General features: G+C 60.2%; 110 protein-coding genes and 1 tRNA gene (1 of these 111 running past the window's edge). 16 read left to right on the forward strand and 95 right to left on the reverse strand.

Annotation, left to right across the window (positions count from 1 at the left end; translation table 11 throughout):
- Both DW821_RS00005 and DW821_RS00010 read right to left on the reverse strand, forming a co-directional pair.
- Nucleotides 1-712, reverse strand: a 712-nt coding sequence (locus tag DW821_RS00005; RefSeq protein WP_118064889.1) for a hypothetical protein, incomplete at its 3' end; no start/stop codon positions are given.
- Nucleotides 709-1437 (reverse strand): lantibiotic protection ABC transporter ATP-binding protein, encoded by a 729-nt coding sequence (locus tag DW821_RS00010; protein ID WP_055250122.1) that lies wholly within the window; start codon nucleotides 1435-1437, stop codon nucleotides 709-711. The genes DW821_RS00010 and DW821_RS00005, both read right to left, overlap by 4 nt.
- 395 nt (nucleotides 1438-1832) lie before the next feature.
- Between DW821_RS00010 and DW821_RS00015 the strand changes: the two genes are divergently transcribed.
- From DW821_RS00015 to DW821_RS00040, 6 genes are all read left to right on the forward strand, one after another.
- On the forward strand, nucleotides 1833-2537 hold the full coding sequence (locus tag DW821_RS00015; protein ID WP_089573364.1) for a CDP-alcohol phosphatidyltransferase family protein: 705 nt from the start codon (nucleotides 1833-1835) through the stop codon (nucleotides 2535-2537).
- Nucleotides 2538-2603: 66 nt separating this feature from the next.
- Nucleotides 2604-3038 (forward strand): FHA domain-containing protein, encoded by a 435-nt coding sequence (locus DW821_RS00020; RefSeq protein ID WP_006236002.1) that lies wholly within the window; start codon nucleotides 2604-2606, stop codon nucleotides 3036-3038.
- A gap of 3 nt (nucleotides 3039-3041) precedes the next feature.
- Nucleotides 3042-3920 carry a MerR family transcriptional regulator gene (locus tag DW821_RS00025; protein WP_118064891.1) on the forward strand — a complete coding sequence of 293 codons (879 nt, stop codon included), beginning with the start codon at nucleotides 3042-3044 and terminating at the stop codon, nucleotides 3918-3920.
- 40 nt (nucleotides 3921-3960) lie between these two features.
- Nucleotides 3961-4491, forward strand: a complete 531-nt coding sequence (locus tag DW821_RS00030) for an adenine phosphoribosyltransferase (RefSeq protein WP_118064893.1) — start codon at nucleotides 3961-3963, stop codon at nucleotides 4489-4491.
- A 32-nt stretch (nucleotides 4492-4523) separates the two neighbouring features.
- Nucleotides 4524-5648, forward strand: coding sequence for an NlpC/P60 family protein (locus DW821_RS00035; RefSeq protein ID WP_118064895.1), 1125 nt, complete (start codon nucleotides 4524-4526; stop codon nucleotides 5646-5648).
- A gap of 166 nt (nucleotides 5649-5814) precedes the next feature.
- Complete coding sequence (locus DW821_RS00040) at nucleotides 5815-6681, forward strand: DegV family protein (protein ID WP_118064897.1); 867 nt, start codon at nucleotides 5815-5817, stop codon at nucleotides 6679-6681.
- Between the two features lie 73 nt (nucleotides 6682-6754).
- Here the strand turns inward: DW821_RS00040 and DW821_RS00045 are convergent, their stop codons facing one another.
- Nucleotides 6755-7366, reverse strand: a complete 612-nt coding sequence (locus DW821_RS00045) for a DUF1836 domain-containing protein (RefSeq protein ID WP_199584222.1) — start codon at nucleotides 7364-7366, stop codon at nucleotides 6755-6757.
- Nucleotides 7367-7523: 157 nt separating this feature from the next.
- Entirely contained in the window at nucleotides 7524-8459 is a 936-nt protein-coding gene (locus tag DW821_RS00050; RefSeq protein WP_118064899.1) for an NAD(P)/FAD-dependent oxidoreductase, read from the reverse strand.
- Between the two features lie 118 nt (nucleotides 8460-8577).
- On the opposite strand from DW821_RS00050, the gene DW821_RS00055 reads away from it, so the two are divergent.
- The gene (locus DW821_RS00055; protein WP_118064901.1) at nucleotides 8578-9879 is read left to right on the forward strand and encodes a glycosyltransferase; all 1302 of its coding nucleotides are present in this window, start codon (nucleotides 8578-8580) and stop codon (nucleotides 9877-9879) included.
- A 398-nt stretch (nucleotides 9880-10277) separates the two neighbouring features.
- On the opposite strand, the gene dut is transcribed toward DW821_RS00055, so the two are convergent.
- Genes dut through DW821_RS00070 form a run of 3 tightly spaced genes read right to left on the reverse strand, consistent with a single transcriptional unit; the run spans nucleotide 10278 to nucleotide 11670 of the window.
- Entirely contained in the window at nucleotides 10278-10721 is a 444-nt protein-coding gene (dut, locus tag DW821_RS00060) for a dUTP diphosphatase (RefSeq protein ID WP_118064903.1), read from the reverse strand.
- Nucleotides 10722-10725: 4 nt separating this feature from the next.
- Nucleotides 10726-11169, reverse strand: a complete 444-nt coding sequence (nrdR, locus tag DW821_RS00065) for a transcriptional regulator NrdR (protein WP_022093781.1) — start codon at nucleotides 11167-11169, stop codon at nucleotides 10726-10728.
- Nucleotides 11170-11220: 51 nt separating this feature from the next.
- Nucleotides 11221-11670, reverse strand: coding sequence for a LysM peptidoglycan-binding domain-containing protein (locus DW821_RS00070; protein ID WP_158561607.1), 450 nt, complete (start codon nucleotides 11668-11670; stop codon nucleotides 11221-11223).
- Between the two features lie 163 nt (nucleotides 11671-11833).
- Between DW821_RS00070 and lexA the strand changes: the two genes are divergently transcribed.
- Both lexA and DW821_RS00080 read left to right on the forward strand, forming a co-directional pair.
- Nucleotides 11834-12478 carry a transcriptional repressor LexA gene (lexA, locus tag DW821_RS00075; protein ID WP_040359862.1) on the forward strand — a complete coding sequence of 215 codons (645 nt, stop codon included), beginning with the start codon at nucleotides 11834-11836 and terminating at the stop codon, nucleotides 12476-12478.
- Nucleotides 12478-13182: a heparan-alpha-glucosaminide N-acetyltransferase gene (locus tag DW821_RS00080; RefSeq protein WP_089573371.1), complete on the forward strand. Its 705-nt coding sequence runs from the start codon at nucleotides 12478-12480 to the stop codon at nucleotides 13180-13182. Before lexA ends, DW821_RS00080 begins: the two co-directional genes overlap by 1 nt.
- Here the strand turns inward: DW821_RS00080 and hflX are convergent.
- The 42 genes from hflX to pyrR all read right to left on the reverse strand — a co-directional run bounded on the left by hflX (nucleotide 13167) and on the right by pyrR (nucleotide 58770).
- On the reverse strand, nucleotides 13167-14456 hold the full coding sequence (gene hflX, locus DW821_RS00085) for a GTPase HflX (RefSeq protein ID WP_117806329.1): 1290 nt from the start codon (nucleotides 14454-14456) through the stop codon (nucleotides 13167-13169). The two genes, DW821_RS00080 and hflX, sit on opposite strands and share 16 nt — an antisense overlap.
- Entirely contained in the window at nucleotides 14456-15394 is a 939-nt protein-coding gene (gene miaA / locus DW821_RS00090) for a tRNA (adenosine(37)-N6)-dimethylallyltransferase MiaA (RefSeq protein WP_118064905.1), read from the reverse strand. Before miaA ends, hflX begins: the two co-directional genes overlap by 1 nt.
- Entirely contained in the window at nucleotides 15394-16764 is a 1371-nt protein-coding gene (gene miaB / locus DW821_RS00095) for a tRNA (N6-isopentenyl adenosine(37)-C2)-methylthiotransferase MiaB (RefSeq protein ID WP_118064907.1), read from the reverse strand. The genes miaA and miaB overlap by 1 nt, the downstream gene beginning before the upstream one ends.
- 45 nt (nucleotides 16765-16809) lie before the next feature.
- Complete coding sequence (locus DW821_RS00100; protein ID WP_006235982.1) at nucleotides 16810-17127, reverse strand: stage V sporulation protein S; 318 nt, start codon at nucleotides 17125-17127, stop codon at nucleotides 16810-16812.
- Nucleotides 17128-17201: 74 nt separating this feature from the next.
- Nucleotides 17202-18287 (reverse strand): ATP-binding protein, encoded by a 1086-nt coding sequence (locus tag DW821_RS00105; protein WP_118064910.1) that lies wholly within the window; start codon nucleotides 18285-18287, stop codon nucleotides 17202-17204.
- Between the two features lies 1 nt (nucleotide 18288).
- Nucleotides 18289-19839 carry a ribonuclease Y gene (gene rny, locus DW821_RS00110; protein WP_089573375.1) on the reverse strand — a complete coding sequence of 517 codons (1551 nt, stop codon included), beginning with the start codon at nucleotides 19837-19839 and terminating at the stop codon, nucleotides 18289-18291.
- A 257-nt stretch (nucleotides 19840-20096) separates the two neighbouring features.
- Complete coding sequence (locus DW821_RS00115) at nucleotides 20097-20789, reverse strand: regulatory protein RecX (RefSeq protein ID WP_118064912.1); 693 nt, start codon at nucleotides 20787-20789, stop codon at nucleotides 20097-20099.
- Nucleotides 20790-20800: 11 nt separating this feature from the next.
- Complete coding sequence (gene recA, locus DW821_RS00120; protein WP_099431786.1) at nucleotides 20801-21949, reverse strand: recombinase RecA; 1149 nt, start codon at nucleotides 21947-21949, stop codon at nucleotides 20801-20803.
- 257 nt (nucleotides 21950-22206) lie between these two features.
- Nucleotides 22207-22737, reverse strand: a complete 531-nt coding sequence (locus DW821_RS00125; protein ID WP_117639874.1) for a CinA family protein — start codon at nucleotides 22735-22737, stop codon at nucleotides 22207-22209.
- Nucleotides 22738-22749: 12 nt separating this feature from the next.
- Complete coding sequence (gene pgsA, locus DW821_RS00130) at nucleotides 22750-23298, reverse strand: CDP-diacylglycerol--glycerol-3-phosphate 3-phosphatidyltransferase (protein ID WP_233541118.1); 549 nt, start codon at nucleotides 23296-23298, stop codon at nucleotides 22750-22752.
- A gap of 99 nt (nucleotides 23299-23397) precedes the next feature.
- The gene (rimO, locus tag DW821_RS00135) at nucleotides 23398-24747 is read right to left on the reverse strand and encodes a 30S ribosomal protein S12 methylthiotransferase RimO (RefSeq protein ID WP_117776236.1); all 1350 of its coding nucleotides are present in this window, start codon (nucleotides 24745-24747) and stop codon (nucleotides 23398-23400) included.
- A 27-nt stretch (nucleotides 24748-24774) separates the two neighbouring features.
- Nucleotides 24775-25272 (reverse strand): YajQ family cyclic di-GMP-binding protein, encoded by a 498-nt coding sequence (locus DW821_RS00140; protein WP_022094699.1) that lies wholly within the window; start codon nucleotides 25270-25272, stop codon nucleotides 24775-24777.
- 26 nt (nucleotides 25273-25298) lie between these two features.
- Nucleotides 25299-26792 carry a RodZ family helix-turn-helix domain-containing protein gene (locus tag DW821_RS00145; protein ID WP_089573380.1) on the reverse strand — a complete coding sequence of 498 codons (1494 nt, stop codon included), beginning with the start codon at nucleotides 26790-26792 and terminating at the stop codon, nucleotides 25299-25301.
- A complete protein-coding gene (locus tag DW821_RS00150; protein ID WP_233503140.1) occupies nucleotides 26792-29569 on the reverse strand; it encodes a DNA translocase FtsK in 2778 nt (925 codons plus the stop codon). Before DW821_RS00150 ends, DW821_RS00145 begins: the two co-directional genes overlap by 1 nt.
- A gap of 1 nt (nucleotide 29570) precedes the next feature.
- A complete protein-coding gene (locus DW821_RS00155; RefSeq protein WP_022094702.1) occupies nucleotides 29571-31241 on the reverse strand; it encodes a ribonuclease J in 1671 nt (556 codons plus the stop codon).
- Nucleotides 31242-31760: 519 nt separating this feature from the next.
- Nucleotides 31761-34007 (reverse strand): polyribonucleotide nucleotidyltransferase, encoded by a 2247-nt coding sequence (locus DW821_RS00160; RefSeq protein WP_117639884.1) that lies wholly within the window; start codon nucleotides 34005-34007, stop codon nucleotides 31761-31763.
- A 150-nt stretch (nucleotides 34008-34157) separates the two neighbouring features.
- Nucleotides 34158-34436 (reverse strand): 30S ribosomal protein S15, encoded by a 279-nt coding sequence (rpsO, locus tag DW821_RS00165; protein WP_118064914.1) that lies wholly within the window; start codon nucleotides 34434-34436, stop codon nucleotides 34158-34160.
- Between the two features lie 138 nt (nucleotides 34437-34574).
- Entirely contained in the window at nucleotides 34575-35324 is a 750-nt protein-coding gene (recO, locus tag DW821_RS00170) for a DNA repair protein RecO (RefSeq protein ID WP_118064916.1), read from the reverse strand.
- A 15-nt stretch (nucleotides 35325-35339) separates the two neighbouring features.
- Nucleotides 35340-36371: a GTPase Era gene (era, locus tag DW821_RS00175; protein ID WP_199584224.1), complete on the reverse strand. Its 1032-nt coding sequence runs from the start codon at nucleotides 36369-36371 to the stop codon at nucleotides 35340-35342.
- A 12-nt stretch (nucleotides 36372-36383) separates the two neighbouring features.
- On the reverse strand, nucleotides 36384-36761 hold the full coding sequence (locus DW821_RS00180) for a diacylglycerol kinase family protein (RefSeq protein WP_035138512.1): 378 nt from the start codon (nucleotides 36759-36761) through the stop codon (nucleotides 36384-36386).
- A 9-nt stretch (nucleotides 36762-36770) separates the two neighbouring features.
- Nucleotides 36771-37280 (reverse strand): rRNA maturation RNase YbeY, encoded by a 510-nt coding sequence (gene ybeY, locus DW821_RS00185; RefSeq protein WP_117770331.1) that lies wholly within the window; start codon nucleotides 37278-37280, stop codon nucleotides 36771-36773.
- Nucleotides 37277-38263, reverse strand: a complete 987-nt coding sequence (locus DW821_RS00190; protein ID WP_118064918.1) for a PhoH family protein — start codon at nucleotides 38261-38263, stop codon at nucleotides 37277-37279. Before DW821_RS00190 ends, ybeY begins: the two co-directional genes overlap by 4 nt.
- Nucleotides 38244-39536: a MiaB/RimO family radical SAM methylthiotransferase gene (locus DW821_RS00195; protein ID WP_118064920.1), complete on the reverse strand. Its 1293-nt coding sequence runs from the start codon at nucleotides 39534-39536 to the stop codon at nucleotides 38244-38246. The genes DW821_RS00190 and DW821_RS00195 overlap by 20 nt, the downstream gene beginning before the upstream one ends.
- Nucleotides 39537-39545: 9 nt before the next feature.
- Nucleotides 39546-40694 carry a molecular chaperone DnaJ gene (gene dnaJ / locus DW821_RS00200; RefSeq protein WP_118064922.1) on the reverse strand — a complete coding sequence of 383 codons (1149 nt, stop codon included), beginning with the start codon at nucleotides 40692-40694 and terminating at the stop codon, nucleotides 39546-39548.
- An 81-nt stretch (nucleotides 40695-40775) separates the two neighbouring features.
- Nucleotides 40776-41879 carry a DnaJ domain-containing protein gene (locus DW821_RS00205; protein ID WP_199579155.1) on the reverse strand — a complete coding sequence of 368 codons (1104 nt, stop codon included), beginning with the start codon at nucleotides 41877-41879 and terminating at the stop codon, nucleotides 40776-40778.
- 58 nt (nucleotides 41880-41937) lie between these two features.
- A complete protein-coding gene (gene hemW, locus DW821_RS00210) occupies nucleotides 41938-43170 on the reverse strand; it encodes a radical SAM family heme chaperone HemW (RefSeq protein ID WP_118064924.1) in 1233 nt (410 codons plus the stop codon).
- Between the two features lie 2 nt (nucleotides 43171-43172).
- Nucleotides 43173-44216 carry a tRNA dihydrouridine synthase DusB gene (gene dusB / locus DW821_RS00215; RefSeq protein WP_118064926.1) on the reverse strand — a complete coding sequence of 348 codons (1044 nt, stop codon included), beginning with the start codon at nucleotides 44214-44216 and terminating at the stop codon, nucleotides 43173-43175.
- Between the two features lie 4 nt (nucleotides 44217-44220).
- A complete protein-coding gene (gene lepA, locus DW821_RS00220) occupies nucleotides 44221-46032 on the reverse strand; it encodes a translation elongation factor 4 (protein WP_117773570.1) in 1812 nt (603 codons plus the stop codon).
- Nucleotides 46033-46128: 96 nt separating this feature from the next.
- Nucleotides 46129-46395 carry a 30S ribosomal protein S20 gene (rpsT, locus tag DW821_RS00225; RefSeq protein WP_022094714.1) on the reverse strand — a complete coding sequence of 89 codons (267 nt, stop codon included), beginning with the start codon at nucleotides 46393-46395 and terminating at the stop codon, nucleotides 46129-46131.
- Nucleotides 46396-46528: 133 nt separating this feature from the next.
- Nucleotides 46529-47491 (reverse strand): DNA polymerase III subunit delta, encoded by a 963-nt coding sequence (gene holA, locus DW821_RS00230; RefSeq protein WP_118064928.1) that lies wholly within the window; start codon nucleotides 47489-47491, stop codon nucleotides 46529-46531.
- Between the two features lie 78 nt (nucleotides 47492-47569).
- A complete protein-coding gene (locus DW821_RS00235; protein WP_118064930.1) occupies nucleotides 47570-49873 on the reverse strand; it encodes a DNA internalization-related competence protein ComEC/Rec2 in 2304 nt (767 codons plus the stop codon).
- Entirely contained in the window at nucleotides 49870-50547 is a 678-nt protein-coding gene (locus DW821_RS00240) for a ComEA family DNA-binding protein (protein ID WP_233552963.1), read from the reverse strand. The genes DW821_RS00235 and DW821_RS00240 overlap by 4 nt, the downstream gene beginning before the upstream one ends.
- Nucleotides 50548-50796: 249 nt before the next feature.
- Nucleotides 50797-52041, reverse strand: a complete 1245-nt coding sequence (gene thiI, locus DW821_RS00245) for a tRNA uracil 4-sulfurtransferase ThiI (RefSeq protein WP_118064934.1) — start codon at nucleotides 52039-52041, stop codon at nucleotides 50797-50799.
- Nucleotides 52042-52323, reverse strand: coding sequence for a DNA-directed RNA polymerase subunit omega (locus DW821_RS00250; RefSeq protein WP_035138532.1), 282 nt, complete (start codon nucleotides 52321-52323; stop codon nucleotides 52042-52044).
- 5 nt (nucleotides 52324-52328) lie between these two features.
- A complete protein-coding gene (gmk, locus tag DW821_RS00255) occupies nucleotides 52329-52898 on the reverse strand; it encodes a guanylate kinase (RefSeq protein ID WP_099431806.1) in 570 nt (189 codons plus the stop codon).
- Nucleotides 52899-53207, reverse strand: coding sequence for an integration host factor, actinobacterial type (gene mihF / locus DW821_RS00260; RefSeq protein WP_118064936.1), 309 nt, complete (start codon nucleotides 53205-53207; stop codon nucleotides 52899-52901).
- A 239-nt stretch (nucleotides 53208-53446) separates the two neighbouring features.
- Complete coding sequence (gene pyrF, locus DW821_RS00265) at nucleotides 53447-54163, reverse strand: orotidine-5'-phosphate decarboxylase (RefSeq protein ID WP_117583213.1); 717 nt, start codon at nucleotides 54161-54163, stop codon at nucleotides 53447-53449.
- Nucleotides 54157-55065 carry a dihydroorotate dehydrogenase gene (locus DW821_RS00270; RefSeq protein WP_199584242.1) on the reverse strand — a complete coding sequence of 303 codons (909 nt, stop codon included), beginning with the start codon at nucleotides 55063-55065 and terminating at the stop codon, nucleotides 54157-54159. The genes pyrF and DW821_RS00270 overlap by 7 nt, the downstream gene beginning before the upstream one ends.
- Before the next feature lie 14 nt (nucleotides 55066-55079).
- A complete protein-coding gene (locus tag DW821_RS00275) occupies nucleotides 55080-55847 on the reverse strand; it encodes a dihydroorotate dehydrogenase electron transfer subunit (RefSeq protein WP_118065171.1) in 768 nt (255 codons plus the stop codon).
- 116 nt (nucleotides 55848-55963) lie between these two features.
- Complete coding sequence (locus DW821_RS00280; RefSeq protein ID WP_117639911.1) at nucleotides 55964-57253, reverse strand: dihydroorotase; 1290 nt, start codon at nucleotides 57251-57253, stop codon at nucleotides 55964-55966.
- Nucleotides 57237-58181, reverse strand: a complete 945-nt coding sequence (locus tag DW821_RS00285) for an aspartate carbamoyltransferase catalytic subunit (protein WP_035138537.1) — start codon at nucleotides 58179-58181, stop codon at nucleotides 57237-57239. Before DW821_RS00285 ends, DW821_RS00280 begins: the two co-directional genes overlap by 17 nt.
- 4 nt (nucleotides 58182-58185) lie before the next feature.
- Nucleotides 58186-58770, reverse strand: coding sequence for a bifunctional pyr operon transcriptional regulator/uracil phosphoribosyltransferase PyrR (gene pyrR / locus DW821_RS00290; RefSeq protein ID WP_006236123.1), 585 nt, complete (start codon nucleotides 58768-58770; stop codon nucleotides 58186-58188).
- 451 nt (nucleotides 58771-59221) lie between these two features.
- On the opposite strand from pyrR, the gene rpmB reads away from it, so the two are divergent.
- Nucleotides 59222-59410: a 50S ribosomal protein L28 gene (gene rpmB, locus DW821_RS00295; RefSeq protein WP_022094725.1), complete on the forward strand. Its 189-nt coding sequence runs from the start codon at nucleotides 59222-59224 to the stop codon at nucleotides 59408-59410.
- 175 nt (nucleotides 59411-59585) lie between these two features.
- On the opposite strand, the gene DW821_RS00300 is transcribed toward rpmB, so the two are convergent.
- Nucleotides 59586-60362 (reverse strand): transposase, encoded by a 777-nt coding sequence (locus DW821_RS00300; RefSeq protein ID WP_117816872.1) that lies wholly within the window; start codon nucleotides 60360-60362, stop codon nucleotides 59586-59588.
- A 330-nt stretch (nucleotides 60363-60692) separates the two neighbouring features.
- On the opposite strand from DW821_RS00300, the gene adhE reads away from it, so the two are divergent.
- Both adhE and DW821_RS00310 read left to right on the forward strand, forming a co-directional pair.
- Nucleotides 60693-63341 (forward strand): bifunctional acetaldehyde-CoA/alcohol dehydrogenase, encoded by a 2649-nt coding sequence (adhE, locus tag DW821_RS00305; protein WP_118064940.1) that lies wholly within the window; start codon nucleotides 60693-60695, stop codon nucleotides 63339-63341.
- 88 nt (nucleotides 63342-63429) lie between these two features.
- Nucleotides 63430-64194, forward strand: a complete 765-nt coding sequence (locus DW821_RS00310) for an aminoglycoside phosphotransferase family protein (RefSeq protein ID WP_118064942.1) — start codon at nucleotides 63430-63432, stop codon at nucleotides 64192-64194.
- A gap of 172 nt (nucleotides 64195-64366) precedes the next feature.
- Here DW821_RS00310 and DW821_RS00315 read toward each other — a convergent pair whose 3' ends face one another.
- The 26 genes from DW821_RS00315 to rpsP all read right to left on the reverse strand — a co-directional run bounded on the left by DW821_RS00315 (nucleotide 64367) and on the right by rpsP (nucleotide 91081).
- Entirely contained in the window at nucleotides 64367-66088 is a 1722-nt protein-coding gene (locus DW821_RS00315) for a proline--tRNA ligase (protein ID WP_233552965.1), read from the reverse strand.
- Nucleotides 66089-67171: a flavodoxin-dependent (E)-4-hydroxy-3-methylbut-2-enyl-diphosphate synthase gene (gene ispG, locus DW821_RS00320; RefSeq protein WP_118064944.1), complete on the reverse strand. Its 1083-nt coding sequence runs from the start codon at nucleotides 67169-67171 to the stop codon at nucleotides 66089-66091. It lies immediately after the preceding gene.
- Between the two features lie 13 nt (nucleotides 67172-67184).
- Nucleotides 67185-68546 carry an RIP metalloprotease gene (locus tag DW821_RS00325; protein WP_117776220.1) on the reverse strand — a complete coding sequence of 454 codons (1362 nt, stop codon included), beginning with the start codon at nucleotides 68544-68546 and terminating at the stop codon, nucleotides 67185-67187.
- A gap of 25 nt (nucleotides 68547-68571) precedes the next feature.
- Nucleotides 68572-69759: a 1-deoxy-D-xylulose-5-phosphate reductoisomerase gene (dxr, locus tag DW821_RS00330; protein WP_118064946.1), complete on the reverse strand. Its 1188-nt coding sequence runs from the start codon at nucleotides 69757-69759 to the stop codon at nucleotides 68572-68574.
- Nucleotides 69759-70658, reverse strand: a complete 900-nt coding sequence (locus tag DW821_RS00335; protein WP_233552967.1) for a phosphatidate cytidylyltransferase — start codon at nucleotides 70656-70658, stop codon at nucleotides 69759-69761. Before DW821_RS00335 ends, dxr begins: the two co-directional genes overlap by 1 nt.
- A gap of 2 nt (nucleotides 70659-70660) precedes the next feature.
- The gene (locus DW821_RS00340; protein WP_117803152.1) at nucleotides 70661-71455 is read right to left on the reverse strand and encodes an isoprenyl transferase; all 795 of its coding nucleotides are present in this window, start codon (nucleotides 71453-71455) and stop codon (nucleotides 70661-70663) included.
- Between the two features lies 1 nt (nucleotide 71456).
- A complete protein-coding gene (frr, locus tag DW821_RS00345) occupies nucleotides 71457-71993 on the reverse strand; it encodes a ribosome recycling factor (protein ID WP_118064948.1) in 537 nt (178 codons plus the stop codon).
- A 2-nt stretch (nucleotides 71994-71995) separates the two neighbouring features.
- Nucleotides 71996-72718 (reverse strand): UMP kinase, encoded by a 723-nt coding sequence (gene pyrH / locus DW821_RS00350; protein WP_035138557.1) that lies wholly within the window; start codon nucleotides 72716-72718, stop codon nucleotides 71996-71998.
- Nucleotides 72719-72836: 118 nt separating this feature from the next.
- A complete protein-coding gene (gene tsf, locus DW821_RS00355; RefSeq protein WP_022094736.1) occupies nucleotides 72837-73706 on the reverse strand; it encodes a translation elongation factor Ts in 870 nt (289 codons plus the stop codon).
- A 45-nt stretch (nucleotides 73707-73751) separates the two neighbouring features.
- On the reverse strand, nucleotides 73752-74480 hold the full coding sequence (gene rpsB / locus DW821_RS00360) for a 30S ribosomal protein S2 (protein ID WP_006236109.1): 729 nt from the start codon (nucleotides 74478-74480) through the stop codon (nucleotides 73752-73754).
- A 219-nt stretch (nucleotides 74481-74699) separates the two neighbouring features.
- Nucleotides 74700-75638 carry a tyrosine recombinase XerC gene (locus DW821_RS00365; protein ID WP_118064950.1) on the reverse strand — a complete coding sequence of 313 codons (939 nt, stop codon included), beginning with the start codon at nucleotides 75636-75638 and terminating at the stop codon, nucleotides 74700-74702.
- Nucleotides 75617-76954, reverse strand: a complete 1338-nt coding sequence (gene trmFO, locus DW821_RS00370) for a methylenetetrahydrofolate--tRNA-(uracil(54)-C(5))-methyltransferase (FADH(2)-oxidizing) TrmFO (protein ID WP_118064952.1) — start codon at nucleotides 76952-76954, stop codon at nucleotides 75617-75619. Before trmFO ends, DW821_RS00365 begins: the two co-directional genes overlap by 22 nt.
- A 14-nt stretch (nucleotides 76955-76968) precedes the next feature.
- Nucleotides 76969-77904 carry a DNA-processing protein DprA gene (locus DW821_RS00375; RefSeq protein ID WP_370221141.1) on the reverse strand — a complete coding sequence of 312 codons (936 nt, stop codon included), beginning with the start codon at nucleotides 77902-77904 and terminating at the stop codon, nucleotides 76969-76971.
- Nucleotides 77901-79424: a YifB family Mg chelatase-like AAA ATPase gene (locus DW821_RS00380; RefSeq protein ID WP_118064953.1), complete on the reverse strand. Its 1524-nt coding sequence runs from the start codon at nucleotides 79422-79424 to the stop codon at nucleotides 77901-77903. The genes DW821_RS00375 and DW821_RS00380 overlap by 4 nt, the downstream gene beginning before the upstream one ends.
- Nucleotides 79424-79909 carry a YraN family protein gene (locus tag DW821_RS00385; protein WP_118064955.1) on the reverse strand — a complete coding sequence of 162 codons (486 nt, stop codon included), beginning with the start codon at nucleotides 79907-79909 and terminating at the stop codon, nucleotides 79424-79426. Before DW821_RS00385 ends, DW821_RS00380 begins: the two co-directional genes overlap by 1 nt.
- 189 nt (nucleotides 79910-80098) lie before the next feature.
- Nucleotides 80099-80887, reverse strand: a complete 789-nt coding sequence (locus DW821_RS00390) for a ribonuclease HII (RefSeq protein WP_117639929.1) — start codon at nucleotides 80885-80887, stop codon at nucleotides 80099-80101.
- Between the two features lie 93 nt (nucleotides 80888-80980).
- Nucleotides 80981-81322 carry a 50S ribosomal protein L19 gene (gene rplS / locus DW821_RS00395; RefSeq protein WP_006236098.1) on the reverse strand — a complete coding sequence of 114 codons (342 nt, stop codon included), beginning with the start codon at nucleotides 81320-81322 and terminating at the stop codon, nucleotides 80981-80983.
- Between the two features lie 210 nt (nucleotides 81323-81532).
- Entirely contained in the window at nucleotides 81533-84283 is a 2751-nt protein-coding gene (gene ppdK / locus DW821_RS00400; RefSeq protein WP_117766663.1) for a pyruvate, phosphate dikinase, read from the reverse strand.
- 326 nt (nucleotides 84284-84609) lie between these two features.
- Nucleotides 84610-85485, reverse strand: a complete 876-nt coding sequence (locus tag DW821_RS00405; protein ID WP_118064957.1) for a pyruvate, water dikinase regulatory protein — start codon at nucleotides 85483-85485, stop codon at nucleotides 84610-84612.
- Between the two features lie 34 nt (nucleotides 85486-85519).
- A complete protein-coding gene (gene glyS, locus DW821_RS00410; protein ID WP_118064959.1) occupies nucleotides 85520-87616 on the reverse strand; it encodes a glycine--tRNA ligase subunit beta in 2097 nt (698 codons plus the stop codon).
- A gap of 3 nt (nucleotides 87617-87619) precedes the next feature.
- A complete protein-coding gene (locus DW821_RS00415) occupies nucleotides 87620-88531 on the reverse strand; it encodes a glycine--tRNA ligase subunit alpha (protein ID WP_006236091.1) in 912 nt (303 codons plus the stop codon).
- A 59-nt stretch (nucleotides 88532-88590) separates the two neighbouring features.
- A complete protein-coding gene (gene lepB / locus DW821_RS00420) occupies nucleotides 88591-89154 on the reverse strand; it encodes a signal peptidase I (RefSeq protein WP_055250011.1) in 564 nt (187 codons plus the stop codon).
- Between the two features lie 2 nt (nucleotides 89155-89156).
- Complete coding sequence (gene trmD, locus DW821_RS00425) at nucleotides 89157-89915, reverse strand: tRNA (guanosine(37)-N1)-methyltransferase TrmD (RefSeq protein ID WP_055250008.1); 759 nt, start codon at nucleotides 89913-89915, stop codon at nucleotides 89157-89159.
- A 10-nt stretch (nucleotides 89916-89925) separates the two neighbouring features.
- Nucleotides 89926-90447, reverse strand: a complete 522-nt coding sequence (rimM, locus tag DW821_RS00430) for a ribosome maturation factor RimM (RefSeq protein WP_117654833.1) — start codon at nucleotides 90445-90447, stop codon at nucleotides 89926-89928.
- 4 nt (nucleotides 90448-90451) lie between these two features.
- On the reverse strand, nucleotides 90452-90697 hold the full coding sequence (locus DW821_RS00435; RefSeq protein WP_171021534.1) for a KH domain-containing protein: 246 nt from the start codon (nucleotides 90695-90697) through the stop codon (nucleotides 90452-90454).
- Between the two features lie 42 nt (nucleotides 90698-90739).
- The gene (gene rpsP / locus DW821_RS00440; RefSeq protein WP_022094749.1) at nucleotides 90740-91081 is read right to left on the reverse strand and encodes a 30S ribosomal protein S16; all 342 of its coding nucleotides are present in this window, start codon (nucleotides 91079-91081) and stop codon (nucleotides 90740-90742) included.
- 201 nt (nucleotides 91082-91282) lie between these two features.
- Between rpsP and dinB the strand changes: the two genes are divergently transcribed.
- Nucleotides 91283-92536 carry a DNA polymerase IV gene (gene dinB / locus DW821_RS00445; RefSeq protein ID WP_118064961.1) on the forward strand — a complete coding sequence of 418 codons (1254 nt, stop codon included), beginning with the start codon at nucleotides 91283-91285 and terminating at the stop codon, nucleotides 92534-92536.
- Nucleotides 92537-92633: 97 nt separating this feature from the next.
- On the opposite strand, the gene rsfS is transcribed toward dinB, so the two are convergent.
- The 19 genes from rsfS to DW821_RS00540 form a co-directional block, all read right to left on the reverse strand.
- Nucleotides 92634-93089, reverse strand: coding sequence for a ribosome silencing factor (gene rsfS, locus DW821_RS00450; RefSeq protein ID WP_117786060.1), 456 nt, complete (start codon nucleotides 93087-93089; stop codon nucleotides 92634-92636).
- A 27-nt stretch (nucleotides 93090-93116) separates the two neighbouring features.
- Nucleotides 93117-93650 (reverse strand): bis(5'-nucleosyl)-tetraphosphatase (symmetrical) YqeK, encoded by a 534-nt coding sequence (yqeK, locus tag DW821_RS00455; protein WP_199584244.1) that lies wholly within the window; start codon nucleotides 93648-93650, stop codon nucleotides 93117-93119.
- 86 nt (nucleotides 93651-93736) lie between these two features.
- A complete protein-coding gene (nadD, locus tag DW821_RS00460; protein WP_089573445.1) occupies nucleotides 93737-94414 on the reverse strand; it encodes a nicotinate-nucleotide adenylyltransferase in 678 nt (225 codons plus the stop codon).
- Between the two features lie 3 nt (nucleotides 94415-94417).
- The gene (gene obgE, locus DW821_RS00465) at nucleotides 94418-95884 is read right to left on the reverse strand and encodes a GTPase ObgE (protein ID WP_199584226.1); all 1467 of its coding nucleotides are present in this window, start codon (nucleotides 95882-95884) and stop codon (nucleotides 94418-94420) included.
- 85 nt (nucleotides 95885-95969) lie between these two features.
- Complete coding sequence (gene rpmA, locus DW821_RS00470; protein ID WP_089573443.1) at nucleotides 95970-96227, reverse strand: 50S ribosomal protein L27; 258 nt, start codon at nucleotides 96225-96227, stop codon at nucleotides 95970-95972.
- A 33-nt stretch (nucleotides 96228-96260) separates the two neighbouring features.
- Nucleotides 96261-96635 (reverse strand): 50S ribosomal protein L21, encoded by a 375-nt coding sequence (gene rplU, locus DW821_RS00475; protein ID WP_035138585.1) that lies wholly within the window; start codon nucleotides 96633-96635, stop codon nucleotides 96261-96263.
- Between the two features lie 67 nt (nucleotides 96636-96702).
- Complete coding sequence (locus DW821_RS00480) at nucleotides 96703-97515, reverse strand: TIGR03936 family radical SAM-associated protein (protein ID WP_118064966.1); 813 nt, start codon at nucleotides 97513-97515, stop codon at nucleotides 96703-96705.
- Complete coding sequence (locus DW821_RS00485; protein WP_118064967.1) at nucleotides 97512-99389, reverse strand: TIGR03960 family B12-binding radical SAM protein; 1878 nt, start codon at nucleotides 99387-99389, stop codon at nucleotides 97512-97514. The genes DW821_RS00480 and DW821_RS00485 overlap by 4 nt, the downstream gene beginning before the upstream one ends.
- Nucleotides 99390-99399: 10 nt before the next feature.
- Nucleotides 99400-100329, reverse strand: a complete 930-nt coding sequence (locus tag DW821_RS00490; RefSeq protein WP_118064968.1) for a YcjF family protein — start codon at nucleotides 100327-100329, stop codon at nucleotides 99400-99402.
- Between the two features lie 18 nt (nucleotides 100330-100347).
- On the reverse strand, nucleotides 100348-101574 hold the full coding sequence (locus DW821_RS00495; protein WP_118064969.1) for an FtsW/RodA/SpoVE family cell cycle protein: 1227 nt from the start codon (nucleotides 101572-101574) through the stop codon (nucleotides 100348-100350).
- Between the two features lie 9 nt (nucleotides 101575-101583).
- Nucleotides 101584-103653 carry a penicillin-binding protein 2 gene (mrdA, locus tag DW821_RS00500; protein WP_118064970.1) on the reverse strand — a complete coding sequence of 690 codons (2070 nt, stop codon included), beginning with the start codon at nucleotides 103651-103653 and terminating at the stop codon, nucleotides 101584-101586.
- A 13-nt stretch (nucleotides 103654-103666) separates the two neighbouring features.
- On the reverse strand, nucleotides 103667-104233 hold the full coding sequence (locus DW821_RS00505) for a hypothetical protein (protein ID WP_055249984.1): 567 nt from the start codon (nucleotides 104231-104233) through the stop codon (nucleotides 103667-103669).
- Nucleotides 104234-104244: 11 nt separating this feature from the next.
- Nucleotides 104245-105186, reverse strand: a complete 942-nt coding sequence (gene mreC, locus DW821_RS00510) for a rod shape-determining protein MreC (protein ID WP_117635285.1) — start codon at nucleotides 105184-105186, stop codon at nucleotides 104245-104247.
- Nucleotides 105187-105264: 78 nt separating this feature from the next.
- Entirely contained in the window at nucleotides 105265-106296 is a 1032-nt protein-coding gene (locus DW821_RS00515; protein ID WP_006236061.1) for a rod shape-determining protein, read from the reverse strand.
- Between the two features lie 127 nt (nucleotides 106297-106423).
- Nucleotides 106424-107728, reverse strand: a complete 1305-nt coding sequence (locus DW821_RS00520) for a tetratricopeptide repeat protein (protein ID WP_233502548.1) — start codon at nucleotides 107726-107728, stop codon at nucleotides 106424-106426.
- Nucleotides 107729-107739: 11 nt separating this feature from the next.
- Complete coding sequence (locus tag DW821_RS00525) at nucleotides 107740-108282, reverse strand: peptidylprolyl isomerase (RefSeq protein WP_118064971.1); 543 nt, start codon at nucleotides 108280-108282, stop codon at nucleotides 107740-107742.
- 107 nt (nucleotides 108283-108389) lie between these two features.
- Nucleotides 108390-109532: a zinc ribbon domain-containing protein gene (locus DW821_RS00530; protein ID WP_158551271.1), complete on the reverse strand. Its 1143-nt coding sequence runs from the start codon at nucleotides 109530-109532 to the stop codon at nucleotides 108390-108392.
- 103 nt (nucleotides 109533-109635) lie between these two features.
- Nucleotides 109636-112353, reverse strand: a complete 2718-nt coding sequence (locus DW821_RS00535) for an HAD-IC family P-type ATPase (RefSeq protein ID WP_118064972.1) — start codon at nucleotides 112351-112353, stop codon at nucleotides 109636-109638.
- A gap of 76 nt (nucleotides 112354-112429) precedes the next feature.
- Nucleotides 112430-112506, reverse strand: a tRNA-Arg gene (locus DW821_RS00540).
- Nucleotides 112507-112710: 204 nt separating this feature from the next.
- On the opposite strand from DW821_RS00540, the gene aroF reads away from it, so the two are divergent.
- The 3 genes in view from aroF to aroB are tightly spaced (at most 36 nt apart) and all read left to right on the forward strand, a layout consistent with a single transcriptional unit that may run on beyond the window.
- Nucleotides 112711-113733: a 3-deoxy-7-phosphoheptulonate synthase gene (aroF, locus tag DW821_RS00545; RefSeq protein ID WP_118064974.1), complete on the forward strand. Its 1023-nt coding sequence runs from the start codon at nucleotides 112711-112713 to the stop codon at nucleotides 113731-113733.
- 3 nt (nucleotides 113734-113736) lie between these two features.
- Nucleotides 113737-114651 carry a prephenate dehydrogenase/arogenate dehydrogenase family protein gene (locus DW821_RS00550; protein WP_118064976.1) on the forward strand — a complete coding sequence of 305 codons (915 nt, stop codon included), beginning with the start codon at nucleotides 113737-113739 and terminating at the stop codon, nucleotides 114649-114651.
- A gap of 36 nt (nucleotides 114652-114687) precedes the next feature.
- Nucleotides 114688-115343: the 5' portion of a 3-dehydroquinate synthase gene (gene aroB, locus DW821_RS00555; protein WP_118064978.1), read on the forward strand. It continues 451 nt past the right edge of the window; 656 of the gene's 1107 nt are visible here — the first part of the coding sequence; it begins with the start codon at nucleotides 114688-114690; the stop codon falls past the right edge of the window.

The following is a 115343-nucleotide window of genomic DNA, read 5'->3' on the forward strand; positions in this document are numbered from 1 at the left end:
CGAGCGCGCAGACCGCAAGGCCCGCCAGCGTGAGCACGCCGTCCGCCGTGAGCGCCCCGCCGAGCGCCATGTCCGCCGCGAGCGGCTCGCCGCTCGGCAGCACGGGGATGAAGCTCGTGGGGATGACCATGCTCGCCGACGGCGGAAAGAGCTGCGGCAGCGGCATCAGCGACCAGGCGAACCCACCCACGAGCTGCGCGGCGAGCGGGCAGAAGATGCCCGCGAGCATGCCGAGCCGCGCCGTGAGGAAGAGCCCTGCGGGGATCATCCACGCCGCGGTCACCGTGTTGACGAGCGCGCAGAGGAGCATCGTGAGCGTGCCCGCGGCCGTGAGGCCCTGCGAGGAGAACGCCGATCCCGCGAGGTAGATGCCGAAGACCACGAGGTTCGAGAGCGTGCAGAGCGCGAGGCACCAGAGCGCCTTGGCCCACCAGGCGCGCCCGAGCGGGAAGCCCAGGCCCAGAAGCCCCCGCATCCGCGTGCGAGCGTCCGCCCGCGCGACGCACGCCACCACGAGCGAGAGACACACGGGCAGGAAGAGCGCGTACCAGTAGTTCCACGCGCTGAAGATCTGCACGCCCCGGTAGGGCATCGCGCCGAGCAGCGGCATCGGCAGCGCCATGAGCACGGCCAGGCGAACCGGTGCCGCGTGGCGCGACTTCAGGGCCTCGGCGCGCAGGGCCGCGAGCAGGCCGCCTTTCTCACCCGTCATGCCGCCACCTCCCCGCGCGCTCGTCGCCCTTCCCGGCAGAAGCTCATGAAGAGTTCCTCGAGGTCCTGCCCGGGCCGAAGCGCATCCTCGTAGGCGAGGCGCCCCCCGCAGATGATGCCGATGGTGTCCGCCATCTGCTGCACCTCGGAGAGGATGTGGCTCGAGACGATCACCGTCGTACCCGCCGCCGCGAAGCCGCGGATCTGGTCGCGCAGCTCCTCGATGCCGATGGGGTCGAGCCCGTTGGTGGGCTCGTCGAGCACGAGCAGGCGTGGCCGGGCGATCAGCGCCAGCGCGAGCCCCAGGCGCTGCCGCATCCCCATCGAGAAGCGCCCGGCGCGCTTCTTCCCGGTGTCCGCGAGGTCCACGGCGGCGAGCACCTCATCTATGCGGCTCTCGGGAAGGCCCAGCAGCGTGGTGCGCACGCGCAGGTTCTCGCGCGCGGTGAGATTGGGGTAGAGCGGCGCCTCCTCGATGAGGCTGCCGATTGCGTAGAGGTCCTCGCGGCGCCAGGCGTGCCCGGCAAAGAGGATCTCCCCGGCCGTCGGCCGCAGCATCCCGCAGATCATCTTGAGCGTTGTCGACTTGCCGGCGCCGTTGGGACCGAGCAGCCCGTACACCTCGCCCTCGCGGATATGAAGGCTCACATCGGCCACGGCGTCCTGCGCCTGGTCGCCGCGGCCGAAGCGCTTGGTGAGCCCACGCGTCTCGAGCATGTAACCCATGGGTTTATCCTTTCTCTTCCGGGAGCGCGGGCCGAGTCACCGTGCCCGCGCGCCTTACCTTTCGGGTTCACCATCCATGGTGGGGCGCGTTTCTAACGAAGCCATAACGGCCGTTGGGTTCTTTTGGCGCCAACCCTTCTCGACCCGCACATCATGATTAATTTGCTTAAGGCAACAACTTTCCCGATCGATGTAATCACCGAATCAAAACGTGTACATCAGCCATCAAAGATGCCGAAAATGTCATATTTGGAGGCTGATGTACACAAATGCAGAATCCCGCACAACCCAGTAGCATCCTCCATATGTCTGGACTCTCTATGCTTACGCTGGATAGACATCGCCGGAACGGGTATAGTATCGAAAGTTTTGTCGTTAACCAGCGGGGGAGTCCTGTGGGCATCAAAAAGAAGATCAAAAAGGAGCTTATCGGCACTTCCGATTACCCGTCGAATAAGATCTTTACGATCTCCAATTTCATCACCTTTACGCGCCTGATCCTCACCCTGGTATTTCTTTACCTGTTTGTGACGGATAACAACCGCGTCATCGCCATCGTTATCTACGCCGTTGCCGCCTCTACCGACTGGATGGACGGTCAGATCGCCCGCATGACCAAGACGGTCTCGTGGCTCGGCAAGGTCATGGATCCCATTTGTGACCGTGCGCTGTTATTCACCGGCGTCTTGGGACTGGTAGTCCGCGGAGAGCTGCCCATCTGGGTCTGCGTGCTCATTATTGGCCGCGACATCTATCTGGGCATCGGCACGCTTATCGTTCGTCATTATCACCGTCGCCCCATCGATGTCGTCTTTCCCGGAAAGATTGCCACTGCACTGCTCATGACCGGCTTCTCGCTCATGCTGCTCGGGTTCCCCGTTATTGACGGCCTGCATCTTTTACCTTCAACCCTTACGGCCTTCCCGGGCCTCAACGGAAGCTCGGTGCCCCTCGGCATCTTCTTTGTGTACGGCGGCGTGATCTTCTCCATGCTCACGGCTGTCATCTATTCCATTAAGGGCGGAGTGGCCATTAAACAGGCTCTCGCGCATCCCGAGGACGAGGACATCGACTTTCTGAACCCCGAAATCGAAGACTGATTCGTTGGGGTATGATTACGTACGGTTCATTATTTGCGGCACGTCCGCGATAAGTTAGGGGTTGTCATGGACAACATGGTTAATAATATGCCTCAGAATGATAAGACTGCTGACGCTACCTGCGTATTCCGCGTGCCTTCAAGCGACGTCACCGTTCCCGACCTCATGGCCAACGTGCGCATCACCGCCCCCGTTCTGTCCATCGTCAAGGGTCCGCAGACTGGTGCCGCCTTTGAGCTCGAGGACGACGTGACCACCATCGGCCGCGATCCTGCGAACGGCATCTTCCTCAATGACATGACCGTTTCGCGCAGCCACGCGCGCATTATTCGCGAGGGCCTCGGCGCTCGCATCGAGGATCTGGGTTCGCTCAATGGCACCTGGGTCGACGGCGCCATCGTCAATGCGGCCCCGCTGCACGACGGTTCTTCCGTCCAGATCGGTACGTTTACGCTCATCTACCACGAGAGCACGCCGGAGCGCATCGAAACCGGTGAGTAGGGCATGGCCGAACGCAACTATCTGAGTATCGGCCAAGTCGTCAACCTACTTCGAGGCGCATACCCCGATCTTTCGAACTCAAAAATTAGATTTCTAGAAGATGAGGGGCTCATTACCCCTCATCGTACGCCTAAGGGATACCGTCAGTACTCCAAGGAGGACGTTGATCGCCTGGAGGTCATCCTGCACTTGCAGAAGACCCGCTACATGCCGCTCAACGTGATTAAGCAGCGCTTGGAAAACGCCACGGACCTGTCAACGCTCGCTTACGAGGTGGGCTTGCTGTCCGATGTTCCGCTCAAGACGGAGCCCAAGGAGACTAAGCAAAAGCTGCATCCCATTGAGACCATTCCCGATATGCTGGGCGTCGAGATTTCGTTTATCCGCTCGCTCGCCGAGAACGACCTCATTCGCATCATCAAGAGTCCGCAGAATCGTGAGCTCGTCGATGGTCGCGATTTTCCAATCATCCGCTACTGCTCCGAGCTGTCACGCTTCCATATCGAGCCCCGCAACCTGCGTCAGTACGTGTCTTCCGCCAACCGCGAGTCCTCGATGTTTGAGCAGGTGCTCGTGAGCATGCTCGGAATGGATACCTCCGATGACGAGCGCGACGCCAAGCTCGAGCGTGCGTTTAAGAAGCTTCACGACCTGACCGAGGGTGTGCACACTGCGCTGCTCAAGAACCGCGTTTTTGAGTCGCTCAACGCCGTGGTCGAGGACGCCGACATCGATGCACTCGATGAGGAAATCGCTCGCTCCGAGTCCACCAAGACCAAAAACGAAGAAACTGCCGCGCCGGCTTCGCACGAGGATTCTCTCGTAAAGCCGCTCAAGGTCGTCGCCCCTTCGCAATCCGGCACCGTCACCGCGGGCAAATAACCGCTGCTGATATTTCGGCAACCCATTGAAAGGTCATGCAATGTACGACTTCGAATCTCAAATCGTCGACATCCCCGACTATCCCGAGCCCGGAGTCATCTTTAAAGACATCACGCCGCTCTTTGGCAATCCCGAGGCGCTCAAAGCCATGACCGATACCCTCGCCGAGCACTTTGCCGGCATGGGAATCACCAAGGTCGTGGGTCCCGAGGCTCGCGGCTTTATGGTTGGCGTACCGGTGGCTGTAGCCCTTGGCGCCGGCTTTGTTCCCGCACGTAAACCGGGCAAGCTGCCGCGCGAGACCGTAAGCCAGAGCTACGAGCTCGAGTACGGCACCGATTCAATTGAGATCCATGCCGACGCTATCAGCTCTAAAGATACCGTGTTGATTCTGGACGACTTGGTCGCGACGGGCGGAACCGTCGAGGCAACAGGTAAACTGGTGCGAGATATGGGCGCAAAGCTTGTGGGCTACGGGTGTATCCTTGAGCTTGCGTTTCTCAACCCGCGCGAGAAGCTCACGCCGACTGACGACGATGTTGAGCTCTTTAGCCTGGTATCGGTGGACTAGCCGTTACCCTTAGTTACTGGAAAGGAAGCTACATGCGCACAGCAAACACGCACAAAAACATGGCACGCTGCGCTGCTACGGCAACCCTCGCTTGTGTTTTGGGCTTGGGCCTCGCGGCTCCTGCCTACGCCGATACCGCATCCGACCTTGCCGCTGCTCGTACGAAGCTCGAGCAGATCGGTACCCAAACTCAGCAGATTTACGATGAGCTTGCCACGCAGACGCAGGCGCTCGATCAGACTGCCGGCGAGATCACGCAAAAGCAGCAGGAGATCGCCGATGGTCAGGCCAAGCTCTCGACCTATGTCGCCGGCGAGTACAAAACCGGCGGTCTGAGCCTGCTTCAGGTTCTGACGGGTGTCGATGATCTGAGCGATATGCTCAACCGTCTGTTCTACTACGGCAAAGTTTCCGATAAGCAGGCTCAGACCATTCAAGAGGTAAAGGAGCTTAAGCAGCAGCTAACCGATAAACAGGCCGAGCAGGAGAAGAACGTCGCCGCCACGCAAAAGAAGGTCGACGAGCTTAATGCTCAGCAGGCTGAAGCCCAGAACGTCGTAAATTCCCTGGATTCGCAGCTGCAGGCCGAGCTTGCCGCCGAGGCCGAGGCCAATGCCGCGCTGCAGGCCGGCATCAACGCCAGCACCGCCGAGAAGGCCACGGTGAGCAACGAGACTGCCGGTACGACCGAGAACACCAACAACGGTGGCCAGACCAGCAATAACAACCAGGGCGGCAACACTCCGGCTCCTACGCCGGCACCTGCTCCGATGCCGCAGCCCTCCACGCCTGCTCCGGCTCCGACGCCTTCTGCTCCGAGCCAGTCCGTCGATGGCGGTTCTGTTGTCTCGCGTGCATACAGCAAGCTTGGTTGCGCTTATTCCTGGGGCGGAATTGGCCCGAACAGCTTCGACTGCTCTGGTTTTGTTAGCTATTGCCTCACTGGTCGCTATTGCCGCCTCGGCACCACGGGTACCTTTATGGGCTGGACGCGTGTGTCTGATCCGCAGCCCGGTGACGTTGTTGTCAACTCGTACCACACCGGCATTTACATCGGTGGTGGTCAGATGATTCATGCTTCCGACTACAACACGGGTGTTATCATCAGCTCCGTTGCCGCCGGCATGAACAACAACTATATCTTCGTTCGTTACTAAGTCATCTTACACAGCGTGTGAATGTGGACCTCGTGGCTTTAAGTCGCGAGGTCCATTCTATTTTTCTCTAATCTTGTACGGCTATCTAGTATTCAAAACTAGATAGCCGTACATTCAGTTTGCAAGATGGCTATAATTGTTGAGGAACAATTAGAAAGGACCCTCTATGAGCTGGGCACTTATCTCCGATTCAAGCTGCAACCTCCGCGATTGGCAACCGACCGCGCCCCATACCACCTTTGCATTTGCGCCCCTCAAAATTCGAGTGGGGGAGCGTGAATTCATCGATGACCTTTCGCTCGATGTTCATGAGCTCAACTGCGCTGTTCAGGCGGAGACGAACGCTTCTTCGAGCGCTTGTCCCAGCGTAGGGGAGTGGGCCGAGCTCTTCAAATTGGCAGACAAGACCATCTGCATGCCAATCTCTGAGGGCGTGTCGGGCAGCTACAACGCAGCAGCCACGGCTCGCGATATGGTTCTTGCCGAGGAGCCCGACCGGCAGATTCATCTAGTCAATTCGCGCGCAGCTGGCGGCAAAATGGACCTCATTTTCTTGCTGTTCGACCGCTATCTTGCAAGCAATCCGGATGTCTCATTCGAGGACGCTTGCGCATACTTCGATAGCCTTGAACAGAACAGCAAAATCCTCTTCAGCTTGTGCAATTACGAAAACCTGGCCAAAGCCGGACGTATCCCTAAGGCAGCCGGCGTCATTGCCAACAAGCTCAATATTCGCATTTTGGGCACGGCGAGTGAAGCCGGTAAAATCGAACTCGTTGGGCACACGCGTGGCGAAAAGAAGATGCTCAACAAGATCATCGACACCATGGAAGCCGAAGATTTTACGGGCGGCGAGGTCGTTATCGACCATGTCGAGAATGAGGCAGGCGCCCAAGCACTTGCCAGCCGAATTGTGGAGCGCTGGCCAGGCTCCAAGACTATCATCATGCCCTGTAACGGGCTAGATTCATACTATGCCGAAATGCATGGGCTCATTATCGGATACGGCATGGGCGTGGCTTCGGGCCAATAAAGTCCAACCAAGCAAAAATACGGGCGGGACAAAGTGACAGATGGCCCTTTGTCCCGCCCGTTTTATACGTCGGCTAGCTATTAAACCCATTAAACTTTAGATAGCTCATCAGGTACGCCTTCGAAACGAAGGATGAAACTGCACTGCGCACAAGCAGCGACTCACGCGTTACCTGATGCGCCGTATCGGGAACCGGCGTCTGCTCGACGGAAAACGCCGAACGAATCGATGCCTCGAGCTGATCGACCACATAATCGAAGGCAGTCGGGGCATCGTAGCTCAAACGCTGAATGTTGAAGAGTGCCTGCACCGCAGCAATAGGCAGCACCTGCTTAAAGATGCAAATAGCGATCAGACGGGCAATCTGCTCGCGGCCATATTGCTTTTTGACCGGAGCAGGCACCAGGCCGACCTTCACGTAGTTATTGATCATCGATGGCGTAATGACAGGGTGCTCAACGCAAATGGACAGCGGCTCCATCCACAGCGCAACATATTCAATAACCTGATCGCGATAGAGCGTTACGTTGGGCAGCTGATCATAGCGCGACAGACTCAACCTATTGAGTTTGCACACGATTTCGGACTGAATAAATGCATCGGGCAGCACCGTGGGCTGAATATCCTCAGGCTTAATACTGACCGACGAATCGGACATCGGAATAACGTGTTTAACGTGGTTCATAAAGGTCCTCCGTTCATTTTCTATATTGTATTCTAGGTTTTCTAGTTTTGCATACCACATAGCCGGCAAGTAAAAGTGGTTGGACAACACATTGATGCATCGTCCAACCACTTTGTGTAAAGATAGCAACCTTACATAAGATATATTATCGTACTTATCAACGGAGAAACGCGTATGCGCTCGTTGCTGCTATGGCTCCGTCCGAAACAGCGGTCACAACCTGGCGTAAACGTTTGGAACGGATATCGCCAGCGGCAAATAGACCTGGCGTGCGGGTCGCCATGGATTCATCAGTCAGAATGCCGCCATCAGGCGCCAGATCGACTAGATGCTCAACAAGCTCGGTATGGGGCTGCGTTCCGGTAAAGACAAAGATGCCAAACGAGCCGGGCTCAAATGACTCGGTATGAGTCTCGCCGGATGCATTGTCCTTAAAGGTAATCGTCGTTGGCATGGCTTCGCCCGATAGCTCCACAATACTAGTTTGGTACCTAACTGTAATATTGTCCTTTGCGAGTACTTTCTGAACAACACCATCGGGCGCACGGAACTGGTCGCGGCGCAGCACGATGGTCACACTGTTGGCAATGTCGGACAGGAACAGAGCCTCTTCGCATGCCGAATTGCCACCACCGATTACAAAAACCTGCTTGCCGCGGAAAAACATGCCGTCACATGTCGCGCAATATGAAACGCCACGACCGCGATACGTATCCTCGCCTGCGAAACCTGCCGGACGCGGCGTGGCACCCATGCAAGCGATAACGCTCGAGGCCAGCGTATCGCCCATATCGTGATGCACCGTAAACAACGCTGCATCGGCATCGTAATCGATACCCGTAACCATGCTCCATGTAACCTGTGCTCCCAGGCCCTCTGCATGCTGCTGAAAACGCTCGCCGAGTTCGGCGCCACTCAGGAGCGGGAAACCCGGATAGTTCTCGACCTCATTGGTTGTGGCGATCTGCCCTCCCGACATGCCCTGCTCAATCACGGTCGTCGTCAGGTTGGCACGCGCAGCATAAATGGCGGCAGCATAGCCCGCGGGGCCGCCACCGATAATCGCAACATCGATCGGCTTATCGGTAGTCATGAAGCGTCCTTTCGTCGAAACGTTGTCGTTCTTTGCGCTCATACCCAAATTTACGTGAACGTGACACTCATGCACTACAATGATAAATCCGTATTACAAAGCTGAAGGGGTGTTATCGATGGACCAGGCGCAGACGAGTGACGACGCTCCCCTGCTCACGCACAGCACTCCCCAATCGGAGCAAACCACGCTCCTGGCTCAACAAAAACCTCTCGTGACCATCGTGCACGCCTCCGTTGGCTCGGGCCACAAGGCCGCCGCAAATGCGATTGCGCAGGCATTCGACCTCATCCGCGGCACCAATGGCATCCCCGAGGATATTAAGATTGAAGTGCTCGATATCCTTGATTTTGGACGTATTAAATTCGACGGCAATAAGACCGCGGCTTCTTTTACGGGAGCCACACGCCCCATTTACGACCTGACCTGGCGATATACGCTTACGGGACATCTTCTCTGGGGTGGCGGAACGGCATGGTCGCGAATTATGTTCCCCGCCTTCAACGAATATATTCGTAGCCGCAGGCCCATAGCCGTGGTTGCAACGCACATCACGGCAGCCAATGTTGCCGTGGGCGCCCGCGTAATTACGGGTATCGATTATCCGGTCATCTGCGTACCGACCGACTACGAAGTCGAGGGATGGTGGCCCCACAAGGACACCGATTTATTCTGTGTTGCCAACGAATTTATGGCCGAAACGCTGCGTCCGCGCAAGGTGCTCGAAACAAAGATTCGCATTACCGGCATTCCCATTCGCGCCGGATTCGACACGGATTACGATCGCGAGGAAGAGCTAGCTAAGTTCAACCTCCCCACCGACAAGACCGTCGTGCTGGTAATGGCCGGTGCCAGCTTGCCTCAACCGTACGTTCGCTTTCGCGCGGAGATGGACCGCACCCTCCCCTTCCTACGCAGCTTCGAAGACATGCACTTTGTCTTTTTGCCGGGCAAGGATAAGGAATACGCCGCCCGTCTCAAGACGCTCTTCGATGCCATGAAGCTCGAAAACGTCACGGTTCTGGACTATGTCGATGATATGGCAGCGCTTATGCACGGCTGCGACCTGGCAATTCTCAAATCGGGCGGACTCACCGTCACCGAATGCCTGTGCGCACACCTGCCGATGATCCTGCTGGGCAAGTCCTATGGCCAGGAAAAGGCCAACACCACCATGCTCACCGGCATGGGCGCCAGCATGCATGTCACCACCGCACGAGAGCTCATCGTGACGTTGCGTCATCTCCACGATCATCCTGAGTCGCTCAAGGCACTGCTCATCAACGGCGAAGTACTACGCCGCCCCCACGCAGCCGAAGACATAGCCATCGCAACCATGGAGCTCGTAGGCAAACCCCAAAAGCGCAAACGAGCCTTCTGCCGCTTCTACTGGGGCGAAAAACCTGCGCATATCAGGTAGCGTCTTAATGTCCGCTTACCTGTGGGAGGCCCCTATATATCATCCCGTGCTCAAACATTCTCGCTTCGCTGCGAAACTGCGCGCGGGACGATATATAGGGGCCTCCCACAGGTAAGCTGCGTTAACGTACTAGCAGCTTTACCAGATTCCCCACCACTAGAACCTGCAAAGGCGAAATCAGAAAATATGAATATAGTAAGCCGATGCGAGAAAGGAGGTGTCCCTTTATCGCATCGGCTTACTAGAAAGAAAGGCTTTTATTTTTCAAGCTAGTAACCGCCCGCCCGCCTCTCACACATATCGTTCCACGCGCAGTTTCGCAGCGAGCGAAGCGACGCGAGAATGTTTGAGCATGGAATGATATGTGTGAGAGGCGGGCGGGAGGGATAAGAGCGTCCCTAGGCGACGCCGCTGGAGCCGAAGCCTCCTTTGCCTCGGTCGGTTTTGTCTAGTTCTTCTACTTCTATGAGGTTGACCGTGGGGACTTCTTGGATGACGAGTTGGGCTATGCGGTCGCCTTTGTTGATTTGGATGTCGTTGGTGGGATCCAGGTTGATGAGGATAACCTTGAGTTCCCCTCGGTAGTGGGCGTCGATGAGGCCCGGCGTATTGACTATAGACAGGCCCTGCTTGATGGCCAAGCCGCTGCGGGGCTGGACGAAGCCGGCGTAGCCATCGGGCAGGGCGATGGCCAGCCCCGTAGAGACCAGACGGCGTTCGAAGGGCTTCAGGACGCAGTCTTCGTTGGAGCGTAGATCAAAGCCGGCATCGGTGGGATGGGCGTATTTGGGAAGCTCGAGGGTGGGGTCGAGACGCTTTATGTTGACGGTAATGTTGGACATGGAATCACCTTAGCTTGTCGAGCTCTTGCAGAAATTCATCGACGTCTTTGAAATCGCGGTAGACCGAGGCAAAACGGATGTACGCAACCTTGTCGATCTTGGCCAAGCGCTTGAGCACCATGTCACCCAACTCATGGGACGTGACGGCCGTCAGCGTGCGAGAGCGAAGCTCGACCTCGATGTCATCGATAATCTCATTGAGCTTCTTAGTGTCGATATCGCGCTTGATGGTGGCGCGCATCAAGCCGACAAGAAGCTTATTGCGATCGAACCGCTGCTTAGTTCCATCTGACTTAATGACCTCGATAGGGTCCTCGCATCGCTCAAACGTTGTAAAGCGGTAGTTACACGAGCAACATTCGCGACGGCGCTTAATGGTGTTATTTGACTCCTGCATACGGGAATCAACGACGCGGGTATGTGCCTTGCCGCATTTGGGACAGCGCATGGTACCTCCTCTTAAACGATAACAAGGGTACCATGCGCAGCGCGATAATGATTACGAACGAGCAGGAACCTTAAGATGCGCACCGGCGGCGAGCGAACCATGCTCCAGATGATTGACGCTACGGATCATGTCGGAAGTCTCTTGCGTGGAAAGGCCTTCGATTGGATATTCTTCGGCAAGCGACCAAAGAGAATCGCCAGGCTGAACGCGAATGGTCTCGTAGGTAATGTTGGAAACGGACTCGGCATACGCGGCGTGACGAGCGCTAAAGACCGACATAGCGAGGACAAAGAAGAGCGTAAGCGCAACGGCGACGGCGACAATCGTCGGAACCTTCAGGGCAACGCGGGCCGGCGCGACTACAGCCTGCTGATTGCGCGCAGGCTTTACGGTCAAAGGCTGAAAGCCGGAGCGGCCACCCTGAACAACCGTAAAAGTGGGTTCTGCAGGCGTCTCGAGCTTAAGGGCGAGGTTTCCCTGGACCATATTCGTTACGTTCATCATGTTCTCCTCTCGCGTGTTTTGCTGAGAACAGTTTTATCAAGCCGCGCGGACAAAAATGTCTAGCGCGAGAACGAATGTTCGGTTATTATTATCTTCGAACAGTTGTTCCTGTCAAGCAAAATTCGAACATTTGTTTGACATGGGTAGAGAGGATGCCCTGATGGCTCGCAAAATTACCAAGCGTCAGCAGCAAATTTACGACTTCATCAAGGAATATCAGCAGGAGAAGGGTTATCCGCCCAGCGTGCGCGAGATGGCTTCTGCCGTGGGCCTTTCCTCCCCCAGCACCGTGCACGCCCATCTCTCTGCCCTGGAGGCGCGCGGGCTACTCAAGCGCGATGCCACCAAACCGCGCGCCCTGGAACTCTTTAACGAGGATGGTTCCTCTGTCTCAATTTCCAAATCTGACGAGCCCACCGCACCTCGCGGAACGGTCTCGCTACCGCTCGTTGGTCGCGTCGCGGCTGGGATTCCCATTCTGGCAGAGCAGAATATCGAAGACACGTTTACTATCCCGACCGAAATCGCCACTGATCAGGGTTCCTTTATCCTTGAGGTGCATGGGAGCTCAATGATCAATGTCGGCATCTTCAATGGCGATTACATCATCGTCCGTGAACAAAAGAGTGCCATGAACGGCGAAATTGTCGTGGCCATGATTGATGGTTCGGCGACCGTCAAGACGTTCTACAAGGAGCAGGGGCGTGTGCGCTTGCAGCCCGAGAACGACACCATGGAACCTATCTATGCAACGAATCCCGTTATCCTGGGCAAAGTCGTCGGCTTGATGCGCCGGTTCTCGTAATGCAAAAACGCATAACCATCTTTGATACCGTCCGCGGGTTTACGATGATTTCTATGGCAGGTTTTCACGCTTGCTATGATCTCGCCTACCTGTACGGCTGGGATATGCCTTGGTTTACCCAGACTGTCTTTCAAGACGTCTGGCGCGCCAGCATCAGCTGGGTATTTTTGTTTATCGCGGGTTGGATGTGCACGCTCTCACGCAACAATGCCAAACGAGCGGCTAAGTACGCTGCCGCAGCTTTGGTCGTCTGGATCGCAACAACGCTCGTATCGGTCGACGATTCAGTGAACTTTGGCATCATTTATTGCATGGCGGTGTGCACCGCGGTGGTTGCGTTCACCCGTCCGTTACTCCAAAAATTACCGGGCTCATGGGGCATCGCAGCGTGCCTTGTTCTTTTTGCCCTAACCTGGGGCATTCCAAAGGCGGTCTACCCACTCCCCTACCTGGCATGGCTTGGATTCCCAGGCCCGGGTTTTGTTTCGGGAGATTACTATCCGCTCATACCGTTTGTCTTTATGTACCTTACCGGCTTTTTTGCTGCCCAGGCAGCACAAGCATCAAGTCTCGAAGCGCCAGCATGGGCATACGCCAATCCTATCCCGGCGCTCGCAGTCCTGGGTCGGCATGCCTTACCGTTCTACCTGCTCCATCAGCCAGTCATTCTAGGCGTGCTAGAAATCGTTTATTCCGTACGATAGCGCTCGAGCCGCGGTGCAATACGAGCCGGCAACTTCGCCACAATGCGAACGCCGTCCTCGAGATATTCCTCATGCAGAAGGGTTCCCTGCTCATGCACCAGCGTGATGAGAGCGCCCTCGCGATACGGGATATCAGCGGAGAGCAACACATCGGTGGCAGCTGCCTCGCGAGCAATCCGGTCGACGAGATCGTCGAGCCCCTCGCCCGTTTGGGCCGAGAACAGAACGGCCTCCGGATAGCGACGACGGAAACTCAATCGATCGACGCTATCGAGAAGATCGATTTTATTGAATACGGTCAGCGTTAAACGCTCTCCGGCGCCGATCCCATCAAGCACGCGGTCGACAGCCTCCAGCTGCCGCTCATAGTCCTCGTCAGACGCATCTACGACTTTGAGAATTAGATCGGCACCCAAAACCTCAGACAGCGTCGATTTAAAGGCATCGACCAGACCATGCGGCAGCTTTTGAATAAAGCCGACGGTATCGGTAATCGTCATGCCGCGACCGCCGGGCAGACGATACGAACGCGTCGTCGGGTCGAGCGTAGCAAACAGCTTGTCCTGCGAAAGTACCGTAGAGCCGGTCAGACGATTGAGCAACGTCGATTTACCGGCATTGGTATAACCGGCCAACGCGACGCGAAACGCCGGTGACTCAATGCGACTCTTGGATTGAACATCGCGACGCTGTTCAACCTGCTTGAGCTCACGACGAAGCGCAGCGATCTTATTACGAATAAGGCGACGGTCGACCTCGAGCTGACTTTCGCCCTGACCAAAACGTGAGCCGATGCCGCCGCGCGTCTGCTCCTTGGCGAGATGGCTCCACATGCCACGCAGGCGAGGCAACAAATATTGAAGCTGTGCCAGCTGTACCTGCAGGCGTCCCTCACGCGTCTGAGCATGCAGGCCAAAGATATCCAGGATCAGTGCTGTACGATCGATAATCTTTACCGGCTCGCCCACAGCTTTCTCCAAATAGGATTGCTGCGAGGGCGTCAGGTCGTCGTCAAAAATAACGACATCGGCATCCATGCGATGCACCAGGCCGCACAGCTCTTCTACCTTGCCGGAACCGATAAACGATTTAGGATACGGCTTTACCAAACGCTGCGACAAGCGTGCCACGCACTGAGCACCAGCTGTGTGGGCAAGACGCTCCAGCTCATCAAGCGAGCGATCGAGCGGCCATGCATTGTCGCGCCACTCAACACCAACTAAAATGGCACGCTCGGGCTCGGGTGCCGTGGGAACAAGGGGGAAACGGGCCATTAGGCAGCCTCAATACGATGCAGGATATCCTCAACGACCTCATCGATCGTACATTCATCCATATCAAACCACACGATACGGTCATCGCGCTTAAACCACGAAAGCTGACGCTTGGCATAACGACGCGAACGCATCTTAATGAGTTCGCGGGCCTCATCCATGCTCATCACGCCATTGAAAGCATCAATGATCTCTTTATAGCCAATTGCCTGCATCGACGTCAGGGCATCTCCCAGACCCTGGGCCATAAGACCGCGGACCTCATCGACAAGACCCTGCTCAAACATCAGATCGACGCGCAGATTAATGCGCTCGTAGAGCACCTCGCGATTACGCGTCAGACCAAACCATAGGGCATGATAATGCTCGCGCGGAACACTAAACTGACTTTTTTGCTGTGCATAGGAGATACCATCATCATGCATCTCGAGCGCACGAATCACACGGCGCACGTTATGGGGATGAATAACAGCAGCAGATTCTGGATCGCGCTCGGCAAGCAGGGCATGCAGTTCTTCCTCGCCAATACGCTCGGCAAGCTCCTGATAGCCCGCACGGCGATCGTCCTCAAGTTCACCCGAGGGAAAGTCCATCTCATCGAGGGCTGCCTTGAGATATAGCCCCGTACCTCCGCAAAAAACCGGCAGGCAACCCGAACCAAGGAGACGTTCAACATGCGCGCGAGCGTCAGCCTGATAAAGCGCAGCAGAATATGCCACACCCGGCTCTACAATGTCGACGAGACGCAGCGGCGCCGTGCACTCATCGGGCGCCATCTTTGCGGTACCGATGTCCATGCCGCGATAGATTTGCATCGCATCGCACGACAGCACTTCGGACGAAAGACGAGCTGCCAAACGGTCGGCAACATCACTCTTACCAACCGCCGTCGGACCGACGATCGCAACGGCGGAAAGACCTGCCCCGGAAGAAACCATTAGCGCGGCTCGCCCACAACGGAACCGGATAAATACCAGGTCTTGGCAACGTCAACGTCAACATCAACGATCTTACCAACAAGCTGATCGATGCTGTAACCCTCGGGGATAGGCGCATGCACGGTCTGATTCTTGGGACTCTTGCCCAGCAGGACCGCATCGTTCTTTTTACTCGTTCCCTCAATGAGCGCGGGAACCACAGTATGAAGCTCGCCCTGGTTATACTCGTGTGCCGTGGTCTCGATAACCTTAACCAGGCGGTTGAAACGCTCGAGAATAACCTCATGCGGCGTAGGATCGTCAATCTCGGCGGCCGGGGTACCGGCACGCTTGGAATAGATGAAGGTATAGGCCTGAGCATAGCGGACCGTCTCAGCAAGCGAGAGCGTCTGCTCAAAGTCTTCTTCAGTCTCGCCCGGGAAGCCAACGATAATGTCGGTCGAGAGCGCGATATCGGGCATGCGGTTGCGAATGCGATCGACCAGGCCCAGATAGTCCTCGCGTGTATAACGGCGATTCATCTCTTTGAGGATCCGCGTCGAACCTGACTGGACGGCCAGGTGCAGTTGCGGCATTACGGCAGGTGTCTCGGCCATGGCGTCGATGGTCTCGGGCAGCAGGTCCTTAGGATGCGAAGACGTAAAGAAGATACGCTCCACACCCGTATCGCCCACGGCACGCAGCAAATCGGCAAAACGCGGCTTGCCAAACAGATCGCGACCATATGAGTTAACGTTTTGGCCCAGCAGCGTAATCTCACGCACGCCCTGGCGCACCAGACCGGTCACCTCGTCGACAATCTCCTCGAAGGGGCGGCTCTTTTCGCGACCGCGTACGTACGGCACGATGCAATAGGTGCAGAAATTATTGCAGCCCGTCATGATGGGCACCCAGGCGTGATACTGGGTCTCGCGATGCCACGGCATGCTCATGGCGTCCGTATCCTCATGCTCATTGGTGCGGATATGACGCTTACCATCAAGGAACGCCTCGGCAATGAGCTCGGCCACATGTGCAATGGAATGCGTGCCAAAGATGACATTGACGTTATCGACGTTGGTGAGCAGGCCCTCGCCATCGCGCTGCGCGATGCAACCGCCAACGGCAACCACGCGCTTGCCCGAAGGCGAAGGCGGCAGGCTTTTGCAGGAATTGCACTGACCGTACAGGCGAGTATCGGCGGCCTCGCGCACGCAGCACGTCATGAAGACAACGATATCGGCATGCGCGGGATCGAGCGCCATGAGGCAGCCATACGAATCAAGCAGACCGCTCACACGCTCGGAGTCGTGCTGATTCATCTGGCAGCCAAAGGTGCGGATATAGTAGGTTTTACCGGCAAGAATATCGCGTACGGAACGCTGGTCCATGTGCATAAGTCCTAACGATGGGGAGCGAAACAAGGCAAGCAGAAGCTATGCCACAGGCTTAACATCATCCATGACGACGTTATCCATAGCAGCTCGATTGATCTGGTGAACGTAGATAGAAAGGCGGATGGCCGTGCGCGACTCCCCGTTAATGAGGATGTCGGAGAACACGGGCGCGCAGGAAATATCAAAACCGGTTGGAATCAAAAAACCGCGCGCGATAGCAACGGCCTTAATAGCCTGGTTGACGGCACCGGCGCCGACACACTGGATGTTGACGGGTACACCATCCTTGACCATGCCGGCGATGGCGCCGGCAACGGACGCGGGCGATGATTTGCTTGATACCTTCAGGCAATCCATGAAGAAACTCCTGCATTTAAAAGTACGTTTTAACTGCAATAACTGTATCGTACCGAGTGGACTCGGTAAAGGCACTATTCCTCTTTGGCAAGATCAAAGGTCACGGTGATTCGATCACGCGAAACACGGATCTTTGGGTCGCCGCAAAGGTTGAGATAGTACCGGGTGGCAAGGTCATTAAAGTCGCGTTCCACAGCGCGCGAAAACTGTGCCATGTCATCCTTGGCAATACGTAGCCCGCGACGATCCTTCGCGAGATCGACAGGAGCCGGCGCATGCGAGGACGAATCACGCTCGCGCAGCAGACGCGCGGTCACACCGCGAACGGGCTTAATCTGCCCTGCCAAAATGCGATGGGCCGTGCGCTCGGACATCTCAAGACCCAAACCCGAACAAATACGGATAAAGTCCTCGGCATCAGAAGCAAGGCCTAAACGATCGACAACCGGAAGCTCGCTCTCGTCATCAATGAACAGGAGACGAGACGTATCGAGCCGACTTGACGCTTGAGCATAAAGGGTCGCGGCAATCTCAGACGGAGAACCGAGATAGACATCGCAACCACGCAACTCCTCGAGCGCAAACTCACAAGCAGCGCGAATAATATTATGTGGACCGCGAGCGCAGACATAACGTCCGTCCTCATCCTTGACGGCCTGGGGCCAGCTGGACTGATCGGCACGCTCACTGAGGTGGTCGGCCGCAACGCTCACCTTGAAGGCTGAACCAAGATCGACGCCGGACGTGACCACACGGGCCTCGTCGGTGTTCTGCTTAATCGAAAACAATGCCATGCCACGACCGTGAACGCCCCAACGGTCCATCTTCATGCTCTCGAGCTTGGAGGTAACGCGGGCATCAAAGATTCGCTCTTGCATATCCTGCGGAACGCCAGAACCGTTATCCAGAAAGACAAGCGTGCGGACGCCATCTTCCTTGGTCGTGGCGAGATAGACCTTGTCGGCGCCGGCATCGCGAGCATTACGGAGCATTTCGATGACGATGTCCTCGACATGCTGAATGTCGTGCTTAGCCTGGCGCCGCTCGGCCTCCGAAACGCGGAGGCGGACATACCCCTCGCCAAGGTTCTCCTCGACGCGAAGGTTGCCCTCCCCCGACATCGACGCGATAAATGAGATGAGCTCGTTCGCGTCGCTCATGTTATTTAGCGATATCGACAGCGCGGCTCTCGCGAATCACGACGACGCGCACCTGACCGGGATACTCCATCTCTTCCTCGATCTGATGGGCGATATCGTGAGCCAGGACCGTGGACTGGGCATCGGAGATCTTGTCCGGCTGGACCATGACGTGGACCTCGCGACCGGCCTGCATGGCATAGGTACGTTCGACGCCGTCATGGGAGTTGGCGATCTCCTCAAGCTTCTCAAGACGCTTGATGTAGTTCTCGGCAGACTCGCGACGGGCACCGGGGCGAGAGGCAGAGACAGCATCGGCGGCCTGCACCAGGACATCGAGCACCGTGTTGGGGTCGACATCGGCATGGTGAGCCTCAATAGCGTGGACGATAACGGGCTTCTCGCCATAACGGCGGGCAAGCTCGGCGCCGATGACGGCATGCGGGCCCTCGACGTCGTGGTCGATTGCCTTGCCCAGGTCATGAAGCAGGCCGGCGCGCTTGGCGGTCACAACGTCCAGGCCAAGCTCGGAAGCCATCACGCCGCACAGATCAGAGACCTCGAGGGAATGCTGAAGCACGTTCTGACCAAACGAGGTACGGTAGCGCAGGGCACCAAGGGTCTTGACGATCTCGGGGTGCAGATCGTGGATGCCGGTATCGAAGGCAGCCTGCTCGCCAGCCTCGCGCACGCGCTGCTGAACCAGGTCGGCGGCCTTGTGATACATCTCCTCGATACGGGCAGGGTGAATGCGGCCGTCGGCGATGAGGTTCTCGAGGGCGACGCGGGCGGTCTCACGACGGACCGGGTCGAAGCTCGAAAGAACGACGGTCTCGGGCGTGTCGTCGATCACGAGGTTGACGCCGGAAACCTGCTCGAAGGTCCGGATGTTGCGACCCTCGCGACCGATGATACGGCCTTTGAGGTCATCAGAGGGAATGTGCACGGAGGTAACGGTGACCTCGGCAGTGTGATCGGCAGCGCAGCGCTGAATCGCCAGAGACAGAATCTCCTGGGCGGTCTTGTGGCACTCGGCGCGAACCTGCTGCTCGGACTCGCGAATGATCGTGGCGGCCTCGTGGGTGACCTCGCCGCGAACCTTATCAAGGAGCTCCTTGTGCGCGTCCTCGCGGGTAAGGTCGGCGATACGCTCGAGCTCGGAGGTCTGCTTTGCGCAGAGCTCCTCGAGCTCACGGGAGCGCTTCTCGACCTGACCGGCCTGGCTGGACAGCTGATGCTCGCGCTTGTCGAGAGCGTCGTTGCGGCGATCGAGAGATTCCTCGCGCTGCATCACGCGGTTCTCGAGCGTACGAATCTCGTTCTTACGCTGCTTGTCCTCGGCCTCAGCGGCCTGCTTGTTCTTGATGATCTCCTCTTTAGCCTCGAGCAGAGCCTCTTTTTTGAGGGTCTCGGCCTGACGCTTAGCATCACCGATCAGGGACTCAGCCTGTGCGTGTGCCGACTGGATTTTTTCGTCGGCCTCGTGAAGACTACCCTGCTTGGCGGTGCGCATGTAGGCAATGGCGGCGATGGCACCCAAAACGATGCCAACGAGCGCTGCGATGATAGGCATGCTCACTCCTTTTTATGGATTCGTTACACAACAAAGCGAACCGTCCTTACGAACGGCTCGCGACATTTGAGTAATATGGGCGCAGCTTATGCGGGTCGGATACAGATAAACATATAAACAAACTCATCACAGATGAGCACATATCACAAAGCAAATGACAGTGTTTATCGTACGTTGAACCACAACAACTGTCAAATAAATGGCCCCAGCACGGCGGCTAAAACGCGGTGAACGGCAGGGCCACAAAACGCATACGCCTAAACCGCACATTCCTCACGTTCGGCATCGAGACGTGCCTTAACGGCATCGGCGGCGATGTGATACGAGAAGCCCTTGCCCATCAAAAACCGAACCAGTTTTTCGAATCCGCGCGTCTCTGGAACACGCCGCTTGGCGAGCAGGGCTGACGCACGCGCCAAATCGTCTTCGACGGCAAAATAATCCTCGGGATAACCGGGAATGTCATCGAGCACGACATGACGGCGCTTGAGCTCGGTCTCGATTTTACGCTGTCCCCAACCGCGCCGCTTGCGTTCCTCGATAAAGTACGAGCAAAAGCGGTTCTCGTCTAAAAAACGATACTCGGTGGCGCGCTCGACGGCGAAATCGATCGCGGACTGGTGAAAGCCGTAGCGAGCCAGCTTGTCACGGACCTCACCCGTCGCATGGTCGCGGCGCGATAACATCTCGGTCACCATGGTAAGCGCACATTTACGCTCGATGAGCTGCACCGCATCACGATAGTTATCCCAATCACAGGGAAGATCGGGGCGGTTTTTGACATACAGCCGCGCGACCCGCACGGGGATCCAAATGGACCGCTCAAAACCGCCCTCAAGCTCACAATCGATATGTGCGCAAGGCTTTTTGGACGCATACTCGCTCGAGAACGAGGAGGCCGCCTTCTTATCGGGAAAAACGACCGTGGCCTCGGTCACCGTATACGACATGAGCGTAACCGCTACTCGTCGTCATCATCGAGCATGGCGGAACCATCGATGGCGTAAAGCTCGTCAAACTCCTCAGGCGCAGGCTGATCGGTCAGCTCGACCTCGGACGGAGCATCGTCATCAAACTCAAGCCCGCAGGCAAGGCGGACCTTATGCTCAATCTCGTCGGCGCAATCGGGGTGTTCGCGCAGGAACGCCTTGGCGGCCTCGCGACCGTTGCCGAGCTTGTCCTCGCCATAGGCAAACCAGGAGCCCATCTTCTTGCAGATACCGCACTCGACAGCCATGTCCAGAATCGAGCCCTCCTTAGAGATGCCCGTACCGTACATGATGTCGAACTCAGCAGAACGGAACGGAGCTGCCACCTTGTTCTTAACGACCTTGGCGCGCACGCGGTTACCGATAACCTCATCCTTAAGCTTAATGCTGTCGATGCGGCGAATGTCGATACGCACCGAAGAGAAGAACTTAAGGGCGCGGCCGCCCGTCGTGGTCTCGGGGTTGCCGAACATGACGCCGATCTTCTCACGCAGTTGGTTAATGAAGATGCACGTCGTGTTGGACTTGGACAGCGAGCCGGCAAGCTTGCGGAGCGCCTGGCTCATCAGGCGAGCTTGCAAGCCGACCGTGGTATCGCCGATCTCTCCCTCGATCTCGGCACGCGGGGTAAGCGCGGCGACGGAGTCGACGACGATGGCATCGATGGCGCCGGAACGCACGAGCATGTCAACAATCTCGAGCGCCTGCTCACCCGTATCGGGCTGGGAAATCAGTACCTCGTCGATATCCACGCCAATGCGCGCGGCATACGTGGGATCGAGCGCGTGCTCGGCATCGATAAATGCCACCACGCCACCCATTGCCTGGGCCTCGGCCAGGATCTCGAGCGAAAGCGTCGTCTTACCGGAGGACTCAGGACCGTAAATCTCGACGATACGGCCGCGCGGCACACCGCCGATACCCAGAGCGGCATCGAGTGCCAGAGCGCCCGTGGGGATGGCCTCGACCTCAAGCTCGGGGCCGCCGTCACCATACCTCATGATGGAGCCTTGACCGAACTTCTTCTCGATCTCGGCCTTGGTGGTGGCGATCATCTCTTCGCGCTCTTTACCCGTCGTGGGTGCATGAACGGTACGTACGGGACCTGAATTCTTGGCCATGAATAGCCCTCCTCTTAACAACCTGCATTGATAGTAAACGAACGGCTGTTCGTGGTCAACCGTTCAGGCCAATCATATGCAGGCAGTCTTTCCAAAACCCAACCAAACGCCGACCAAACACTGACCAAATGCTTGACCACAAAGGGCCGAATAAGAACAAGGAAGGCAAGAATACACCTATAACCAGCGCAAACGCTAAATTCGTCAGGGGTCCCTATCTCCACAATTAAGGGGCCCTAAGGCCCCTGAAAACACGTCTATTCCATAGAGTTGAGCACAAGGGCAATGCGTCCCAATGCCTCCGCGACCGCATGGGCACGAACACACGAACGGTCGCCCTCATAGTGGCAGCGCACAGAGTCCACGACCGGCACTTCCCCATCAGCCGCGCGATACGCCCAGCCAATATAGAAAGTGCCAGCCGGATCGTCCTCAGTGCCGCCGCCGGGGCCGGCATAACCCGTTGCGCTCACGGCAATATCGCTCTGGTACAGCTCCAGCGAACCCGCCGCCATCTCGCGCGCGGTCTGATGCGACACCGCGGTATAGCGGTCGAGCGTCTCCTGATCAACACCCAAAACGCGATGCTTGATCTCATCGCAGTAGGTCACCGCACCGCCACGCAGCACCGCCGAGGCGCCCGGGATATCGGCAATCGTCGAGGCGATCATACCTGCCGTCAGCGACTCAGCCGTCGAAACCGTCACGCCCCGAGCGCTCGCGCGCTCGACAATATGACGCGCCAGCTCCTCGTTATGTGCGGAAATCTGCTCAAAAGAGTCCGTCATACCCACCAGAACCTAGACCGAAAAGACGATCTTGCGGCAGTTCCAGAAGTACTGGGCGCCCGAGATAACGGTCAGGACAACGGCAACGGCGTACAGGAAGCGCGACACCGAGTAGATGCCGAGCGTCAGCATCAGCGGGCCAAGGTGCAAGCCGGCCATCGCAAAGACGCACAGGTAACCGCAGATGGAGACCATCGTGGTCGCCGTCTTGTACTTGCCAAGCTTATCGGCGGCAACGACCACGCCGGCGGCACTCGCAACCATGCGCAGGGCACTTACCAACAGCTCGCGGAACAAGATGATGAACACGGACCAAACCGACACGGCGCCAAAGTCCAAGAACAGCAGCAAGGCCGAGAACACGAGCAGCTTGTCGGCAATGGGGTCCAAGAATTTACCGAAGTCGGTAATCTCATTGCGCGAACGCGCCAGATAACCGTCGACCTTATCGGTGCACGACAGGATAACATACAGAATGAAGGCTGCAGCGGCGAGCGGGCCGTCGAAGGTGCTCCAATCTGTACCGGCAACACTCGTGTGAGAAAGCGCCGACACGATCATGAACACCGGGATAAAGACGATGCGCACACACGTCACGATGTTGGCGGGCGTCCAAACACTCGTCAGTTCCTTATTGCTCTCGTTTGCCACGATGCTCTCCTACTCCACAACATGACCGATAAGCTCATAGCAGAAGCTATCGGTAAACTCGACCGTCAGAATATCGCCCACGGACGCCTCGCTGGCGTCCAAGTGCACCGCGCCATCGGAATCGGGCGCTTGGAACCAAGCATGGCCGATCAGCTCGGCGCCGTCCTCGGTCTCCTCGATGCCGTCGACGATCACCTGGGCGCGCTCGCCCACATGTGCGGCGGTGGCGGCAAAACCGAGCGACTCGGCCAGGTCCATGGCCTCCTGGGCGCGCTCGAGCTTGACCTCCTCATCGACCTGACCCTCCATCTTAGCGGCCAGGCTGCCCTCCTCCTGCGAGTAGGCAAAGACGCTCGTGTAGTCAAAGCCGACGGTGTCCATAAAGTCGATAAGGTCGCGGAACTCGTCGTCGGTCTCGGTCGGGAAGCCGACCATGGCCGTGGAACGGATCACGATGCCGGGGATACGCTCACGCAGATCGCGGAACAGGTCCTCGAGCTCCTGGCGCGAACCAGAACGGCGCATAGCCTTGAGGATGCGCGCGTCGCAGTGCTGCACGGGGATATCGATATAAGGCAGCACCTCGGGCGTATCGCGAATCGTATCGATAAGCTCGTCGGTCATGCCCTCGGGCTGCAGATAGAGCACGCGGACCCAGACGTTGTGCGGGCGCACGGCCTCGGCGACGGCATGCAGCAGCTGCGCCAGATTGCGCGGCGAGCCATCGGTGACGTCTTCGTCGGCAAAGTCGGTGCCCCAAATACCCGTGTCCTGGCCGATCAGCACGATCTCGCGCACACCGCCGGCAACCAGGTCGCGTACCTCGGAGATAATGCTCTCGGCATTGCGCGAGTGATAACGACCGCGGATATACGGGATCATGCAGAAGCTGCAGAAGCGGTTGCAGCCATCGGAAATCTTGACGTAAGCAACGGCGCCCTCGACAGTGCGCTTGACTTGCGGAATATAGGCAGCGATCTCACGCTCGACACCCAGCACGCCATCGATGACCGCCACGATGCCGTCCTCCTCGTCGGCCTTCACAAAGGCAGCGACCTCGGGCAGCTCGTCAGGCAGGTCGTCGCCATAGCGCGACGGCACACAGCCGCACATGACGATGGGACAAGAACGAACGCCGTCCTGAACCTCGTTGGCGAGCTCGAGCGTGGTCTCGATGCTCTCGGACGTTGCGGAGGCGAGGAACGAGCATGTATTGACGATGGCGATATCGGCATCCTGTGGGTCGAATGCCTCCTCGTAGCCCGCGGCGGTCAAAAGAGAACGCATGCGGTCGGTGTCAACCTCGTTCTTAGCGCACCCGAGGGTGATGTAGAGCACGGAGCCCAACGGTGTATCCATGTTGGAGAGCAGTCCTTTCGAATGATATTAGCGGTAGTTGGTGAACTGCAGCGGCTGGCCGTAGTCCTGGTCGCGCAGGAACTGGATCACGGTCTGCAACGCGTCCTTCGAAGCGGAGGAAACACGAAGCTTGTCGGCCTCGATGGTCACCTTGACCTTGAGCTTTTGATCCTTGATGTCCTTGTTGATCTTCTTGGCGGTCGCCTGGTCGATGCCCTCGACGATATGGCCGAGCACGCGCACGGTGCCGCCCGATGCCGCCTGCGGAGCATCCCACGAGACAGCCTTGAGGTCAATGCCGCGCTTGATGAGCTTGGAGCTCAGCACGTCGATAATCTGCTTGGAGACAAAGTCGGCCGGGGCGTTGATCGTAAAGAGCTTGTCGCCCTTCGAAAGCTCGATCGTGGCGCCGGAATCCTTCAGGTCATAGCGCTGGGAAATCTCGCGCGTGGTTTGCTGGAAGGCGTTGTCGACCTCTTGCATGTTGACCTCGGACACGACGTCGAAGCTGGAATCTTTAGCCATGATGTTTCCTTTCGCGTACGAGCGGCTTAATAGCTATCGTACGAATAGTCGGTAGAATCGGTGGGCGTCTGGCCGTCAGTTGCGGTATCGGCGCCATCCGTGGACTGGGCATCGGTGCCGTCGGTGGTGTCGGCACCATCAGAACTTTCACCATTCTCGGAATCAGTCGTCTCCTTCTTGGGAACGGTGATCGTCACACGCGCCACGCCCGAGGTCTTGGTATCGTAACGGACCTTTTCGCCGTTCTTGGTAACGGTGACATCGGAAGGCTTGGACGTGGTGATCTCGATCGAGGACTCGGGCGTGTACTCCTGCTCAAAGGGGCCAGTCGCCTGGGCGCCATAGACCGACTTTCCGTCGACCTTGACCTCAATCCACGCGGTCTTTCCCTTGGCAACGGAGACCTTAACCTTTGTGACCTCGTTCTCTTCCTTCTTGGCCGTCGTCTTGGCGGCGTCCGAATCAGTCGACTCGTCAGTCGGCTCATCGGTGTCTTCGTCCTCGTCGACCGTTTCGGTCTTCTTAGAAGACTTCTTGGTCGTCGTCTTGGTAACAGCGGGCGTCTCGGGCGTGGTCTCGGGCGTCGAAGATGCGCAGCCGCGCAGAAGTACCACGATGAGCACGATCAGCAGCAACGCCACGGCACCGATGCCGGCGTAGACGATACGCGGATCGAGACCGTTGTTTTGAGGAGTACGGGAACCGCCGCGTCCACGACTGGAACTGCTGCGGCCGCCTCCCTGAGGCATACGACCACGATTGCTGTCGGAACGGCCGCGATAGCCACCCTGGCCCTGAAGGCTGCACTGACCCGAGCGGGGCGCAAGTTCACCGCGGCCTTGATAGCCACGCTGGCCCGCACGCGGAGCCGAAGAGCGCTGGCCATACGGCTGTGGTTGAGAGCGAAGACGCGGCGTCACCTGCGTGGTATCGGCGTCCGCATAGCCACTGCGAGAGCGTCCGGTGGAGATACCACGGTGACCGCGATCAGAATAGCCGCCGTCGCCGTAGCCGGCACGAGGGTCACGCGCCACGCCGCGGGCAGCGGGAAGCGCACGGTCCTCGGGCATCGGCGTACTGCGGAACCGGTCACGCTGCGAGCGAATCTCCTCGCCCGAACCCGTCTCGGTAATATAACCGGCCTGCTGAGGACGCTGTCCATAGCGGGTCGAACGACCGCCCTGAACCATCAGGAAGCGCCCGTTATCGACAGAGGAACGCGAATTGACATAGCCGGCGGCGTCCTGAAAACGACCGCCCCGCTGCGACGTCTCGCGCTCGTATGCCATCAGCTCGTCAAAGTAGGCATTGACGACCTCGCGTGGATTGAGGCCCAAAAAGCGAGCATAGCTCGAAATCATGCCCTGCGCATAGCCGCGCGGCGGCATCGAAGCAAAGTTACCGGTCTCGAAAAACTCGATGATCTGCGGCCTGATTTTGATGGTGTTGGCGACCTGCTGAATGGAAAGGCCCATTCGGCGACGCTGCTCGAGCAGCATGTCACCAAAGCGTGCAGCCATCAGAATCCTCCAAACTCACGATCTTCACGTGCCATCTCGGCGTCGACAGATTCCAGCGCGGCAAGCCCCTCCTCGTCCAACAGGACCTCGCGCGGCTTGGAACCGTCGGGCGGGCCGACGACACCCTTTTCTTCCAGCATGTCCATAATACGCCCGGCACGCGCATAGCCAACCTTCAGACGACGTTGCAGGCCAGATGTGGAGCCAAGCTGCGATTCCACCACAATATGGGCGGCTTCCCAAATGAGCGGATCATCGTCTTGCGGCTCGGCTACTCCGGTGCGGACAATGCCGCCGCCACCCGCCATGGACATGGAAGCGGGCGCCACGGCAGACAGGATCTCCTCGTGGTAGTCTGGCTCACTCTGCGACTTGACGAACTCGACAATCTCGTTGATCTCATCATCCGAGACAAAGCAGCCCTGGATACGGCGGGGCTTGCCCCAGTCGACCTTGGAGAACAACATGTCGCCCAAACCGGTGAGCTTCTCGGCGCCCATCTGGTCGATGATGACGCGCGAGTCGATGCCCGTGGCGACGTTAAAGGCGATGCGGTTGGTGATGTTGGCCTTGATGAGGCCCGTCACCACGTTGGAGCTGGGGCGCTGCGTGGCAACGATAAGATGAATACCGGCGGCACGGCCCAGCTGTGCAATACGCACGATCGAGGCCTCGACATCCTTACCGGCGACCATCATCAGGTCAGAGAGCTCGTCAATGATAATGACAAGGTAGGGCATCTTTTGCGGCGGATTGTCGTAATGCTCAAACTCGCCAGCAGCCTGCTTTTCGTTGTAGGTCGAGATCTTACGCACGTTGAGACGCTCGAAGACCTTCAGGCGACGCTCCATCTCGGACACAGCCCATTGCAGAGCGCTCGCGGCCTGCTTGGGCTCGGTCACCACGGGCACATAGAGATGCGGCAGACCGTTATAGCCCGCAAGCTCGACGCGCTTGGGGTCGACCATGATCAGGCGAACGTCCTCGGGAAGGGCGCGCATGAGCAATGTCGTGATGATGGAATTGATCATCACCGACTTACCAGAACCGGTCGTACCGGCAATCAACAGGTGAGGCATCTTGGCGAGGTCGGCGACAACCGGCGTGCCCTCGGCGTCGCGGCCGATGGCGAGCTCGAGCGGACCGCCCTTCACATAGGGCAGCACGTCGCCCAGATTGACGTTCTGGCGCTTGCGGTTGGGAATCTCGATGCCCACGAGCGAGGTGCCGGGGATCGGGGCAAAGATACGCACCGACTGGGCAGCGAGCGAAAGCGCGATATCGTCCTCGAGGCTCGAAATTTTGCTCACACGCTCGCCCTCACCGGGCTGCAGTTTAAAGGTCGTCACCGTGGGGCCGGCGATCCAGCCGACCACGCGGGCACTGCGGCCAAACTCAAGCAAGGTGGATTGCAGTGACTCAGCGGTCTGCTCCAGCTCCTTGTCCGAAGACGCGGCGGAAGCCGACTGCGGGTTGGCATGCAGGATTTCGAGCGGCGGAAGCTTGAGTCCGTCCTCTTCTTCGCCCTCGTTATCTGCGGCGCCGTCGTCCACTCCCCCATCACGAGCCGCAGCCGATTCGATAGCACTCGTGGCAGGCGCACCGGCAACCTTGGGATGCTTCAGGAAGTCGGGAATCTGAGGTGCGGCCGAGACGGGATTCACGACAAACGGCGGCTCGGACTCGTCGATCTTATCGGAGTCGTCTTCCATCGAAAGCTGGCCGGTTACCTGGCCGCGCTTTGCATGGCGACGCGGCAGCAAAGTTGTCTTTGCGGTCTCAATCGGACCCTCGTCGTCCTCGTCATCGCCCTCGGTGAGCTCAATCTCGCTATCGGACCAAGACGGGTCGGGCTCACTCGTATTGAGCTTAGGCGCAGCCTTGCCCTTCTTGACATGGCGACGCGGCAGCAGCGTGGTCTTGGCCCGCTCGGCTTCAACCGACTCGGATACGTCGACAAACGGGTCATCGTCCTCGTTGTCATCCAAAACCGGGTCGACATCGCCACCCATGACCGTGGTCACCGCGGCGTCAGTCCCCTTCTGGCGCAGAATGCTCAGGTGCGGACGAGCGACGCCGGGAACAGACAGGGCCTCTTCATCGCCCCACGGGCTGGCGTTGACATCGGCACGACGGCGTTCGGCAAAATCTGCCGCACGATCGCGTGCGGAGCGCAAAACGCCACCCACCGAAAAGCCGATAATGACCAAACCAACGACGACAAGCCCCAGCAAGACAACCATGGCGATAGGTTTACCCAGGGCGTTTTGCAAGGCACTTGCGATAAAGGCGCCAATGTAGCCGCCCGACACGGAAAGGTTCTGCGGCGTAAACATAAGGTCGCACGAATCGCTCGTGCCCGGCACCATCAGCGAAAGAATGGAGACGACGGCGATAAAGACCACGGCGCCGCCCGCGACAGAGCGCACGTTGAGCGGCGAGTCCTCACCCAAAAAGAGCGTGGCGGCAAACAGCAAGATGACGATCGGCAGCACGTAGGCGCCCAGGCCAAAGCCCAGGTGGTAGAAACCGGCAACCGCAGCCGTCACGGGCGCTGTTGCCGGAGAGATCACGGCAATGAAGGACGCGATCGCCAAAACGGCGATGACCACACCGGCGATATCGCGATTGGCCGAAGGCTCGACCAAGGGCTCAAAATCGTCGAAGTCTGCCTCATGGCCCTTATTGGCACGCAGATGGGAACCGGCACCCTTAGCAGATGCCGGTTGGTTGTTGGCTTTATTGCCTTTGGCGTTTTGTGCAGATCCGCGCGCCAAACTAAACCTCCATGACGACCGGGATGATCATCGGACGGGTACGCGTACGGCTCCAAATGAAGTTGGAGAGCGAATCGCGCACGGCCTTGCGAATGGCATCGGAGCCGCTGCTGGTAAAGCTGAACTTGCCCTTCTCGATCGTCTTCATAATGGATGCGGAGGCATCCTCGGAGAACTGGTCGTCGATGGCAAACGAGACGCCGCGACCCGAGAACTCGATAGCCTCGATCTTCTTGTGCTTGAGCGAGACGATAGCAACGGCCGTGACCATACCGTCATTGGCGAGCTTCTGGCGATCGCGCAGGACGATGGGGTCGGTATCGCCGATACGCAGGCCGTCGACGTAGACGACGCCGGACTCGACGGGCGTACCACGCTTGACGATACCGCCGCGCATCTCGAGCGTGTCACCGTTATCGAGGATAAAGATATGATCGTCCTTGAGACCCATCTTGCGGGCCAGCTGAGCATGGGCGCGCAGATGCACGGCCTCACCGTGAACCGGCATAAAGTACGTGGGCTTGGCCATGGCCATCAGGAGCTTGAGCTCCTCCTGGCTACCGTGACCCGAGACGTGGACGAGAGCGCGGTTCTTATCCCACACATCGCAGCCGAGCTTGGCCAGGCTGTTGACGACCTGCTGGACGGCTTTCTCATTGCCGGGAACAGGAGTTGCCGAGAGGATAACGGTATCGCCCTCGTGGATGGAGAGCGTCTTGTGCTCGCCATTGGCCATGCGGGACAGGGCCGACAGCGGCTCTCCCTGCGAGCCAGTGCACATGACGACGATCTTGTCGTCGGGCAGGTTATCAATGTCGAAGGCATCGATGATATCGGCATCATCGATGTTGAGATAACCGAGCTCGCGCGCCACGCGGGTGTTCGTGAGCATGGAGCGACCGGTCACAACGACCTTACGGCCGCACTTGCGGGCGGCATCGCAGATCTGCTGCAGACGATGGATGTGGCTCGAGAACGACGCGACGAACACGCGACCCGGCGCGTTCTTGATGGCGTGCAGCAGGTTGGGACCAACCTCGGCCTCGGACTTGGTAAAGCCGGGAACCGTGGCATTGGTGGAGTCGGAAAGCAGCAGGTCGATGCCCTGCTTTGCAAAGCGGCTGATAGCGGCATAATCGGGCGTGACGCCGTCGATGGGCGTCTGGTCGAGCTTAAAGTCGCCGGTGTGCATAACGGTGCCCTGATTGGTGCGGATGAACACGCCCAGAGCGCCGGGGATGGAGTGCGTCATCGAGAAGAAGTCGAGCGAGATGCCGCCGAGGTTGACATGGCTGCCGCCCTTGACCTCGCGGAACTTGGGTGCGCGGATGCGGAACTCAGAAAGCTTGCCCTCGATAAAGCCAAGCGTCAGCTTGCTCGAGAAGATGGGCACCTTATTGTTGAGGTCCTGCAGCAGATACGGAAGCGAACCGGTGTGGTCCTCGTGGCCGTGAGTGACGACGATACCACGGAGCTTCTCCTCGTTCTCCAGAACATAGGTGTAGTCGGGAAGCACCAGGTCGATACCAGGCTGGGAGTCATCCGGGAACATGAGGCCGGCGTCGACGAGCACCATGTCGTCGCCGCACTCGAAGACCGTCATATTCTTGCCGATGCCGTCAAGGCCGCCAAGCGGGATGATCTTCAAGGGAGATGATTTTTTAGCTGCCATAGGTTAGTGTGGTTTCCTTTCTTCGAAACGGGTCTGGAACAACCGACGGGGCGCTTCTGGCAAACCGACCGCCGGGAACGTACAACATGCATCACGGAGTCGACGCATTAACCACAGTATGATACCCATTTGCACAACAACAGACCACCCATGCATCAAAGCCCCATCTGAACCTATGTATCCCGCTGAGACCAGACCTGACAAAAAGGGACAGGTTTATTTTGGTCGGTTTTATCTGGGGAAATGTCGCACATGCGATTATCTAAAGATCTGAATTCAGATAGCTGAATAGACTGTCTAACAAAATCGCAACCCGCACCAACCAGCCCTTTTGCTATTCCCGGCGGGGTCCGCGGGTAAAGTTTATCGCGAGTTCCGCACGAGCCGGAGAGCACTTAATGTGCTCTCCGTGCGAGCAGGACTGTAGAGCAGGAAACTTTACCCGCGGACCCCGCCGGGAATAGCAAAAGGGCGACCCCTGTCCGGAGTCGCCCTTATTGAGCTGCTTATGTGCGGCTGTTACTCGGCGTCGTGGTGACGGCGGGGCTTGCGGCCTCCGTTGTCGCCGGGACGGCGCGGGCGGTCGCTGCGCTCGGAGCGCTCGCGGCGCGGACGCTCACGACGCTGGAAGTGCTCGCCGTCGCCCTCGGAGGCACCCTCGGCACGAGCCGGGGCCTCGGGCTTGTCGAGACGATCGAGCGAGATCTTGCCGCGATCGTCGACCTCGATGACGACGACCTTGACCTCGTCGCCCACGTTGAGGACGTCCTCGACCTTCTCCACACGACCCTTGGCGACGCGGGAGATGTGCAGCAGGCCGTCCTTACCGGGCAGCAGATTCACGAAGGCACCGAATGGCTGGATGGAGACCACACGACCGGTGTACTCCTCGCCCGGCTCGGGAACCTTGATGATGAGCTTGATGCGCTCGACGGCCTGATCGACGGACTCGCCAGTGCCGCCGACAAAGACGGTGCCGTCCTCCTGAATGTCGACCGAAGCGCCGGTCTCGTCCTGGATGCCACGGATGACCTTACCGCCGGAACCGATGACGTCGCGAATCTTGTCAGTCGGAACCTGGATGGAGACGATACGCGGAGCGGTGCTGCGTGTGGTGTGGCGCGGCTCGGGGATCACATCGAGCATCTTCTGCAGGATGAAAGCACGACCCTCCTTGGCCTGCTGCAGGGCGCGGGCCAGGATGTCGAAGGTAAGGCCGGTGGCCTTGTTGTCCATCTGCAGGGCGGTGATGCCCTCGGTGGTGCCGGTGACCTTAAAGTCCATGTCGCCCAGGAAGTCCTCGAGACCCTGGATGTCGGACAGGACCACGGTCTTGCCCTCCTCCTGGATCAGGCCCATGGCGATACCGGAGACCGGGCGCTTAATGGGCACGCCGCCGTCCATAAGGGCGAGCGTGGAGCCGCAGGTCGAAGCCATCGAAGAGGAGCCGTTGGACTCCATGACCTCGGAGACGACGCGGATGGCGTAGGGGAACTCGTTCTCGTCGGGGAGCACCGGAAGCAGAGCGCGCTCGGCCAGGTTGCCGTGGCCGATCTCGCGGCGCTTGGGGCTGCCCATGCGGCCGGTCTCGCCGGTGCAGAACGGCGGGAAGTTGTAGTGGTGCATATAGCGCTTGCCCTCGGTGGGCTCGATGGTATCCAAGCGCTGGCCCTCGTTGAGCATACCGAGCGACAGGACGGAAAGCACCTGGGTCTGGCCACGCTGGAACAGACCGGAGCCGTGAACGAGCGGCAGGTAGTTATCCTTCACCATGATGGGGCGAATCTCATCGGCGGCACGGCCGTCGACGCGCTCGCCGGTCTCGACGACCATGGTGCGCATAGCCTTCTTCTCGAGCTTCTTGAGCGCCACGGGGATCTCGCGCTCCCAAGCGGCCTGCTCCTCCTCGGTGAACTCGGCACGGATGGACTCCTTCAGAGCCTCGACCTTACCGATACGGGAGAGCTTGTCGGCATCGCGAAGGGCGGCGGCCATCTCGTCGTAGTGGGCGAAGATGCGCTCCTGGACCTCCTCGACGGGCTGGTCGAGCGGGTACTCCTTCTTGACGATGGCGCCATTGACCTGCTCCCACTCGGCAACGAACTCGTCCTGGGCCTGGCAGAAGGCGGCAAGGGCCTCCTGGCCAAACTTCATGGCGGCGAGCATGTCGTCCTCGGAGATCTCCTCGGCGCCGGCCTCGACCATCGAGATGAAGTCGGCAGAGCCGCCCAGCTCCAGGTCCAGGTCGGAGTTCTCGCGCTCCTCGTAGGTGGGGTTGACGATAAACTCGCCGGTCTCCACGTTACGGCCGATGCGCACGCAGGCAAGCGGGCCCTCGAAGGGCACGCCGCCGAGCGTCATGGCCAGGGAGGCACCCATGACGTTGATGACGTCAAAGGGGTTGACCTGGTCGGCGACGAGCGAGGTAGCGACGATGTGTACCTCGTTGCGGAAGCCGTCCGGGAAGCTCGGGCGAATCGGACGGTCGATCATGCGCGCGGTGAGCGTGGCCTTCTCACTGGGACGGCCCTCACGCTTGAGGTAGCCACCCGGGATGCGGCCGGCGGCGTACATCTTCTCGTTGAAGTCGACGGTCAGCGGGAAGAAGTCGTAGTTCTTGCGCTCCTTGGAGACGACCACGGTGTCGAGCATCGTGGTGTCGCCCTGCTTGACCAGGCAGGCGCCGGTGGCCTGCTTGGCAAGCTCGCCCGACTCAAAGGTGTAGGTCTTGCCGTACAGCTCAAAGGTCTTGGATACGAGTGTCATTGTTCTCCTTTACCCCGCAGGCCCCTTGCCTGCAGGCTCCTCATGTGACGCGGGCCCCCTGCCCCCGCCACGCTTCAGAGCGTGATTGTTCACGCCCTTACACAAAAAGAGCGCCCCGCTGCGCAGGACGCTCCTTGCATGTACAAATCCTTACTGGATGTTGTCGCGGATGCCCAGAGCCTTGATGAGCTCACGATACTCGACGATGTCGTTCTTCTTGATGTAGGAGAGAAGACGACGACGACGGCCGACGAGCATGAGCAGACCACGACGGGTGTGGAAGTCCTTCTGGTGGGACTTCATGTGCTCGGTCAGCTCCTTGATGCGCTCGGTCAGGATGGCGACCTGAACCCTGGGGTTGCCGGTGTCGACCGGGGTGTTACCGAACTGGGCAGTCAGCTCCGCCTTGCGCTCTTTGGAAACAGTCATTGTTTCACCTTTCGTTTCTTGTCGCCCGCGGGCGACGCTATTCGCCTCGGACTGGGAAGCCGCCGGTGGAGCGAGCATCCAAGGTCGAGGTACCAACAGGTCGGTATGTTACCACAAGCAGCCCGCGCCTGCGCATCATCACCGACCCAACATGAATTCCATCGCACGGAGACGTTGATCAGTGTGCGTCGCAGCCCACACGTGCGAAAGCCCCAGCAAAAAGGCAGCGGTATGGGGGTCGACCCTTTCGGCCATAAGCGCATCGAAGGTCATGGACATAAGGGCGCGCAGCCATGCGACCTCACCGGTCGACACCAGCTCGGCACCGGGCACGCTCGACGCGCACGACCCGCACATGAGGCCGCCCGCCTGGGGCGAAAAATACGACAGCATCGGGTCTCCGCACAGCACGCATGCCGAAAAATCGGGTCGGTAGCCAACGTGCGACAGCAATTTAAAGACAAAGGCCGCCACGAGCAGGTCCATATGCGCCGCGTCGAGCCCGCTGCCCACCAGGGCAAGCGCTCGCTGCGTGATGGCAAAGGTAAACGGGTCCTCGGCGTCCTCGAATGAGCACACGCGCGCGACCTCGGCAATCGCGCTTGCGGCGCAGGTCGTCTCGTAATCGGGCGCGGCGCCAACCGGCGCTTCCAAAAGCTCGGCCTGAGAAACAACGTCGAGCGAGCGTCCATGCGCGAGCAACATATCGACGGTACAGAACAGCTCGCAGCGCGCAGCCAGGCGTCCACCGGGTTTGCGCGCGCCCTTTGCCACGGCACGAACCTGCCGACCCCGCTCGTCAAGCATCGTCAGGATCAGGTCCGTCTCTTTGAGCTTGGTCTTATCGAGGACGAGCACCTTCGTGCGATATGTACGAGAACCTGCCATTCGCGCCGCGTGTCCCTAATCCTCGGCGTTATAGCCAAAGCGGCGAATCTGGGCCTCGTCGTCACGCCAGCCGGCCTTGACCTTCACGTCCAGCTCCAAAAAGACCTGCGTGCCAAAAATGCGTTCAAGATCGCGTCGGGCGTCGATACCGATATGCTTGATCATCTCGCCGCCTTTGCCGATGATGATGCCCTTTTGGCCCTCGCGCTCGACGTAAATGGTGGCGTGCACGCGCAGCACCTTCTTGGTCTGCTCGAGCGCATCGCAGATCACGCCAACGGAGTGCGGAATCTCATCACGGGTGCGGCGCAAGACCTTCTCGCGCACAAACTCGGCAACGAGCGTCTCATCGGAAGCGTCAGTACCCATGTCCTCGGGGAACCAACGCGGACCCTCAGGCAAAAAGTGCGCAACGGTCTCTATAAAGGCATCGACGTTGAAGTTCTTAACCGACGACGTCACAATCTCGTCGTCATATTCCATAAGCTCGTGGGCAGCCTTAAGCTGCTCCATGACCTGTGCGGGGTCGGCCTCATCGGCCTTGGTGAGCACCAGGACCTTCTTGCAACGAGCGCATCTGACACGCTCGGCAACCCAGGCGTCTCCCCTGCCGATGGGCTTGGTGGCATCAATCAAAAACGCGACGACGTCGACATCGTTCAACTCGAACAGTGCGCTCTTGTTGAGCTCGGACCCCAGGCCGTCCTTGGGCTTATGAATACCCGGGGTATCGACAAAGACCAGCTGATAGCCGGGACGGTTGACGACGGCGCGCATGCGACGGCGGGTCGTCTGTGCCACCGGCGAGGTGATGGCGACCTTTTTGCCATAGCAGGCGTTGAGCAGCGTGGACTTGCCGGCGTTGGGGCGTCCGACCAGGGCCACGAAGCCGCTGCGAAAACCGGGCTCCACGTCGCCAAAGCCCATAGGACCGTCGTCCTCGTCGCACAGGGAGTCGAGTTCCTCGTCGCTCATGCCCTCAAACGGGTCGAACTCCTCGGCCTCGTCATCCAAAATCTCATCGATAAGCTGCATATTGTCGGACATGGGAATCCCTTTCTAAATAAAGCCGAGCGCGTGGGCAAATACCAGCACGCCCACAATCGCGGCGGTGATGGAAAGTATGTATACGGAGGCGGCGGCGATGTCCTTCGCACGCTTGGCCAGCGGATGGAGCTCCTGGGTCGCCAGGTCGACGATGGCCTCCATAGCGGTGTTGCACAGCTCGCCGTGAATCACCAGGCCGCAACAGATGATAATCGTGGCCCACTCGGCAATGTCGAGCCCCACGATGCAGCCGGCAATGACGGTACACACGCCCGCAACGAGCATGACCTTAATGTTGCGCTCGGTCTTTACGGCGGTGACGAAGCCCTCCATGGCGTAGGAAAACGACTTTAAGAAGGACGGATGGTCCTTGTTCGATCCGGGAATCATAGACGGCTCCTAGTCGTGGGCGTGGTTGGTGATGGGGCCGACGTGGACTAGCTTAGGGTCCTCGCCGCGCTCGAGCGCCAGATCGCGCAGGATGGCGTCCTCGCGAGCCTCCATGACCTCGGCCTCGTCGTCCTCGATGTGGTCATAGCCCAGCAGGTGCAGCATTCCGTGTACGAGCATCAGACGGCACTCGTCAGCGGGGCTATTGCCAAAACCGGGGGCCTGACGGGCAATAACCTGCGGGGCCAAGATAATATCGCCGAGCTCGAGCGTCTCATCGGCGGGAATGTCATCGTCAAAGGCCGAATCGCACTCAAACGAGAGCACATCGGTGGTGCGGTCGATACCGCGCCACTCGTGGTTGAGCTCGTGCATCTCGTCCTCGTCGACATACGAAAGGGAAATCTCGACTCCACGTTCAACGCCCTCGGCGGCAAGCACAACCTCGCAGATGTGCTCCACCTCCTGCGCGTCGAGCAGCGTATCGAGCTCGGCATCGTTGCTGATCAATACACTCAACGGGACTCCTTTCGGTCGCGCGGGCGCTGCTCGCGCACGTCATCATAAGCTTCATATGCCTCGACGATACGACCCACCAAGGCATGGCGCACCACGTCGGCACGCTCGAGGTGAGAAAATGCGACATCGTCGACACGGCCCAAAATCTGCTCAACGTCGGCAAGACCGCCGCGACGGCCCACCAGATCACGCTGACTCAGGTCGCCGGTAATCACAAACTTGGAGTTAAAGCCCAGGCGCGTCAGGAACATCTTCATCTGCTCGGGCGTGGTATTTTGCGCCTCGTCGAGCACCACGAAGGCATCGCTCAGCGTGCGGCCGCGCATGTAGGCAAGCGGGGCGATCTCGATCACGCCGCGCTCCATAAGCTCATCGGTGCGCTCGCGATCCATCATGTCAAAAAGGGCGTCGTAGAGCGGACGCATGTACGGATCGATCTTTTCCTCGAGGGTGCCGGGCAAAAAGCCCAGGTTCTCCCCCGCCTCGACAACCGGACGCGTCAAGATCAGACGGCCCACCTCGTGGCGCTTGAGCGCGGCAACGGCGAGCGCCATGGCCAGATAAGTCTTACCGGTACCGGCTGGACCCAGGCCAAACGTGATGGTATGCGAGCGGATGGCATCCACATAGCGCTTTTGCCCAAGCGTCTTGGGACGAATGACACGACCGCGGTATGAAAGCAGCACGTCATCGCGAAGCGATGTGGCCTCATGCTCGCCGTCGCGCAAGACGGCCAGGCAACGCGAGACGTCGTCAGCAGACAGGGTACGACCGGCCGCCGCCTCGCAAAAAGCATGTTCGAAAAAGCGAGCCACGAGCTCGACCTCGTCCGGGTCGCCGCTCACGGAGATGCTATCGCCACGGGCGACCACGTGAGCGCGAACCAAGCTCTCGAGCGCACGAAGGACGCCGTCGCCGGCGCCCAAAACACGCGAGGGATCAACTCCCTCGGGAACGGTAAGTCTAATCTTCGAGGCTTCCATGGACCTCCCTGCGCGCATGGACCAAGCCGGAATCATCGACTCCGATGATAGCAACATCGAGCAGGCACGGGGCTGTAAGTCCACAGGTATCGTCAAGACGGGCATGATGGAACGAACCGAGCGTCAGGCTGTCACCATACTCGAGCACGGCACGCTCGACAGTGCCCACGCGACGACGAGCATCGGCAATAGCGAGCTCCTGCGCCGTGTCTCGCATACGGCGGCTGCGCTCGGCCATAACCTCGGGCGGCACCTGGTCGGGCATGTCGGCAGCAAGGGTACCGGGACGCTTGCTATAGCGGAACACGTGCATACGCGAGAAACCCACACGGCGGCACAGCGCCAGCGACTCCTCGAACTCCTCGTCCGTCTCACCAGGAAAACCGACGATGACATCGCACGAAAGAGACGCCTGGGGCAAGTTGGCGCGAATCATACGCACCGTGTCCTCAAAGGCCTCCGCACTATAGGGACGACCCATGCGATGAAGGGTCGCCGTACAGCCGGACTGCACGGGCAGGTGCAAAAACGGGGCGATACGCTGCGGATAGCGCGCCATAACCTTAAGCAGGCGCTCAGAGATATCCATGGGCTCGACCGAGGAAATGCGCACATGCGCAATAGTCGTGCGCTCCATGATGGCCTCGAGCAGCTCATCGATTTCGACATGCTCGTCGGTCGCGCTCTTGCCATCGTAGGCACCCAGGTTCACACCGGTCAGCACCACCTCGGGCACGCCGGCCTCCCGGGCCTCGCGAACTTGCTCAAGCACGGACTCGACGGGCACGGAGCGCTCGGGGCCGCGCGCCTTCCACACAATGCAATAGGTGCAGCGATGGTTGCAGCCGTCCTGGATCTTCACGCCCAGGCGAGAGCGACCGAGCGCATCGACCACCTCGCCATCGCTGCAGGCGGGAACGCTATCGGACTCAACGCCCAGCACCTCGCAGACACGTTCGGCGACATCGATCTTGGACGGCTCGGCGATCACGCGGTCGGAGAGCTCCAGCAGCTCCTCGGGATGCAAATTGACCACGCAACCGGTCACGAGCACATAAGGCTCGTTTGGATGGGCCAGCGCATGACGGACGGCCTTACGGGTCTTGGCCTCGGCCTCGCCCGTAACGGCACAGGTGTTAATGACGATCAGATCGGCATTCTGGGGCTCTACCATAGCAAAGCCCAAGCGCATAAGATCGGCAGTGATACGGTCAGACTCAACCCGGTTGACACGGCAGCCGAGGTTGACGACGGAAATATGGGGTGCGAGCACGCGGGCTCCTTAATCGAGGATATCGTCGAGGGCACTCTTGATACGGTCGGTCACCGACTTCTTACCGGAAGCGACGTCATCGCCCATCTCATCGGCAAAAGCACGGAGCAGCTCGCGTTGCTTATTGGAAAGATTGGTGGGAACGACCACGCGCAGTTGCACGATCAGGCGGCCACGCGAACCGCCACCGCCAATGCGCGGCATGCCGTAATTATTGACGCTCACGGTGTCGCCGTACTGGGCGCCGGCGGGAACCGTCACCTTAACGACCTCGTCGGGCATAATGCCCTCGACCTCGATCTCGCAGCCGAGCGCAGCCTGCGCAATCGAGATATCGCTCACCAGGTACAGGTCGTCACCGTTGCGCTTAAAGCGCTCATGGTCGGCAACGCGCACGTTGACAATCAGTTCGCCCGAAGGCTCGCCGCGAAGACCGGCCTCACCAAAGCCGCTCACACGCAGCTGGCGACCGGTCGAAACGCCGGCGGGAATATCGATGTCGATCTTTTCGTGCGAAGGCGTGCGGCCCTGACCGTCGCAGGTCTCGCAGGGATGGTCGATAACCGTGCCCTCGCCATGGCAGTCGGGGCAAGGCGAGGAAGACTGAACCTGGCCCAAAAACGATCGCTGAACCGTCGTGACGTAGCCCGTACCGTGGCAGCGGCCGCACTGCTTTTCCTGTGCACCCTCGGCCCTACCGGTACCGTTGCAGTCCTCGCAAGGAGCAAGGCGATCATAGCTGATCGTCTTTTTGCAGCCGAGCGCCGCCTCCTCGAGCGTCACCGAAAGCGAGATGGCCATGTCACGTCCGCGACGACGCTCACGACGGCTGCGGGCGCCACCGCCGGCACCGCCGCCAAAAAACGACGAGAACAGGTCGTCCATGCCCATGCCACCAAAGATATCGTTGATGTCGACATAACCAGAGCCACCGGGGCCGTCCGCGGTGCCGTAACGGTCGTAGTTAGCACGCTTCTGCTCATCGGAAAGAACGGAATAGGCCTCGTTGAGCTCCTTGAACTTGGCCTCGGCCTCGGGATCGTCCGAAACATCCGGATGTACGGTACGGGCCTTCTTTAAAAACGCACGCTTAATCGTCCGCGCGTCGGCATCCCTGTCGACGCCAAGCACCTCGTAGTAATCCCTATTTTCCGACACGACCGAATCCTTCCGACTTTCATTATTGTCACAGTGCGTCCTATACCCAAGCTGGGCCGACCGCAAACAAAGGGTTTGATGTTATTGCATTTGATACGGCGAAAGCATGGCCCGTTGCGAGCAGCTCGCGAACCAAACCGACACGAGCGCGAACATGAAGCCGTTGGCAAAACCGTTGGCAAACTGCATCGCACCGCGCTTCCACCACAGCAGGCTGCGATGAAGCACACCGTCCGAAAGCACCATGAACAGGCCCATGGTAAACGGAATAAAGCACATCACGGCAAAGGCCGAGAACACGCCCGAGATGGCCGACAGCACCAAAAACGGCGCCACAATGCCCATCAAGTAAAAGCCAGTACGAGCTTTGCCTTCCAAGCGCTCGGCCTCAACATGGGCGCGGCCGACCAGGTCGCCGCCCGCGGCACCGTTGGTGCCAGCATGACCCATGCCGCCAATGCGGACCTCGTCGCCATCGTGCGTGCCGGCAGGAAACTCAATCGTCTGCTCGGAGGTCACACGGGTTCGCCCGCTGCCACCGCAATCGGGGCAGGGGTCGGCCACGACCTTACCGGAACCGCCGCACTCGGGGCAGACCGACTGGAACGTGCCCGCACCAAACAGGAAGGACAGGTCGACGTCGATGTGGCCGCGGCCACCGCAGCTCGGGCAGGTATGGGCATGCTCAGACGAAACGGAGCCCGAGCCGCCGCAGTTGCTACAGGTATCGAAGCGCGTGTAGCGGACGGTCTTGCGGGCACCGCCCTTGGCCTCCTTGGCGTCGAGTTTGATATCGACGACCACGTTGGCGCCGTTCTCGGGATTGTAGGCAGCCTGGCCGCGACGCTGCTGGCCCCAGGCGCCACCAAAGGGAAAGCCGCCCTCAAAGGGATTGCCATAGCCCGTGCTGCCGGCGTAGCCGCCACCATAGGGCGAAGCCGTAGGAGCACCGGCAAAGGGATTGCCAGAACGCATGGCGTCGTAGCGCGCACGTTTTTGCTCATCCGAAAGCACGGCGTAGGCCTCGGAAACCTCTTTAAACTTTTCCTCGGCATCCGGCTCTTTATTGACGTCCGGATGGAGCTTACGGGCCTTTTGCTGGAAGGCCTTTTGAATATCACGCGAGGTGGCGTCCTTGGAGACACCCAGAATCTCGTAGTAATCTTTTTCGTTCATCGTCGCCATGCGCGGCAACCTCCTGCTCACAGCAGCGTATATATTCCGGTAATTCTACCCGAGCGGCCTAAGCTAGATCCCAAAACAGCTCGAACAGAACATTTCCATCGAGCCAGCCCAGATGGGTCGGCGCCAGACGGGCACAGGTGCGGCCAGCGATGACATCGACAGAGGCGATAGGCCCCGCATGGGTATCACCGTGCTCGGGCACCCAAGTGGCAAGCCCAAGCTCAAGAGCGCGATCACAAGCCGCTGCCAGTTCATCGGCAGGGATGACACGAGACGCGCGAACCAACAGGTCGGAATCATCACCGCGCGTCATGCGACAAGCGAGCATCAGGTCCTCGGCCGCCGCCTCGCGCCGCGACAGATACTCGGCATCAAACATCGTCGCGGCATCGTCGCGTTGTACCAAACGCACGCGGTGAAAGTCACCACGGGGAGCCACGCCGGGAAACAGTCCAGCCAAGCGGTCGAAATCCTCGTCGTCGAGCATGCCCGCGGCAGAACGACCCAGGCCCAGGTAGCCCCGACCAGTCCAGTAGGCGATATTATGGGTACATTCATGCCCATCGAGCGCGTAGCTCGCCACCTCATACGGATGGTAGCCGGCCGAACTCAGCCGCTGGCGCGCAACGTCCATGCATGCGGCCTGGAAATCCTCATCGGGCTCAAGCGACTCGTCACGGCACACCATGCGGTAAAGCGGCGTGCCCTCCTCGAGCGTGAGCGGATAGACCGACACATGGTGCGGGGCCGCCTCAAGCACGCCATCGAGCGTATGCTGCCAGCTCGCCATAGTCTGTCCGGGAAGCCCGCACATAAGGTCGCACGACACATCGAGCCCAACATCCTTCACCGTCGCGATAGCCGCAAGTGCCCGATTAGCATCGTGAATGCGGCCAATAGCAGCCAGCTCGGTATTGTCGAGGGTTTGCACGCCCAGAGAGATGCGCGTGACACCCGCCTCGGCAAGCGCGGTGGCGAGCTCAGCGGTCAGGGACTCAGGATTGGCTTCGCAAGTAAATTCAACGGGTTTGCACCACATGGAGATACGCCGGGCAAGTTCCACCAGGCGCTCCCCTGCCAGCGATGGCGTGCCGCCGCCAGTATAGACCGTGCGGACCTGCGCAAGCGCCCCGGCGTCGCCAAAGGAATCGAGGCGCGCATACAACTGCTCAAAATAGGAATCGAGCGCGGCATCCAAATCACACGCAGCAAAGCTGCGCGAGTCAAAGTCGCAGTACCGGCACTTTTGAGCGCAAAACGGCACGTGCACGTACAGCGCGGTAACGGCCACCGTTAGGCCTCCAACGGATGGGCAGGCACCGACTCGCCGGCGGCAAGCGCGGCCTCGCAGGCCACCACGTCGCGCTCGATATCATCGACCAGCGCCATAAACTCCTCGTACGTAGAGCAACGCACCACCTGAGCGCGCCAGGCGGCGGCATGGGGCATGCCCTTTAAGTACCAGCTTGCGTACGTGCGAGCACGCGACATGAGCGGCAGAAGCTCGTGCGTCAACGTCAGGTGCTCGCGCAGAGCCTCCAGGCGCTCGACCGAGGAGCGAGAAGGAACCGGCGTGCCATCGAGTGCAAGGGCTCGGGCATCGCCGAACACCCACGGATTGCCGTAGATGCCGCGCGCGATAAACACCGCGCTGGCACCCGAGCCGTGCAGATGCTCAGCAGCGTCCTCGGCCGAGAACACATCGCCCGAACCAATCACGGGAATCTCGACAGCGTCGGCAACCTCATCGACGACCGACCAATCGGCCTGGCCCGTGTAGAGCTGCGTGGCGCAACGACCATGCACGGCGACTGCGGCAGCCCCTGCGCCCTCAAGCATCTGGGCAAATGTCGCGGCATTGCGGTCCTCGGCATAAAAGCCCTTGCGAATCTTGACGGTCACGGGCACGTGCGCCGCGCCCACCGTGGCCTCGACGATCTTCTCGGCCAGGTCGGGCGTGCGCATGAGCGCCGAACCCTCGCCCTTGGTGACAACCTTGCGGGCGGGGCATGCCATATTGATATCGATGAGCGACAGGCGATCGCCAACGCGCTCCTCGACGGCGGCGACGGCGCTCGCAAACTGATCGGGCTTGGAGCCAAAGAGCTGCACGCAAATCTGCTGCTCCTCGTCGGCCGGCAGCACCAGGCGCCACGTTTTGTTGCTGGCATAGGCAAGGCCTGCCACGCTCACCATCTCGCTGTAGGCAAGGTTGGCACCGCGGCGGCGACACATGATGCGATAGGCGGGGTCGGTAACGCCCGCCATGGGAGCCATAAGGAACGGCTGCTCGGCATAGGCGCCCAGCAGCCGCAGACTATATTCGGAAAGAGCCATAGACCTACTCGTCCACCTTGAGGATCGCCATAAACGCCTCCTGCGGGACCTCGACCGAGCCGATGGCCTTCATGCGCTTCTTGCCCTCTTTCTGCTTCTCAAGCAGTTTGCGCTTACGCGAGATATCGCCGCCGTAGCACTTGGCAAGAACGTCCTTGCGACGCGCCTTGACGGTGGAACGGGCGATGATCTTGTTGCCGATAGCACCCTGGATGGGCACCTCGAACAGCTGACGCGGGATGATCTCCTTGAGCTTGTCGCACAAGCCACGGGCCAGGCCATATGCCTTGTCCTTATGGACGATAAACGACAGCGCGTCCACCTCGTCGCCCGAAAGCAGGATGTCGAGCTTGACGAGCTCGGAGGGGCGATATTCGTTGAACTCGTAGTCGAGCGAGGCGTAACCCTTGGTGCGGCTCTTAAGCTGATCGAAGAAGTCCAAGATGAGCTCGGCGAGCGGCATATCGAAGCGCATCTCGACCGATTTGCTCGTCAGGTGGATCATATCGGTCGTGACGCCACGGTGCTCGATAGCGAGCTGCATGACGGCACCCGTATACTCGGGCGGGCAGATGATCTTTGCCTTGAGGTAGGGCTCTTCGATACGCTCGATGCGCGTGGCCTCGGGCAGATCCTGCGGGCTGCGGACATCGATCATTTCGCCGTCGGTCTTGTAGACGTGATAGTCGACCGAGGGACTCGTGGCAATGAGGTCCAGGTTGAACTCGCGCTCCAGGCGTTCCTTGACGACTTCCATGTGCAGCAGGCCCAGGAAGCCCACGCGAAAGCCAAAGCCAAGCGCCACCGAGGTCTCGGGCTCCCACACCAACGACGGGTCGTTGACGTGCAGTTTATCGAGCGCGTCACGCAGGTTCTCGTAGTCCTTGTTGTCGATCGGGAACAGGCCCGTATAGACCATGGGCTTGGCCTCGCGATAACCGGGAAGCGGCTCGGGGCAGGGGTTCGACGCCCACGTAAGGGTATCGCCCACGCGAACGGCCTCGGGATCCTTCAAGCCCGTGACCACATATCCGACCTCGCCGACCGTCAGCGCGTCGACCGGGGTCTCGGCAGGACGCTTGACGCCCACGCCGTCGACCAAAAAGTCGCCCTTGGCTTGCATCATAAGCAGGGTATCGCCCTTTTTGATGGAACCATCGAAGACGCGCACCGTAGCCACCACACCGCGATACTCGTCAAAGTACGAATCCAAAATGAGCGCTTTGAGCGGAGCGTTTGCATCGCCCTTAGGCGGCGAAATCAAAAAGACAATCGACTCCAGCAGATCGTGAATGCCCTCGCCGGTCTTGCCCGAGACGCACACGGCATCATCGGCAGGGATCGCCAGGTCATCCTCGATCTCGGTCTTAACCTCATCGGGATGGGCTGAGGGCAGGTCGATCTTGTTGATGGCCGGCACAATGTCCAGATTGGCGTTCATGGCGAGCGTCGCGTTGGAGACGGTCTGTGCCTCGACACCCTGGGTGGCATCGACGACGAGCACCGCGCCCTCGCAGGCGGCCAGAGAACGCGAGACCTCGTAGGTAAAGTCAACGTGGCCCGGCGTATCGATCAGATTGAACTGATACGTCTCACCATCGTCGGCGTCATAGGAAACGCGGACGGCATTGGACTTGATCGTAATGCCGCGCTCGCGCTCGATATCCATGGTGTCGAGCAGCTGCGACTCCATGTCGCGTTCGTCGACGGTATGGGTGAGCTCGAGGATGCGGTCACTGATCGTGGACTTGCCATGGTCGATGTGCGCAACGATCGAGAAGTTGCGGATGTGGGAAATGTCAATTGAAGTATTCATGCGGACTATCTTACCCGAGCGGTACAAAAAATGGAGCCTGTTCCATAAAACAGGCTCCATTTATGCGCGTAATCTGTGTGGTGTGATATTTACAACTTAGGCGTTGATGCTGTTCACGAGCTTGGCAAGACCGGACTTGCGGTTGGAAGCCTGGTTCTTGTGGATAACATGCTTGGCGGCAGCCATGTCGAGACGCTTGGTGACGGTCTTGAGTGCAGCCTGGGCCTTCTCGGCGTCACCCTCGGCGACGGCGGACTGGACGTGCTTGGTCAGCGTCTTGAGCTCGGACTTGACAGCCTTGTTACGCATGCGAGCTGCCTCATTGGTGCGGATACGCTTCTTCTGAGACTTGATGTTTGCCACTTCTGGAGTTCCTTTCGAGTTCCTTGCAAAAAATGTATGACACCTCTGAGACACGGTGAGGTCATGCAAGCGCCTACTATAGCACGCTCCCTCTCAAAGGGATAGAACGAATTTGTCAAATAGGCAGGTATCATCACGATTTTCTCAAGATGTTCGTAATCCAGAGCAAAAGCGCGGTCTCAGAATCGGCCGAACCCTTGAGCGCGAGCTCCACATCGACCGCACCCTCGAGCGCTGCGATGAGCTCGGTCATCGAAAAACGACGCGCCCAGGTAAGGTGATTCTTGACCTGCCAGGACTGGAGCTTGAGCGTTGCGGCCAGCTCGCGACCCTGCCCACGCGCGTCGAGCGCCTTGGCGACGATAAGCTCGCGAATGCGACCGCACAGCAATGTGTAAGTCCACACGTAGCTCTTGGAGGGCAGGAGCTTAAAGAGCTCGAGCGAACGCCGCATATCGCGAGCCGAGACGGCGTTGAGGAAGTCCCAGGGTTGAACCTCGGCCGTACGAACAATCCAGCGCTCAACATCGGCAAGTTCAATCTGAGGCGACTCGACCATCTGGGCAAGCTTAGCCAAGTCGTTATCGAGCATGCGCGTGTTTTCACCCGAACGCGAGACGAGCTCCTCGGCGGCCGCCGTCGAAATCGACTTACCGCGCTGCGTCGCCATCTGCTGAACACGGCGCGGCAGTTCCCAGCGCTTGGTACCCGAGCAATCGACGATAGCCTTCTTGTCGATCTTGGCGATTGCCTTATACAGGCGCGTATTCTTGGCAAGTGAGTCGGCGATGATGAGGCAGACCGTTGTTGGGCTGGGACTCGCCAGATACCCAACGAGCGGCTCCGAGACCGCCTTGGCGAGCTTTGAGCAGCCATCGAGGATTACCAGACGAAACTCGCTGCCCATCGGAAAGGTGTTAAGCGATCCGATAATGGACTCGATATCGGGGTCCTTGGTCATGTCTCGCTCGTCGAGGTTGAACTCGACCATACCCGATTTTTCCAGACGCGCTTTCATACGCGAGACGGCGTGGTCGCGCTTAACTCCGTCGGTACCGACAATCAGATATGCCGGCAGCAAACCGGTTTCGGACATTGCGCTCCCCTCCCGCAGGCCTTCGTATTCGTTCCGTGCCATTCTAGCCCAGGGGCCCACCACACGCCAACGACGTCGTCACGGTCGCTGGCATCGCATCGCAAAGCCATTCGCAGTCGGTGTGACGGTAATGTCGCCGTGTTCGATAGTGCACGCGAAAACGCCGCCCGCTTCCTTAACGGCATCGATGCAGGCATCGGACGGATGGCCGTATCGATTCCCCTCACCGGCGCTTGCGAGGGAAAGCTCGGGCTTCAGGACGTCCAGCAACTCGCCATCGACTGAAACCTTGGAGCCGTGATGCCCAAGTTTAAGGACATCGATATCCCCCACCTCCTGCACGAATTCCCGCTCTTGGTCGAGCTCGGCATCACCGGTGAGAAGTATTCGCAGGCCCTTGCCTTCCTGAACATAAGAGAGCAGCAGGACAAGCGAGTCCTCATTTCCCTCGCCATCCACGAACTCGAATGGCCACATCACGCGGGCGCAAAATGAGCCGATGTCGACCGTATCCCCACGGCGCACCTGCCGATACTCCACGCCAGGTCGGTTCAATACCTCGGCAGGAGCATCCTCCAGCGCATCCGCCGCCACGGCAATCGTTCCGACCGAAAACTGTTCGAGCACGGCAGGCAAACCACCCCAGTGATCCTCATCCCAATGCGTCACAAAAACGGCATCGATATGGTGCACGTTATTGCGAACCAACGCCGCAACCACACGCTCGTCGAGCCCGCAGTCGACGAGAGCTACTGCGCCGCCTTGGCGGATAAGAATCGCATCGGCCTGGCCCACATCGAGCACCGTCACCGAAGGCGGAGCGAATCGATCCCAATAGACGTACGGAATCGCAGCCAAGAGCATCAGGCATGCAAGCCCCACCGCCATAGGACGTGCACGGGGACGCGGCCACCTGACCAGCAGAGCCGCCAGCAAACACGGCACTAGGTAAATCCACATGCTATCGGGCGGCACACTCACGGATGCACCCGGCACGGCGGCAAACAGCTGCTCGAAGAATAGCGCGCAACGGGCGGCAATCATGGGCACAGCGAGCACCCAAGTCCGCAACGGTGCCACGAGCGAAAAGGGAACCAGCACGATCGACACAGCAAGCAGTACGCTCACCACCGGACCGATGACCGCATTTGCCAGCGGAGCAATGAGCGAGAACGTACCGAAGGCAGGAATGGTAATGGGGAGCGTCGCCAACTGCGAGCACAGCGTGACGGAAAGCATGCTGGCAATGCCCGATGGCACACCCAGCTCACCCAAAGCGTAGGTCGCATAGGGGCAAAAGCACAGGATGGCAAAGACGCTGGCACATGAAAGCTGAAAGCCCATCTCGAACAGCACCGTCGGCCGCAGTAGAACAAAGATGGACATGGTTACGAAGAGTGCCGATGCACCGTGCCGGCGACGCCCCGCGCCGTTTACGACAAGCGTCGCGAACACCATGCAGCACGCGCGCACGGCAGAGGGAGACGCGCCCGTAAAGGTAGCGTAGCCCACAAGCGTTATCGCCAGTATCGCCCGCTGAAGACCACGTGAGCACCGAGTCTTTTGCAATAAACCCTCGATTAAAAACCCCACGATAGCCAAATGGCTGCCCGAGACGGCGATAAGATGCGCCGTTCCCGTCACCGAAAACCAGTCGCCCGCCGGCTGGGCGCGCAGCTCGGCCGAACGACCGCAGACGACACCGGCTATGAGCGCACGCGCCGGTTCGGTCGCAGGCGCAATGGACACAAGCAGCCCATTTCGCAGCCGAAGCAGCGGCCCCGGAGAGCCCTCATCGACCGACACAATCCGAACGGCTTTAACCTTGCGCACCTCGCCTCGGAGCACGCGCGATCGTCCATACGCATCGTTCTCAAAACGTGAAACGCGACCGATAACACGCACGTGCGCCCCGACCTTGAGCTCACGATCACACGATAGGCGAACCGTTGCCAAGTTCTTACCGTCCGCGCGTGCCTCGCAGGTATAGGAATACACGTCGTCGTTTATGGATGGATCACCCTGCACGACAAACTCGAGACCGCTTGCCGCTCGACCGTCGAGCGCCTTCGAAGCGCTGAGCGCACCCACAGCCCACCACGCCGAGACGACCGCTCCCGCCACGAGACCGACGGACACGGCATACAGCCACCGCTTCAAAGGGGCAAGCCGCGCACAAGATTGAGCCAGCACAACGAATATCGCCGCCGCAACGGGAATGGCCCATAGCGGCCCGAACGCTGGCGCCTGCTCCCCCAGTAGCGCATCAGTGGCCACGTTAAGCACCAGGGCGCAGCCCACGCACATGCCGGCACACAGAGCCATCGTCCACGGCATCAGGGGCCGCGGAGGCATCACATGCTCGCGCTCGGTCGCACTCATACGCAGATGCAATCTTTGATTTTGGCAAGCTTCTTCTCGCCGATTCCCGACACACGCATCAGATCGTCAACCGAGGCAAAAGCACCGTTCTTTGTCCGCTCATCGATAATCGACTGGGCCATGGAGGGACCGATGCCCGAAAGCGTCTGCAGCTCTGCCGCGCTTGCCGTATTGATGTTTACTAGGCCTGTTGCGCTACTCACGCCCGATGCTGCGGAAGCCCCACCATCAACACCGGCTTCCGCAATGGACGCCTGCTGCTCCCCTACCGTTGGAACATGAATCTTCTGTCCATCGACGACCTTAGATGCCCGATTGAGCCCCGTAACGTCTGCCTCTGGCGCCAGCCCGCCGGCGGCATCAATCGCCTGAGCCACCCGCGCGCCGTCCTTGAGACGATATACACCGGGCGACACCACGGCGCCATCGACATCGACATAGACCTCTGCCGCGGCAGAAGCCTTAGTCGAAGAACCTTCGGATGTCTTTCCGCTCGAGGCATCACCGGATTCCGGCTCCACCAACGAGCCCAAACCGTCAGTGCGCTCAAACGACACGCCACCGGCACCGCCGCCAAGGTTCGCCATCGCCAGTCCACTCGCCATCGCAATGACGACCAGTATCGCCATCACCACTGCCCTATGACCGAGCAGCTTGTCAGCCAAGCGGTCCATCCGTTTGACTCGTTCGTGTTGTTCGCGCTGCGCCATAGCAAAACCTCCCAACACCATCGTGTCAGGAAAGGAGCCCTGCAACAGCCATGCTTCAAAACCGGTTATCGCGGTCAAACCAAAAGCCGACCAAAACCTTGCACAAATCTGTCCATTTATTCAGCCACACGTCAGCAAATGAACACTTAGTCGCAAAATGCCCAGATAGCAAAAGACCGACGATGCAGGCGCATCGTCGGTCTATGCACAAATTTACTCGTGATCTTGGTAAATCTCACGCGGAGCAAGCTCCGAATGTTTGCGCTTTAAGGTCTTAGGGGCCTTATACGTGTTGCTCTCGAAGTCGATGTACTCGGTCTGCTTGAGCAGGCGCTCAATCATCTCCTCATGATCGAACAACTCCCAGGCCTCATGCACGGCATCGAGTTTAGCGTGCGTCTCGGGTCGGCGCGGCATAAACAGCGTGCAGCAGTCGGGAGCGGCCTCAGTCGAGATATCGAACGTACCGATCTCCTCAGCACGCGCGATGATCTCCTGCTTGTCCGAACCGATGAGAGGACGGAACACGGGGATCTTCACGGCCTCGTTGACGGCCATGATGTTCTCAAGCGTTTGGGAGGCAACCTGCCCAAGCGATTCGCCCGTAACGATGGCCTTGGCGCCCTCGATGCGCGCAATGCGCTCGGCAACCGAATACATAATGCGACGATACATGATCACACGCAGGTTGCTGGGGCAGGTGACCGAAATCTCACGCTGGCAGTCGCCAAACGGCACCACGTACAGGCGGCCGATCTGGACACCCGGCTCAAGCGCACGGATGATGTCCTGCACCAAATACTCGCTCGTATCAGGCGTCTGCGGACGACCGGAGAAATGCACCGGCACGCACACCGCGCCGCGACGCGCGAGCATCCAGGTCGCCACCGGAGAATCGATACCCGACGACAGCAGCGTCACGACCTTGCCGGCAGAACCCACCGGCAGACCGCCCACGCCGCGCTCGGAGCGCGCGTACACATAAACGCTACCCTGGACCACCAGTACGTGCACCATCACATCGGGGTCGTGCATTTGAACCTTTTTATCGGGGAAGGCCTCACACAGTACCTCGCCCACCTGACGATTAATATCGATCGAGGTGAGCTCATAGTCGGTATTGGAGCGCTTGGCGTGCACCTTAAACGAATCGAAGGAACCAAACTCGCGCAGTGCCTTCACGGCGGCGGCGCAGTACTCCTGCGGGTCGCGGTTGGTGTGATACGCCATAGACACACGGGCAACGCCGGGGACGGTGCGAATGACACGCGCCGCCTCGTCGGCCTGATGCTCGTTAAAGGTCACGAGGATATAACCGGAAATTCGAGACACGGCGTTCACGGAAAAGGCGGCCAAGGCCGCCTTGATGTTATCCATGAGGATATGCTCAAAATGTGCGCGGTTCTTGCCCTTCAGTCCAACCTCGTGATAGTGGACCAGGCAGACGCGAGCCGCCATTTAGGCTTCAGCAACCTTGTGGCCGAGTGCCTTCTCGTAACGGGCCTCGTCGTAAGAGATGTCACCGTCGACAATCTCGTCCATAGCCATCGAGATGGTATCGGCACCGGAAAGCCCGATGGTGATGTCATCGACATCCTGGACGGCAAGCACGCGGTTGTGCTGGCCACGCAGCATGCTATTGATGTCGCAGGCGCGCTTGGAGGCAAGCGAAGCGAGCAGGAAGCGGTTGTGATCGGTCTTCTCCAGAAGATCGTCAATGCAAGGCTTTACAACGGACACGGACCTCAGATCCTTTCATGCATATCGAGAACGCGAACGAGCTCATCGGTCGCGCGGTCGAGATCGTCATTCACCACGACGTCGTCGTAGCGGTCGGCAAGGGCAAGCTCATCGGCGGCGTTTGCCATACGCAGCTCAATCGTCTCGGGCGTCTCGGTACCGCGACCGACTAGACGCTCGCGGAGCACCTCAAGCGAAGGCGGCTTGATAAAGATCAGCACGGCCTCGGGGAAACGCTCCTTCACCTGCAGGGCGCCCTGGACATCGATCTCCAAAATCAGAGACGAGCCCGAGGCGAGCTTGGATGTGACCTCGCTCACCAACGTGCCGTAGCAGTTACCGTGGACCTCGGCCCACTCAACAAACTCACCGTTTGCCACGCGGCGGTCGAACTCCTCGCGCGTCAGAAAAAAGTAGTTGACGCCGTCGACCTCACCTTTGCGTGGTGCTCGCGTGGTAGCCGAAACCGTCAGACCCAGGTTCGAGCGGCGCTCGCGCACACGAGTGACGAGCGTACCCTTGCCTGCGCCTGACGGTCCAGAAATCACAAAGAGCTTGGAATCCTGAGCGCTCACTTATTTGGTCAGCTGCTCGAGGAGCTGCTCGCGCTGACGGACGCCGAGGCCCTGGACGCGACGAGTAGCGGAGATACCGAGCTCCTCCATGATCTTGGCGGCCTTGGCCTTGCCATAACCAGGGAGAGACTCGATGAGGGTGGAAACCTTCATGCGGGAAGCGATGGGGTCATCGGAGTTGAGCACGGACTCGAGGGACTTCTCGCCCTTCTTGATCTGCTCGCGAAGCTCAGCGCGGGCGTGACGTGCGGCGGCAGCCTTCTCAAGAGCCTGCTTGCGCTGCTCGTCGGTAAGCCGAGGGAGTGCCATTCGTACCTCCAAATAGTTGGGTTATATCTGATTCAATAATTGGCATTTTAGCACGTAGAACGTACAAAATGCCTAATCGCGGCTCCATAGGTTAGACGATACCCGCAAAAAGTGCAATATACTGCGCCCAAAGTTAAGCCCCTGACCTGCGATTCCACACAAAGGATGGGAAAGTTTACGCAGGCACAGGGGCTATTTTGTGCTAATGAGACCCAAAAGTGGTGACTTAGGGGAATCTTTTACGCGACGTTTTCGACCAGCTCGGCGACGATGGCGTCAAAGGCGGCAACCGGATCGTCGGCACCGGTGATGGGACGGCCCACCACAATGTGGCTTGCGCCACGCTCGATAGCCTGGGAAGGCGTCGCCACGCGGGACTGGTCACCAAGGGCGGCACCCACCGGACGCACACCCGGAGTCACGATCAGGGCATCAGGACCCAGCAGCTCACGCATGTCGTGAGCCTCCATCGGCGAGCACACGATGCCGTCGATGCCGTTGGTCTGGGCAAGCTTTGCCAGACGGGCGGCTTCCTCGGCCACGGGAGACTCGACGCCGATCTCGCTCAAGGCATCCTGATTCATACTCGTGAGCACGGTAATGGCGACGAGCTTGGCGCGGTCCTCGCGCGCCTCCTCGGCACCCTCACGGCACGCGGCGAGCATAGCGCCCGAACCCAAGCCGTGGACCGAGAGCAGGTCGGCACCGGCAAGCGAGGCCGAACGGGCGGCACCGCGCACCTGATGCGGAATGTCATGGAACTTAAGGTCGAGGAAGACCTTGAAGCCCAAGTCCTTGAACGTCTTGACGATCTCGGGACCCTCGGCGTAATAGAGCGTCATGCCCACCTTGAGCCAGACGGCGTGGCCCGAAAGCTCATGGGCGAGCTCGAGCGCACGCTCACGATCGCAGTCGAGGGCGACGATAACACGGTCGCGGGCATCATTCTCTAGCATTCGAAAACACCTACCAGCTCGTTGATATCCTTCACGCCCTGGGACTCTGCCCAAGCCTCGAGCTCGCGCGCGATCTTAATCGAAGCGCACGGATCGACAAAGTTGGCCATACCGACCGACACGCAGGTGGCGCCGGCCAGGATAAACTCGGCAGCATCCTCGCCGGTCATGACACCGCCGACGCCGTTGATGGGGATATCGACGGCCTGAGCGACCTCCCAGACCATGCGAACGGCGATGTGGTGGCACAGCGGGCCCGAAAGGCCGCCCTTGGGCTTGGCAACACGGGACTTGCGGGTGTGCACGTCAATGGCCATGCCCTGGATGGAATTGATGACCGAAAGGCCGTCGGCGCCGGCGGCCTCGAGAGCCTTGGCAATCTCGGCGACATTAACCGGAGCCATCTTTACGAACAGCGGCTTATCGGTCACCTTGCGGCAGGCAGCCATAACGGAAGAGGCGCCCTCGGGCGTGGAGCCCATGGCGGCACCGCCGGCGGCGATATTAGGGCAGCTCACGTTGATCTCGTAGCCGGCAGCCCAGGGACACAGCTCGACATACATCTCGAGCGCGCGGACAAACTCGTCAACGGAGTGGCCGGCAACCTGACAGATGACCTGGCAGCCGTCCTTGGACAGCTGTTCGAGCCACGGACCGGACTCGCGGGCAAAGGCGGCCACGCCGGGGTTCTGAAGGCCCACGGAGTTGATCATACCGCCGGGAATCTCGGCCATGCGGGGCGCGGGGTTGCCGGGCCAGGGCTCGGCAGCGCAACCCTTGGTGGTGATGGCGCCCAGCTGGGAAACATCAAAGAAGTTCTGGAACTGCCAACCGTAGCCAAAGGTACCGGCTGCGGTGTTGATGGGGTTCTGCATCTTGACGCCGCCGAAATCGACGGCCATGTTAACGGTACCCACTAGAAGACCACCACCTTGGAAGCATCGAACACGGGGCCGCACATGCAAGCACCCTTCATACCGTCGACCGTCTCGACATTGCAGGTGTTGCAGGCGCCAAAGCCACAGCTCATCATGCGCTCGAGGGACACCTCGCAGTACGCACCGGCCTCGGCGGCAGCGGCGGCGACTTTCTTCATCATGACAGCGGGGCCGCAGCTGGCGACGTAGTCGTAGCCGCCCTCGCCAAGCAGCTCAGCGGCAGGATCGGTGCAAAAACCGTGCGTGCCGAGCGAGCCGTCGTCGGTGCACACGTTGACCGTGGCTCCCAGCGCGCGGAACTCATCGACGCCCACGGCCTTGGACGCGGTGCCAAAGCCCAGGCACACGTCGACGGCCACACCCTGCTCGACGAGCATGCCGGCAAGGCACAGCACGGGCGGAACACCGATGCCGCCCGCAACGAGCAGCGCCTTCCTGGTGCCCTCGGGAACAAGCCAGCCGCGGCCGCCAGGGCCCAGCAGGTTAGAAGTGGAACCGGGGGCCATCTGCGACAGACGGCGGGTGTCGTCGCCCACGACGGCGTACCACAGCTCGACGGTGCCGGCCTGGGCGTCGGCGCGATAGAAGCTCAGGGGCACGCGAAGCAGCGAAGAGGCATCGCCGGGCACGGCGATGTTCACAAACTGACCGGGCTTGAGCGCACTTGCAAGCTTGGGGGCCGAGATTACGAGCGAGAAGATGCCCTCGGCGATCTCCTTGTTCGAGACGACCTCGAAGTCGTGCATGCGTGCAGTGGAAGGTGTGGGCATAGACGCTCCAATCCCCCATGCGGTTGCATGGTTCAGGCGAACAGAAAGCGCGGCACCGCAAGGGCGCCGCGCACAAAAGCGATAAGGCTATGCTAGCAGATGCAGCCGTCGGCGAGCGTCTGCTTGCCGCCGACAAACACATCGGTGGCACGACCGGTGAGCGTGCGGCCGGCAAAACCGGAATTCTCGGCACGCGACTCGTAGCCGTCCTCGCCGACCGTCCAGGTGGCAGACGCGTCGAAGACAGTCAGGTCGGCAACGGAGCCCGCCTTGACCTGAACCTGGTCGAGGCCCAGGATCTCACGAGGCTTGATGGCCATGAGCTCGACCATGCGACCCATGCTCATCTTGCCCGTGTTGACCAGCTCGGTGAGCACGAGCGACAGCGAGGTCTCGAGGCCGATCATGCCGAAGGGCGCCAGCTCGAATTCGCGGGCCTTCTCCCACGGAGTATGGGGAGCGTGATCGGTGACGATAGCGTCGACGGTACCGTCGATGACGCCCTGACGGATAGCCTCGGCGTCCTCGTCGGTACGCAGCGGCGGGTTGACCTTGAGCGAGGTGTTGTAGGTCTCGTCCAGGTCGTTCTCGGTCAGGAACATGTGGTGCGGCGTGGCCTCGCAGGTGACCTGCACGCCAGCTGCCTTACCGGCACGCACGAGCTCCAGGCCATGGGCGGTGGAGATGTGCTGGATGTGCAGCTTGGCACCGGTCAGCTTGGCGATCTCGATGTCGCGGGCGATCTGGAGCTCCTCGCCGGCAGCCGGCCAGCCCTCGAGAGCCAGACGGGTCGAGACCTTGCCCTCGTTGATCTGGCCGTGGCCGACCAGGTCCTCGTCCTGGCAGTGGCTCATAAAGACCTTGCCGAACATCTTGCCGTAGTCCATGCAGCGACGGAGCATGCCCGCGCCCTGCACGCCACGACCGTCGTCAGTGAAGGCGACGGCGCCGTGGGCGACCATATCGCCCATCTCGGACATGGCCTCGCCCTTAAGACCGCGGGTCATGGCTCCCGACGGATAGACGCGGCAGTGGCCGACCTCGGCAGCGCGGGACTTGACGAACTCCACGACGGTGCCGTTATCGGTGACGGGATCGGTGTTGGGCATGGCGCACACGCCGGTAAAGCCGCCCTTGGCAGCTGCACGGGTGCCGCTCTCGATGTCCTCTTTGACCTCGTAGCCGGGCTCGCGAAGGTGAACGTGCATATCCACCAGGCCGGGGACGAGATATTTGCCGGAAAGGTCGCGGACCTCGGCTCCCTCGACGGCGAGATTCTCGCCGACCTCGGCGATCTTATCGCCGTCAATCAGGACGTCAACGACACCGTCAAGCTCGACGGACGGGTCGACGACGTGGGCATTCTTAAGAAGCAAGGCCATTATCGGCACCTCCAAGCAGCAGATACAGGATAGCCATACGCACGCAGATACCGGCGTAGACCTGCTCCAGGATGACGGAGCGTTGCGGGTGGTCGGCCATATAGGAGTCGAACTCGACGCCGCGGTTGATGGGGCCCGGGTGACAGATGATCGCGTCGGGCTTCATGAGCTTCTCGCGGTCCTTGGTCAGGCCGAAGAGCTTGTGGTACTCACGAATGGTCGGGAACGGAGCGCCCTCGAGGCGCTCCTGCTGCACGCGCAGCATGTAGACGACGTCCAGCTCGGGGAGTACCGAATCGAGGTCGCTCGTCACGTGGTCGCAGCCCAGGACCTCGGGCGCCGGCGGCAGCAGCGTGCCGGGGGCGACGGCGTAGGTCTCGCAGCCCATGATCTTAAGTGCGGGGATCAGCGAGCCGCACACGCGGGAGTGCGCGATATCGCCGACGACGGCGACCTTCAGACCGTGGAAGTCACCCTTGTGCTCCCAGATGGTGTACAGGTCGAGCAGGGCCTGCGTGGGGTGGTTGTGCTTGCCGTCGCCGGCGCAGATGACGCTCGCGGGCGAGTTCTGCGTGACGATGTAGGGAGCACCGGCGTGCTTATCGCGAACGACGATGCAATCAATCTTGTAGGCGTTGAGGGTCTCGACGGTGTCGACGAGGCTCTCGCCCTTGACCGTGGAGGTCGAGGAGCCGCCAAAGTTGAGGCTGTCGGCCGAAAGGCGCTTCTCGGCGAGCTCGAAGGAGCTGCGGGTGCGCGTCGAGGGCTCGTTGAACATGTTGACGATGGTCTTGCCCTTGAGCGTGGGGACCTTCTTGATCGCACGCTCGTTGACCTCAGAGAACGCCTTGGCGGTCTCGAGGATGAGCTTGATGTCCTCTTCGGAGTACTCGGTAATGTCGATCAGGTGCTTATGGTTGAACGCCACGGTACTACTCACCTCCCAGCGGCGCGGAGCCCACGTGGGAACCCGGCGCGACGTCGTTAATCTCGACGGCGGTGTGGCCGTCGACTTCCTTCATATATAGGTGCACGTTCTCCTCATGCGACGAGGGAACGTTCTTGCCGACAAAGTCCGGCGAGATGGGGAGCTCACGGTGACCGCGGTCAACGAGAACTGCCAGCTCGATGCGGCTCGGACGGCCCAGGTCCATGACGGCATCCAGAGCGGCGCGGATAGTACGGCCCGTATACAGGATGTCGTCCACCAGCACGACGCGCTTGCCGTCGACGCTGAAGGGAATGTTGGTAGCGTGGATCGCGGGAGCGAAATTGGTCGCATAGTCATCGCGGTAGAAGCTGATGTCCAGGCTGCCGAGCGGAACGTCGACGCCCTCGATCTCCTTGATCTCCTCGGCGAGCTTCTTTGCCAGAAGGTCGCCGCGCGTGACGATGCCGACCAGAGCGAGGTCTTCACAGCCCTCGTTGCGCTCGAGAATCTCGTGCGCGATGCGGGTCATCGCTCGATTGACGGCGGTCTCGTCCATGATGACCGCCTTGGGGGAAGTCGTGCCCATCGATCTCCTTCCTCACATGTCTTGACTGCTGACACAGTCAAAAAAATAGATGCCCGACCGCTTAAAGCGGACCAGACACCCACAGGAAGGGCTGCTCTTTGGCAGCTATGTAATTCCATGTGGGTATCTCGTACCCCTTTAATGGTCAAGGGATAGTGTAGCCAACCTCGAGCTTAATTGCGAGCATAAATACAGAACAATCCGTAAACGGGCGCAGGCGCTCCATAAACCTATATATATTTGTGGGACGAGCTTGAAAACGCACGCACGAGCTGGCATAATTCCCTCTGCTACACGCAAATCGGATCTACGTCCAGGGCCGTGGCGTGAGCACTATCGCCAAAAGAGGAATATCTCTGTGTAGATTACGCACAGGGAGCTGCTTCTGTGCTATAGTTCAGGCTTGTTTGTTAACGCGACATGTTCGTTTGTCGCCCAAGGAGGGTCAGTTATGTCCAAAGTTTGCGAAGTTTGCGGTAAGCACCCCGTTGCCGGTCGCTCCATCAGCCACTCTCACCGCGTCACCAACCGTAAGTTCCGCCCCAACATCCAGCGCGTTTACGTCGTCGTCGATGGTCACCGTCGCAAGATGAACGTTTGCTCCACCTGCCTCAAGTCCGGCAAGGTTGCGCGCTCCTAAATAAGGTCTTACCAACAAGTACCTCGGACTCTCCGGGTCAAAGACCTCGCGTTCACATAGAACTTACCAAAGGCGTCCTCCCCTACGGAGGGCGCCTTTTTTGCACTCATTGGGGACAGACTTAGATGAATGCTTTCCTAAGCTCACAGTGCATCGATCGGCCCCAATCCATACCTCAGGCCGCCTCGTTCCAGCCTGTGGTGGCCTTGGTTACGCTTGTAGCGCCGATACCGGTGATACGGGCAATTTGCTTGACCGTAAGATGGGCCCGCCTGAGCCTTAGCAGACAGGCATCGCGTTCGGGGCGTGGCAGGGCCTTGAGCAGCGCAGGATCAATGCTCGGCAGGGCCTCGTGTGCGACGGTAAGGGCATCCTCGTCGGGAATCCGTCGACGCGGAAGAATCTCAACTGACCAGATCCGCTCGGCAACTTCCTTAAGATGCTCGCAATAGCGACGGGAACCCCCGACAATATCGAGCATGGGGGCCGCATCGCAGATATCAAAGGGATCGTATCCCAGCTGGTATGCCTTGTAGCTTGACCAGCGGTAGGCATCAAGCGAGTCGAGCGCACCTTTCACGGGATTGAGATGGATATAATCGAGCAACTGCACCGCCTGCGTGTCCGACTCGACCGCGACCCGCGAATAGCGATTATCAAACAGGTGGCCCGTTCTTCCGGTTTTCCCATTGAAATACTTGGCATAGGCCGTCAGCGCGCACTGCATTGCCTTTGAAAGGTTGTCAAATGGGTCATCAACCATCAAATGGAAGTGGTTGTCCATAAGGCACCAGGCCAACACCGCCACGTCATGGCAAGCAAACCTGTCCGAGATGTCCGATAAGAAACGATAGCGGTCGGAGTCATCTTCAAAAATAATCTGTTTGGAATTGCCGCGGTCATAGACGTGGTAATAGCCGGTGAGCGAAACGGCGCGGGCGCATCGGGGCATAATCTCTCCTTTCAAAACTGTACAGGCAACACCTAAAAGGAGAGAAGCAACGCGAAATGCTGAGCCTGTGACCTATTTATATACAATGAACGACAAAAACATGCCCAAAACGACAAAATGACAAATCGATGTCTGTCCCAAATGAGTGAAAGCACCCATGTAAGCCTGTCCCCAATGAGCGGGGCGATGCAGCAGGCAGATAATTAGTTGAAACGTTTCAGTTTGTTGAAGCGTTTTAGTGTGCCTTTTACAGGAATCTTACCGCTCACCGAATTATTTATTGCTATCATGCAAGGCGTAGGGTAAATCTCCGATCGCAAGGAGACACAAATGGTGAAAAAGTCACCGGAAAACACTACTCCCGCAATTGTGGACAACGTAGAGGCGCTTGAGGCTAAGCTCGCTCAGATGCGAGAGGCCCAGGCGCTTTTTGCTACGTACACGCAGGAGCAGGTCGACAAGATCTTCTATGAGGCCGCCATGGCCGCCAACAAGGCTCGTATCCCGTTGGCGAAGATGGCCATCGAGGAGACCGGCCGCGGCGTTCTTGAGGACAAGGTCATCAAGAACCACTACGCCGCAGAGTACATCTACAACGCTTACAAGAACACCAAGACCTGTGGCGTTCTGGAGCGCGACGAGGCTTACGGCATCACCAAGATCGCCGAGCCCATCGGCATCGTGGGCGCCGTCATCCCGACGACCAACCCCACCTCCACCGCGATCTTCAAGACGCTGATCAGCCTGAAGACCCGCAACGGCATCATCATCTCCCCGCACCCGGCAGCCGCCAAGTGCACCATCGCCGCCGCCAAGCTCGTGCTTGACGCCGCCGTCAAGGCCGGCGCCCCCGAGGGCATCATCGGCTGGGTCGATGTCCCCTCCATCGAGCTGACCAACATGGTCATGCGCGACGTCGACATCATCCTCGCCACCGGTGGCCCGGGCATGGTCAAGGCCGCCTACTCCTCGGGCAAGCCCGCCCTGGGCGTTGGCGCCGGTAACACCCCGGTCATCATCGACGACACCGCCGACGTGCTGCTCGCCGTCAACTCCATCATCCACTCCAAGACCTTCGACAACGGCATGATCTGCGCTTCCGAGCAGTCCGTGACCGTCATCGACACCATCTATGACCAGGTCAAAGCCGAGTTCCAGAAGCGCGGCTGCTACTTCGTCAAGCAGGGTGCCGAGATGGAGGCCCTGCGTGCCGCCATGTTCAAGAACGGCGCTCTCGATCACCGCATTCCCGGCATGGCTGCCGCCAAGATCGCCGAGCTCGCCGGCATCGAGGTTCCTGCCAAGACCAAGATCCTGATCGCCGAGGTCACCTCCACCGACCCCGCCAAGGAGGAGTTCTCCCACGAGAAGCTCTCCCCGGTCCTGGCCATGTATCACGCCAAGGACTTCCAGGAGGCCGTCGACAAGGCCGAGCACCTGGTGCTCGCCGGTGGCCCGGGCCACACCGCCTCTCTGTACGTGCACCCCGCCCAGGCCGAGAAGATCAGCCTGTTCGAGCACGTCATGAAGGCCTGCCGTATCGTCATCAACACCCCGTCCTCGCACGGCGGCATCGGTGATCTGTACAACTTTGGCATGAAGCCGTCTCTGACCCTGGGCTGCGGCTCCTGGGGCGGCAACTCCGTCTCCGAGAACGTTGGGGTGAAGCACTTGATCAACGTTAAGACTGTGGCCGAGCGCCGTGAGAACATGCTGTGGTTCCGCGCTCCTGAGAAGGTCTACTTCAAGAAGGGTTCCACGCCCGTCGCTCTCGACGAGCTCGGTACCGTCATGGGCAAGAAGCGCGCCTTCATCGTCACCGACCAGTTCCTCTTCAAGAATGGCAACACCCGCGCCATCGAGGCCAAGCTCGACGAGATGGGCATCGCCCACGACTGCTTCTACGACGTCGAGCCCGATCCGTCGCTGCAGTGCGCACGTCGCGGCGCCAAGCAGATGGCTCTCTTTGAGCCGGACGTCATCATCGCCGTCGGCGGTGGCTCCGCTATGGACGCCGGCAAGATCATGTGGATGATGTACGAGCACCCCGAGTGCAAGTTTGAGGACATGGCCATGGACTTCATGGACATCCGCAAGCGTATCTTCACTTTCTCCGAGATGGGCAAGAAGGCCTACTTCGTCGCCGTCCCGACCTCTTCGGGTACCGGCTCCGAGTGCACGCCGTTTGCCATCATCACCGACAAGGAGACCGGCATCAAGTGGCCGCTCGCCGACTACGCGCTGCTCCCCAACATGGCTATCGTCGACGCCGACAACTGCATGACCGCCCCGCGCGGCCTGACCGCTGCCTCCGGCATCGACGTCATGACCCACGCCATCGAGTCCTACGTCTCCATCATGGCTTCCGACTACACCAAGGGCCTCTCCGAGCGCGCTGCTAAGCTCGTCTTCGAGAACCTGCCCTCCAGCTTCACGAACGGCGCCAAGGACCCGCATGCCCGCGAGGAGATGCACAACGCCTCTTGCATGGCCGGTATGGCCTTCGCCAACGCCTTCCTGGGCCTCAACCACTCCATGGCTCACAAGCTCGGCGCCTTCCATCACCTGCCTCACGGCCTCGCCAACGCCGTCATCCTGACCCGCGTTATGCGCTACAACGCCGCCGAGGCTCCCGTCAAGATGGGTACCTTCTCCCAGTATCCTTACCCCAACGCGCTGCACAACTACGCCGAGATGGCCAAGTACTGCGGCATCGAGGGCAAGGACGACAAGGAGGTCTTCGAGAACTTCATCACGAAGCTCGAGGAACTCAAGGACTTCATCGGCGTCAAGAAGACCATCGCCGACTACGGTGTTGACGAGCAGTACTTCCTCGACACCCTCGACGAGATGACCGAGCAGGCATTCAACGACCAGTGCACCGGCGCAAACCCGCGCTACCCGCTCATGAGCGAGATCAAGGAGCTCTACCTGGACGCCTACTACGGCCGCGAGCCTCAGGACTACGCCGTCTGCTAGTTTTAGCACGGTTTTTAACGGCGGGGGTGCACGGGTGTTTCACACACCCCCGCCGTCGCTTCTATCGCATCGTTGAAAGGATGCAACCATGCTGCTACCCGATTCCAAGACCGAGCTCGTCCGCCGTGGCAACAAGGTCGTTTACGACCTGGGCGACAAGATCGTCAAGGTCTTTAACGAGACCAAGCCTGTCTCCGACGTGTTCAACGAGGCTTTGAATCTTGCCCGCATCAATGAGTGCGGCATCCGCAGCCCCAAGGCTCTCGAGGTTTCCCAGCTCGAGAACGCCAACGGCTGGGCGCTCGTGACCGAGAAGGTTCCGGGCACCACCCTTGCCGAGAAGATGACTGCTGAGCCCCAGCGCTTTGGTGAGTATCTCGAGATGTTCGTCGACCTCCAGATCGAGATCCACGGCTATACCTCCCCGCTGCTCAACCGTCAGCGCGACAAGTTCGCCCGCATGATCGACAGCCTTGATCAGCTCAATGCCACCACGCGCTACAACCTTCAGGAGCGTCTGGACGGCATGACCAAGGAGTTCAAGGTCTGCCACGGCGACTTCAACCCCTCCAACGTCATCGTCGGCGACGACGGCCAGCTCTATGTGTGCGACTGGGCACACGCCACCCAGGGCTCCCCTGCTGCCGACGTTGCCACCACCTACCTGCTCTTCGCCCTCAACAGCAAGGACCAGGCTGAGGCCTACTTGGAGCTCTACTGCGACCGCGCCGAGATGCCCATGCAGGTCGTGCGTCAGTGGACGAGCATCGTCGCCGCTTCCGAGCTCGCTCGTAAGCGCAACGTGAACGATGAGTTCCTGAAGAACTGGATCGACGTCGTCGATTATCAGTAATATCTGAGCGATTTATTTCGCATCGGAGGCACAAGAAAACCCCGCAGCTCATATGGGCTGTGGGGTTTTCTTTACCCATCGAGTTTATTCCAACAAAATAGACTGCTCCGCATCTCATCCTAAGAGAGATACGGAGCAGCCCCGCAATTACATCTAATAGCAGAAACGTCGATTAACGGCGGGCCGCCTTAACAAGCTCGGCAATCTTGGCGACGACCTCGTCGATCGCCACGTCCTCACGCTCGCCCGTGGCACGGTCCTTGAGCTCCACAGTACCATTCTTGAGGCCACGCTTGCCAAGCACGACCTGATACGGGAAGCCCATGAGGTCGTTATCGGCAAACTTAAAGCCAGGACGCTCGTCACGGTCATCGACGACAACCTCGATACCCTCGGCGCACAGGCCCTCGACGATTTGGTCGCAAACGTTAGCGCACTCCTCCTTCTTGGGATCGAGCGGAATCACCGCGACCTCGTACGGGGCAACGGAGACCGGCCAGACGATGCCGTGTTCGTCGTTGTGCTGCTCCACGACGGCAGCAAGCGAGCGGGACACACCAACGCCGTAGCAACCCATGATAAGCGGCTTCTCCTTGCCGTCCTCGTCCATAAAGGTGGCGCCCATGGCCTCGGAATACTTGGTACCCAGCTGGAAGACCTGCGAGACCTCGATGCCGCGAGCAGCAGAGAGCGGCTTGCCGCAGTGCGGGCAGGGATCGCCGGCAACGACGGTTACCAGGTCGGCCCACTCGTCGACGGTAAAGTCGCGCTCGGGGCAGGCACCGGTAAAGTGATAATCGACCTCGTTGGCACCGCAGGCCCACTGCTTGGACTCGCGCAGGCTCTCGTCGCACACCAGGCGAATGCCCTCGGGCAGGTTAACCGGTCCGATAAAGCCCTTATGCAGACCGTAGGTCTGGAGCTCCTCATCAGTCATCATGCGATAGGCCTTGCCAAAGACATGCTCGGCCTTGCAATCGTTGAGCTCGTGGTCGCCCGGAACAATGGCCACGACGGGCTTGCCCTCGGCGTCGAGGAGTGCCAGAGACTTGCGCGTGCCGTTCTCGGGGAAGCCGAAGAACTTTGCAACGGCCTCGATGGTGCCCATGCCCGGAGTCTCGACCTTGGTAAGCGTACCGTCGCCAGGACCCTCGGTCACAACGACCTTGGTGCTTGCCGCCTCATCGTCGGCAGCGAAGCCGCAATCGTCGCAGTAGACGAGCGAAGCCTCGCCAGCGTCGGCCAAAGCCATGTACTCGACGGAGGTATCGCCACCGATCTCGCCGGAGTCGGCGACAACGGGCAGAGCCTTGATGTAGCAGCGCTCGCAAATGTTGGCATAGGCCTGCTTCATCTTGTCGTACTCCTCCTGCAGGCTCTCCTGCGTAGCAGAGAAGCTGTAGGCGTCCTTCATGATGAACTCGCGACCGCGCATCAGGCCAAAACGGGGACGGAACTCGTCGCGGAACTTATCCTGGATGTGATAAAGGTTCACTGGCAGCTGCTTGTAGGAACGCAACTCATTGCGCACCAGGGCAGTCACGGTCTCCTCGTGCGTGGGTCCGAGCACAAACTCGCGGCCGTGGCGGTCATCAAAGCGCACAAGCTCCTTGCCATAGGCATCGATACGGCCGGACTCACGCCACAGCCCGGCATCGACCATGATGGGCATCATGAGCTCCTGAGCACCGGCGGCATCCATCTCGTCGCGCACGATGTTCTCGATCTTGCGGATCGAGCGCCAAGCGAGCGGCAGATAGGAATACAGGCCGGCGGCCTCCTTGCGGATCATGCCAGCGCGAAGCAGCAGACGGTGGCTCGCTAGCTCGGCATCCGCCGGATCCTCTTTGAGCGTCGGCGCATAGAGCTTAGACATATACATTGCTCGGGTCATTTATTTCTCCTCAATAAGTTTGTCGACCTCGGCCATAAGCGCGTCGACAATTTGGTCCTCAGCTACTTTACCAATGATCTGGCCATGCGAAAAGAGCAGGCCCTGACCACGTCCGCAGGCAACACCCAGGTCGGCGTCAGATGCCTCTCCGGGGCCGTTGACCGCACATCCCATCACGGCGATCGAAAGCGGCGCGGAATAGTTCTTAAGCCGCTCGGTGACCTCCTCGGCGATGGGAATCAGGTTAACCTGGCAGCGGGCGCACGTGGGGCACGAGACAATCTCGGGACCACGGCGACGCAGGCCCAGCGACTGTAGAATTCCCCAAGCGACCGGCGGCTCCTCAACCGGATCGGCCGTGAGCGACACACGCATGGTGTCACCGATGCCTTCGGAAAGCAAGATACCCAAGCCTACAGAGCTCTTGATGGTGCCCTGAAGCTTGGTCCCCGCCTCCGTCACGCCCAGGTGGAGCGGAACATGCGGTATCTCGCGCGACAGGGCGCGATAGGTATCAAGTGTCGTCTGTACGCTATGGGCCTTGGCGGATAGCACGATGTTGGTAAACCCACGGTCCTCAAAGTGCCGCACAAAGCGTTCGCTCGACATCACGAGCTTTTCGGGCTGCGTGAGGTCGTCGCGCTCGGCAATATCTTGCTCAAGCGAGCCCGCGTTCACGCCAATGCGAATCGCGCAGCCCGCGGCACCCGCGGCATCGATGACGGCATCGACCTTAGCCCAATCGCCGATATTGCCGGGGTTGATGCGCAGCTTAGAGGCACCAGCCTCGACAGCGCCAATGGCAAGCTTATGGTTAAAGTGGATATCGGCGACAATCGGCACCGGAGACTCGGCACAGATGGTGCGGAAGCCCTCAAGCGCGGCCTCGGAGGGCACGCTCACGCGCACGATATCGCAGCCAGCCTGCGCCAACGCGCACACTTGCGCAAGCGTTGCCTGGGCATCAGCGGTATCGGTGCAGGTCATAGATTGGACCACCACCGGCGCGCCGCCACCGATCTGCACGCCGCCCACATGCACGGGGCGCGTCAGCTCGCGAGGCAAAGGATGGGATAAAGACAATCCAAACACTCCCCTACAGAATAAATCGAAGGATGTCGGAACGAAGCATATAGACAAACAGCAGCGCAAAGAGCGCGATACCCACATAGCTCACAATCGTCTGGACCTTGAGCGGAAGCTCGCGGCCCGCAATCTTCTGAATGATCTCGATGACTAGCTTGCCGCCATCGAGTGGCGGGATGGGCAGCAGGTTCATAAAGCCAAGCGAGAATGAAATGAGGGCGGCAAACGAAAGGAACGTGGCAGGGCCGGCAGCAGCAGCCTGTGAGGACATAACGCTAATACCCACGATCGAAGAAGACTGATCGAGAATCTCCATCGTATGCTGCGGCTGGAGTAGGCGCATCACGCCATCCGCCGTCTGTACAACATAGGAGAATGACAGACGCGCCGAGGTGATCGGGTCTAAACGGACCACCTGCGTAGAGGCATACACACCTAGGCGCTCGTCCTCTTTGAGCGCAACCGTGGTCGAATGCTGCTTGCCGTCACGCTCGTACTCGATGGCGATATCGTCCTTACCGGCGGCCTTGCCGATGGCATCGTAGACATCCATCCAAGTAGAACATGAGACACCGTCAACCGAAAGGATCGCATCACCGCCCTCGATACCCGCCTTGGCGGCAATAGACCCCTCGTCAACCTGACCGATCACGTTGGTATCCATCGGCACGGTGACACCCGCAATGGAATAGATGCTCATAAGGAGCAAAAAACCCGTCAAGATATTGACGATAATGCCTGCGAGCAGCATAAAGGCGCGCTTGAGAAAACCTTGGCCAAGATAGGTGTGCGAGCGTTCTTGCGCAAGGAACTCGGCCTCGCCGCACGGCAGCTCCCACACATCGCCCTCGGCAGTCGCATGTTCGCGATCGAAACGGCGACCATCAAAGGTGGTATAGCCTGCCGTGTCTCGTGGCAACGTCTGATATTTGGTGGGATAGTAGCTCGGCGAGGGCTTCTCCCCTTCCTCATACCAGGGCGCGATGGAGCCCCAGCCCAGCAAAAGGGCGCAAGCCTCGAGCACATCCTCCTCGGAAAGCTCGAGCTCGACAGCAAGATCGGCCACGGTCACGCGACCATGACGGTAGATAGCCGCTAGCACGCGATCGGCGCACGAGACGTCGGTCGGGTCCATACCGCAGATGGCAGCGTAGCCGCCCAGCAGCAGCGGGGTCACGCCAAACTTGGTTCCAATGCGACGCGACGTGTAATGGATGTCAAAGCGGCACGGCAGGCCCAAAAAGAACTCGGTCACACGGACGCCGCAGGCACGCGCCGCCAAAAAGTGGCCGCCCTCGTGCAAAAACACGAGGACGGAAAGCATCAGCAGGCCCCAAAAGACCGATGAGAGAACGCTCAGAACAGTATCCATAAAACGAAAAAGCAATCCTTATGGGTTAGGAACGGGTTGCGACGAGCACCTGCGCAGCCTTTTCACGCGCCCACGCATCGATGTCGCGAAGCTGCTCAAACGAATCGACCGCCTGCATATCGTGGGCATCCATGCAGGATTCCACAATGCGATCGATATCGGTAAAGCTGCAGCCATCGTGCAGAAAGGCATCGACGGCGACCTCGTTGGCGGCATTGAGCACGCACGGCATGGTGCCACCCGTCTTGCCGGCACGCTCGGCCAGTGCCAGACAGCGGAAGGTATCCATGTCGGCAGCATCAAACGTGAGCTGTCCCAGCTCGCGGAAATCGATACGAGGCGCCGGGGTATACCAACGCTCGGGATACGAAAACGCGAACTGGATGGGAATACGCATGTCGGAAGCACCAAGATGCGCCATCACGGAGCCGTCGGCGAACTCGACCATAGAGTGAATCTTAGACTGACGCTGCACGACCACGTTAATGAAATCGAGGTCGCAGTTGAACAGATGCATGGCCTCAATGCGCTCCAGGCCCTTGTTCATGAGGGTGGCGGAGTCGATGGTGATCTTGGCACCCATGGCCCACGTGGGATGTGCGAGGGCATCGGCACGCGTCACGCGGTCGAGATCGCCGCGCGTGCGGCCAAAGAACGGACCGCCCGAGCAGGTGAGCCAAATACAATGAGCCTCGCGTGGGTTCTCCCCCAGATAGCACTGGTAGATGGCGGAGTGCTCAGAGTCGACTGGAATTAGCTGGCCCGGTTGTGCCAACGGCATAAGCAAGTCGCCACCGACGACGAGGGACTCCTTGTTGGCAAGGGCAAGGCGCTTATTTGAGGTCAAGGCCGCATGGCTCGCCTCCAGACCGGCGGCACCCACAATAGCGACGAGCACACAGTCGACATCGTCGCGACGCGCGAGCTCGCAAACCGCCTGCGCGCCAACGCCGAGCTTCGTTCCCTCGGGCAACTCCTGCAGCACGGCGTCATCGCCATGAGCGACATCGGCCACGGCAACCGCCGAAACCGAGAACTCGCGGGCAGCGGCAACAAGCTCGGAGGTACTGGAGTTAACGGACAGCGCCGTCACCTGCAGTCGATCGGCATGCTGACGGCACACATCGAGCGCCTGGGTGCCGATGGAGCCCGTACAGCCCAGGATGGCAACGCGAAGGCGTCCGTCGGGGCCATACGTCGTCTGGAATGACATTACAGCACGCCTCCGATCATCAAAAGCAGCTGCGCGGTAATGCAGCCAAAGATAAGCGAGTCGCTACGGTCGAGCATGCCGCCATGGCCCGGGATAAGGTTGCCGGAATCTTTGACGCCCACACCGCGCTTGATGCGCGACTCGATAAGGTCGCCGATAACGCCCAGAATGGACACGACCACGCCGCACAGCAGCGCATAGGGCAGGCTGAGCTTGTAGAAGTGCGTCGCCCACAGGATGAGCCAAATCAAAACCGAACCCAGGATGCCGCCGACAAACCCCTCCCAGCTCTTTTTGGGTGAGATCTTGGGAACCATCTTGTGCTTGCCGATACGACTGCCCACGATGTAGGCAAACGAATCGGAGACCCAAAGGGACGCGCAAACGCCCACCGAGAGCAGGGCGCCGGCAAAACCGGGCACGGCATCGCGCAGCAGCACGATAGCCGACAGCATAAAGCCAGTGTAGATTGGACCCATGAGCGTCACGGCCACATCAGAGATGCGGGTACGCGGCGACCAGACATACCAAATGCCCACAGCGAGCATTAGGGCAAAAAGCAGGGCATTCAGCAACATCGAATCACCCAACGCCGACAGCGGAAAGAGCACGGCGGCAGCGATACCCATGCGCTCGTTAGCCATCTTGCCATCGAGCCTTGTCATACGGAAAAACTCATAGCAGCACAGACCACTCATGACGGAAACAAAGATGGCCGTGGGCACGATACCCAAAACCAGGCACAGGATAAAGACGACGGCGTAGACGATACCGGCGGCGGCACGGGTAATAAAGCCCGCCAGCCACGAACCGGTGCCGCTCTTCGCTGCAGGCGCTCCCGCAGTGGCAGCTTTGCGCGCAGGCGTCTTGAGAGCAGATGCCTTGGGACGATCGGACACGATTAAGCCTCCTCGGTCTTGCTCAGTCCACCAAACCTACGGTCACGGCCCTGATAGGCCAAAATGGCGTCGACAAGGCCCCAACGATCAAAGTCGGGCCAATAGGTATCGGTGACGTAGAATTCAGAATAAGCCACCTGCCACAGCAGATAGTTCGAAAGGCGCAGCTCACCAGAGGTGCGAATCACAAGCTCAGGATCGGGAAGGCCGGCAGTATAGAGGTGGGAAGCCACCATGTCGTCATCAATTGCGGCAGGATCGATCTTACCGGCGGCAGCGTCGAGTGCAATCTGACGGACAGCGCGGGTAATCTCGGCACGCGCGCCGTAGTTGACGGCAAGCGCCAGCGTCATACCGGTGTGATCGGCGCACTCGGCAAGACCGCGTTCAAAAACGTCGCGGGTCTTCTTGGGCAGCGCGGAAATGTCGCCCAAAAAGACAACACGCACATTTTCGCGCTTCAGAAGCGGCAGCTCGTCGATAAACGTCTTGGCAAACAGGTGCATCAAGACGTTGACCTCATGCTGCGGGCGGTTCCAGTTTTCGGTAGAAAACGCATAGGCAGAAAGCACGTCGACGCCCAAACGCACGCAGGCAGTAATGATCTCGCGAAGGGAGACGATACCCGCCTTGTGGCCCTCAGTGCGTGCAAGACCGCGCGACGTGGCCCAACGACCGTTGCCGTCCATGATGCACGAGATATGGTGCGGAATGTTATTGAGGTCAAGGTCGGAAAAACCGACGCCCACAGGGGCGTCGGCAAAGTACTCGACCAGTTTATGCTCGTCGTATTGCACCTTAGATCTCCATGACCTCGGCTTCTTTTTCCTTCAGAAGCTCCTCGACCTTGGCGACATACTCATCGGTGTGCTTCTGGACCTTGGCCTGCTCGCGACGGACATCGTCCTCGGTGAGCTCCTCATCGCGCTCGAGCTTGTTGTTGAAGTCGCGACGGATGTTTCGGATAGACACCTTGGCCTGCTCAGCGTACTCGCGGCACTCCTTGACGAGCTCGCGACGGCGCTCCTCGGTGGGAGCCGGGAACGGCAGACGCACGACGGTGCCATCGGAGTTGGGGGTAATACCCAGATCGGAAGCGCCGATGGCCTTGACGATAGCGTTGATGAGCGCCTTGTCCCACGGCTCGATGAGCAGCATGTGGGCCTCGGGGGCCTTTACGGCGGCAACCTGCGTAACCGGCGTGGGAACACCGTAATAATCGACGGTGATGTCGGACAGAATGTTAGCGTTGGCGCGGCCGGTACGGACCTTGGAGAAGTTATGCTTGAGGGACTCGAGCGACTTGTCCATGTGGGCGGTGATGTTCTCTGCCATGCTTAATCCTCCTGATAGACGAGCGTGCCGACGGGCTCACCCGAAAGCGCGCGCTTGACGGTGTCCTCGCCATCGATGTTGAGGACCAAAATCGGCATACGGTTATCCTGGCACAGAGCCGTAGCCGTGGAATCCATAACCTGCAGACCGCGGACGAGAACCTCGTGGTAGGTGATCTTGTCAAAGCGGACGGCATCGGCGCACTTGACGGGATCCTTGTCGTAGATGCCGTCAACCTTGGTGGCTTTAATCAGAATCTCGGCGCCGATCTCGCACGCACGAAGAGCCGCGGCGGTGTCGGTCGTAAAGTACGGATTGCCCGAACCGGCGGCAAAAATAACGACGTTGCCCTTGGAAAGGTGATTGATGGCGCGACGGCGAATATAGGGCTCGCAGATCTCGTTCATCTGGATAGCGCTCATCACGCGGCAGGGAACATCGTTATGCTCGAAGGCATCCTGCAGGGCGAGCGCGTTCATAACGGTTGCCAGCATGCCCATGTAGTCGGCCTGAGCACGCTCCATGCCACCGGCAGCGCCGGCCATGCCGCGGAAAATATTGCCGCCGCCGACAACGACGCCGACCTCATGGCCAACGGCGAGCAGCTCCTTGACCTGTTTGGCAAGATGGTCGGTAACCTTGGGGTCGATGCCATATTGGCCGTCGCCCATCAGTGCTTCGCCGGAAAGCTTCAGAAGCACGCGTTTATATCGGATGTCGGACAAAGCGATCCTCCTTTAGATTGAACTCTCAACATTCTATCAAAGGCTCTAAGAAGAGCCATGAAAAAGCAGGCTGTGAGTAAAACCCACAGCCTGCTCATTACCAGCTACAAGAGCTTATTTACTCGCCACGGACCAGACGGTCAAAGGCAACGACGGTAATGGTGTCGCCGAGCTCCTTGGAGACCTGCTCAGCGTACTTCTTGATGGTGAGGGAGCTGTCCTTGATGAACTCCTGCTCGGTGAGCACGGACTGCTTGTAGAACTTCTCCAGACGGCCGACAGCCATCTTCTCCTGGATAGCCTCGGGCTTGCCGGACTCGGCAGCCTGAGCCATGTAGATCTGCTTCTCGTGCTCGACGGTCTCGGCCGGAACCTGATCGCGGGTAGCGCAGATCGGGGCGACGGCGGCAACCTGAAGGGCAACGTCGTGAGCGAAGGTCTTGAAGGACTCAGCCTGAGCGGTCTCGGCCTTCTCGAAGGCGAACTCGACGAGGACGCCGATCTTACCACCCATGTGGATGTAAGAAGCGAGCGCGCCGTTCTCGGCCTTGCGGGCAGCGAAGCGGGAGATCTTCATGTTCTCGCCCATGATGTGAATCATCTCGGTGAGCTCGGAGGAAACGGTCTCCTCGCCCATCGGCTTCTCGAGCAGAGCGTCGACATCGGCAGGCTCGGTGGTAGCGACAACCTCAGCGACCTTGGAAGCAAAGCCGGTGAACTTGGCGTTGGAGCCAACGAAGTCGGTCTCGCAGGAGAGCTCGAGCAGAGCGCCGGTCTTGCCATCCTCGGAGACGAACGCGGCGACAGCGCCCTCGTTGGTCTCGCGGCCAGCCTTCTTGGCAGCCTTGGCGAGGCCGTTCTTACGAAGAACGTCGACAGCGGCGTCCATGTCGCCGTCAGCCTCGACGAGAGCCTTCTTGCACTCCATCATCGGGGAGTCGGTCATCTCGCGGAGCTGCTTGACCATAGCGGCGGTAATCTGGGCCATTGTGGTTCCTTTCAAAGAGATGAAAAAGAATTAACTAAGACTGATTTACTCGGCCTTGGGCTCAGCGGCCATCTCGGCCTCGGAGACCTGCTCCTTGCCGGAGCCAGCGAGGCAGGCGTCAGCCATGAGCTCGCACATAAGGGTGACAGCAGAGATAGCGTCATCGTTGCAGGGGATGCCGTACTCGACCTCGTCGGGATCGGAGTTGGTGTCGATCAGAGCGACGACGGGGATGTTCAGGCGCTGAGCCTCCTTGATGGCGTTCTCCTCGCGCTTGGTGTCGATGACAAAGAGAGCCTGGGGCAGACCCTTCATGTCGCGGGCGCCACCGAGGTTGGTCTGGAGCTTGGTGAGCTCCTTGCCGAGAACAGCCTGCTCCTTCTTGGGGAGCACTGCCATGCGGCCGTCCTCGACCATGGCCTCGAGCTCCTCCATGCGGTTGATGCGGGAGCGGATGGTGACGAAGTTGGTCAGCATGCCGCCGAGCCAACGCTGGTTGATGTAAGGCATGTTGGCGCGCTCAGCAGCGTTCTTGACGGCCTCCTGAGCCTGCTTCTTGGTGCCGACGAACAGCACGTTGCCGCCCTTGGCGACGTTCTTGACGAAGGTGTAGGCCTGGTCGGCGTCGAGGATGGTCTGCTTGAGGTCGAGGATGTAGATGCCGTTGCGCTCACCGAAGATGAACGGCTTCATCTTGGGGTTCCAACGACGGGTCTGGTGACCGAAGTGGCAGCCGGCCTCGAGCAGGGTGCGGATATTAATCTTGGTAGCCATGTTAAACCTCCTGTGGTTTGCCTCCGCGCGGGGTCATCCTCCAAAACCAACCCGGACATGTGCTACCAAAGCCCGGGCACCACGGTATGAAGTAGCCGCGCGTGTGTGATAAAAACCTGTTGCCGTGAAGCAACCCGATGAATGATAGCAGGAATGCATCTTCCTGCCAACCCGCAATCAAAACCACACACCTGAGCGCGGCGCGGGACGTCCCAGCCACTATTCGCCGCGGGGATGGGCTTGAGCCACAGCCCGCTTAAGCCGATCGGGTGTGAGATGCGTGTAGATCTGCGTCGTGGACAGGCTCGCATGGCCCAGCAGCTCTTGAACCGAGCGCAGGTCCGCACCGCCCTCGAGCAAGTCGGTCGCAAAGGTATGGCGCATCGCATGCGGGGCGATGTCGGCAGGCATGCCGGCGAGCGTCGCCAGCGTATGAAACCGCCGCCTGAGCATGGCGGCACTCATGCGATTACCGCGCGCCGATATAAGCAGCGGATGCGGCCCGGTAACGGGGTCACGACGCTTTGCCTGAGCGAGCAACTCCGGCCTTCCCTCCTCAATATAGAGACGCGTCGCCTCGAGCGCACGACGATACAGAGGGACGATACGTTCTTTGCTCCCCTTGCCCCACAGGCGCAGCGTGCGTTCGGACCACGCAATGGACTCCACATTGAGTGCTGCGAGCTCAGAGATACGGGCGCCCGAGGCATAGAGCAGCTCGAGCATCGCCGCATCGCGCAATCCCGCGGGTGTTGAGGTATCAGGCGTCTTGAGCAGCGCCTCCACCTGTTGGGTCGTCAGCACACCAGGTAGATCGCGCGGGAGCTTGGGCGAGGAAATTGCCGAGACCACATCGCCCTCCACGACCCCCTCGGCAGCCATCCAGCGATAGAGAGATCGAATAGCCGACAGGTGCGCCGCAAGCGTTCGGGGAGCCACCTGCTCACGCGAAAGCTCAGCAAGATAGCGACGAATGGTGCGCACGTCGGCAGCGAAAGCATCGATATCCTCACGCTCGCACCAGGCAGCAAAGCGCTCCAGCCTCGAGCCATAGGCCGTCACCGTGTTGGGAGAAAGCCCCTCGACGCGTGCGATATAGGCGATAAAAGAGTCGACGGTGTCGTACAGGTCAAAGGCTATGACCGGTCGCCTCCAAATAGATCGGGGCGAGTGGCCAGATAGGCATCAAGGGACTCGAGCGCACGGTCCGCATAGGCCTGGTAGCGGTCGCGCTTGCTGCGGCGCTTACCATCCTCGAGTGGCGGCACCAGGCCAAAGTTGACATGCATAGGCTGATAGCCCACGGTGGCAGGATCGGTCGCATAGCCCACGAGCGCACCCAGGGCGCCCACACGCGGCAACTCGACGCCCGCGACGCCGATAGCCTCGGCATAGGTGTTGAGCGCCGCGAGCAGACCGGTCGCCACGGCTTCCATGTACCCCTCGGTGCCGGTGATCTGACCGGCCAGGCGCACGCCGGTGCCGGGCACGGCAAAGGTGCCATCGAGCACGTGCGGGGCGTCGACAAAGGTATTACGGTGCATGACACCGTAGCGGAAGAACTCAGCGTTCTCCAGGCCCGGCACCATATGGAAGACGCGCTTCTGCTCGCCAAAGGTCAAGTTGGTCTGGAAGCCCACCAGGTTATAGGCGGTCTTCTCCTTATTCTCGGCACGCAGCTGAATCGCCGCCCAGGGACGACGACCGGTTCGCGGGTCGGTGAGGCCGACGGGCTTCATGGCGCCAAAGCGAATGGCGTCCTTGCCGGTGCGCGCAACTTCCTCGGCAGGCTGGCAGGCCTGGAACAGATCGCCGCCCTCAAAGTCCTTGAGCACCACGCGGTCGGCCGTGGAAAGCGCCTCGATAAAGGCCTCGTACTCCTCCTTGTTGAGCGGAGCGTTGAGATAGTCGCCGCTCCCCTGCTCCTCGTAGCGCGACTGCGAGAACAGCACGTCCATATCGAGCGTGGAGGCATCGACGATCGGCGCCGCGGCATCGAAGAACGCAAGGGCGTCGCCACCGACGAGCTTCATGACCTCTTCGCTCAGCGCCGGCGAGCACAAGGGGCCGGCGGCAATGACCACGTGACCTTCGGGAATCTGCGTGACCTCGCCGTGCGCGACCTCGATATTGGGACGGGCGGCAACCTCGGCCTCGACAAGCTCGGAAAACTTGACGCGGTCGACCGCCAGGGCACCGCCGGCGGGAACAGCCGCGCGATGGGCGCAATCGAGCAGGACTGAACCCATGCGCTTAAGCTCGGCCTTCAGCAAACCAGCCGCGGAATCCGGACGGGTCGACTTAAACGAATTGGAGCAGACGAGCTCTGCCAAGTGATCGGTATGGTGAGCCGGGGAGCTCACCTGGGGGCGCATCTCGCACAGCTTTACGGCAAAACCGCGGTCTGCCAGCTGGATCGCGCATTCCGAACCCGCCAGACCGCCACCGATAACCGTCACCTGATCGAACTGCATCTGCAAACACCTTTCTAATTGACACGTTTTCCATTGTGACCGAAGGGTGTCTGGGCGTGAAGAGCAAACTTGGAGGGCGCATACCTTCCATCCATCATGCGCTCGATAAGGCCCTCGAGTTCAAGCGAACCCAAGAGTTTGAGTACGCCAACAGCATCGAGCGAGACAAGCGCCGCGATGTCGTCGACCTTGAGCGGAGAGGCGATGAGCGCATGCATCACGGTCTGCTGTGTTGGATCCAGGTCGGCAATGCCGGGAGCATCGGGGCGCGAGTAGCGCAGGGTGCCGTAGATGCGTGAGATAGCCATCTCGATAGATTCCTCGTCGATGATGCAGCAAGCACCGTTCGCAATGAGGTAATTCGTGCCACGCGACTCGGGCGATAGGATCGACCCCGGCACGACAAGAAGTTCGCGCCCCAAATCCATAGCAGCCTCGGCTGTAGAAAACGTCCCGGAAGGCATACCCGCCTCGGAAACAAAGAGGGCTTGCGACAGGGCCGCGATCACGCGATTGCGGCGCGGAAAGGCAAACTTGCGCGGACCCATGCCCCACGGAGAGATCGACACGACCGCGCCACCCGTATCGAGCGTTCGCATAATAAGCCCCGCGCTCGAACGCGGGTAGACCACGTCGGCGCCCGTCCCCAGCACCACGACGTGTTTACCGCCAGCGTTGACCGCAGCCCAACCCGAGGCCTGGTCACAACCGACCGCGCCGCCCGAGACTACCGTCACTCCCGCCTCGACCGCCACCTTTGACGCAAGCTCTGCCACGGCAAGACCATACGGCGAGGCCTTGCGCGCGCCGATGATGGAGAGCGCGGGCGTCGAAAGCACCTCGGGGTTGCCGCGCACATAGAGCGTCTGGGGTACATCAGAAAGGTCCAAAACGGTCTCGGGATACAACGTATCACCTGGATGCAGCTCAAAGGTCCCCTCGGCCATCATTGGTCCCTCCTTCCCTGGTACATCGCCGCCTCGAGCACGTGGTCCTGCGTCACATGCTCGCTCTCGGCGACGTCGGCGATTGTACGCGCGATACGCACCAGGCGCACGATACCGCGGCCCGTGAGATGTGTGCGCTTCGACAGGCCGAGTACACACTTCTCCGCCGCATCATCGAGCTCAAAGGTCGAAACGACGCCGTCAATGGACCGCGTCTCGTCATCCTCGGCCTCGGCATCCGCATCGTCCATACGGGATTCGCGCCAAGCGCGAAAAGCGCGACCGCGCACAACGTAGTCACGTAACTCGGCCGACGACATACCCTCCGCACCCTCGATAATCACTTGAGGGTCGGGACGGGTCACATCGATCATCATGTCGATACGGTCGGCCAAAGGACCGCGCAGTTTAGACCGATAGCGCTCGACCATCGCCGCCGAGCAGCGACACGGTACCTCACGATCGCCCAAAAAGCCGCAGGGGCAGGGATTGCTCGCAGCCAGCAGCTGAAAGCGCGACGGGAAGGTAAAAGCCCCGTCGACGCGTACGATCCTCACATAGCCGCGCTCGATGGGCTGACGCAGCGTCTGCAGCACACCCGTGGGAAACTCGGCAAGCTCGTCCAAAAAGAGCACGCCGCCATGAGCAAGGCTGATCTCACCCGGGTGCACCGGGCGCCCACCGCCGATAAGACCTGCGGTCGAAATACTGTGATGGGGGCTGCGGAAGGGCCGGTGCCCCGCCAACAAGCCATCAATGTTCTCACCCAAAACCGAATGGATGCACAGCGCCTCCTGCTGGTCCTCAACGGAAAGCTCGGGCAGGATGCCGGTCATACGACGCGCGAGCATCGTCTTGCCCGATCCCGGGGACCCGATCATGAGCAAGCCGAGTTCTCCTGCCGCCGCAAGCGCCATGCCGCGCTTGGCGACCTCCTGCCCCAGTACGTCGGCATAGTCGAGCTCGGGCTCAAAGGTCGCCTCGAGCACTTCAGAATCCAAGTAGTGCCGCGCGGCATCGCCCATGCCATGGGCAAGCTGAGACAAATGATCGATGAATCCACAATCCACGCCCGCGAGTGGCACATGCTGGTCTGACCTGCCGGCGATAAAAGACAGCCCCATGTCGCGAGCCAGCAGCTGAAACGCCACCTCGCCCTTGACGGGAAGCACCGTACCGTCCAAGCCGAGCTCGCCGGCGATAAGGCAGCGATCGAGGTTGTCACGGGGAATCTGCCCATCGGCCGCCAGAACCGCGATGGCAATCGGCAGATCAAAGCCGCTACCGGTCTTGCGAATATCGCCGGGCGCCAGATTGACCGTAATGCCCGAGCGCGGAATCTCGAACCCGGCGGAGCGCATCGCGCACCGGATACGCCCGCGCGACTCCATCACCTCCATACTCGGAATGCCGAGCATCTGGATGCCCGGAACGCCGCCGGCAAGCGAGACCTCGACCGTGACGTGAATCGCCTCGACGCCACGGATGCAGGCCGCGTGAACGGCAAACGTCTCGAACGCCATCACGACACCTGCCAATCGAACGCGTTGTACTGATGCTCGATCTCAGCGATATGCCCGCCACGAATGGTGACACCCACGGCATCGAAGCGAATCGCCTTGAGCGGATAATGCTCCATGAGATAGCAACTTGCGATGCGGCGGTAGCGGCGTTGCTTTTGAGCGTCCACGGCCTCCTCGGGAAAGACCTGCGTGCTGCAATCCAGTGCAACGCGTCTGGTCTTGACCTCGGCCATCACCACGACATCGTCGAGCTCATCGAGCAGCACCAGATCGGCCTCGCCCTCGGTGCAACGATAACCCTGCTCCAGCAAGGTGTAGCCGCGCTCGTTAAAGTAGTCGATGGTGATCAGCTCGCCCAGCATGCCCAGCTCGCGGGGACTGAGTCCCTTGATAAACTCGGGCGTCATCGCCCCGCAGTCGAGCTCGCCGTTTTCCCAACGCTCCTTGAGCTGCTGCGTCTTGCTCTTTTTGCTTGCGGCACTCATGGGGTCTCCTTTCCCGCACGCTGCATTGCCCCGATGATGAGGGCACCTTTCATGCGGGTAAGTACCGGAAGCAAACCAAAAGCTGACCAAATGCCGTCAAAAAACGGGCCGTACGCAGCAATGGTGTTGCATACGGCCCGCTACCAGCAGGTTTATAAAACCCCTGAGGTCCCTGTCTCCACAATTGACCTAGAAAAGGCGCTCAGTCTGCAGAAAGTTTCCGCAAAAGCTCACGCGGTGCAGTGGACAAAGTCCATGTTTGCGAATGGCCTCGATGTGCTCGGGGCTTGCGTAGCCTTTCGATTCGGCCAAATGGTACTCGGGATACTCGGCATCGTACTCGACCATCATCTCATCACGCGTGACCTTGGCCATGATGGACGCCGCGGCGATACAGGCGATCTTGGCATCGCCCTTCACCACGTCGCGCTCGTTGGGAACGGCGCCCAAGGGGTTACCGTCCATAAGCACGCAATCGGGCTCGAGCCCCGTATCGGCCACGGCGCCCGCGACAGCGGCTCGAATGGCGCGGGCCATGCCCATCTCATCGATATCCTTAGGCGCGATATGGCAAAAACCAATTGCCGTCGCCACCTCGGCAATCTTCACTGAGAGCAACTCGCGGCGCGCCGGCGTGAGCTTTTTGGAATCGTTGATGCCCCAGACGCGCGGCTCCATAGGAAGGCAGACGGCGCATACCGTCAAAGGACCGGCCACCGATCCGCGACCCACCTCGTCGACACCAACGACCACCCCATCGCCGCCAAGCTCATGCATAAGCTCGTACATGTCATTGACGCGCTCGCGCTCGGCAAGTTCCTTGGCATGGCGCTTAAGAGCACGCTCGCAAGCCTTGATCACCTGCTGGCGCGGGTCCTCGCGATAATGCTCCACGAGGGCGGGGATCTCCTCAAACGTAGCGCTCGCCAACTCACCGGCAACCTGCGATGCCGAAACCGAGCTCGTCATATTGGCCATACCAGGCCCTCCTTGCATGCAAATCAGATAAAAAGAAGGGCCACCCGAAGGTGACCCTTGTGTCCAAACGAGTGGACAGACGCTGCGATCTTCTTAGCGCTTCTCGGGGATGCGAGCAGCCTTGCCCACCTTGTCGCGGAGGTAGTACAGCTTGGCGCGACGGACGCGACCATGACGAACGACCTCGAGCTTGGCGATCTTGGGGCTGTGAAGCGGGAAGGTACGCTCAACACCGACACCGAAGGACATCTTGCGGACGGTGAAGGTCTCGCGGGCACCGGCGCCGGCCATGCGGATGACGTCGCCCTGGAAGACCTGAATGCGCTCGCGGTCGCCTTCCTTAATGCGGTAGTGAACCTTGACGTTGTCGGCGACGCGAACCTGAGGAATGTCCTCGCGGATCTGCTGACGCTCGATTGCGCGGATGTAATCCATGTGCAATTCCTTACTCTTCTAGAGGTGCCGTACCACCTTGGCCGGCACGTAGTTGAACAAACGTATTCGAGTATACACGCGCGGGTTTCTGCTGCAAGAACAATTTTTTACGCAGACAAAAAGACAAAACCCGCACATGATAACCGCCCGTCTCACGAATGAGACGGGCGGCATGAAGGGGGACTACGCTAGGCGTCTAAACGCTAAACGCTAGGCGGAACGCTTGGCCTCGAGCTTGGCCTGAGCGGCAGCCAGGCGCGCGAGGGGCACACGATAGGGCGAGCAGGAAACGTAGTCCACGTCGGCCACGTTAAACAGGCCCTTGATGGACTTGGGGTCGCCGCCGTGCTCGCCGCACACGCCAAAGTGCATGTCGGGATTGGTGGCGCGGCCCTTCTCGACGGCCAAGCGCACGAGCTCCAGCACTGCCGCGTCGATGGTCTCGAAGGGGTTGTCTTTCAGGATCTTTTTATGCATGTACAGCGGGATGAACTTGGCCTCGGCGTCATCGCGCGAGAAGCCAAAGGTCGTCTGGGTGAGGTCGTTGGTGCCAAAGCAGAAGAAGTCGGCATGATGGGCGATCTCGTCAGCGACCATGCAGGCACGCGGCAGCTCGAGCATCGTGCCCACGGGAATATTGAGCTCGACGCCTTCCTCGGCGGAAACCTCGGCGATCACGCGCTCGATAACCTCGCGGGTCTGGACATGCTCGGCCGTGATGGAAACGAGCGGAACCATGATCTCGGGGCGCGGGTCGACACCCTCCTTGATAAGGCGGGCAGCGGCCGTGGCGACGGCGCGAACCTGCATGAGCGGCAGATCGCCAAAGACGACGGACAGGCGCACGCCGCGCAAGCCCAGCATGGGGTTGGACTCGACCATGCCGTCAATGCGACGCAGGCGGGCGCGCAGGGCAGTGAGCTCCTCCTCGGGAGCGCCGGCGGCCTCCTTCTTGGTGATGGCGACCTCGAGCTCGCGAGGATTATCCAGGAACTCATGAAGCGGCGGATCGAGCAGGCGGACGACCACATCGCGACCGGACATGGTCTTGAACATCGCCAGGAAGTCCTCGGTCTGAACCTTGAGCAAGTCGGCCAGGGCCTGCTGCTTCACGGCCTCATCGTCAGACAGGATAAAGCTCTGGATGATGTTCTTGCGATCGCCCAGGAACATGTGCTCGGTGCGGCACAGACCGATGGCCTCGGCGCCAAACTCGAGCGCGAGCTCGGCATCCTCGGGGTTGTCGGCGTTGACGCGCACGTGGTTGGCGTGACCGTCGGTCTCGTCCAAACGGATCTCATCGGCCCAAGACAGGATGGTGTCCAGGTCGCCGGTGAGCTCTGCAGAGACCAGGTCGACCGCGCCGTCGACGACGATACCCTGGGTGCCGTCGATGGAGATGACATCGCCCTCGCGCAGCACGCGGTCGCTGCCCTCGATGCGCACGACCTTCTCTGCCGCGTCAATGTGGAAGCGCTCAACGCCGCAAACGCAGGGCGTACCCATGCCGCGGGCGATAACGGCGGCATGGCTCGTCTTGCCACCGTGGCTGGTCAGGATGCCCTCGGCGGCGACCATGCCCTTCAGGTCGTCGGGGTTGGTCTCCCAGCGGACCAGAATGACCTTGTGGCCCTCGTTGGCGCGCGCGACGGCGTCATCACTCGAGAACACGACCTCGCCCACGGCGGCACCGGGGCTGGCGTTAAGGCCGCTGGCCAGGGCCTCGTACTTCTTGGAGGAGTCGAACTGCGGGTGCAGGAGCTGATCGAGCTGCGCGGGATCGATGCGGCTCACGGCCTCCTCGCGGGTGATCAGGCCCTCCTCGACCATCTCGATAGCGATGCGCAGCGCGGCGGTAGCGGTGCGCTTGCCCACGCGGGTCTGAAGCATCCAAAGTTTACCCTGCTCGATGGTGAATTCGATATCGCACATATCGCGGTAATGATCCTCGAGCGTCAGGAACACGCGCTCGAGCTCCTCACCAGCGGACTCGAGGCCCGGGGTGGTCTTGAGGTCGGCGATGGGCTCAGTGTTGCGGATGCCGGCGACGACGTCCTCGCCCTGGGCATTCACCAAAAAGTCGCCATAGAACTCCTTGGTGCCGTCGGCCGGGTTGCGCGTAAAGGCGACGCCGGTCGCAGAGGTCTCGCCCTTGTTGCCAAAGGCCATGGCCTGGACGTTGACGGCGGTACCGAGCTCGTCAGAGATGCCGTGCTGTTTGCGGTAAATGCAGGCACGCTCGTTCATCCAGCTGCCAAAGACGGCCTGGATGGCAAGGCGCAACTGGAGCTCCGGATCATGCGGGAAGACGGGCTTGCCGTCGGCAACCTCAAGCTCGGGATACAGGGTCGCCTCGACGTTCTCGGAGAAGATGCCCTTAAAGGTCTCGACGAGCTCCTGCAGGTCCTCGGCCGAAAGCTCGGAATCGACACGAACGCCGGCGACCAGGCGGGCCTGGGTCAGAGCGTTCTCGAATAGGTCGGCGTCGACGCCCATGACGACGTTGGAGAACATCTGGATAAAGCGACGGTAGCTGTCCCAGGCAAAGCGCGGGTTCTGCGTCTGCGCAATAAGGCCCTGGACGGAATCGTCGTTGAGGCCCAGGTTGAGGACCGTGTCCATCATGCCGGGCATGGAGAACGGAGCGCCCGAGCGAACCGACACGAGCAGCGGATCGGAGGCATCGCCGAGTTTCTTGCCGCAACGGGCCTCGAGGTCCGCCTCGGCGGCAACGATCTCATCGAGTGCGCCTTCGGGCCAGACGTTGCCGGCACCGGAGTACTCGACACAGGTCTGGCAGGTAATGGTAAAGCCACCGGGAACCGGCAGACCGATGCGGCTCATCTCGGCAAGGTTTGCGCCTTTGCCGCCAAGCACGAAGTTCATGGATTTGTCGCCCTCAGTGACACAGGTGCCCTGGGCGTCGGTTCCAAAACGGTAAACCCTCTTGCAATCGCTCACGATACTTCCCCTTCCATGCGCTTACGCGCACGACCGTGGTAACGAATCGACCCGCCGGATGCGGGCCGTGAGGGAACTATACGGCGGGTTTTGGACAGGCTTGAGCAGAGGGTGCGCGGTTTGGTAAACGTGCTAAAACCGGCGGTAAACGGTAGGTAAAGGTGGTTACCTTATGAAGATACCACTACAAGGAAAGTGCAGGTCGGATGCGATGTTTTTGCTAAATCGCTTTACCATTTATCAGCATTAATTCCAAGTATTCTCTTTGGTTAGCTAAAAGAGCCCCGTCCCAAATTAGCTACCCAAACAACCTTGTCCCAAGTGAGCTACTTTTGTTGAGCGCGGCGGGCGGCACGGCGGGCTCTGGCTTCCTGGATCTCCTCGAGGTGGGCAATGATCTCGGCAGCGCTTTCCTCGATGGCTTTGCCGTCGGTGCGCACCACAAAGCAGCCCAGGCGCTTCATGAGGGCACGGGCATCCTCAAGCTCGCTGCGCACGCACTCAGGCTCGGCATAGGAGCCTGCGACGGCGCGGGCGTAGTCGTCGCCCAAGCGGCTATCGCGAATCTCGGAAATCACATCGACGGTCGAAATCAAGCCGAACAGGCGCATCGGGTCAACCTCGTAAACCGACTTGGGCGGCTCCATGCCATGCGCCAACGGAACATTGGCGACCTTGTAGCCCTGATAGGCTAAATACATCGACAGCGGCGTCTTGGATGTACGCGACACACCCAGCAGCACGATATCGGCACCCGACAGATCGTCGCAACCGCGCCCGTCATCGTGCTCAACGAAATACTCCATGGCCTCGATACGATGGAAATACCGATCGTCGGTCTTGTGAATCACGCCCGCAACGCCTTTGGGCGGCACACCGATGAGCGACGACAATACGGCGAGCGTCGGACCGATCAGGTCGACCGAGCGAATGTGCAGCATGCCCAAATAATCGAGCACGCGGGCGCGAAGCGCCGGATCGACGATGGTGTGGAACACGGCGATATCGCGATGGTCGGCATCGACGCGCGGCCCCACAAATGACTTGACCTGCTCCACGGAGGTCACCTTAGGCAGGCGCAAAACGCGAAAAGCCCCTACATCAAATTGCCCGGACGCCGCAAGCACCACCTCACAAGCGGTATCGCCGAGCGAGTCGGAGATAACGATAACGGTGGGACGAGCGGTGACCGGGCAATCCATGCGGGGCTCCTTTTGCGCTTATGCGCAGGCTGGCTTACTTTTTGCGGGCAAGCTCACCGATGTTGGCAATGCCGGAGAAAACGGCCTCGAAGCGGTTGAGCAGCTTAAGGCGATTATCGCGAAGCTGCTCGTCTTTGTCCATGACCATGACCTCATCGAAGAAACGGTCGATGGGCGCGCGCAGGGCGGCGAGGGCGGCAAATGCGGCCGGGTAGTCCTCGACAGCAAGGGCGGCATCGACAGCGGTCTGAGCGGCCTCGGAGGCGTCGGCGAGCGCGAGCTCGACCTCGCCCATCAGGCTGCGGTCATACTCCGCACCAAGCTCAGGCTTGGAGATATGCGCGGCGCGGGCATAGGCGGTCGCCAGGTTGTCGAACGTCTCAGCGTCGTTCTTGCGGGCCTCGTCGAGGGCGGCGCAGCGGGCGAAGAAGACGGACGGGGCGATGATGTGCACCGCGGAGACGGCGGCGACGGTATCGGCCGGAATCTTTTCGTCGCGGGCCATGCTCACCAGGCGGCCATGGAAGAAGTCACGAACCTGCTGGGCGACCTCGGCGGCGTCGAACTCAATGCCCTGCTCACTGTAGAGTTCGAGGGCAAAGTCGATGAGCGACGTGGGGTCGATCGGCAGACGGTCGCGCAGGATGTTGATAATGCCGATAGCGGCACGACGCAGCGCGTAGGGGTCGGAGGAGCCGGTCGGGGGCTCGCCGATGGCAAAGATACCGGCGATGGTATCGAGCTTGTCGGCGCAGGCCACGATGCAGCCAGCGGTGCCCTCGGGCAGCTCGTCACCGGCAAAACGGGGACGATAGTGATCGCGAATAGCATGAGCGACCTCGTCGTTCTCCCCCATCGCGGTCGCGTAATAACCGCCCATCACGCCCTGCTGGCTCGTGAACTCGACGACGGCGTTGGACACCAGGTCTGCCTTGCACAGGTGTGCGGCGCGAGCGGCGTCGGCGGCAAGATGGGCGCCCAGGTGAGCCTCGCGGGCGATAGCGAGCGCGAGCTGCTCGATGCGCTCGGACTTGGCGAGCACGCTACCGAGCTTCTCCTGGAAGGCAACCTTGGACAGACGCTCACGGAACTCGTCGAGGGAGATCTTCAGGTCCTCCTCGTAGAAGAACTTAGCGTCGTCCAGACGGGCGCGCACGACGCGCTCGTTACCGTCGATCACGCGCTCGGCGTTCTCGGGCTTGCTGTTGGAGACGACCACGAACTCACGCGTCAGCTTGCCCTCGCCGTCATAGATCGGGAAGTAGCGCTGGTTGGTGAGCATGGACTCGCAGATAATCTCGTGCGGGACCTTGAGGAACTCCTCGTCGAAAGTACCGACGAGCACCGTCGGCCACTCGCAGAGGTTAATGACCTCCTCAAAGACCTTCTTGGGCGTATCGACATGGCAGCCGGGGCGAGCGGCCTCGACCTCGGAGATACCGGCAAGGATGGCCTCGCGACGGCGCTCGGCAGAAAGCACGCCGGCGTCCTCGAGTACCTGCTCGTAGGCGGCGGGGCTGGCGACAACGTGGTCACCGGGGCCGAGCACGCGATGGCCGCGCGTGGTGTTGCCGCTCGTCACGTCGGCAAATGACACAGGCACAACATCCTCGCCCAGAAGGCAGCAAATCCAGCGGACCGGACGCACGAACGTCGCGTGCTCGTGGCCCCAGCGCTGGGAGCGGTAGTTGGGCCACTGCAGGCCGGCAATGGTCTTCTCGCACAGGGCCGTCAGGATCGGGGTTGCCGGTGCGGAGGGAATGTTCTTCTCGGCAAAGACGTACTCGCGGCCGTCGGTGTCCTCGCGACAGACCAGATCCTCGGCAGCCACACCACACTTGCGGGCAAAGCCCTGGGCGGCCTTAGTGGCGTTACCGTCAGCGTCGAACGCGATGTTGGCCGCGGGGCCGCGCTTAACCTCGTGGACCTCGTCGGTCGCAGTGGCGACATTGGCCACGAGCGCAGCCAGGCGACGCGGGCTCGAGATCACGCGGACCTCGCCGTGGGCCAGACCGGCCTCGTCGAGACCCTTGGCGATCATGGTACCAAGCTGCTTGACGGCATTGTTCAGCGGTGCAGAGGGCATTTCCTCCGTACCGATCTCAAACAGGAAATCCTTAGCGTCTGCCATGGCTTACGCCACCTCGCCTTCCTGGTCGGCATTCTCGTTGACTCCGGCGACCTCGGCCATGTAGGCCTCGCAGCACGCCTTGGCGACGGCGCGGACGCGCAGGATGTAGTTGGCACGCTCGACCGCGGACAGGGCGCCGCGGGCATCGAGCAGGTTGAAGGCGTGGCTGCACTTCATGACACAGTCGTACGCCGGCAACGGCAGCTTGCGCTCCAGGCAGGAATGGCACTCGGCCTCGTAGTCGTCAAACTTCTGACGCATCATCTCGACGTTGGCGACCTCAAAGTTATAGGCACTGAACTCGCGCTCGTTCTCGAGGAACACGTCGCCGTAAGTCATGGGCGTACCGTCGGGCAGGTAGCTCCACACTAGGTCGTAAACGGAGTTGACGCCCTGGGCGTACATGGCGATACGCTCCAGGCCATAGGTGATCTCGACGGGCACGGGGTCGACCTCGATACCGCCCACCTGCTGGAAGTACGTAAACTGCGTGACCTCCATACCGTTAAGCCAGACCTCCCAGCCAAGGCCCCAGGCGCCCAAGGTCGGGCTCTCCCAGTCGTCCTCGACAAAGCGGACGTCATGGTCGTTGGGGTCCAGGCCAATGGCGGCCAGCGAACCCAGGTAGAGCTCCTGGGCGTTGACCGGCGACGGCTTGATGAGCACCTGGAACTGATAGTAGTGCTGCATGCGGTTAGGGTTCTCGCCGTAGCGGCCGTCGGCGGGACGGCGGCAAGGCTGAGCATAGCAGGTGCGCCACTCGGCGGGACCGAGCGAGCGCAGTGTGGTCGCGGTATGGAAGGTACCGGCACCGACCTCGGAGTCATAGGGCTGCATAATGACGCAGCCCTGCTCGCCCCAGTACTGCTGGAGGCGCAGGATGATGTCTTGGAAGGAAAGCGATGAAGCGTTCATGCCTCTAATATCCCCTCGTCGAAACGATTACACGGTTAGGTACTGTACTATAGCGGTTTTTAGTCGATAGCGCCGATGCGGTTGAGCGGCCAGTAGCGCACAAGCGCCACAGCGATCAAATCAGAGCGATCGACGGGACCAAAGTAGCGCGAGTCGGCAGAGTTTTCGCGGTTGTCGCCCATCACCCACACGCACCCGTCGGGGACGGTGTAGGGATAACTCACCTGGGCGCCAGGCGCTTGGACCGAAAGCGGCCAGCTCATGCCCGTCGTATAGTCCTCGTCGAGCGCTTGGCCGTCAACGACCACCTTGCCGTCCTGCAGGTCGACCGTCTGGCCGGCCGTGGCAATAACACGCTTGACAAGAACATCATGCTCGGAAGTGGCATCGGGGTTGTGGAACACCACGATATCACCCTGTTTGACGGGCTGACCGAGCTCGAGGCTCACCTTTTGTGCCAGGATCTGGTCGCCAATCTCGATCGTGTCCTCCATGGAGCCGGTGGGTACCACAAAGGGCTCGACCACAAAGGTGCGGATCAGGAAGGTGGCCACGAGCGCGATCGCGATGACCGCGACCCACTCAAAAGCGCCCCTCAACGCGGAATGCTGCGATGGAACCATTCTCACTCCTCGCTCTGCGAATACGAAGCGTCCAGAATCTCCTGCGCGTATGCGCGCTCCTGGGGCGTAAGCCGTGCCGTCTCGATCAGGTCGGGACGCCAGCGGCAGGTGCGCTCGATGGCATTCTTACGGCGCCAGGCGTCAACCTTGGCATGGTCACCGCTCACGAGCACCGGCGGCACGCCCTCGCCGTTGAATTCAGCAGGGCGAGTGTACTGCGCATACTCGAGCAGGCCTCCGTCCTCGGCGGTCGAGAACGACTCGTCCACGTTGCTCATCTCGTCACCAAGGGCGCCGGGAATCAGGCGTACGACGGCATCGGCAACGACCATAGCGGGAAGCTCGCCGCCCGTGAGCACGTAATCGCCGATCGACAGGCGCTCGTCGGCATACGCATAGGCACGCTCGTCGACACCCTCGTAACGGCTGCACACAAACAGCAAGCGCTCGCTTTTGAGCAGGCGCTCGGCCACATGCTGTGTAAAGGGCTCGCCACAGGGGGTAAAAAACACCACGGTGGGCTTAGGACCCTCGGAGCTAATAGCCTCGATGGCCTCGGCAATAGGCTCGACCTTCATGAGCATGCCCTGCCCGCCGCCGTACGGCTCGTCATCGACGGTACGATGGCGGTCGTGCGTCCAGTCGCGCAGGTTATACGCCTTAAAATCAAAAAGGCCGGCCTTGCGGGCGCGGCCCAAAATCGATGTGGACATGACGGGCTCAAACATCTCGGGAAAGACCGAAAGGGTCTCAATCAGCATGTTGTCCTCCCTACTTGTCCATATCGATCAGGCCGTCCATAACGTGGACGGAAATTGTTCCTGTGTCGGGAAGATCGAGCACAACCTGCTCGATCACGGGAATCAGTACCTCGCCGTACCGATCGCCCTCGACATCCCAAACATCGTTAGCGGGCGTCGACATGATCTCGACAATCGTGCCGAGCGAACCGAAGCGCTCGTCAACCACCTCGCGACCCATCAGGTCGGTATAGGCGGCGTCGAGTGAATCGAGCTCAAAATCGTCACGATTTGCCAGCACATAGCATCCCGTGATGCCCTCGGCGGCCGTCAAGTCGTCAATGCCCTCAAATGAGACCAGATCGCCATCGCCCGTATCGGTGACGGACACAACCGTGCAAAAGCGGTCGCGCTTGAGCGCCGGCGGCGTCAGGGCGACGCGCATACCCGGCTCTAATACAGAAGGAAGCCCCCGCAGCGGCTGCGCGAGGACCTCCCCCTTCCTTCCGTGCGGCTTGACCACACGGGCGATGTTTTTGTACTGGGACCTCAAGGTCCTAGCCCAGAACCTCTACCTCGACAGCAGTGTCGAGGCGAGCGGCCAGCGCACGGGCGAGCGTGCGAATGGCCTTGATGGTACGGCCACGACGGCCGATGACCTTAGCGACGTCATCCTCGGCGACCGAAACCTCAATCGTAGAGGCGTCGTCACCATCGATGACCTCAAGGCTCACGGAATCCGGGTCGTCGACGATCTGAACAACGAGATATTCGACGAGATCGGCGATGCGATCTGAGAGCATTGCCTCACCCTCGAGCTGTGCAGCGTCAACCTCAGGCACGATTTACTCCTCGGCGCCCTCAGCGGCCTCAGCGGCAGCCTTAGCGGCCTCGGCCTCTTTGGCGAGCTGCTTCTTGGACTTCTTGACGACGGTCTCGGTCTTCTCGCCCTCGTTGGCGGCCTTGACCAGAGCGGCGACGGCGTCGGTGAGCTGAGCGCCCTTGGACTGCCAGTCGGCGATCTTCTCGAGGTCGAGGTTGATGGTCTTGGGGGCGGTCATCGGGTTGTAGCGGCCAACCTCCTCGATGATACGACCGTCACGCGGGGCGCGGGAATCGGCGACGACGACACGGTAGTACGGACGCTTCTTAGCGCCGTGACGAGCAAGGCGAATCTTGACTGCCAAAGGAAACTCCTCCAACCAAGCAGCTTTAGGCTGCAACTACAAACAAACAGTTGAATATAATACGCCATCGACGCGGGCAGGTGAAGTCCGTGAGACCAACTTCTTCGGTGTAGTCGAGGGCAAATCCATATCTTAGACAAGAATTCGGGATTTGCAAGCACATACACGCACCCCACATGAGCTGCGCGGTATACTCATGACATGGAAAGACGCGAACATACATACGGTTATGAGGATGCCATGGGCGTCACACCGCCTCCCTGGACGGGTTCGGCGGTGGGCCTCATGGACCTCGATGCGTTTTTTGCGAGCGTGGAGATGCTCGATCATCCCGAATGGCGCGGAAAGCCGCTCATCGTGGGCGGAGACGCCGATTCGCGTGGCGTCGTGTCCACGTGTTCGTATGAGGCACGTCGCTTTGGCGTGCACTCCGCCATGCCCTCGGCCGAGGCGCGGCGCCTGTGCCCGCAAGCCATTTGGACGCATGGGCATTTTGATCGCTATCGTGAGGTCAGCGCGCAGGTCATGGCGATTCTCGCCGACGAGACCCCGCGTGTTGAGCGCGTATCCATCGACGAAGCCTTTATCGATATCACACCGGGCCGCTTTGCGCCCGAAGACCCGCTGCTGGTTGCGCGGCGCATAAGCGACCGCGTGGCAGCACTGGGAGTGACCTGCTCCATTGGCGTGGGCTGCAACAAGACGGTCGCAAAGATCGCAAGCGAGCGGGATAAGCCGTTTGGGCTGACCATCGTGCGCCCCGGAACTGAGCAGCGCTTTTTGGCCGCGCTGCCGGTATCTGCCATGAGCGGCATCGGGCTCTCGGCCGAGGAGCGACTGCGCCGCATGCGCATCTACACCCTCGGCGAGCTATCACGTGCACCGGAATCCACCTTGGCCTCTATTTTTGGCGTCAACGGCGAGCGCATGCGTCAGCGCGCGCTGGGACTCGAGGTTTCCGAAGTCACGAGCCTCGACGAGGAACGCGAGGTCAAATCGGTCAGCAATGAACGCACCTTTGCTAAAGATTTGACTGAGCGTGGGGATATTGAGGCGGCGATTGCGCTGTTGGGAGAGTCAGTGGGACGCCGCCTGCGCCGTCAGGGACTGACGGGTGGCACGGTAACGCTCAAGCTCAAGTATTCGTATGGCAGCGGACGTACGGCACAGCGCCGGCTGCCTCATCCGACCGACGATGAGAACATCTTCGTGGCGGTTGCACTCGAACTGCTCGACAACATCTGGCAAGAAGGCATGCACGTGCGTCTGGCAGGCATCGGAATGAGCGACTTCAACCACCAAGGCGGTATCCAAACCGACCTGTTCTGCGAAGTCGACGACCGCGGAGCCCAATCGAGCGACCGTCGCGACCTCTCGGTCGCTATCGACGCCGTCCGAGACAAATACGGCGACACCGCCCTTTCCTTCGGCCGCCAATCCCGCTTCAACGATTAACCGCCTTTGGGCAAAAAGAAAGCCGGGCAGGTGCGGAAAACCGCAACTGACCGGCAATCGGTAAAGGGTAGCTAAAAAGCCCGTCCCAAATGAGCTCCTAGAGGAGGTCGAGGGGGAGCTGGGGGGCGTCGCCCCAGAGCTTTTCTAGGCGGTAGAAGTCGCGGGCTTCGGGAGTGAAGACGTGGACGACAACCGAACCGTAGTCCATGAGCATCCAGGTCTTCTGCTCGCGGCCCTCGATGGAGAAGGGATGCTCGCCGCAAGCCTCGGCAACCTTCTCCTCGATCTCGTCGACGATTGAATCGACCTGGCGGTTGTTGGTACCGGTGGCAAGCACAAAGTAGTCGCACACGTCGGAGAGCTCGGTCAAATCGAGCACTTGCACGTCCTCGCCCTTCTTGTCGTAGGCGGCCTGCGCGGCGGCGCGGGCGACATCCTCGGCGGCGACACCGCTCGCGGACAGCGAGGCGGCGGTACGGTCGGACGTGGCGGCGAAGCTCTTGTGCTCCACACCTTCAAGAATCTGCTCGTCGGTCATGGTCTCGTCGGCCATGGAATACCTCTTTCTAGACAGCCCGAGCTAGCGTAGCTGGGCGTAATGGTTGTAAATCGAAATAGCCGTGGGATAAAGATAGCGCCCGGACTGGATCACATAGACCAAACCCTGCGCAAAACAGGAGAAGAACAACTCGTCAAGCGTCGACTCCCCCACCATCTTGCGCAGCGCGTGGGCATAATCACCATGGCGGTTGGGCTCGATAGCATCGGCTACAAAGACCACCATATCGAGCGGCGTCATGTCGCAGGCGCCCACGGTGTGACGGTCGACAGCTTGGAAAACGGCCGGCGATAGCTCGGGAAATAGCTGCGGAAGCTCATAGGCGGCAACCGGGCCATGCAAAAGCGGCGTCGCGGCGGAAGGAGAGCCGGCAACCTTGATGCCATAGTGAAGCGCGCGGGCCACGAGCTCGTCATCGGAAAGCACCTTGTCCCAGTCGTGAATTAAGCCGGCGGCAGCCGCATCAAAGCGGTCAACGCCGTAGACCTCGGCCAGATGAAGTGCGGTCTCGGCAACACCCAGCGAATGCACATAGCGCTTGCGCTTATCTTTCATGCGAACATCGAGCAGCTCTTGAATGCGCTTGAGCAGCGCGCGCTCATCGCCCTCAAACTGATCCTCTACCGACAACGTAGCCCCCATCACTCAAAATCTTCTTGGCCCAAATCGGCATATAGCCTGCGCTTGCGAATGTAGCCGAGCACGGACTCGCTCGTAAGATAGCGCACGCTCATGCCGCGGGCAACTCGCTTACGAATGTTCGTCGAGCTGATCGCCAGCGCCGGAATCTGAATATAGCGCACGTCGAACGGCAGCCCCGACTCTTTGATTCGGGCACGCGCCGTATCGATATCAAAGCCCGGTCGCGTCGCCGCAATAAAGGTAGCAAGCTCAGCAATTCGCTCGGCATCATGCCAGGTCACAATATCAATAATCGCGTCGGCGCCCGTAATAAAGTAGAGCTTTACCTGCGGCGGGTAAAAGTCGCGAAGGGCATGAAGCGTATCGGCCGTATAGGTTACGCCCGGACGGTCGATCTCGAACCGGCTCGCCAAAAAGGCCGGGTTCGCGGCGGTGGCAAGAACCGTCATGGCATAACGGTCCTCGGCAGGCGTCACCGGCTTGTCAAGCTTAAAGGCAGGCGTGCCCGCCGGCATAAAGAGCACGGCATCCAAGTCGAGCGACTCGCGCGCCTGCTCAGCGGTCACCAGGTGTCCGTAATGGATGGGATCAAAGGTGCCACCCATAATGCCAAGCCTAAACTCCTGCCCGTCCTCTAGAGGAAGCTCGGGCAAACCGATTCCACCGCGCAGCGACATGGCTTACTCGCCCTCCGGGGTCTCGACATCGTCCGCGGCATCCGTCGCATCGACAACCTCGACGCCCTCATTCGCAGCATAGGTCACGTCAATGGCCTCAACGGCAACGTCCTCGCCAGCATCCTCGAGCTCCTCGTACTCTGAGAAGTCCTCGGCGCCCTCAAAGTCAAAGGCGCGCTGGCAAATGCGGACCTCGTCGCCCGCACGGCAACCGGCCTTCTCGAGCGCGTCGTCAACACCCATACGCGCAAACTTATGCTGCAGGTAAATAACGGCTTCCTCGTTTTCCCAGTCGGTCTGGATGACCATGCGCTCGATGGCACGACCGACCACGCGGAAGGCACCGGGCTCTTCCTGGACAATGCGGAAATGCTTCTCACGCTGCAGGCGACGGCGCTCCCACTCATCGTCGCGCAGAACGACCGGCTCATCGGAGACAGCCAACTCGGCGCGCAGCTTAGCCACCTGCTCGCCCACGGCAAGCATCAGCGTGTTGAGGCCGGCGCCCGTAACAGCAGACACGGCAAAGAACATATGTCCGTCGTCGAGCGCTGCGCGCTTGAGGTCGGCAATCTTGTCGGCCGTGCCCGGCGCATCGCACTTGTTGGCAACGACGATCTGCGGACGCTCCGAAAGCTCGGCGCCATACTGCTCGAGCTCACGGTTGATGATGCGATAGTCCTCAACCGGATCGCGATCCTCAAAACCGCCCGTCATGTCGACGACATGCATGATCAGGGCCGTACGCTCAATGTGGCGCAAGAACTGGTGACCCAGGCCCTTGCCCTCGCTCGCGCCCTCGATCAAACCAGGAACGTCGGCAACGACGTAAGAATATTCGCCGGCACGCACCATGCCCAGATTGGGCACGAGCGTGGTAAACGGGTAGTCAGCAATCTTGGGGCGGGCGGCACTCATGCGCGCAATGAGCGATGACTTACCCACCGAGGGAAAGCCCACGAGTGCGGCATCGGCCATAAGCTTCATCTCGAGCTCAATCCAGTGCTCCTCGGCCGGCTCGCCTAGCTGGGCAAAGGCCGGAGCGCGGCGCACCGACGTCACAAAGTGCGTATTGCCCAGACCGCCGGCACCACCGGGCGCCACGACGACGCGCTCGCCGTCGTGCACCAGGTCGGCAATCTCGAACATCGGTGTCTGCGTCTCGGGGTCGAGCTCGCGCACCACGGTGCCCATAGGGACCTTGAGAATCAGGTCCTCGCCGCTCTTACCGTTACGACGGGCACCCTGCCCGTGCGTGCCGCGCTCGGCGCGGAAGTGATGCTTAAAGCGGTAATCGATCAGCGAAGACAGCTGAGCATCGGCTTGGATGACGACATTGCCGCCACGACCGCCGTCGCCACCATCGGGGCCGCCCTTGGGGACAAATGCCTCGCGCCTAAACGACATGCATCCGGCTCCGCCGTCGCCGCCGCACACGTTAATGCGGCTGATATCGGTGAACTGTGACAACAGAATCGCCTCCTACAAAAAAGAGGGAGACCCTTGAATCCTAAAACTCAAGTGCCTCCCACATATGTGCTCTATGAAGGGTGAATTACGCGTTCGCGAGCGGGCGTACGCTGACCCTGTGCTTGATACCCTTGTGGAACTCAACGGTACCGTCGACCAGCGCGAACAGCGTGTCGTCCTTGCCACGGCCAACGTTCTCACCCGGGTGGATGTGCGTGCCGTGCTGACGGACGAGAATCGTGCCCGTGGTTACCGTCTGGCCGGCGAAGCGCTTCGTGCCAAGGCGCTGACCGCGGGAGTCACGGCCATTACGGGAGGAACCGAGTCCTTTTTTGTGTGCCATTGTGTATACCTACTCTTTCGTTACGAGTGTAATCTACTCGGCGACGGGAGCCTCGGCAACAGCCTCGGCCTCTGCCTTGACAGCCTTCTTGGCGCGGGACGTAGCCTGGACCTTCACGATCTTCAGCTTGGTGAGCTGCTGACGGTGACCCTTCAGACGACGATAGCGCTTACGCTTGTGGAACTTGAAGACCAGCTGCTTCTCGCCCTTGAACTGCTCAACGATCTGAGCGGTAACCTTGGCCTTGGCCAGCTTGTCGGGATCGGTGACGATCTTCTTACCATCGTTGAGGAAGATAACCGGCAGGGTGACCTTGTCGCCCTCATTGCCCTCGATCTTCTCGACGGTGATGACATCGTCGGTGGCGACCTTGTACTGCTTGCCGCCCGTGTTAACGATTGCGTACATGTTTACTTGCCCTTCATGCATCAGTTAGTGCAACAGCCGAATATAGTAGCAGGCGAAAATACCCCCGTCAACGAGTATGTGGAGCAAATCCACAAGTTCGCACAGGTATGGGGCTGACGAGTCGGCCCTCGTCGTCCTCGCATGCTTGATTCTGACGCTCGACATCGTAGGAGCAGATGGTCACGAGGTCTTGCATACCGGTGGAAACAATAGGTGCATCCAAGCCCGGGGTCAAGCCCTGCAACAAAACATCAGCAGCGGAAAGCAAAATTTCCGGACGCATGGAGCCTTCGTTGTCGGCATGGGTGTCGAGCATGAGCACCAAATGGTCCGGGCGCTCCCCCGCCGTGAGCTCATAGCCCACGAGCGTGTGATCCAAATCCAAGCGCTTGCTCTTTTTGCCGCGCGCGTAGTCGATGCCATGGTCCGCGCGCAGTGTGTCGATCGCACGACGCACCTCGTCGGCGCTTACGGGCGCCTCGGGATCCAAGTGCAGGTCGATGCGATACGACAGGCGCGTGAGCTGCGCCGTCAACGCCGGCGTGCGCACGTCGATGTACGCTGCCTCGATGGGCGCCAGATCGGCCGGAGACGCCGCGGCCAGGCGCCCAAACGCCTCGTCGAGCGCCACGAACTCGGTCATAAACAGGTCATACCATTCGCAGGTCGACGACGTACCCACCGGTAGCGCCGAAGAGAAACCCACGCGCATGTGCGGAGAGAAACCCTGCGTGACGGCATAGGGAAGTCCCGCACGGCGCACGATGCGCTCAATGGTATGGATTACTTCGAGATGGCCCAGGTACTTAAGGCGATCGCGCTTGCCATAGCGAACACGAAGCCTAAAGAGCGAGGGGTTGTCGGTCAGGCGCTCACTCATGCGCGATCACCCATCAATACATTCTTGGCGTGGAGCGTGGGGCAGATCCCGCAGCCGGTGCACGACGTGCGGGTGCAGTCGGGAGTCGTGACGCCCTCGAGCGAGCGACGGTACTCGCGCTCGAGGAAGCCGCGCGTACAGCCGGGGCTCACATGCTCCCACGGCAGGCGCCAATCCAACTCGTAGGGCAGGTGCACAAGCTCATTGAGGTCGATGCCGTTTTTGGCAGCAGCTTCCTTCCAGTTATCGAGCGAGAAATGCTCTACCCAGGCGTCAAAGCGAGAGCCCGAGCGCCAAGCATCGATGATGACGGGCGTCATGTCACGACCGGCGCGGGACAGCGCGGCCTCGATGAGCGAGGTCTCGGCATCGTGGTAATGAACACGGACGGCACGGTTGCGAACGCTCGTGATAAGCAGCTTCTGGCGACGCTTGACGTCGTCGTAGTCGAGCTGCGGGCACCACTGGAACGGCGTGGCAGCCTTGGGGATAAAGACCGAAACCGAGATGGACACCGAAATCGAGCCGCGACGAGCCTTGGGCACCACGGAACGACCGAGCTCCAGCACGTGATCGGCCAGATTGGCGATGGCCACGATGTCCTCGTCGCGCTCGCCGGGAAGGCCCATCATAAAGTAGAGCTTCATGCGGTTCCAGCCGGCCTCGAAGGCCGCCTTGGCCGCACGGTCCAGGTCCTCCTCGGTCACGTTCTTGTTAATGATGTCGCGCATGCGCTGACTGCCGGCCTCGGGCGCGAACGTCAGGCCGCCCTTCTTTTCGCCGGCGACCGACTCGGCCATATCCACGCCAAACGAATCCAAGCGCTGCGACGGAATAGACACGCGAATACCCGTATCCTCCAGGCGACGATTGAGCCTGCCGAGCACGTCACGAATGCAGGAGTGGTCGGTCGTGGAGAGCGAGGTCAGCGACACCTCGTCATAGCCGGTCTTTTCCAGACCCCGAATCACCGACGAGACGATCTGGTCGGCCGAGCGCTCGCGCACCGGGCGATACGTCATGCCGGCCTGGCAAAAACGACAGCCGCGGGCGCAGCCGCGCAGGATCTCGATAGACAGGCGGTCGTGGACCAGCTGCGCATAGGGTACGCACGACTGCGACAGCGGATTCGTGGCGCCGAAATCCTCGACGACGCGTTTGTAGACCACGGTCGGCGCATCCTTGCCCTCACGCGGCACGGTGTAGCCATGCGGCGAGCAGGGCTCGTCGTGACGAACCTCATAGAGCGACGGCACGTAGTTGCCGGCAATGGATGCAAGCTGCTCAACAATCTGCGCGCGCGGGACTCCTTCGTCACGCAGATGGCGATGCAGCTGGCAGGTCTCGAGCAGCGATTCCTCGCCCTCGCCGATGAGGATGGCATCGAAGAAGGCCGCATACGGCTCGGAGTTGTACACCGAAGGGCCACCGGCGATGACAATGGGGTCGTCCTCGGTGCGGTCGGCCGCCAACAGCGGAATGCCAGCGAGGTCGAGAGCCTCGAGGAAGTTCGTCACCGCCATCTCGTGCGGCACATGCAGGCCGACCATATCAAACGAAGCGACGGGGGCGGCGCCTTCGAGCGACAGCAGTGGAATACCCGCCTCGCGCATGGCGTCACCCATATCGGGCCACGGCACATAGCCGCGCTCGCAGGAGATGCCCTCGGCCTGGTTAAGAATGTTGTAGAGGATGGCGATACCTTGGTTGGGCAGACCGACCTCGTATACGTCCGGATAGATCAGGCAACAACGGTAATCGGCATCGGCCTTGGAAAGCGTGCCCCACTCGTGATCGATATAGCGGCTCGGTTTCTCGACCTTGGCGAGCAACGGCTCAATTAAATGAAAACAGTCTTGGTATGCAACGCGCAACGGAAAACCCCTAAGCAGCGAGATCGGACGCGTCTTGGTAGGACGCCATAGGACGGGTAGCGCCCGCGACCGTGGTCACCAGATCGCGAACGCGGGAGAACGTGGCAGTGACCACCTCGTTGGCACGGCTGTAGTCGACATCGCGCTCGTAGAGCGAAACGAGCGCACGGCCCATGCCATAGGTGCCCGCGGCAGCAGTGAGCGCCTTGACGGCAAACCCAATATGCGGCGTCTGCTTGACGAGCGCGCGGGTGACCGCGCGGATCACAAGACCGCCGACAAGCACGCCCGCGACCTCGTAGCCGCGCTCAGGCTTAATGCCGCGTCCAAAGACGGCAGCGAGCTCAAAGAGCATGCCCACCTGCGCCAGCGCCATAACGGGATAATCGGCGCCCGGCAAAAACACCAGCGCACCGGTCGCCATATTGGTGAGCGCGCACGAGGTGATGATACGATTGGCCGCCGCGATGCGCATGAAGGCAAAGTTCGCCGCAAAAGCCGTTTCCTTTTCGGTGCGATCGAGAATCCAGCGGGCAAGCGTCTCGAGCAGATACGTCTTATCGGTTGCCGCTACCACGCCGAGCACAGGCGTGGACTCCTCGATAAACGGCACCTCCACAGCAGACTCGGCAAGCACGCACACGGGGGCGCCGGCGATCACGAGCTCCTGCACGGCACTCTCCAAGCGGTCGGAGCCGCACGAGAGCACCAGCACCACATCGGTATCGGTCTTTGGAGCAATTCGCTCCTCCCCCAGACGCTCGACGCGCACAATGCCCGAGGTCGTCTGCGGTACAAAGGCGTCACGCACCGTCTCGGCCAGAAAGCGCGAGGCGGACGAATCCAAATAGACCGAGACGCGCACCAGCGTATCGGAATCCTTCTTAACGGACGCGCCCATCTTAAAAGCGCGGGTCAGCTTATCTACGGGAATTTTCATAGCAAACCCCTCCAGCGGTTACGCGGCGCCCGAACGATGCCGCCATATGGATTGTACGATACCCACCGTCAGCAGCTGAATCATCATCGAAGACGAACCGAAGCTAATAAACGGTAGCGGAATACCGGTAATCGGCATCATGCCGATGCACATGCCGATGTTTTCGAAGGTCTGGAACGCCCACATGCCAACGATGCCCACACACGATAGGCGCAAGAACAGCGACTCACAATTAAAGGCGACGCGAATCGTCGAAAAGATCAGCAGCACGTAGAGGCACAGGAGCAAAAAGGAACCGCAAAAGCCAAAGGTCTCGGACAGGAAGGCGAAGACGAAGTCGGTGTGGAACTCGGGCAGAAAGCCGCCGGCCGACTGCGTCGCATGGCCCAAACCCTTACCAAAGAAACCGCCCGAGCCAACGGCGATAAGCGACTGCTGCAGGTTGTAGGCATCGTCCGAATCGGCATTATCGGGGTCGATAAAGACCGTCAGACGGTTCATCTGATACTGCTTGATGAGCACATCGTGGCCGAGCAACGAATCAAAGACCGAATCGAGCGCCAGGACGAGGGCCACCAGGCCCACGAGCAGGGCCAGGGTCGACAGCACCCATTCGCGGCGTGCACCGCTCATGCAGATGACGATGGCGCCCGAGACCAGCACGACCAGGCCCGAGCCCAGGTCGCCCATGGCGACGACGGCCAAAAACGGAATGGACAGCATGCCGCAGAGCTTGACGTAGTCGCGAACGGTATCGATGCGGCCGTTATACTGCGAGCCAAGCGTGGCGATAAAGAAGATGGTGATGAGCTTGGCAAGCTCAACCGGCTGGAATGTCAAGCCGATACCGGGAATCTTGATCCAGCCCGTCATGCCCAGACCGCCCGTATAGGACAGGCCCGGAATCTTGGGCGAGAAGATCACAATAAGGTCGATGACGAGCAGCGCCGTCGAGAAGTTAGAGATGCCGCGCAGATCGGTACGCCAGACGAGCACCGCAAGCACCGCGCCAATGCCAATGCCCAGCAGGTGGCGCGAGAATGAGGCGTCGGCCTTAAACTGTGACGCCGACCAAATAATGATGGCGCCATAGGCAACGAGCGCGACGGTAGCCAGCAGCACACCGATATGCACCTTTTGGCGAAACGTACCGCGCGAGGCCGAAAGTTGCTTGTTGACGCGGTCCAGGCTGCTGCGAGAGCCGGTCTTGGTTGAACGGAACAGATCCGCCGGAGAAAAATCCATCGCAACCTCCTATCGAACCGAAGAATCGCCCGAGGCCGAAGAGCTATCGGGCTCGTCATAAATCACGCCGAGCACATCGCGCACGACATGCATCGCGGTATCTGAGCCACCGCCGCCCTGCTCCAGGACAGTAGCGATGACATACTTGGGATCATCGGCCGGCGCATAGGCGCAAAACCACGCGTATTCGTCCTCGCCGCTTTTCTCGCCCGTGCCCGACTTGCCGTACACCTGCGGCGTCAGGGTGCCAAAGTGAGCCGCCAAGGACGTCGATGCCGTGTAAATCACGTCGTGCATGCCGTTGCGAACAAGAGTCAAATCCGAATCGCTGTTGATCTTGGCCTCCAGACGCTTCTTCTTGCCCTTGCCGTTGTACTTATAGGCATCGCCGTCGCCATCGCGCGACACGGCAGACAAAAACACGTGAGGCACGTACTGTTTGCCGCCGTTGGCAAGGCCCATGTAGGCGCATGCCATCTGCAGAGGCGTCACCAAAATGTCGCCCTGGCCGATGGCGATGTTGGTCATATCGCCGGCATTCCACTTGCGGTCTTCGGCAGAGGCGTCGGTAAAGTACGACTCTTTCCACTCGGCATCGGGAATACGGCCCGCGCCCTCACTCGGCAGATCGATACCGCAGGTCTTGCCTAGGCCCCAGCGACGAAAGACCTCCTGCAGCCCCTCGGAATGTTGCTCGTCATAAAAGAACGCCTTGCCCATGTCGTAGAAGACGGGGTCGCACGAGTTGGCGATACCCGACTGCAGCGTCATGGTGCCGTGGCCAGACGTCAACCAGCAGCGCTTGCCCCAAGCCTTGCCCAAGCCCGTCCAATAGCCCGTGCAGTTGGTTGTCTGTGTTGAAGTGTAGGTTCCAAACTCAAGACCGGCCAGTGCCGAAAGCGGCTTGATGGTCGAGGCCGACATGTACTGTCCGCTAATGGCGCGGTTGAGCAGCGGGTGCGAACCCTTGTCATCATTGAGCTCGGTCCACACGTCATTTGAGACGCCGCCGATAAAGACGGAAGGATCGAACTTGGGCTCGCTCGCCATGCCCAGGATCTCGCCATTGTTGGGATCGAGACACACCACAGCGCCGTTGCCGGCATTGCTGTAGCCAGTGGTCTTGGCAAGCTCGATGGCGCTCGCCAGCGCCGTCTCACAGGCCTGTTGGATCTTAAGGTCGAGCGTGAGCTTAATGTCGGAGCCGGCCTTGGCGGGCACGGCGCCGGCCTGACCGGTCACATTGCCCGAGGCATCGACCTTGACGGTCTGCTCGCCACGAATACCCTGCAGCAGGTTTTCGTAGTAGCTCTCAACACCCGCCTGGCCCACGATATCGCCCGACTGGTACGTAATCTTGCCAGCAGAAGCATCATCATCGCCAGAGGTTTTCTTATTCTGGGCCTCGAGCTGCTCGGAGGTAATGGTGCCGGTATAGCCCAAAATGTGACAGGCCGTCTCGCCGTACGGGTACTGGCGCTCGGTACGCTCGGCAATCTTGACGCCCGGGAACTCGCCGGCGTGCTCCTTGATATAGGCAACCGTTGAGCGGCGCACGTCCGTCGCGATGGTATGCAGACTCTGGGCGCCCTCGGAATTGTCCTGGATATTGCGCAGCACAGCCACGTAGGGCATACCGAGCACGTTGGCAAGATGACGAACCAGAACCTCATCCTCAGCAAGGTCGCGATAGGCCACGACAGCAAGTGAGGGACGGTTCTGGACAAGCGCCACGCCATTGCGGTCGAGGATGCGGCCGCGCACAGCGGGTGTGGTAACGGTGCGCGTCTGATTGCTATTAGCCTGCTTTTCGTAATAGTCCGACGAGACCATCTGCATGCCCCACAGCTTGACGGCAAGCGCCGCGAACATCGCGCCCACACCCGTGGTGAGGATGGAGAAGCGGCCCTTAAAGGCGGTCGCCGCGGTATTGCCCTCGCCCTCGGTGGCGCGCGGGGCCGTTCCATGCTGCGTATCGTAGGTAAAACGGGAATCGCCGCGACGCATGATGACCAGCGCGACCACGATGGCCACAACCAGCACGATACCGGCGATAATAACCGTCATCTGGGAAGACATCTACGAGCCTCCCCTATTTGAGCTTACGGGTCTTGGGCTTAAAGCGCATGCCCGTCTGGCGTCCGCCACGTGCGGAGAATCCATAACCGGACTGCGGCACGACGCCGGACATCAAAAACGGAATGGCAACCAAACCCGTCAGGATCGAAGACGGCAGCGCATGGCCGAAGATCGCCACGACAAAGCTCGTCTCCAAACCCATAAACAGCAAGATGATGCTGTAGATCACATTAATGACGAGCGCGAAGGCACCCACCGTGATGCCGCGCGCACTCGGGGTACCGCCCGTCTGACCGGCGGCGCTATGCACCAGGGCAAAAGAACCCACGGTCAGCAGGAGCGACATAACGCCCACCGGCACGGCAGCGGAAAGGTCATAGAACAAGCCGCTGCAAAAACCGCACACGACGGCACGGGTCGGGTCGCCCGAGAACACGCTTAGGCACACCAGGATAATCATAAAGTTGACGCGACCGCCCGCAATGGAGATCTGCGGTGCCAGGCCTGCCTGCAGCAGCACGCACACGATGGCGGCGATTACAAACGTGCGGGAGCTCATCCCCTGCTCGTGTAGATCCATGGACATGCCCCCTATTCGCTCGAGCCGGAATCGGTCGTCTCGGACGTGTCGGAACCGTCATCCGAGCTCTCGTCCTTCGTCTTGGTCGCAGCATCGCGCGACGTTCCCTGCGGCGTGCTATTAGCGGTGCTCACGTCCTCATCCGAGGCCGACTGTTCGTCGGTCAGCGAGGTGATGACCAGCACTTCCTCGTTGTTCTCGGCCGTCGTCTGGGCGCGCACCACAATGGTGTAGTACACGTCGTTTGCGGATTTTTCAACCGACGAGACGGTGCCGAGCGGTAGACCCTTGGGGAACACACCGCCAATGCCCGAGGTCACGATGATGTCGCCAACCTTAACGTCGGAATCGACGCTCACGTACTCAAGACGCAGCGTGCCGTCAGCCTGACCCTGCAGCATGCCCTGGGCGCGCGTGTCCTGCACCATAGCGGACACGCCCGAGTTCTCATCGCCAATCAGGCGCACGGTGGACGTCTTGGCCGAGACCTCGATAATCTGGCCTATGACACCGGCAGAACTCGTCACAGGCATGTTGATGGTAAGACCGTCGGCAGAACCCTTATCGATGGTGACGGTCGAGGTCCAGGCATCGCCCGAAGCGCCGACGATACGAGCTGCGGTTGATTTGAGGTTGTAGGTCGACTGCAGGCCGACCAGCCCCTCCAGTCGCTCGGCGGTCTTTTGAGCCTCGGAGAGCTCGGCAACCTTAGAGGTCAGTTCCTCGTTTTGCTTCTTAAGCTCGTCAAGCGTGTCCTGCGACGCCGTAAGGTTAGAGAACACGTTACCGATCGCATTGAAGGGAGCCGCCACAGCCGAGCCCACAAAGCGCACCGGCGAGGTAATCGTCGTCACGCCCGAGCGCACGGCATGAATCGGTCCTGCCTCGCCCTCGCGGATGTAAAACGTGAGCAGCAACACCGAAATCAGGCTGAAAACAATCAACGGGCGCATACCCGTTGATTGTCGCTTGGTATTCAGATTTGTGGAGAAACCCGAAGATCGTGCCAAATGGAATCCACCTTTTGGAAATTAAGCATTGGTCTGGACGAAGCCGCCATCAAACGCATTGGCCTCGAGCACGCGGGCACAGCCGTTAACGACGTTATCGAGCGCCGTGGGGCTGACGTTGACCGAAACACCGGTCTCATCGCGCAGGCGCACGTCGAGACCGCGCAGCAGCGCGCCGCCACCGGTCAGCAAAATGCCGTAGTACATAAGGTCCGAGGCAAGATCGGGAGGCGTAGCGTCGAGTGCGTCCTTGACGGCCTTGGCCATCTCGTCGAGCGGCTTGTTGAGTGCGCGACGAATCTCCTCGCTCTCGATGCGCACGGTCTTGGGCAGACCGGTGATCACGTCGCGACCGTTGACCTCGACGTCGAGCTCATCCTTGAGCGGCACGGCGGAGCCGACCTTGATCTTGATGTCCTCTGCCGTACGCTCGCCGATGGCCAGGTTGTAGGCATCACGAACGTGCGTGAGGATGGCCTGGTCGAACTCGTCGCCGGCAATACGAATGGACTGCGAGACGACGATGCCGCCCATAGCGATAACGGCAACCTCGGTGGTACCGCCACCGATGTCGATGACCATGGAGCCGGTGGGTTCCTCGACGGGCAGGTCGGCGCCGATGGCAGCCGCCATGGGCTCTTCGATCAGATAGGCCTGGCGGGCACCGGCCTGGATCGTGGCCTCAAAGACAGCGCGCTTCTCGACCGACGTGACACCGGAGGGAACGCAGACGACAACACGCGGACGCGGAGTCCACGGATAGCGCTTCTCGGACGCCTTGTCGATAAAGTAGCGAAGCATGGCCTCGGTAACATCGAAGTCGGCGATGACGCCGTCCTTCAGGGGACGAACGGCCACGATGTTGCCGGGCGTACGGCCGAGCATGCGCTTTGCCTCGATACCGACCGCCAAGATGCGCTCGTCGTTCTTGTCGATGGCGACAACAGAGGGCTCGCGAATGACGATGCCCTTGCCGCGCACGGAGACAAGCGTATTGGCGGTGCCGAGGTCGATGGCAAGATCGCCCGCATAGCTACCGAAGAACATATCCATCAAAGAAAACAACGCAACTCCTGATGTGTTGGATGATTGCTGGAAAACTACTAGCTCATCATACTAGCGCAAGCCCGGCACCTCACTTGCGGTGAAGCGCCGGGCAAAGCTAAATCCCATAAGGTCACTACTGGTTGTCAGCAGCCGAGAAATCCATATCGAGCGAAGAAACGGCCCAGCCGATATGGTTGTCGGAGCGCACGAATTTGACGGTGTACTCCTGCTCGCCGCCCTTGGACAGCGATGCCTTCACCTTGGCGGTCGTCTCGGTCATGGACTGATCCATGCCCTCGACGGACACGGTGGCACCCTGCGGAATCGAGGAGATGATCATCGACTTAGCGTCCTCGGACAGGCTCGAGGCCAGGCAAGACTCGGCCTTTGCGGCGTCACCGTCGCCGGCAGCCTGGAACAGATCGGTAACGACAGACTCCTGAGACGGGAAGCCAAAGCCGCGCGTGTAGGCAAAGCCCAGACCGCCCGCGGCGATCAAAATGAGCAGAAGCAGCACGATGAAGACTTTGAGACCCGTATGGCGATGGCGACGACGGACCTTGGCCTGCTTACGATCCTGACGGTCCTGCTGGACCATCTCAGACTCGGACAGCGTAAAGAAGCCGGTGTCCGAGGGATCAGGCATAAACTGACCGGTCGCGCCCGTAGGATCGAGCGGATCGACGGCAGGAGCGTCCATCGCGGGCGCCGGAGCCGTGGCCATAGCCGTCTGGGCAGACAGCGCGGCAAGCGAATCCTGCACGCGGGCAAGCTCATCGGCCTGCTCGGAGGTGAGCTGGTAGATGCCATCGGCAGTAGCGGCATTAAAGGCGTCGAGTGCGTCGGAGGGACGGCCGGCGGCAGAAAGCGCCTGACCCATGCCGGCGTTGAGCGCACGCGTGTCGTCGCGGGGGCCGGCAAAGTCGATAGCCGTGCGGTAAGTCTCCACGGCATCCGCCGGACGGCCGAGCTTAATGAAGCAACGACCGAGCTCGCCGAGTGCGGCGGCAGGAGCCGGATTGGCGCCGTCGATGGCAGCCTGACGGAAGGCGGTTCCCGCGTTGGCATAGTCGCCCGACTGGAACAGCGCATTGCCCAGGCCCAGATAGGCCTTGAACGGCGTGGCATAGGAAGCATCCTGCGTAGCGGCAGAGAAAGCCTGAGCGGCCGTCGTGTAGTCGCCCACGGCGGCGAGCGCCTTGCCGCGGTTGGTGAGCAGCGCGCCGCGCTTGCCGTAGGTACCGTCGTTGAGGGCGGCGGCATAGGCCTCGGCGGCCTCGGCATACATGCCCAGGTGCATCAAGGCGTTGCCACGAAGGTGATCGGCCTCGCCCATAATCTCATCGGGAGTCTTTGCCGCCCCAAGCATCTGGGCTGCAGCAGAAAAATCACCCGCGCGGTAAGCGGCGCGGCCCTGTTGGATCAGCTGGCTATTCAAGGAAGTCCCCTTTACTCGTGAACGATCTCGACATGGACGATCTCGTCGCCGGCACGCAGCTGCGAAATCACATCGAGACCCTCGACCGTGGTACCAAAGACGGTGTAACCGGAATCAAGGTTATGCTGGGCACCCAGGCAGAAGTAGAACTGCGAACCCGCGGAATCGGGGTCCATGGAGCGTGCCATGGCAAGGGCGCCATCGACATGGCTGTTGCGCGGATTGGTGGCAAACTCGCCCTTGATGCAGTAGCCGGGGCCACCGGTACCGGGCATACCGTCGGGGCCCTCAAGACCGGCAGCGATGTCGGCGCCGGACATGTCGCGGGTATTGGGGTCGCCGCCCTGGATAACAAAACCGGGCACATAGCGATGGAACTTAAGGCCATCATAGAAGCCCATCGTGGAAAGCTCGCAGAAGTTCGCGACATGAATGGGAGCGCCCTCGCCGTCAAACTTGACCTTGATGGTACCCTTCGACGTCTCGATTACGGCGCACTCGTCGCCGACAAGCTGATACTCGGGCGTGTAGAGCTCTTTCTTAAAACCAAACATGTGGTTCCTTCCTCGTGCGTTTAAAGCATATTTGTACGAATTGTAGCAATAAGCACGGGTTTACATCAATTGCGCACGTAGGTTATGCCGACTATGGCGAACTAATTTTAGGAACGCTGCTGCGGCTTCCAGGAACCCACATTGGCATCGTACTGGTTCAGCGCGCTGTTGCCGCCCTGCGCGATGGGCGCCAGGATCTCGCTTTGGTGGGAACTCATCGACTCGCCATCGGGAATGGCCAGCGAGATATCCCAGCTCTGGCAGATCACGTCGACGCGCTCATACATCCACTCGGCAAGCTGCTTTAAGTGGGCGATGTCATCCGCATAGACCGTATCGTCCTGTACTTTCAGGTTGTTGAGCTCATCTTGCGTCTTTTTGATCTGGTCGCGCAGGGCGTAGGCACTCTGCGACAGCTCCTGACGGGTGGACAGCGGCGTTCGGAGATAACCGTTGTTAAAGGAATCGATGACCTCGCCGATCTGGTCCTCGTCAGCGTAGGACACGATGGTCTGATACAGACCGTCGAGCCTGGTATAGAGCTGATCATCGGTGAGCACGGTTTCTTCCTGAACCACCTCGGCAGAATCGCCCTGCTTGGTATCGTCCTCAGTCGCCTCGCCCTTTTGACGCGTGGGGAAGGTGGTTTGTGCAGCTTGGCCAAACTGGTCGTAGAAGCCAGGCATAACACCCATGGGATCGGTCGTCACGAACCAATAGGCACCACCGCACACGACGGCAAGGACCGCGATGATAATGAGCGGCTTGGGAATATGACGCTTATGCTTGTGATAGGCGTCCTCGTCGGGGTGCACCTTGCGCTTGGGTTTTTGAGCATCGTCATGCAGGGAAACGGGCGTGGGAATATCGACCTTGGGGATACCGAAATCCTTATCGAAAGCTGGCAGCACGCAGGTCTCATTGGGGTCGGCGGCGTCCGAAAGCACCGCAGCGGCAGAGGCCGGCGCATGCGGCACCTCGGTATCGATCTGCTCTTGCGTTAGGCGCGGAAAGCCCGCCGTGCGGCCCGCTGCCAGGTCGGATGCTGCCGCATCCTCGGAGAGGATACCCGGAGCGGGGCGTCCGCATTTGGGGCACGTACGATCATGCGGAGAAAGACGGGCACCGCAGCCCTCACAGAACACGAACTCGGTGTGCTCGGGACCATCGCCCGGACCCACATAGGCGTTGCAGTAGGGGCAGAACGAGGCGCCGTCCTCGATAGTCTTAAGGCAATGCGGGCAGATCACGGCATCCTCTTTTCGAAGCAATTCAAATAATCGAGGTTAGAGCATAACATCGCCACGGCCCCACAGGAGCAAGGCACCAATTCAACATCGCCAGGGCGCGTAGTTACTTCTTCTTTTTGCTCGGCATCGAGACTTTGATGCCTTGGGCGAACTTGGTTACGCGAGAGCGCTTGGCTCCGCTACCCTTCTTTTTCTTGGGCTGGGCCTGGGCCACGCCCTCGAGTGCGCGGGCCTCGGCCTCGCGAGCGGTGCGAGATTCGCGGCGCTGCGCCATGTCGGCGGCGACGCGCTTGGCAAAACGCTCGGCCGTCGAACCCGTCGAGCTCACCTTGCCGCCACCGCGACCCAGGTGGACGCGCACACCGCGGCCAAAACCAGTTGCGGCATGACGACGACGCGGCTTGAGCGAATCCATCATCGTGGCGAGCTTAAAGAACACCGAGCAGGTAAAGACCACGATGACAGCCAAGATTACCATCTGGCCCATCGACAGGTTGGCAATAGACAGCAGCTCCGGGAATCCGATAACGCCCACCAGGATGCCGGCGACAACAAACACGAAGAGCACCACACGTAAGGGCGTGAGAGGCTGCGAGATGCGCCAGATCAGGCTGACGCTCGCCGCGCACGACGTAAGCAGGCACATCGTAGACAGCGTGAGCTGGCTAAAGCCAAACACGCGCGCCACAAAGATATCGAGCGCCGCGGCCAAAATGACCGCAATCGACGCCGGCAGTGCCCGCTTGAGCACGTTCGTCAGGAACGACCCCTTCACGCGAGCATTGTTGGGCTCCAGGCCCAACACAAAGCCCGGCGCGCCGATGCAGAAGAAGTTGATGAGCGTCATCTGAATCGGCTCGAAAGGGTACGGCGGCAGCGCGATGCACAGCGCCGCCAGGCCCATCGAGAACAGCGTCTTAGTCAGGAACAGCGAAGCCGAACGCTGCAGGTTGTTGATGGAGCGACGGCCCTCGGCCACCACGGCGGGCATCGAGGCAAAGTCGTTGTCGACGAGCACGATCTCGGCCACGTTACGCGCGGCATCGGAGCCGGCCGCCATGGCCACGGAGCAGTCGGCCTCCTTGAGCGCCAGCACGTCGTTGACGCCGTCGCCTGTCATGGCCACGGTGTGCTCGCGGCGCTTGAGCGCCTGCACGAGCTCGCGCTTCTGCTGCGGGGTCACACGACCAAAGACATGGTAGCGGTCCACTGCGGCATCGAGCTTGGCCGGCGTATCGAGCGTCGTGGCGTCCACATAAGCGTCCGCCCCCGGCACGCCCACCACGCGCGCGATCGACGACACCGTACGCGGGTCGTCGCCACTGATCACATTGAGGGTCACGCCCTGCTCGTTAAAGTAGCCGATGGTCTCGGCCGCCGAGGTACGGATCTCGTCGCGGATGGTCACAAAGCCCACGGGCTCGGCCTCGCCCACCATATCGCCATCGGGCGTAAAGCCGTCCACACGCGCCACCACGAGCATGCGGCAGGTATCGGCAAGCTCGGCGACACGGTTCTCGACCTGCGAAAACGCACGCTCCGAAAGCACAAACTGCGCAGCGCCCATCACATAGGAGCCCTGCGCAAACGAAGCGCCACTCCACTTTTTGGAGGACGAGAACGGAATGACCGACAGCGGCTCAGACACCTCGACCGGACGGTCGGCGTAATAGTTGAGCAGCGCCTGACAGGTCTCGTTGGCATCGGCCGAGGTCGCACGTGCGACGTTAGCCAGCGCAAAATCGAGCACCGTGGTATCGACGGGAACGGCGGCGTCGCCCTCCCCCGCACCCATACCCTCGACCGGCAGCGGATAGGTACCCTCGACCTCCATGCGGCCCGACGTGATGGTGCCCGTCTTGTCCAGGCACAGCACGTCGACGCGCGCGAGCGTCTCAATGCAGTAGAGCTGCTGCGCGAGTACCTTGCGGCGGGCCAGGCGCACCGTGGCGATGGCGAGCACCGACGAGGTCAGCAGCACCAGGCCTTGCGGGATCATGCCCAGCAGGGCGCCCACCGTGGACAGCAGCGCCGACGAAGGCACATGACCAGCCAACAGCTCGGAGAAGCACCACGAAAGCGCGCTATTGCCTGGGGTTCCCGCGGCATCCCACAGCTCGCTCACGCTCGAGGCAAACAACGCCAAACCGAGCGGGATCATGATGATGCTCGCAAAGCGCACGATGGCGTTGAGCGCGTTCATGATCTCGGAATTGACCTTTTTGACGTACTTGGCCTCGTTATTAATTTTGGCCACGTAGTTGTCGGCGCCGACATGGATCACGCGGGCGCGCAGCAGACCCGAGTCGATAAAGCTGCCGCTCATGAGCTCGGAACCGGGCTGTTTCTTAATAAGATCGCTCTCGCCCGTCAGCAGGCTCTCGTTCACGAGCGCCTCGCCCGAAACCACCACGGCGTCAGCGGGGATCTGGTCGCCGCGCCCCAGGCGGATGATGTCGTCGAGCACGATCTGATCCAGGTCGAGCTCCACCTCGGAGCCGTCGCGCACCGCGATGGCCTTCTTGGAGGTCAGCAGCGTGAGCTTATCGACCATCTTTTTGGAACGCATGGACTGAATGACGCCAATAGCGGTATTGAGGAACACCACGAACAGGAACGTCAGATTCTTAAACGAACCGGTCAAAATGACCAGGAACGCCAAGATCACGTTGATCAAATTGAACAGCGTGCAGAGGTTCTCGATGATGAGCTCTTTGACCGACTTGGTCTTGAGCTCCATGTTGCGGTTGATCTTACCGGCGGCGATGCGCTCCTCGACCTCGGCGGTCGAGAGTCCGCGCTCGATATCCGTTGCTGCCATACCACGTCCCATCACGTCGCGTCGGTATAAGAAAAACCGCCCGGACCATGCGAGGTTCGGACGGTCTCACGTTCGATGGTGCCCCATGTTGGATTCGAACCAACGGCCTTCTGCTCCGGAGGCAGACGCTCTAATCCCCTGAGCTAATAGGGCCAACGTTTGGCATTATACCCAAGTGCACCACGGGCTATCAAAATAAAAGAAAAAGCTTTGCAATTCCGAGGAAGACGCGGCTCAACGGCCCACTTTAGAAGGCAAAAGCGAGTCAGATAGTATAAACTCTCATGCACCATATGTACACGGCTCGCGATGCGGGCCGTTTTTGCAGGGGCTATCCATCGAGGTGAGAGGCACACCATGATTGCAATTTTAAAAGAGAGCGCCAGCGACGAGGCCGTCAGCCATATCGTCAGCTGGATTGAGAAAAAGGGCCTGAAGACCGACGTCTCGCGCGGCGAGAATGAGACGATCATCGGCCTGGTGGGCGATACGACCAAGATCGACCCGTTCCTGCTCGAGTCCATGGATGTCGTCGAGCGCGTGCAGCGCGTCTCCGAGCCGTTCAAGCGCGCCAACCGCAAGTTCCACCCCGAGGACTCCGTCATCGACTGCGGCCACGACGTACATGTAGGCGGCGATCAGTTCCAGGTCATCGCCGGCCCGTGCTCCGTCGAGGGCGAGAACCTCATCCGCATCGCCCGCCGCGTGAAGGCCGCCGGTGCCACGATGCTGCGCGGCGGTGCCTACAAGCCCCGCACATCCCCTTACGCCTACCAGGGCATGGGCCCCGCCGGTCTGGACCTGCTGTGCGAGGCGTCTGCCGAGCTCGACATGCCGATCGTCACCGAGATCATGGACCCGCGCGACGTGCAGGTCTTCCTGGACAAGAAGATCGACGTCATGCAGATCGGTGCCCGCAACGCCCAGAACTTCCCTCTGCTCAAAGAGGTCGGCAAGACCAAGACCCCGATCCTGCTCAAGCGCGGCATGTCCGGCACGATCGATGAGCTGCTCATGGCCGCCGAGTACATAATGAGCGAGGGCAACGACAACGTCATCCTGTGCGAGCGCGGCATCCGCACCTTCGAGACCCGCACCCGCAACACCTTCGACCTCAACGCCGTGCCGGTGCTGCACCACCTGTCGCACCTGCCCGTCGTCGCCGACCCCAGCCACGCCACCGGCTACACCCGCTACGTTGAGCCCATGGCGCTCGCCGCGACCGCCTGCGGTGCCAACGGCCTGGAGATCGAGGTCCACGACGAGCCCAGCCGCGCATGGTCCGACGGCGCTCAGGCCCTCACCCCCGATCAGTTCGACGACACCATGCGCCGCATCCGCGCCATCCGCGATGTCGTCTGCCAAGAGACCATGGAGTAGGCCATGGGTACGGTGAGAAACGCGCGCGTTAACCAGGGCGGTCCCAAATGCGCCGGTATAGTGGGCCTAGGTCTGATCGGCGGCAGCTTTGCCCGCGGCTATGCGCAGGCGGGCGTCCGCGTGCTGGCCTGGGATCCCGACGATGACGTGATGACGGCCGCCAGCATGGGCACCGTCGCCGGCGAGCTCAACGACGAGACGCTCGGCGAATGCGACATCATCGTCCTTGCCTGCTATCCCGAGGCCTGCATCGAGTGGCTTGAGGCGCACGCCCAGGCGCTCGCCGATGCCACCGACACCGATGCCATCATGGGCCCCGTGGTGATTGACACCGTAGGCGTGAAGGGCATCGTATGCGAGCGTGCCTTTGAGCTCGCCCGCGAGCACGGTTTTTACTTTGTGGGCGCGCACCCCATGGCGGGCACCCAGTTCTCGGGCTACGCTCACTCCCGTGCCGACCTGTTCCAGGGCGCTCCCCTGGTACTCGTTCCGCCCGCGGTGGACGATGCGCTCAAGCTGGAGCTTTTAGGCCAGGTGCGCGAAATGGTGCGCCCCCTGGGCTTTGGCAAGTTCAGCGTGACCAGCGCTACCGAGCACGACCGCGTCATCGCCTTTACAAGCCAGCTTGCGCACGTGGTATCCAACGCCTACGTTAAAAGCCCGACCGCTCAGGTTCACCACGGTTTTTCGGCCGGCAGCTACCGCGACCTCACCCGCGTGGCGCACCTCAATCCGCAGATGTGGTCCGAGCTCATGATCGACGACGCCGACGCGCTCGCCTTCGAGATCGACCATCTGATCGAATCGCTTGGCGCCTACAGCCGCGCGCTCAAGGACCGCGACAAGCGCTATCTGGAGAATCTCCTTGCCGAGGGCGACCGCATTAAGCGCGCACTCGACGACGAGGCCTCCCACTAGACAACCCATCACGCCAGGTCGAAAGGACCGAAGCTTATGGCGATTACCATCGATATCGACACTGCACGCCCCTACCAGGTGCATGTTGGAACGTTTTTGCTGGAGCAGGCGGGACCGCTCGTGCGCGCCACTGCCGGCGGCACCAAGGCCGTCATCGTGACGGACACCAACGTGGGCCCGCTCTATCAGATGCCCGTTAAGCAGAGCCTGGAGGCGTCAGGCTACGAGGTGAGCATCTGCACCTTCGAAGCCGGCGAGGCACACAAGCGTGCCGAGACCTACGTCGCCATTTTGGAGTTTGTGGCCGAGCACGAGCTTTCGCGCTCCGACGTGATCGTGGCACTCGGCGGCGGCGTCGTGGGCGACATGGCGGGCTTTGTGGCCGCCACCTACATGCGCGGCTGCAAGTTTGTGCAGATCCCGACGAGCCTGCTCGCCATGGTGGATTCGTCGGTCGGCGGTAAGACGGCCATCGACCTGGCAGCCGGCAAGAACCTGGCCGGCGCCTTTTGGCAGCCGAGTGTGGTTATCGCCGACGTGGGGTGCCTGGCAACCCTCACGCCCGAGCAGTTCGCCGACGGCTGCGGCGAGGTCGTCAAGCACGCCGTGATCGCCGACCCCGAGCTCTTCGCCGAGCTGGAGAAGACCCCGCTCACGCTTGAGCTGCTCAACCGCGACGTGGCCCGTGTGGC

Source organism: Collinsella sp. AM33-4BH, assembly GCF_003469205.1.
In the GTDB taxonomy this organism is placed as follows: Bacteria; Actinomycetota; Coriobacteriia; order Coriobacteriales; family Coriobacteriaceae; genus Collinsella.

What these genes read in the sequence shown, in the direction of transcription:
- DW821_RS00010 (WP_055250122.1), bottom strand. Translation starts at nt 1,437, where the DNA reads ATGGGTTACATGCTCGAGACGCGTGGGCTCACCAAGCGCTTCGGCCGC.
- DW821_RS00020 (WP_006236002.1), top strand. Translation starts at nt 2,604, where the DNA reads ATGGACAACATGGTTAATAATATGCCTCAGAATGATAAGACTGCTGAC.
- DW821_RS00025 (WP_118064891.1), top strand. Translation starts at nt 3,042, where the DNA reads ATGGCCGAACGCAACTATCTGAGTATCGGCCAAGTCGTCAACCTACTT.
- DW821_RS00030 (WP_118064893.1), top strand. Translation starts at nt 3,961, where the DNA reads ATGTACGACTTCGAATCTCAAATCGTCGACATCCCCGACTATCCCGAG.
- DW821_RS00035 (WP_118064895.1), top strand. Translation starts at nt 4,524, where the DNA reads ATGCGCACAGCAAACACGCACAAAAACATGGCACGCTGCGCTGCTACG.
- DW821_RS00040 (WP_118064897.1), top strand. Translation starts at nt 5,815, where the DNA reads ATGAGCTGGGCACTTATCTCCGATTCAAGCTGCAACCTCCGCGATTGG.
- DW821_RS00045 (WP_199584222.1), bottom strand. Translation starts at nt 7,366, where the DNA reads ATGAACCACGTTAAACACGTTATTCCGATGTCCGATTCGTCGGTCAGT.
- DW821_RS00050 (WP_118064899.1), bottom strand. Translation starts at nt 8,459, where the DNA reads ATGACTACCGATAAGCCGATCGATGTTGCGATTATCGGTGGCGGCCCC.
- DW821_RS00055 (WP_118064901.1), top strand. Translation starts at nt 8,578, where the DNA reads ATGGACCAGGCGCAGACGAGTGACGACGCTCCCCTGCTCACGCACAGC.
- dut (WP_118064903.1), bottom strand. Translation starts at nt 10,721, where the DNA reads ATGTCCAACATTACCGTCAACATAAAGCGTCTCGACCCCACCCTCGAG.
- nrdR (WP_022093781.1), bottom strand. Translation starts at nt 11,169, where the DNA reads ATGCGCTGTCCCAAATGCGGCAAGGCACATACCCGCGTCGTTGATTCC.
- DW821_RS00070 (WP_158561607.1), bottom strand. Translation starts at nt 11,670, where the DNA reads ATGAACGTAACGAATATGGTCCAGGGAAACCTCGCCCTTAAGCTCGAG.
- lexA (WP_040359862.1), top strand. Translation starts at nt 11,834, where the DNA reads ATGGCTCGCAAAATTACCAAGCGTCAGCAGCAAATTTACGACTTCATC.
- DW821_RS00080 (WP_089573371.1), top strand. Translation starts at nt 12,478, where the DNA reads ATGCAAAAACGCATAACCATCTTTGATACCGTCCGCGGGTTTACGATG.
- hflX (WP_117806329.1), bottom strand. Translation starts at nt 14,456, where the DNA reads ATGGCCCGTTTCCCCCTTGTTCCCACGGCACCCGAGCCCGAGCGTGCC.
- miaA (WP_118064905.1), bottom strand. Translation starts at nt 15,394, where the DNA reads ATGGTTTCTTCCGGGGCAGGTCTTTCCGCCGTTGCGATCGTCGGTCCG.
- miaB (WP_118064907.1), bottom strand. Translation starts at nt 16,764, where the DNA reads ATGGACCAGCGTTCCGTACGCGATATTCTTGCCGGTAAAACCTACTAT.
- DW821_RS00100 (WP_006235982.1), bottom strand. Translation starts at nt 17,127, where the DNA reads ATGGATTGCCTGAAGGTATCAAGCAAATCATCGCCCGCGTCCGTTGCC.
- DW821_RS00105 (WP_118064910.1), bottom strand. Translation starts at nt 18,287, where the DNA reads ATGAGCGACGCGAACGAGCTCATCTCATTTATCGCGTCGATGTCGGGG.
- rny (WP_089573375.1), bottom strand. Translation starts at nt 19,839, where the DNA reads ATGCCTATCATCGCAGCGCTCGTTGGCATCGTTTTGGGTGCCATCGCC.
- DW821_RS00115 (WP_118064912.1), bottom strand. Translation starts at nt 20,789, where the DNA reads ATGTCGTATACGGTGACCGAGGCCACGGTCGTTTTTCCCGATAAGAAG.
- recA (WP_099431786.1), bottom strand. Translation starts at nt 21,949, where the DNA reads ATGGCCAAGAATTCAGGTCCCGTACGTACCGTTCATGCACCCACGACG.
- DW821_RS00125 (WP_117639874.1), bottom strand. Translation starts at nt 22,737, where the DNA reads ATGACGGACTCTTTTGAGCAGATTTCCGCACATAACGAGGAGCTGGCG.
- pgsA (WP_233541118.1), bottom strand. Translation starts at nt 23,298, where the DNA reads ATGATCGTGTCGGCGCTTTCTCACACGAGTGTTGCCGGTACAGATTGG.
- rimO (WP_117776236.1), bottom strand. Translation starts at nt 24,747, where the DNA reads ATGGATACACCGTTGGGCTCCGTGCTCTACATCACCCTCGGGTGCGCT.
- DW821_RS00140 (WP_022094699.1), bottom strand. Translation starts at nt 25,272, where the DNA reads ATGGCTAAAGATTCCAGCTTCGACGTCGTGTCCGAGGTCAACATGCAA.
- DW821_RS00145 (WP_089573380.1), bottom strand. Translation starts at nt 26,792, where the DNA reads ATGGCTGCACGCTTTGGTGACATGCTGCTCGAGCAGCGTCGCCGAATG.
- DW821_RS00155 (WP_022094702.1), bottom strand. Translation starts at nt 31,241, where the DNA reads ATGGCAGCTAAAAAATCATCTCCCTTGAAGATCATCCCGCTTGGCGGC.
- DW821_RS00160 (WP_117639884.1), bottom strand. Translation starts at nt 34,007, where the DNA reads ATGACACTCGTATCCAAGACCTTTGAGCTGTACGGCAAGACCTACACC.
- rpsO (WP_118064914.1), bottom strand. Translation starts at nt 34,436, where the DNA reads ATGACTGTTTCCAAAGAGCGCAAGGCGGAGCTGACTGCCCAGTTCGGT.
- recO (WP_118064916.1), bottom strand. Translation starts at nt 35,324, where the DNA reads ATGGCAGGTTCTCGTACATATCGCACGAAGGTGCTCGTCCTCGATAAG.
- era (WP_199584224.1), bottom strand. Translation starts at nt 36,371, where the DNA reads ATGTCCGACAATATGCAGCTTATCGATGAGATTTTGGATGACGAGGCC.
- DW821_RS00180 (WP_035138512.1), bottom strand. Translation starts at nt 36,761, where the DNA reads ATGATTCCCGGATCGAACAAGGACCATCCGTCCTTCTTAAAGTCGTTT.
- DW821_RS00190 (WP_118064918.1), bottom strand. Translation starts at nt 38,263, where the DNA reads ATGGAAGCCTCGAAGATTAGACTTACCGTTCCCGAGGGAGTTGATCCC.
- DW821_RS00205 (WP_199579155.1), bottom strand. Translation starts at nt 41,879, where the DNA reads ATGGCGACGATGAACGAAAAAGATTACTACGAGATTCTGGGTGTCTCC.
- dusB (WP_118064926.1), bottom strand. Translation starts at nt 44,216, where the DNA reads ATGGCTCTTTCCGAATATAGTCTGCGGCTGCTGGGCGCCTATGCCGAG.
- lepA (WP_117773570.1), bottom strand. Translation starts at nt 46,032, where the DNA reads ATGAATACTTCAATTGACATTTCCCACATCCGCAACTTCTCGATCGTT.
- holA (WP_118064928.1), bottom strand. Translation starts at nt 47,491, where the DNA reads ATGTCCGAAACCGGTTTGCTGCCGGCATATCTGATTGTCGGTACCGAC.
- DW821_RS00235 (WP_118064930.1), bottom strand. Translation starts at nt 49,873, where the DNA reads ATGAGTGCGACCGAGCGCGAGCATGTGATGCCTCCGCGGCCCCTGATG.
- DW821_RS00240 (WP_233552963.1), bottom strand. Translation starts at nt 50,547, where the DNA reads ATGGACCGCTTGGCTGACAAGCTGCTCGGTCATAGGGCAGTGGTGATG.
- thiI (WP_118064934.1), bottom strand. Translation starts at nt 52,041, where the DNA reads ATGGCGGCTCGCGTCTGCCTGGTCCACTATCACGAGGTTGGACTGAAG.
- mihF (WP_118064936.1), bottom strand. Translation starts at nt 53,207, where the DNA reads ATGGCACTCCCTCGGCTTACCGACGAGCAGCGCAAGCAGGCTCTTGAG.
- pyrF (WP_117583213.1), bottom strand. Translation starts at nt 54,163, where the DNA reads ATGCTAGAGAATGATGCCCGCGACCGTGTTATCGTCGCCCTCGACTGC.
- DW821_RS00270 (WP_199584242.1), bottom strand. Translation starts at nt 55,065, where the DNA reads ATGGCCGTCGATTTCGGCGGCGTCAAGATGCAGAACCCCATCAACACC.
- DW821_RS00275 (WP_118065171.1), bottom strand. Translation starts at nt 55,847, where the DNA reads ATGCACGACTTCGAGGTCGTCTCGAACAAGGAGATCGCCGAGGGCATC.
- DW821_RS00280 (WP_117639911.1), bottom strand. Translation starts at nt 57,253, where the DNA reads ATGGCCTTGCTTCTTAAGAATGCCCACGTCGTCGACCCGTCCGTCGAG.
- pyrR (WP_006236123.1), bottom strand. Translation starts at nt 58,770, where the DNA reads ATGGGCACGACTTCCCCCAAGGCGGTCATCATGGACGAGACCGCCGTC.
- rpmB (WP_022094725.1), top strand. Translation starts at nt 59,222, where the DNA reads ATGTCCAAAGTTTGCGAAGTTTGCGGTAAGCACCCCGTTGCCGGTCGC.
- DW821_RS00300 (WP_117816872.1), bottom strand. Translation starts at nt 60,362, where the DNA reads ATGCCCCGATGCGCCCGCGCCGTTTCGCTCACCGGCTATTACCACGTC.
- adhE (WP_118064940.1), top strand. Translation starts at nt 60,693, where the DNA reads ATGGTGAAAAAGTCACCGGAAAACACTACTCCCGCAATTGTGGACAAC.
- DW821_RS00310 (WP_118064942.1), top strand. Translation starts at nt 63,430, where the DNA reads ATGCTGCTACCCGATTCCAAGACCGAGCTCGTCCGCCGTGGCAACAAG.
- DW821_RS00315 (WP_233552965.1), bottom strand. Translation starts at nt 66,088, where the DNA reads ATGACCCGAGCAATGTATATGTCTAAGCTCTATGCGCCGACGCTCAAA.
- DW821_RS00325 (WP_117776220.1), bottom strand. Translation starts at nt 68,546, where the DNA reads ATGGATACTGTTCTGAGCGTTCTCTCATCGGTCTTTTGGGGCCTGCTG.
- dxr (WP_118064946.1), bottom strand. Translation starts at nt 69,759, where the DNA reads ATGTCATTCCAGACGACGTATGGCCCCGACGGACGCCTTCGCGTTGCC.
- frr (WP_118064948.1), bottom strand. Translation starts at nt 71,993, where the DNA reads ATGGCAGAGAACATCACCGCCCACATGGACAAGTCGCTCGAGTCCCTC.
- tsf (WP_022094736.1), bottom strand. Translation starts at nt 73,706, where the DNA reads ATGGCCCAGATTACCGCCGCTATGGTCAAGCAGCTCCGCGAGATGACC.
- rpsB (WP_006236109.1), bottom strand. Translation starts at nt 74,480, where the DNA reads ATGGCTACCAAGATTAATATCCGCACCCTGCTCGAGGCCGGCTGCCAC.
- trmFO (WP_118064952.1), bottom strand. Translation starts at nt 76,954, where the DNA reads ATGCAGTTCGATCAGGTGACGGTTATCGGTGGCGGTCTGGCGGGTTCG.
- DW821_RS00375 (WP_370221141.1), bottom strand. Translation starts at nt 77,904, where the DNA reads ATGATGGCCGAGGGGACCTTTGAGCTGCATCCAGGTGATACGTTGTAT.
- DW821_RS00380 (WP_118064953.1), bottom strand. Translation starts at nt 79,424, where the DNA reads ATGGCGTTCGAGACGTTTGCCGTTCACGCGGCCTGCATCCGTGGCGTC.
- DW821_RS00385 (WP_118064955.1), bottom strand. Translation starts at nt 79,909, where the DNA reads ATGAGTGCCGCAAGCAAAAAGAGCAAGACGCAGCAGCTCAAGGAGCGT.
- DW821_RS00390 (WP_117639929.1), bottom strand. Translation starts at nt 80,887, where the DNA reads ATGGCCAATATGACGAGCTCGGTTTCGGCATCGCAGGTTGCCGGTGAG.
- rplS (WP_006236098.1), bottom strand. Translation starts at nt 81,322, where the DNA reads ATGGATTACATCCGCGCAATCGAGCGTCAGCAGATCCGCGAGGACATT.
- DW821_RS00405 (WP_118064957.1), bottom strand. Translation starts at nt 85,485, where the DNA reads ATGGATTGCCCGGTCACCGCTCGTCCCACCGTTATCGTTATCTCCGAC.
- glyS (WP_118064959.1), bottom strand. Translation starts at nt 87,616, where the DNA reads ATGGCAGACGCTAAGGATTTCCTGTTTGAGATCGGTACGGAGGAAATG.
- DW821_RS00415 (WP_006236091.1), bottom strand. Translation starts at nt 88,531, where the DNA reads ATGAACGCTTCATCGCTTTCCTTCCAAGACATCATCCTGCGCCTCCAG.
- lepB (WP_055250011.1), bottom strand. Translation starts at nt 89,154, where the DNA reads ATGGTTCCATCGCAGCATTCCGCGTTGAGGGGCGCTTTTGAGTGGGTC.
- trmD (WP_055250008.1), bottom strand. Translation starts at nt 89,915, where the DNA reads ATGCTGATTGAGACCCTTTCGGTCTTTCCCGAGATGTTTGAGCCCGTC.
- DW821_RS00435 (WP_171021534.1), bottom strand. Translation starts at nt 90,697, where the DNA reads ATGCTCTCAGATCGCATCGCCGATCTCGTCGAATATCTCGTTGTTCAG.
- dinB (WP_118064961.1), top strand. Translation starts at nt 91,283, where the DNA reads ATGGAAAGACGCGAACATACATACGGTTATGAGGATGCCATGGGCGTC.
- rsfS (WP_117786060.1), bottom strand. Translation starts at nt 93,089, where the DNA reads ATGGCCGACGAGACCATGACCGACGAGCAGATTCTTGAAGGTGTGGAG.
- yqeK (WP_199584244.1), bottom strand. Translation starts at nt 93,650, where the DNA reads ATGAAAGATAAGCGCAAGCGCTATGTGCATTCGCTGGGTGTTGCCGAG.
- nadD (WP_089573445.1), bottom strand. Translation starts at nt 94,414, where the DNA reads ATGTCGCTGCGCGGTGGAATCGGTTTGCCCGAGCTTCCTCTAGAGGAC.
- rpmA (WP_089573443.1), bottom strand. Translation starts at nt 96,227, where the DNA reads ATGGCACACAAAAAAGGACTCGGTTCCTCCCGTAATGGCCGTGACTCC.
- rplU (WP_035138585.1), bottom strand. Translation starts at nt 96,635, where the DNA reads ATGTACGCAATCGTTAACACGGGCGGCAAGCAGTACAAGGTCGCCACC.
- DW821_RS00480 (WP_118064966.1), bottom strand. Translation starts at nt 97,515, where the DNA reads ATGAGTGAGCGCCTGACCGACAACCCCTCGCTCTTTAGGCTTCGTGTT.
- DW821_RS00490 (WP_118064968.1), bottom strand. Translation starts at nt 100,329, where the DNA reads ATGAAAATTCCCGTAGATAAGCTGACCCGCGCTTTTAAGATGGGCGCG.
- DW821_RS00495 (WP_118064969.1), bottom strand. Translation starts at nt 101,574, where the DNA reads ATGGATTTTTCTCCGGCGGATCTGTTCCGTTCAACCAAGACCGGCTCT.
- mrdA (WP_118064970.1), bottom strand. Translation starts at nt 103,653, where the DNA reads ATGTCTTCCCAGATGACGGTTATTATCGCCGGTATCGTGCTGGTTGTG.
- DW821_RS00505 (WP_055249984.1), bottom strand. Translation starts at nt 104,233, where the DNA reads ATGGATCTACACGAGCAGGGGATGAGCTCCCGCACGTTTGTAATCGCC.
- mreC (WP_117635285.1), bottom strand. Translation starts at nt 105,186, where the DNA reads ATGCGCCCGTTGATTGTTTTCAGCCTGATTTCGGTGTTGCTGCTCACG.
- DW821_RS00515 (WP_006236061.1), bottom strand. Translation starts at nt 106,296, where the DNA reads ATGGATATGTTCTTCGGTAGCTATGCGGGCGATCTTGCCATCGACCTC.
- DW821_RS00525 (WP_118064971.1), bottom strand. Translation starts at nt 108,282, where the DNA reads ATGTTTGGTTTTAAGAAAGAGCTCTACACGCCCGAGTATCAGCTTGTC.
- DW821_RS00535 (WP_118064972.1), bottom strand. Translation starts at nt 112,353, where the DNA reads ATGGCAGCAACGGATATCGAGCGCGGACTCTCGACCGCCGAGGTCGAG.
- aroF (WP_118064974.1), top strand. Translation starts at nt 112,711, where the DNA reads ATGATTGCAATTTTAAAAGAGAGCGCCAGCGACGAGGCCGTCAGCCAT.
- DW821_RS00550 (WP_118064976.1), top strand. Translation starts at nt 113,737, where the DNA reads ATGGGTACGGTGAGAAACGCGCGCGTTAACCAGGGCGGTCCCAAATGC.